The 88,521-nt window shown below is 56.1% G+C and carries 90 protein-coding genes; 49 read left to right on the top strand and 41 right to left on the bottom strand.

From position 1 onward, the window contains the following. The first annotated feature begins 172 nt into the window (after nt 1–172). The 3 genes from DC3_RS21460 to DC3_RS21470 all read left to right on the top strand — a co-directional run bounded on the left by DC3_RS21460 (nt 173) and on the right by DC3_RS21470 (nt 4,400). Entirely contained in the window at nt 173–1,369 is a 1,197-nt protein-coding gene (locus DC3_RS21460) for a glycine C-acetyltransferase (protein ID WP_146888051.1), read from the top strand. Then, a complete protein-coding gene (tdh, locus tag DC3_RS21465; RefSeq protein ID WP_146888053.1) occupies nt 1,366–2,391 on the top strand; it encodes an L-threonine 3-dehydrogenase in 1,026 nt (341 codons plus the stop codon). Before DC3_RS21460 ends, tdh begins: the two co-directional genes overlap by 4 nt. Nucleotides 2,392–2,576: 185 nt before the next feature. Beyond that, nucleotides 2,577–4,400, top strand: coding sequence for a glycoside hydrolase family 3 protein (locus DC3_RS21470; protein ID WP_146888055.1), 1,824 nt, complete (start codon nt 2,577–2,579; stop codon nt 4,398–4,400). Nucleotides 4,401–4,453: 53 nt separating this feature from the next. Here DC3_RS21470 and DC3_RS21475 read toward each other — a convergent pair whose 3' ends face one another. Beyond that, the gene (locus tag DC3_RS21475; protein ID WP_146888057.1) at nt 4,454–4,837 is read right to left on the bottom strand and encodes a transposase; all 384 of its coding nucleotides are present in this window, start codon (nt 4,835–4,837) and stop codon (nt 4,454–4,456) included. A gap of 431 nt (nt 4,838–5,268) precedes the next feature. Between DC3_RS21475 and DC3_RS21480 the strand changes: the two genes are divergently transcribed. The 3 genes from DC3_RS21480 to DC3_RS21490 are packed head-to-tail and all read left to right on the top strand — an operon-like array spanning nt 5,269 to nt 8,654. Beyond that, nucleotides 5,269–6,825: a circularly permuted type 2 ATP-grasp protein gene (locus DC3_RS21480; protein WP_146888059.1), complete on the top strand. Its 1,557-nt coding sequence runs from the start codon at nt 5,269–5,271 to the stop codon at nt 6,823–6,825. 6 nt (nt 6,826–6,831) lie between these two features. Further along, nucleotides 6,832–7,779 carry an alpha-E domain-containing protein gene (locus tag DC3_RS21485; protein ID WP_146888061.1) on the top strand — a complete coding sequence of 316 codons (948 nt, stop codon included), beginning with the start codon at nt 6,832–6,834 and terminating at the stop codon, nt 7,777–7,779. After that, nucleotides 7,776–8,654, top strand: coding sequence for a transglutaminase family protein (locus DC3_RS21490; protein ID WP_146888063.1), 879 nt, complete (start codon nt 7,776–7,778; stop codon nt 8,652–8,654). The genes DC3_RS21485 and DC3_RS21490 overlap by 4 nt, the downstream gene beginning before the upstream one ends. Before the next feature lie 138 nt (nt 8,655–8,792). Here the strand turns inward: DC3_RS21490 and minE are convergent, their stop codons facing one another. The 3 genes from minE to ftsH all read right to left on the bottom strand — a co-directional run bounded on the left by minE (nt 8,793) and on the right by ftsH (nt 11,789). Further along, complete coding sequence (gene minE / locus DC3_RS21495; protein WP_146888065.1) at nt 8,793–9,032, bottom strand: cell division topological specificity factor MinE; 240 nt, start codon at nt 9,030–9,032, stop codon at nt 8,793–8,795. After that, nucleotides 9,032–9,835: a septum site-determining protein MinD gene (gene minD / locus DC3_RS21500; RefSeq protein ID WP_146888067.1), complete on the bottom strand. Its 804-nt coding sequence runs from the start codon at nt 9,833–9,835 to the stop codon at nt 9,032–9,034. Before minD ends, minE begins: the two co-directional genes overlap by 1 nt. A gap of 94 nt (nt 9,836–9,929) precedes the next feature. Continuing rightward, nucleotides 9,930–11,789, bottom strand: coding sequence for an ATP-dependent zinc metalloprotease FtsH (gene ftsH / locus DC3_RS21505; protein WP_146888069.1), 1,860 nt, complete (start codon nt 11,787–11,789; stop codon nt 9,930–9,932). Between the two features lie 336 nt (nt 11,790–12,125). Between ftsH and DC3_RS21510 the strand changes: the two genes are divergently transcribed. Next, a complete protein-coding gene (locus tag DC3_RS21510) occupies nt 12,126–13,532 on the top strand; it encodes a tetratricopeptide repeat protein (protein WP_146888071.1) in 1,407 nt (468 codons plus the stop codon). 479 nt (nt 13,533–14,011) lie between these two features. Then, nucleotides 14,012–15,967 (top strand): alpha-amylase family glycosyl hydrolase, encoded by a 1,956-nt coding sequence (locus DC3_RS21515; RefSeq protein WP_146888073.1) that lies wholly within the window; start codon nt 14,012–14,014, stop codon nt 15,965–15,967. Between the two features lie 144 nt (nt 15,968–16,111). Here the strand turns inward: DC3_RS21515 and DC3_RS21520 are convergent, their stop codons facing one another. Then, nucleotides 16,112–16,561 (bottom strand): PaaI family thioesterase, encoded by a 450-nt coding sequence (locus tag DC3_RS21520; RefSeq protein WP_186816177.1) that lies wholly within the window; start codon nt 16,559–16,561, stop codon nt 16,112–16,114. Nucleotides 16,562–16,632: 71 nt separating this feature from the next. Between DC3_RS21520 and DC3_RS21525 the strand changes: the two genes are divergently transcribed. Continuing rightward, nucleotides 16,633–18,186 (top strand): GMC family oxidoreductase, encoded by a 1,554-nt coding sequence (locus DC3_RS21525; protein ID WP_146888077.1) that lies wholly within the window; start codon nt 16,633–16,635, stop codon nt 18,184–18,186. On the opposite strand, the gene DC3_RS21530 is transcribed toward DC3_RS21525, so the two are convergent. Together DC3_RS21530 and DC3_RS21535 are read right to left on the bottom strand one after the other, a co-directional pair. Continuing rightward, entirely contained in the window at nt 18,165–19,184 is a 1,020-nt protein-coding gene (locus DC3_RS21530; protein ID WP_186816178.1) for a GGDEF domain-containing protein, read from the bottom strand. The genes DC3_RS21525 and DC3_RS21530 overlap by 22 nt on opposite strands. Nucleotides 19,185–19,391: 207 nt before the next feature. Beyond that, the gene (locus tag DC3_RS21535; protein ID WP_146888081.1) at nt 19,392–20,804 is read right to left on the bottom strand and encodes an aminotransferase-like domain-containing protein; all 1,413 of its coding nucleotides are present in this window, start codon (nt 20,802–20,804) and stop codon (nt 19,392–19,394) included. 123 nt (nt 20,805–20,927) lie between these two features. Between DC3_RS21535 and DC3_RS21540 the strand changes: the two genes are divergently transcribed. Continuing rightward, entirely contained in the window at nt 20,928–21,839 is a 912-nt protein-coding gene (locus DC3_RS21540) for a threonine ammonia-lyase (RefSeq protein WP_222594811.1), read from the top strand. 40 nt (nt 21,840–21,879) lie between these two features. On the opposite strand, the gene DC3_RS21545 is transcribed toward DC3_RS21540, so the two are convergent. The 10 genes from DC3_RS21545 to hspR all read right to left on the bottom strand — a co-directional run bounded on the left by DC3_RS21545 (nt 21,880) and on the right by hspR (nt 31,959). Beyond that, entirely contained in the window at nt 21,880–23,103 is a 1,224-nt protein-coding gene (locus tag DC3_RS21545; RefSeq protein WP_146888085.1) for a hypothetical protein, read from the bottom strand. Between the two features lie 305 nt (nt 23,104–23,408). After that, on the bottom strand, nt 23,409–25,112 hold the full coding sequence (locus DC3_RS21550; protein ID WP_146888087.1) for a SulP family inorganic anion transporter: 1,704 nt from the start codon (nt 25,110–25,112) through the stop codon (nt 23,409–23,411). A 181-nt stretch (nt 25,113–25,293) separates the two neighbouring features. Then, nucleotides 25,294–25,509, bottom strand: a complete 216-nt coding sequence (locus tag DC3_RS21555) for a hypothetical protein (RefSeq protein ID WP_146888089.1) — start codon at nt 25,507–25,509, stop codon at nt 25,294–25,296. Nucleotides 25,510–25,551: 42 nt separating this feature from the next. Next, complete coding sequence (locus DC3_RS21560) at nt 25,552–26,397, bottom strand: metal ABC transporter permease (RefSeq protein WP_146888091.1); 846 nt, start codon at nt 26,395–26,397, stop codon at nt 25,552–25,554. 1 nt (nt 26,398) lies between these two features. After that, nucleotides 26,399–27,175: a metal ABC transporter ATP-binding protein gene (locus DC3_RS21565; RefSeq protein ID WP_146888093.1), complete on the bottom strand. Its 777-nt coding sequence runs from the start codon at nt 27,173–27,175 to the stop codon at nt 26,399–26,401. A 10-nt stretch (nt 27,176–27,185) separates the two neighbouring features. Beyond that, nucleotides 27,186–28,058 (bottom strand): metal ABC transporter substrate-binding protein, encoded by an 873-nt coding sequence (locus DC3_RS21570; RefSeq protein ID WP_146888095.1) that lies wholly within the window; start codon nt 28,056–28,058, stop codon nt 27,186–27,188. A gap of 156 nt (nt 28,059–28,214) precedes the next feature. Then, on the bottom strand, nt 28,215–29,558 hold the full coding sequence (locus DC3_RS21575) for a dipeptidase (protein WP_146888097.1): 1,344 nt from the start codon (nt 29,556–29,558) through the stop codon (nt 28,215–28,217). A 131-nt stretch (nt 29,559–29,689) separates the two neighbouring features. Then, entirely contained in the window at nt 29,690–30,460 is a 771-nt protein-coding gene (locus DC3_RS21580; RefSeq protein ID WP_146888099.1) for a metallophosphoesterase, read from the bottom strand. An 18-nt stretch (nt 30,461–30,478) separates the two neighbouring features. Then, nucleotides 30,479–31,252 (bottom strand): metallophosphoesterase, encoded by a 774-nt coding sequence (locus DC3_RS21585; RefSeq protein ID WP_146888101.1) that lies wholly within the window; start codon nt 31,250–31,252, stop codon nt 30,479–30,481. After that, nucleotides 31,249–31,959, bottom strand: coding sequence for a heat shock protein transcriptional repressor HspR, fused homodimer type (gene hspR, locus DC3_RS21590; protein ID WP_146888103.1), 711 nt, complete (start codon nt 31,957–31,959; stop codon nt 31,249–31,251). The genes DC3_RS21585 and hspR overlap by 4 nt, the downstream gene beginning before the upstream one ends. 169 nt (nt 31,960–32,128) lie before the next feature. On the opposite strand from hspR, the gene DC3_RS21595 reads away from it, so the two are divergent. The 5 genes from DC3_RS21595 to dps all read left to right on the top strand — a co-directional run bounded on the left by DC3_RS21595 (nt 32,129) and on the right by dps (nt 35,218). Further along, nucleotides 32,129–32,434 (top strand): hypothetical protein, encoded by a 306-nt coding sequence (locus DC3_RS21595; RefSeq protein ID WP_146888105.1) that lies wholly within the window; start codon nt 32,129–32,131, stop codon nt 32,432–32,434. Next, nucleotides 32,431–32,781 (top strand): cupin domain-containing protein, encoded by a 351-nt coding sequence (locus DC3_RS21600; RefSeq protein WP_146888107.1) that lies wholly within the window; start codon nt 32,431–32,433, stop codon nt 32,779–32,781. Before DC3_RS21595 ends, DC3_RS21600 begins: the two co-directional genes overlap by 4 nt. 10 nt (nt 32,782–32,791) lie before the next feature. Then, nucleotides 32,792–33,418 (top strand): HAD family hydrolase, encoded by a 627-nt coding sequence (locus tag DC3_RS21605; RefSeq protein ID WP_146888109.1) that lies wholly within the window; start codon nt 32,792–32,794, stop codon nt 33,416–33,418. 37 nt (nt 33,419–33,455) lie between these two features. Continuing rightward, nucleotides 33,456–34,616 (top strand): MalY/PatB family protein, encoded by a 1,161-nt coding sequence (locus DC3_RS21610; RefSeq protein ID WP_146888111.1) that lies wholly within the window; start codon nt 33,456–33,458, stop codon nt 34,614–34,616. A 116-nt stretch (nt 34,617–34,732) separates the two neighbouring features. Beyond that, complete coding sequence (dps, locus tag DC3_RS21615; RefSeq protein WP_146888113.1) at nt 34,733–35,218, top strand: DNA starvation/stationary phase protection protein Dps; 486 nt, start codon at nt 34,733–34,735, stop codon at nt 35,216–35,218. Here the strand turns inward: dps and DC3_RS21620 are convergent. Beyond that, nucleotides 35,196–36,062, bottom strand: a complete 867-nt coding sequence (locus DC3_RS21620; RefSeq protein ID WP_186816179.1) for a leishmanolysin-related zinc metalloendopeptidase — start codon at nt 36,060–36,062, stop codon at nt 35,196–35,198. The two genes, dps and DC3_RS21620, sit on opposite strands and share 23 nt — an antisense overlap. A 588-nt stretch (nt 36,063–36,650) precedes the next feature. Between DC3_RS21620 and DC3_RS21625 the strand changes: the two genes are divergently transcribed. Together DC3_RS21625 and corA are read left to right on the top strand one after the other, a co-directional pair. After that, nucleotides 36,651–39,275, top strand: a complete 2,625-nt coding sequence (locus DC3_RS21625; RefSeq protein WP_146888117.1) for a PEGA domain-containing protein — start codon at nt 36,651–36,653, stop codon at nt 39,273–39,275. Between the two features lie 101 nt (nt 39,276–39,376). Next, the gene (corA, locus tag DC3_RS21630) at nt 39,377–40,330 is read left to right on the top strand and encodes a magnesium/cobalt transporter CorA (RefSeq protein WP_146888119.1); all 954 of its coding nucleotides are present in this window, start codon (nt 39,377–39,379) and stop codon (nt 40,328–40,330) included. A gap of 15 nt (nt 40,331–40,345) precedes the next feature. Here the strand turns inward: corA and DC3_RS21635 are convergent, their stop codons facing one another. The 14 genes from DC3_RS21635 to truD all read right to left on the bottom strand — a co-directional run bounded on the left by DC3_RS21635 (nt 40,346) and on the right by truD (nt 55,331). After that, on the bottom strand, nt 40,346–41,485 hold the full coding sequence (locus tag DC3_RS21635) for a PQQ-dependent sugar dehydrogenase (protein WP_146888120.1): 1,140 nt from the start codon (nt 41,483–41,485) through the stop codon (nt 40,346–40,348). After that, nucleotides 41,482–41,916 (bottom strand): type II 3-dehydroquinate dehydratase, encoded by a 435-nt coding sequence (gene aroQ, locus DC3_RS21640; RefSeq protein ID WP_146888122.1) that lies wholly within the window; start codon nt 41,914–41,916, stop codon nt 41,482–41,484. Before aroQ ends, DC3_RS21635 begins: the two co-directional genes overlap by 4 nt. Nucleotides 41,917–42,047: 131 nt before the next feature. After that, the gene (aroB, locus tag DC3_RS21645) at nt 42,048–43,070 is read right to left on the bottom strand and encodes a 3-dehydroquinate synthase (protein ID WP_146888124.1); all 1,023 of its coding nucleotides are present in this window, start codon (nt 43,068–43,070) and stop codon (nt 42,048–42,050) included. After that, nucleotides 43,042–43,617: a shikimate kinase gene (locus tag DC3_RS21650; protein WP_146888125.1), complete on the bottom strand. Its 576-nt coding sequence runs from the start codon at nt 43,615–43,617 to the stop codon at nt 43,042–43,044. Before DC3_RS21650 ends, aroB begins: the two co-directional genes overlap by 29 nt. 36 nt (nt 43,618–43,653) lie before the next feature. Then, a complete protein-coding gene (gene aroC, locus DC3_RS21655) occupies nt 43,654–44,805 on the bottom strand; it encodes a chorismate synthase (protein ID WP_146888127.1) in 1,152 nt (383 codons plus the stop codon). Between the two features lie 101 nt (nt 44,806–44,906). Further along, nucleotides 44,907–47,156, bottom strand: coding sequence for a secretin N-terminal domain-containing protein (locus DC3_RS21660; protein ID WP_146888129.1), 2,250 nt, complete (start codon nt 47,154–47,156; stop codon nt 44,907–44,909). Nucleotides 47,157–47,159: 3 nt separating this feature from the next. Beyond that, complete coding sequence (locus DC3_RS21665) at nt 47,160–48,137, bottom strand: hypothetical protein (protein WP_146888131.1); 978 nt, start codon at nt 48,135–48,137, stop codon at nt 47,160–47,162. Further along, complete coding sequence (locus DC3_RS21670) at nt 48,134–48,766, bottom strand: type IV pilus inner membrane component PilO (protein WP_146888132.1); 633 nt, start codon at nt 48,764–48,766, stop codon at nt 48,134–48,136. Before DC3_RS21670 ends, DC3_RS21665 begins: the two co-directional genes overlap by 4 nt. Further along, entirely contained in the window at nt 48,763–49,422 is a 660-nt protein-coding gene (locus tag DC3_RS21675) for a hypothetical protein (protein ID WP_146888134.1), read from the bottom strand. Before DC3_RS21675 ends, DC3_RS21670 begins: the two co-directional genes overlap by 4 nt. Then, nucleotides 49,415–50,593: a type IV pilus assembly protein PilM gene (gene pilM / locus DC3_RS21680; RefSeq protein WP_146888135.1), complete on the bottom strand. Its 1,179-nt coding sequence runs from the start codon at nt 50,591–50,593 to the stop codon at nt 49,415–49,417. Before pilM ends, DC3_RS21675 begins: the two co-directional genes overlap by 8 nt. Nucleotides 50,594–50,693: 100 nt before the next feature. Beyond that, nucleotides 50,694–51,818: a hypothetical protein gene (locus tag DC3_RS21685; RefSeq protein WP_146888137.1), complete on the bottom strand. Its 1,125-nt coding sequence runs from the start codon at nt 51,816–51,818 to the stop codon at nt 50,694–50,696. Nucleotides 51,819–51,827: 9 nt separating this feature from the next. Further along, the gene (locus DC3_RS21690) at nt 51,828–53,504 is read right to left on the bottom strand and encodes an ATP-binding protein (protein WP_307724754.1); all 1,677 of its coding nucleotides are present in this window, start codon (nt 53,502–53,504) and stop codon (nt 51,828–51,830) included. A gap of 377 nt (nt 53,505–53,881) precedes the next feature. Continuing rightward, on the bottom strand, nt 53,882–54,301 hold the full coding sequence (locus DC3_RS21695; protein WP_146888139.1) for a DUF3293 domain-containing protein: 420 nt from the start codon (nt 54,299–54,301) through the stop codon (nt 53,882–53,884). Then, on the bottom strand, nt 54,267–55,331 hold the full coding sequence (truD, locus tag DC3_RS21700; protein WP_146888141.1) for a tRNA pseudouridine(13) synthase TruD: 1,065 nt from the start codon (nt 55,329–55,331) through the stop codon (nt 54,267–54,269). The genes DC3_RS21695 and truD overlap by 35 nt, the downstream gene beginning before the upstream one ends. 323 nt (nt 55,332–55,654) lie before the next feature. On the opposite strand from truD, the gene DC3_RS21705 reads away from it, so the two are divergent. From DC3_RS21705 to DC3_RS21720, 4 genes are all read left to right on the top strand, one after another. Next, nucleotides 55,655–58,003: a glycoside hydrolase family 65 protein gene (locus DC3_RS21705; protein WP_146888143.1), complete on the top strand. Its 2,349-nt coding sequence runs from the start codon at nt 55,655–55,657 to the stop codon at nt 58,001–58,003. Beyond that, on the top strand, nt 58,000–58,644 hold the full coding sequence (pgmB, locus tag DC3_RS21710) for a beta-phosphoglucomutase (protein ID WP_146888144.1): 645 nt from the start codon (nt 58,000–58,002) through the stop codon (nt 58,642–58,644). The genes DC3_RS21705 and pgmB overlap by 4 nt, the downstream gene beginning before the upstream one ends. A 328-nt stretch (nt 58,645–58,972) precedes the next feature. After that, nucleotides 58,973–60,499, top strand: a complete 1,527-nt coding sequence (locus DC3_RS21715) for a hypothetical protein (protein ID WP_146888145.1) — start codon at nt 58,973–58,975, stop codon at nt 60,497–60,499. Between the two features lie 180 nt (nt 60,500–60,679). Then, on the top strand, nt 60,680–63,538 hold the full coding sequence (locus tag DC3_RS21720; protein ID WP_222594812.1) for a glycoside hydrolase family 31 protein: 2,859 nt from the start codon (nt 60,680–60,682) through the stop codon (nt 63,536–63,538). 49 nt (nt 63,539–63,587) lie between these two features. Here the strand turns inward: DC3_RS21720 and DC3_RS21725 are convergent, their stop codons facing one another. The 4 genes from DC3_RS21725 to ggt form a co-directional block, all read right to left on the bottom strand. Next, the gene (locus DC3_RS21725) at nt 63,588–63,851 is read right to left on the bottom strand and encodes a hypothetical protein (RefSeq protein WP_146888146.1); all 264 of its coding nucleotides are present in this window, start codon (nt 63,849–63,851) and stop codon (nt 63,588–63,590) included. A 42-nt stretch (nt 63,852–63,893) separates the two neighbouring features. Beyond that, entirely contained in the window at nt 63,894–66,824 is a 2,931-nt protein-coding gene (locus DC3_RS21730; protein WP_186816180.1) for a WD40 domain-containing protein, read from the bottom strand. Nucleotides 66,825–67,018: 194 nt separating this feature from the next. Continuing rightward, on the bottom strand, nt 67,019–67,771 hold the full coding sequence (locus tag DC3_RS21735; protein ID WP_146888148.1) for a sulfite exporter TauE/SafE family protein: 753 nt from the start codon (nt 67,769–67,771) through the stop codon (nt 67,019–67,021). 2 nt (nt 67,772–67,773) lie between these two features. Further along, a complete protein-coding gene (ggt, locus tag DC3_RS21740) occupies nt 67,774–69,369 on the bottom strand; it encodes a gamma-glutamyltransferase (protein WP_186816181.1) in 1,596 nt (531 codons plus the stop codon). 124 nt (nt 69,370–69,493) lie between these two features. Here ggt and DC3_RS21745 point away from each other — a divergent pair, with 124 nt between their 5' ends. Together DC3_RS21745 and moaA are read left to right on the top strand one after the other, a co-directional pair. Further along, nucleotides 69,494–70,168, top strand: coding sequence for an SDR family oxidoreductase (locus DC3_RS21745; RefSeq protein ID WP_146888151.1), 675 nt, complete (start codon nt 69,494–69,496; stop codon nt 70,166–70,168). 59 nt (nt 70,169–70,227) lie between these two features. Beyond that, the gene (gene moaA, locus DC3_RS21750) at nt 70,228–71,226 is read left to right on the top strand and encodes a GTP 3',8-cyclase MoaA (protein ID WP_146888153.1); all 999 of its coding nucleotides are present in this window, start codon (nt 70,228–70,230) and stop codon (nt 71,224–71,226) included. Between the two features lie 28 nt (nt 71,227–71,254). Here the strand turns inward: moaA and DC3_RS21755 are convergent, their stop codons facing one another. The 5 genes from DC3_RS21755 to DC3_RS21775 form a co-directional block, all read right to left on the bottom strand. Continuing rightward, a complete protein-coding gene (locus DC3_RS21755; protein WP_146888155.1) occupies nt 71,255–71,800 on the bottom strand; it encodes a zinc metalloprotease in 546 nt (181 codons plus the stop codon). A 21-nt stretch (nt 71,801–71,821) separates the two neighbouring features. Beyond that, nucleotides 71,822–72,700, bottom strand: coding sequence for a complex I NDUFA9 subunit family protein (locus DC3_RS21760; RefSeq protein WP_146888157.1), 879 nt, complete (start codon nt 72,698–72,700; stop codon nt 71,822–71,824). Next, a complete protein-coding gene (locus DC3_RS21765; RefSeq protein WP_146888158.1) occupies nt 72,697–73,302 on the bottom strand; it encodes a Crp/Fnr family transcriptional regulator in 606 nt (201 codons plus the stop codon). Before DC3_RS21765 ends, DC3_RS21760 begins: the two co-directional genes overlap by 4 nt. After that, complete coding sequence (locus tag DC3_RS21770) at nt 73,299–74,195, bottom strand: MerR family transcriptional regulator (RefSeq protein ID WP_146888161.1); 897 nt, start codon at nt 74,193–74,195, stop codon at nt 73,299–73,301. The genes DC3_RS21765 and DC3_RS21770 overlap by 4 nt, the downstream gene beginning before the upstream one ends. Before the next feature lie 367 nt (nt 74,196–74,562). Continuing rightward, complete coding sequence (locus DC3_RS21775; RefSeq protein WP_146888163.1) at nt 74,563–75,300, bottom strand: XRE family transcriptional regulator; 738 nt, start codon at nt 75,298–75,300, stop codon at nt 74,563–74,565. Nucleotides 75,301–75,452: 152 nt separating this feature from the next. Between DC3_RS21775 and DC3_RS30185 the strand changes: the two genes are divergently transcribed. The 26 genes from DC3_RS30185 to DC3_RS21900 all read left to right on the top strand — a co-directional run. After that, complete coding sequence (locus tag DC3_RS30185; RefSeq protein ID WP_186816183.1) at nt 75,453–75,689, top strand: helix-turn-helix domain-containing protein; 237 nt, start codon at nt 75,453–75,455, stop codon at nt 75,687–75,689. Nucleotides 75,690–76,072: 383 nt separating this feature from the next. Beyond that, on the top strand, nt 76,073–77,803 hold the full coding sequence (locus DC3_RS21785; protein WP_186816184.1) for a TnsB C-terminal domain-containing protein: 1,731 nt from the start codon (nt 76,073–76,075) through the stop codon (nt 77,801–77,803). Further along, complete coding sequence (locus tag DC3_RS21790) at nt 77,800–78,567, top strand: AAA family ATPase (protein ID WP_146888172.1); 768 nt, start codon at nt 77,800–77,802, stop codon at nt 78,565–78,567. The genes DC3_RS21785 and DC3_RS21790 overlap by 4 nt, the downstream gene beginning before the upstream one ends. A 23-nt stretch (nt 78,568–78,590) precedes the next feature. Then, the gene (locus DC3_RS21795) at nt 78,591–78,968 is read left to right on the top strand and encodes a hypothetical protein (RefSeq protein ID WP_146888174.1); all 378 of its coding nucleotides are present in this window, start codon (nt 78,591–78,593) and stop codon (nt 78,966–78,968) included. Then, nucleotides 78,965–79,312 carry a helix-turn-helix transcriptional regulator gene (locus DC3_RS21800; RefSeq protein WP_146888177.1) on the top strand — a complete coding sequence of 116 codons (348 nt, stop codon included), beginning with the start codon at nt 78,965–78,967 and terminating at the stop codon, nt 79,310–79,312. The genes DC3_RS21795 and DC3_RS21800 overlap by 4 nt, the downstream gene beginning before the upstream one ends. Next, the gene (locus tag DC3_RS21805) at nt 79,305–79,724 is read left to right on the top strand and encodes a hypothetical protein (RefSeq protein ID WP_146888180.1); all 420 of its coding nucleotides are present in this window, start codon (nt 79,305–79,307) and stop codon (nt 79,722–79,724) included. Before DC3_RS21800 ends, DC3_RS21805 begins: the two co-directional genes overlap by 8 nt. Further along, nucleotides 79,721–79,954, top strand: coding sequence for a hypothetical protein (locus DC3_RS21810; protein ID WP_146888182.1), 234 nt, complete (start codon nt 79,721–79,723; stop codon nt 79,952–79,954). The genes DC3_RS21805 and DC3_RS21810 overlap by 4 nt, the downstream gene beginning before the upstream one ends. Continuing rightward, nucleotides 79,939–80,307 (top strand): hypothetical protein, encoded by a 369-nt coding sequence (locus DC3_RS21815; protein WP_146888185.1) that lies wholly within the window; start codon nt 79,939–79,941, stop codon nt 80,305–80,307. The genes DC3_RS21810 and DC3_RS21815 overlap by 16 nt, the downstream gene beginning before the upstream one ends. After that, on the top strand, nt 80,304–80,855 hold the full coding sequence (locus tag DC3_RS21820; protein WP_146888187.1) for a hypothetical protein: 552 nt from the start codon (nt 80,304–80,306) through the stop codon (nt 80,853–80,855). Before DC3_RS21815 ends, DC3_RS21820 begins: the two co-directional genes overlap by 4 nt. Further along, nucleotides 80,852–81,412, top strand: a complete 561-nt coding sequence (locus DC3_RS21825; protein ID WP_146888190.1) for a hypothetical protein — start codon at nt 80,852–80,854, stop codon at nt 81,410–81,412. The genes DC3_RS21820 and DC3_RS21825 overlap by 4 nt, the downstream gene beginning before the upstream one ends. Further along, nucleotides 81,381–81,758 (top strand): hypothetical protein, encoded by a 378-nt coding sequence (locus DC3_RS21830; protein WP_146888193.1) that lies wholly within the window; start codon nt 81,381–81,383, stop codon nt 81,756–81,758. Before DC3_RS21825 ends, DC3_RS21830 begins: the two co-directional genes overlap by 32 nt. Continuing rightward, nucleotides 81,745–82,128 (top strand): hypothetical protein, encoded by a 384-nt coding sequence (locus tag DC3_RS21835; protein WP_146888195.1) that lies wholly within the window; start codon nt 81,745–81,747, stop codon nt 82,126–82,128. The genes DC3_RS21830 and DC3_RS21835 overlap by 14 nt, the downstream gene beginning before the upstream one ends. Continuing rightward, nucleotides 82,125–82,655 (top strand): hypothetical protein, encoded by a 531-nt coding sequence (locus DC3_RS21840; RefSeq protein WP_146888198.1) that lies wholly within the window; start codon nt 82,125–82,127, stop codon nt 82,653–82,655. Before DC3_RS21835 ends, DC3_RS21840 begins: the two co-directional genes overlap by 4 nt. After that, a complete protein-coding gene (locus tag DC3_RS21845; protein WP_146888202.1) occupies nt 82,652–83,203 on the top strand; it encodes a hypothetical protein in 552 nt (183 codons plus the stop codon). The genes DC3_RS21840 and DC3_RS21845 overlap by 4 nt, the downstream gene beginning before the upstream one ends. Further along, a complete protein-coding gene (locus DC3_RS21850) occupies nt 83,200–83,511 on the top strand; it encodes a hypothetical protein (protein ID WP_146888205.1) in 312 nt (103 codons plus the stop codon). The genes DC3_RS21845 and DC3_RS21850 overlap by 4 nt, the downstream gene beginning before the upstream one ends. Further along, on the top strand, nt 83,508–83,771 hold the full coding sequence (locus DC3_RS21855; protein WP_146888207.1) for a hypothetical protein: 264 nt from the start codon (nt 83,508–83,510) through the stop codon (nt 83,769–83,771). The genes DC3_RS21850 and DC3_RS21855 overlap by 4 nt, the downstream gene beginning before the upstream one ends. Then, on the top strand, nt 83,768–83,983 hold the full coding sequence (locus tag DC3_RS21860; protein WP_146888210.1) for a hypothetical protein: 216 nt from the start codon (nt 83,768–83,770) through the stop codon (nt 83,981–83,983). The genes DC3_RS21855 and DC3_RS21860 overlap by 4 nt, the downstream gene beginning before the upstream one ends. Next, nucleotides 83,980–84,201, top strand: a complete 222-nt coding sequence (locus DC3_RS21865) for a hypothetical protein (protein ID WP_146888213.1) — start codon at nt 83,980–83,982, stop codon at nt 84,199–84,201. Before DC3_RS21860 ends, DC3_RS21865 begins: the two co-directional genes overlap by 4 nt. Then, on the top strand, nt 84,198–84,776 hold the full coding sequence (locus tag DC3_RS21870) for a hypothetical protein (RefSeq protein WP_146888216.1): 579 nt from the start codon (nt 84,198–84,200) through the stop codon (nt 84,774–84,776). The genes DC3_RS21865 and DC3_RS21870 overlap by 4 nt, the downstream gene beginning before the upstream one ends. 462 nt (nt 84,777–85,238) lie before the next feature. Beyond that, nucleotides 85,239–85,589 carry a hypothetical protein gene (locus DC3_RS21875; RefSeq protein ID WP_146888219.1) on the top strand — a complete coding sequence of 117 codons (351 nt, stop codon included), beginning with the start codon at nt 85,239–85,241 and terminating at the stop codon, nt 85,587–85,589. Between the two features lie 160 nt (nt 85,590–85,749). Beyond that, entirely contained in the window at nt 85,750–85,956 is a 207-nt protein-coding gene (locus DC3_RS21880) for a hypothetical protein (protein ID WP_146888221.1), read from the top strand. Between the two features lies 1 nt (nt 85,957). Further along, nucleotides 85,958–86,125 (top strand): hypothetical protein, encoded by a 168-nt coding sequence (locus DC3_RS29315; protein ID WP_186816185.1) that lies wholly within the window; start codon nt 85,958–85,960, stop codon nt 86,123–86,125. Next, nucleotides 86,122–86,826 (top strand): glycoside hydrolase family 73 protein, encoded by a 705-nt coding sequence (locus DC3_RS21885; protein ID WP_146888224.1) that lies wholly within the window; start codon nt 86,122–86,124, stop codon nt 86,824–86,826. Before DC3_RS29315 ends, DC3_RS21885 begins: the two co-directional genes overlap by 4 nt. Beyond that, nucleotides 86,826–87,167 carry a hypothetical protein gene (locus tag DC3_RS21890; protein WP_146888226.1) on the top strand — a complete coding sequence of 114 codons (342 nt, stop codon included), beginning with the start codon at nt 86,826–86,828 and terminating at the stop codon, nt 87,165–87,167. The genes DC3_RS21885 and DC3_RS21890 overlap by 1 nt, the downstream gene beginning before the upstream one ends. Further along, nucleotides 87,164–87,400: a hypothetical protein gene (locus DC3_RS21895; protein WP_146888229.1), complete on the top strand. Its 237-nt coding sequence runs from the start codon at nt 87,164–87,166 to the stop codon at nt 87,398–87,400. The genes DC3_RS21890 and DC3_RS21895 overlap by 4 nt, the downstream gene beginning before the upstream one ends. 64 nt (nt 87,401–87,464) lie before the next feature. Beyond that, nucleotides 87,465–88,521, top strand: a 1,057-nt coding sequence (locus tag DC3_RS21900; protein WP_146888232.1) for a hypothetical protein, incomplete at its 3' end; no start/stop codon positions are given.

Raw genomic sequence — 88,521 nt, forward strand, 5'->3', positions numbered from 1 at the left:
CTTTCCTTCTCAAGCACGAGGCTCCGAAAGGGGCCTCTTTTCTTTGGTGTTCATGTCACACTTTTTCAGTTGAGGGTGTGAAAATGCCATAGGTTCTCAGGCATTTCTGAACAGGGTCCATATGCAATCATTCAACTTGTGTATACAGTATACAAAGAGTTAGGATGGTCGTATGACACGTCCTTTGCTTGAGCACCTGACCCAGGAAATTCAGACCCTGAAGGACACCGGGTACTACAAAAACGAACACCAGATCAGAAGTCCTCAGCGTGCCGACATTGAACTGAAAGATGGCCGCCACGTGCTGAACTTCTGTGCCAACAACTACCTCGGACTTGCCGACGACAACCGCATCAGTGAACGTGCTGCACATGCCCTGCAGGAATACGGTTTCGGCATGGCCAGTGTGCGCTTCATCTGCGGCACCCAGACCATCCACAAGGAACTCGAAGCGCGCGTCAGTGCTTTTCTGGGCACCGAGGACACCATCCTGTACACCAGTTGCTTTGACGCCAATGGAGGCCTGTTCGAGACCATTCTGAGCGATCAGGATGCCGTCATTTCCGATGAGCTGAACCACGCCTCCATCATTGATGGGGTGCGCCTGTGCAAAGCAAAGCGTTTCCGTTACAAAAACAATGACATGGCTGATCTTGAGGCCCAGCTTCAGGCTGCAGATGCTGCAGGAGCACGCTTCAAACTCATTGCCACCGATGGGGTGTTCAGCATGGACGGCATCATTGCCAACCTGAAGGGCATCTGCGATCTGGCCGAAAAATACGATGCCTACGTGATGGTGGATGACAGCCACGCTGTGGGTTTCATCGGAGAAAATGGCCGTGGAACCCCGGAGTTTTGTGGGGTGGGGGACCGGGTGGACATCTACACGGGCACCTTCGGCAAGGCCCTCGGTGGAGCCAGTGGTGGCTACACCTCGGGCCGCAAAGAGATTGTGGAATGGCTGCGCCAGCGTTCCAGACCCTACCTGTTCTCCAACTCGGTGGCCCCCAACATTGTGGCGGCCACCCTTGCCACGCTGGACATCCTGGAAAGTGAAGGCAGAGCTCTCAGGGCCAAACTGCAGGCCAACAGCCAGCTTTTCCGCAAAGAGATGACCGCACTGGGGTTCGATCTGGTTCCAGGTGAGCATCCCATCATTCCTGTGATGCTGGGTGACGCTGTTCTGGCGGGCAACATGGCAAAAGAAATGATGGAGCTCGGGGTTTATGTGGTTGGGTTCAGCTTCCCGGTGGTTCCCAGAGGGAAGGCCCGCATCCGCACCCAGATGAGCGCAGGCCACGAAACAGAACACATCGAGCGTGCGGTCAGGGCCTTTGAGCAGGCAGGCAAAAAGGTGGGGGCAATATGAAGGCACTGGCGAAACTGGAAGCCAGAGAAGGCATCTGGATGACCGATGTGGAAAAGCCAGAGGTGGGTCCAAACGACCTCCTCATCCGCATCAGGAAGTCTTCCATCTGCGGCACCGACGTGCACATCTACAAGTGGGACGACTGGGCCCAGAAGACCATCCCGGTTCCCATGCATGTGGGCCACGAGTACATGGGGGTTGTCGAGGCCATGGGCTCAGAAGTTCGGGGTTTCGAGGTGGGGGACCGGGTTTCCGGGGAAGGTCACATCACCTGCGGGCATTGCCGCAACTGCCGGGCAGGCAGACGTCACCTGTGCAGAAACACCCTGGGAGTGGGTGTGAACCGTCCAGGATCATTTGCAGAATATCTGGTGATTCCTGCATTCAACGCCTTCAAACTCCCGGACAACATCCCAGATGAGATTGCCTCCATTCTTGATCCCTTTGGAAATGCCGTGCACACGGCCCTCTCCTTTGATCTGGTCGGAGAAGATGTGCTGGTGACTGGAGCAGGCCCCATTGGCATCATGGCTGCTGCGGTGGCCAAACATGTGGGGGCACGCAATGTGGTCATCACCGATGTGAACGATTACCGCCTGAACCTGGCCCGCAAGTTCGGTGTGACCAGAGCAGTGAACGTGGCAAAAGAAAACCTGCAGGACGTCATGCATGACCTCGACATGCATGAAGGGTTTGATGTGGGTTTGGAGATGAGTGGCAGCGGTCCAGCCTTCAACCAGATGCTCACCCACATGAACCACGGGGGCAAGGTGGCCCTCCTTGGCATTCCGGCCAGTGGCGTGACCATCGACTGGAACAACGTGATCTTCAAGGGCCTGGTCATCAAGGGCATCTACGGCCGGGAGATGTTCGAGACGTGGTACAAAATGGTGGCCATTTTGCAGAGCGGTCTGGACCTGACCCCCATCCTGACCCACCGTTTCTCCATCGACGATTATGAAAAAGGTTTTCAGACCATGATCTCCGGTCAGTCTGGAAAAGTGATTCTGGACTGGGATTGAAACGCTGTGATGAAAGAGGCCTGGGTTGATCTCAGGTCTTTTTTGTTGTCTGGGAGATGAGTTCAAGATTTGAATCTGTAGCGGTCTCCTGAAGGGCCAGACTGTGAAAGCGATTGCACAGGCGATATCGCAATGCTATATTGAGATTGTTAATCAAAAAAACAAAGTAGATTCTGGAGGTTGTGATGCTTCTGAAGTCCCGTGCCACCCAGCTCCTCACTGCGCTCTTGTTGACGAGCACCGTCTCTGCCCAGGCCCAGCAGGCCCCATACCTGGACCCCAAACTCCCTGTGGAAGAACGGGTCAAAGACCTGCTCTCCAGAATGACCCTCGAGGACAAAGTGGGCCAGATGACCCAGGCCGAGCGGGGCAACATCAAGAACCTCGATGACATTGGTTTTTATGGTTTTGGCTCGATCCTGAGTGGGGGAGGCTCTGTTCCTGGAGAGAACACCCCGGAAGGCTGGGCCAACATGATCGATGCCTTCCAGCGCAAAGCCCTGGAAGCCCCTCTGAAAATCCCCATGCTTTACGGAATTGATGCAGTGCATGGGCACAACAACGTTTACGGGGCCACCATCTTCCCGCACAATCTCGGACTGGGAGCCACCCGCAATCCGGAACTGGTCAGAAAAATTGGTCAGGCCACTGCGGCAGAGGTGTACGCCACGGGCATCCGCTGGAACTTTGCTCCCTGCGTGTGCGTTGCCAGAGATGAGCGCTGGGGCCGCACCTACGAGTCTTACGGTGAAGACCCTGAAATCGCCACTGCCATGACCACCATCATCGAGGGCATGCAGGGAGACTACGGCAAAGGCACCGTTCTGGCCACCGCCAAGCATTTTGTCGCGGATGGCGGCACGCTTCTGGATTCCAGCACCACCGGAAACTACAGCCTGGACCAGGGAGACGCCCGCATCACCGAAGAGGAACTGCGCAAGGTTCACCTGCCCCCCTACAAAGCGGCCATTGAGAAAGGGGTGGGCAGCGTCATGGCTTCCTTCTCCAGCTGGAATGGCCTGAAACTTCACGCCCACAAGTACCTGCTGACCGACGTCCTGAAAAACGAACTGGGCTTCAAGGGCTTTGTGATCAGTGACTGGGCGGGCATCGACCAGATCTCACCTGACCCGGCCAGAAACGTGCGGGAAGCCATCAACGCAGGCGTGGACATGGTGATGGAACCCAACAACTACGCCCGTTTTGTGGACAACCTCACTGCGGAAATCAAAAACGGCAACATCCCCATGAGCCGCATCGATGACGCAGTGAGCCGCATCCTCACCCAGAAATTCAAGCTGGGCCTCTTCGAACAACCTTTCACAGACCGCTCCTACTTCGACCAGCTTGGCTCCCAGGAGCACCGCGATCTGGCCCGTCAGGCCGTGCGGGAATCGCTGGTGCTGCTGAAAAACGAAGGTGTGCTCCCCATCAAGAAAGACACCCCTAAAATTCTGGTGGCCGGCAGCAACGCCGATGACATCGGCAACCAGGCCGGAGGCTGGACGATCAGCTGGCAGGGCAAGAGTGGAGACATCATCCCTGGCACCACCATCCTGCAGGGCATCAAGAACACCGTCAGTGCGAACACCAAGGTGGATTACGTCAAATGGCCCGAAGCCGACGAAGCAAAAGGCTATGACTTCGGGGTCGTGGTTGTCGGTGAGCGCCCCTACGCAGAAGGCCAGGGCGACAAAATGGACCTCGGTCTTGGCGATGGGGACCGCAGGGCCATCCAGAACGTCTGCTCTGCCATGAAGTGCGTGGTGGTGGTGGTCTCGGGCCGTCCGATGATCCTGACCGACGACCTCCCCAGAATGAATGCCCTGGTTGCAGCATGGCTGCCCGGTTCTGAAGGCCAGGGTGTGGCGGATGTGCTGTTCGGAGACCACAACTTTACGGGCAAACTGCCCATCACCTGGCCCCGCAGCATGGACCAGCTTCCCATCAATGTGGGAGATGCGAAATACGATCCACTGTTCGCTTATGGGTTCGGGCTGAAGTACTGAGATCCCCAACAAGCAAAACCCCCCGATTTTTCGGGGGGTTTGGTGCTTCCAGCTCAGTTGTCTCTGACCAGGGCTGGAATGACGGCCATCTCGTGCACGAGGGGGCGTTTGCGGGTTCCGAATTTCTGGGCACGTTGCAGTGCGGCTTCTCGCAGGGTGCGCTCCCAGCCCATGCGGACGTGGTGGGGGAAGCAACCCAGGAAACTGCCGAGGAGGTCCTCCCAGATGGCCTGCTCCTGCCATTTCTGGTATCTGTTCCAGGCGGTGCGCGAGGTGATGCCGAAATCCTCGGGCATGTCCTGCCAGGGGAGAGCGGTGCTGAGGACATGCAGAATCGCCTCGAACACGTGGCGGTCTCGCACGTTCAGCTTGGGGACGGCCAGGAGCATGGTGTCCCATTGTTCATCGGTGAGCCGATAGATACTGACTTCTTGCATGCGGGTTCTCTCGCTTCTGACTTCTTCAGTCCTGGAAAGAAAGGCGGTCTGACGCGTACCTGTAGGGGAGGGGTGCGTTTTTAAGGGAAGACTTTGACCTTGGACTGTTGCATGAGAGTAATGCTCTTTGCAGGGTCTTGTCAATGAAAATCACTGTCTCGACACCGTGCGGGTGGTTGTTCTGGGCGACTCCGCTCGTTCTGATGACGCACGAAGTGCCCACACCATTATTCTGCCCACAAGAGGAGCGGTCTGAATGTGATTAGACATCTTGCACTGCATGAAGACAGATGCAAAAATATAAAATTGAACCCAGAAAATATGCGTTATGAAAGCAGATTTGCTTGAATTACAGGCAAATTTGTGGCATATATATGAATATTCATGCGTTCATGCTGGTTGCCCCTGCCAGCAGCGCTGAAGGGAGTGACATGCCAGCAGTGTCTTTCACGCATCAGGCGTTTAACGAGGTCTATTCCACTCCCGATCAGGTTCGTGCCCACTACCATGTGCTGATGGACCAGCTTTCCAGGCTGGGAGTGCAGGAGTTTGAACGCCGGGCAGGGCTCAGCGACCTGAGCTTTCGCAACCAGGGGATCACCTTCACGGTGTACGGGGACGCCCAGGGAACAGAACGCACCATTCCCTTTGACATGCTGCCCAGGATCATTCAGGCCCAGGAATGGCAGGTTCTGGAAGACGGACTCAAACAGCGGGTGAAAGCCATCAACCTGTTCCTGCAGGACCTGTACGGCCCCCAGCGCATCCTCAAAGACAGAAAAGTGCCTTTTGAGCTGATCCATTCCAGCCCCAATTTCAGGCGGGAGATGTTCGGGATTCAGGTGCCTTACGGGGTGTACACCCACGTGGTCGGCTCTGACCTGATCCGGGACGAACAGGGAAACTACCGGGTTCTGGAAGACAACCTGCGCTGCCCGAGTGGGGTCAGTTACGTGCTGGCCAACCGCACCGCCATGACCCGCATCTTCCCAAGGTTGTTTCGACAATACCGGGTCCGTCCGGTTCAGCATTACACCACTGCCCTGCTGGAACTGCTGCACAGCCTTTCTCCCAGGCACATCGAGGAGCCCACCATCGTGGTGCTCACACCTGGAATCTACAACAGCGCTTATTTCGAGCATGCCTTTCTGGCGCAGCAGATGGGTGTGGAACTGGTGGAAGGCCGGGACCTGCTGGTGTCCGAGGGCAAGGTCTACATGCGCACCACCCACGGGCGCAAACAGGTGGATGTGATCTACCGCCGCATCGACGATGACTTTCTGGACCCCGCAGCTTTCAAACCAGACAGTGCCCTGGGTGTCCCTGGCCTGATGCAGGCCGTGAGGGCTGGAAATGTTGCCCTTGCCAATGCACCCGGAGCAGGCATCGCAGATGACAAGGCAGTCTATCCCTATGTTCCAGAAATGATCCGCTACTACCTCACAGAGGAACCCATTCTGGACAACGTGGAGACTTTCTCCGGGGCAAAAGGTCAGGACCTCATGTACATGCTGGAACACGCCCAGCAACTGGTCTTCAAACCTGTGGGGGAGTCTGGCGGGTACGGCATGCTGATTGGACCCCAGGCCAGCAAGCAGGAGGTGCAGGATTACCTGCTGAAGGTGAAGGCCAACCCCAGAAATTTCATTGCCCAGCCCACCATCTCCCTGAGTGTGCACCCCAGTTACTACAAAGATTCGGGCACCTTCGAGCCCTGCCACATCGACCTGAGGCCTTTCATTCTGGTGGGTCAGGAAACCACCATCATTCCCGGTGGTCTGACCCGGGTGGCCCTCAAACGGGGATCACTGGTGGTGAACAGCTCACAGGGTGGAGGTTCCAAGGACACCTGGGTGCTCGAAGACGATGAACTCCCCTTGCAACACACCATGCTTGAAGCCCCGGTGGCTTTCCCTGACCCCGAAGACCACCTGCCCGATCTGGCCCTCGAAGCCATCCGCATGGCCCAGGAAGCCCAGCAACAGTGAGGATTCATGCTCAGTAGACTTGCAGAAAACCTGTTCTGGATGGGCAGATACGTGGAGCGTGCCGAGAACACTGCCCGCCTGCTCGATGTCAATTACCACGCCACTCTGGAGGCCCCAAAGTGGTTCCCGGTGCGCTGGGAGCCCCTGCTGCGGATCACCACCTCCCAGGAGAGTTATTTTGAGCACTTCCCGGAAGTCACACCGTACAGTGTGCCCGTCTGGCTGGCCATTCACCCCAGCAACAGTTCCAGCATCCGGGGATGCATCACCGCAGCGCGCGAGAATGCCCGCAGCCTGCGTGACCAGTTGCCCAGTGAGATGTGGGAATCCATCAACCGGGAGTACTTCAAACTGGGTTTTGCCAATCAGGAACTGATCAACGAAGATGGATTGCACAGCTACTGCATCACCGCAAGAGAAGCCAGTCACCTGTTCTTTGGCATTGCAGAAGGAACCCTGCCCAGAGACGAGGGCTGGCTCTACCTGCAGGCAGGCCGCACCCTCGAACGGGCCGACAGCGTGCTCAGAATGCTCGCGGAATACTATCAGGACATCCCCACCCACGCCAGCCACCAGGTGGAAATCCAGAACCACCACTGGATGGCCGTCCTGAAAAGTGTTTCCGCCTATGAAGCCTACCGCAAGGAGTACCAGTCGCGTCTGGACCCCGCAAGAATTGCCGCCTTCCTGCTGCAGAGCCACACCTTCCCGAGAAGCGTTCTGCACAACCTGCAGACCCTCAAACACCTTCTGGAAGAACTCGCAGACATCACCCAGCACAACTCCCGTGAGATCTCCCGCAAGCTGGGCTGGCTGATTGCCCAGCTGGATTATGGCGTTCCCATGGCCTCCCTGATGTCCGGCGACACCCACATGCTCAGGGGCATGGCCGACACCCTCTGGAAAATCAGCGATGACATGGGCCGTCTGTATTTTCTGGCGAGGTATGCATGACCTGGCTCGACCTGCCTGGAACAGGCACCAATGACCATAAAGCCACCCGGTACACCTTCGAACACCTGACGCAGTACACCTACGAAGAAGACGCCTGGGACAGTTACGGCACCCTGCACTTGCAACCAGCGAGAGCAGGCCAGAAGCTGCTCGATTATGACCTGCTGCTCAAACCCTCTGGACACCTGCGCTTTCACACGGACTACTTTGGCAATGTGGCCCATGAATTCCAGATCGAACAGCGGCACAGAGAGCTGATGATCCTTTCCAGGGGGATCATCGAAGTGGCGCCCCTGGTGCTGCCCGACTTTTTGATCCGGTGCCAGGATTATGCCAGTCACCTTCCAGCACACCTGACCGAGTTCCTTCTGCCCTCGCAACACGTTCCAGCAGGAGAGTGGAGCAGCAGAATGGGCTTTGAGCTGCCAGACCCCGAAGAGGATTTGCTGATGTATCTGGATGCCCTGAACTCAAAATTCTTCAGCGCCATTGAGTACACCCCGGGTGCGACAGATGTCTTCACTCCCCTGGATGAGTTCTCCACCCACCGAAAAGGGGTCTGTCAGGACTATGCCCACCTGATGATCGGCCTCCTCAGGGAACAGGGCATGGCGGCCCGTTATGTCTCAGGCTACCTGTACTCCGAGCACCATGCAGAATGGCACGGGGCACAGGCCTCACATGCCTGGGTGGAAGTTCATCTTCCCGAAATCGGCTGGGCCGGATGGGACCCCACCAACGGCGTACGGGTACAAGACGAGCACATCGTGGTCGCTGTGGGCCGGGATTATGCGGATGTGGCCCCCCTCAATGGTGTGCATGCCGCAGGAGGGAAATCGGACCTCAAAGTGGAAGTGATGATCAGGAAGTTCTGACCTGTATCTTTTGTAGGGGCGCAGCACGCTGCGCCCCTACACTCATTCATCGAAGAACCTCGACCCCACAGAATCCAGATCCAGCACCAAACACAAAACCCCCACCCGAAAGGCAGGGGCCTGAAGGTCCTCTATGGATTACTGGTTGTCCAGAGGGATGCTGGCGGTGAGCACCACGGTGTCTCCACGCTGTTCCACTTCGATGTTCGGCTGGACTTTGCTGCTGTTTTTGGGGAAGTAACGCTCCACCACTTCCAGAAGCTCTTTCCTGAGGGCCTCAACGCGTCCGGGGGGAATCTGGGCACGGTCGTAGGCGAGCACCAGTTCCAGACGGTTTTTCAGGGTTTCTTTAGAGCGATTTTTTCTGCCCCAGAACATTACCGACCACCTCCGAAGATGCGACGCAGGGTGGCGAGCAGCCCCTTGTCCTCCTCCAGGTTCATGAACGGCACCTCTTCACCCATGATGCGGCGGGCGGTGTTCAGGAAAGCCTGTCCGGCTTTGGACTCACCGAGCACGGCAGGTTCACCGACGTTGGTGGACACCAGGATGTTTTCGTCTTCAGGGATGATGCCGATGGGTTTGGTTCCCAGGATCTCCAGCACATCTTCCACAGAGAGCATGTTCCCTTTGGCCACCATTTTGGGGCGCAGGCGGTTGATCACCAGTTTGATTTCCGGAACCTGCTGCGCTTCCAGCAGACCAATGATGCGGTCTGCGTCACGTACACTGGACACCTCGGGGTTCACAACCACCAGTGCGGCATCTGCAGGGGCGGCTGCAGTCTTGAAGCCCATTTCGATCCCTGCAGGAGAGTCAATCAGGATGCGGTCAAAGCCTTCTTCTTCCACCATCATCTTGATCAGTTCCTGCATTTTCTCGGGGCTGAGGGAGTCCTTGTCGCGGGTCTGCGCTGCAGGGAGCAGGAAGAGGTTTTCCACACGCTTGTCGCGGATGAGGGCCTGGCGGACCTTGCAGGCCCCTTCGAGCACATCCACGAGGTCAAAGACCACCCGGGATTCCAGACCCATCACCACGTCCAGGTTTCTGAGACCGACGTCCACGTCAATGATGGCGACCTTCTGCCCGAGTTTGGCGAGTCCTGTACCGATGTTGGCAGTGGTGGTGGTTTTGCCCACGCCACCCTTGCCGGAGGTCACCACAATTACTTTTCCGTTCAAGACTTTCTACCTCCAATGGTTCTCCAAGTATTCTATAAAAAATAAAGAGGGGGTGCGTCCCCCTCTTCAGATTTCTTCTTTAGACTCGTGTCTTTCAGATGCCGGTGAAGGCTTCTTTGGACTGCCCGTTGCGTTTGACCACTTCACGCACCGTGTCTCCAGTGATCAGTTCGGTTTCCATCAGGAGGCGGGCCACTTCGTGCATGGCACCAGAGTACTCTTTCAGGACGCTTCTGGCGCGCTCGTAAGCGTTGTCCAGGATGCGTTTGACGTCTTCATCCACCAGGCGTGCCGTGTGCTCGGAGAAGTCCTTGCGGTGGGCAATGTCTTCCCCCAGGAACACCGGACCGGAGTCAGAGCCGAACGCCATGTTGCGGAAGTTCTCGCCCATGCCCCATTCCAGCACCATGCGTTTGGCAACGCCCATGGCCTGTTTGAAGTCGTTGGAGGCCCCTGTGGAGATCTGACCGATGAAGAGCTCTTCGGCGGCACGTCCCCCGAGGGTGTAGACCAGCTGGTTTTCCAGTTTTTCCTGGCTGAGCATGGCACGTTCTTCAGGCAGGTAGAAGGCTGCACCGAGGGCACGGCCTCTGGGGATGATGGAGACTTTCTGCAGGCGGTCGGTGCCAGGAAGCACAGCAGCAGCCACAGCATGTCCGGCCTCGTGGTAGGCGATGGCGCGGCGTTCTTCTTCGGTGATGGTCAGGCTGGAGTTTTCCAGTCCCAGGGTGATCTTGTCGAGTGCCCGGTAGAAGTCGTGCATCTCGATGCGGGTCTTGTTGACACGACCGGCTTCCAGAGCGGCTTCGTTCACCAGGTTCTTGAGGTCTGCACCACTGAAGTAGGAGGTGGCGCGGGACAGTTCTTCCAGGCTCACATCTTCTGCAATGGGCTTGTTGCGCATGTGCACTTTGAGGATGGCTTCACGCTCTTTGAGGTTCGGCAGGTCGATGGTCACCTGACGGTCAAAACGTCCGGGACGCAAGAGTGCGGGGTCCAGAATGTCAGGACGGTTGGTGGCGGCCAGCACAATCACACTGGAGTTCTTGTCAAAGCCGTCCATCTCGGAGAGGATCTGGTTGAGGGTCTGTTCACGCTCGTCGTGACCCCCACCGATGCCTGCTCCACGCTTGCGCCCGATGGAGTCGATCTCGTCGATGAAGATGATGGCAGGGGCACCCTTGCGGGCTTCATCGAACAGGGTGCGCACGCGGCTTGCACCGACCCCGACAAACATCTCCATGAACTCAGAGGCACTCACGGTGAAGAAGGGAACATCGGCTTCACCTGCAACAGCACGGGCCAGCAGGGTCTTACCGGTTCCGGGAGGGCCCACCAGCAGCACCCCTTTGGGGATTTCTGCACCGATCTGGTGGTACTTGGTGGGGTTCTTCAGGAAGTCCACGACCTCCACCAGTTCACGTTTGGCCTCTTCGTGTCCGGCCACATCACTGAACTTGGTGGGAACTTTGTTTTCTTTGCCGTACCGTTTGGCACGGGACTGTCCGAATTGGAAGACTTGGCTCTGTCCGCCCTGTGCGCGCATGAACACAAAGTAGAAGAGGGCCACCAGCAGAAGCACTGGACCGAAGGAGATCAGCAGGCCCCACCACTGGTTGGGCAGCTGTTTGTGGACTTGAACTCCGGCTTCTTTCAGTTCGGGAATGAGGGTGGTGTCGGGCAGAGCGGCATCAGACACCAGATTGACCCTGAAGGTCTGCACAGACCGGTCCTGACCGCCAAGGGTCTGGACGTTTTCAGGTGCACGCAATTTCACAACGGCCGTGGAGGCGCTGCCATCGATTTGAACAGATTCCACTTTTTGGTCTTTGACGAGTTGCGTGAATGTGGTGTAACTGACTTCCGAAGTCCGTGAGACTCCATTCTGTCCGGTGATGACCGCGAGCGCGATCAGGACGATCAAAACCAGAAACCAGGGCTGTATGCGTATCAAGACTGAACCTCCAACAACTTGAGTGTACCAGACTCAAGTGAGAGATGATTATTAGAAAACACCCAAAGGGAGCGGGGAAAGAGCAGTCCGCCATCAGCAGTCAGCGGTCAGCGGTACAATTGCCGGGGCATGGTGAGGTTCCCAATGCTGAGAAGTGAATGTTTGCAGCGGCAACATGAGTTGCTGCTGAGAGCAGAAAGTGGAAACAGAAAAGCACCAGGAACCCTGAGGGTTTTCTTTGCTTCTTTGTGTAACTTCAATTCCAGGTTCATGCCTGATGGCTGAAGGCTGACCGCTGATGGCTGATATAAGATAAACTATCCCAACTGAGGGAGCGTGACGAGGTTGCAAGGCTTGCAAGACACCATTCAAAACATCCAGCAGATCATGCAGGAAGACCGGTTTGATCTGGCCTTCCAGACGCTGGATCAGATTTACCCCACCAAAAATGAGCAGGAGCGGGCCCAGCTTGCGCTCTTTGCTGCTGAATTGTATGCCCTGCACGGACCAGAATTGACCGATGAAGGTCTGGGTGCCCTGGTCTCGGCAGCTGAACTGGATGAAAGCATCGCCGAGACCCCCAGGTTTCAGGTGCTTCGCGGATTTTTCCTCAGTTATGGGGAAGAAACAGAAGATGCCCGTGAGGATGCACATGCTGGAATGAAAGGAGATGAGGTCAGCCGGTTTTTCGCGGCCTGCACCCTGATGAATCTGGGCGAAGATGCGGAGGCGAGAAGCATTCTGGAGAAGCTGTCCGACAATGGAATGCCCCTCCACCTCCAGTGGCGTTATCACGCCTGGTACGGTAAACTGCTGGATCAGTCCGGAGAGTTTGGGCCAGCCAGCGAACAGTACCGTGCTGCACTCCGCATTGTGAAGGTGCCCTGGCACCAGTTTGTGCTGAGTCTGGACCTCTCCAATATTCTGCTCTCGCTGAATGAGCTTCAGGATGCACAGAAACTGCTGGATTATATGGCCTCCCATCTGGATCAGGTGACCCCTGAGCAGAAGCTGCAGTATGCTTACACCATTGCGCAGGTGCACCTGAATCAGGGGCATTATCCAGAGTCCCTGAAATGGATTGAAGATGCAGATGCTCTGGAACGTGAACTGGGTGACCCCAGTTATGGAGTGGCCCTGGTGTATGGTCAGGCCCTGATGGGACTTGGGCGTCCCACGGAGGCCCTGGCGCACTTCAAGGATGCCCTGAACCTCACAGAAACAGAAACCTCCTACTGCCTGCATGAGATTGGCATCGCTTATCTGGACAGTGATCAGCCTCTGGAAGCCATGGAGCACCTGCAGCGGGTTCTGCGAGACCAGGATTACGCCTATCTCCCGGAAGCCCAGGCCGATCTGGCAGATGCCGAATACCGTCTGGGCCGCCTGACCGAGGCAGAGAACCTGGCGCAGGAGGCATTGGAGCAGGGAGCAGTGGTGCCTGCCAGTCTGGTGCTGGGCAACATTGCCATGGATTACTACCATCTGGACGATGCCCTGGGGCACTACCAGCGTGTCGCAGACACCGCAGCCGAAGGTGGGCGAGAGTGGCTGGTGTCCCAGCAGATGCTGGCAGACATTCTGGTTCAGCAGGGTTTTGCCCAGCCCGATCACATTCTGAACCATGCCGAACAGGCCCTCCGGTTCACAGATCCCAGCGATGACTGGTACCTGACCCTGCAGGGGTATGTTTCGCGCGCAAGGGATGTCTTGCAACAATCAGACCAGCGAACCCTGAATTGATTTGCATCAGGGCCTCGGAAAAGTGCCGTTTCAGGCACTTTTTTTGGTGGTTTGGCTGGGATCTGGAAACCCTCTTTACGTTGTGATTGTTCGTTGTTTTTGATGAAAAACCTCTATGCCGTCTGTCGTTGCAGGATGAGGTTTTGTGGCAAAGTTCCCAAAAATGACCCTCTTTAAAGAAAACTAAGTATTGCAACAAAAATGCTTTGTTGAACCGAGTTGGTTTTGCTGAGATAGAATCAGTTTGAAGAATGTTGTTTGAAACGAAGTATTTTCTGAGACCTCACATGGATGAAAGAGTAACAGTAGATCACGGGACTTTTGCGAAAGAGCACTGGAATAGTTCCCGGATAATCCATTGAAATGTATATACAATATCATGTTCTGTCACCTGGAATTGCTTCCAGTTTGTGCTGTGATCCGCTATCATCAATGCAACGCAAAAAAAACAGTTACACATCCGAAAGGAGCATTGCCCCATGCTGAAACGTCATGGATTACTGGCCCTGTTGACACTGTCTCTTGCTGCCTGCAGCCAGCAGGTCCCTCAAGACTCTCAAGCTGAACAGAGCATCAAGCCACAGACCATCAGTGGTACAGCCATTGATGACTGGCGCAAACAGGTCATTTACCTGCTGTTTACAGACCGTTTCCACAACGGCAACACCGCGAACGACAATGCAGGAGCCGCGAACTGCTTCGATCCCGCTCAGGCCAGAAAATTCCATGGGGGAGATCTCGTAGGTCTGCAAAGCAAGCTCTCTTACATCAAAGACCTTGGTGCAACAGCCATCTGGACCACGCCTGTTTACGAGCAGGTTGGTCAGCAGAGCGACGGTTCCTGTGGCTATCACGGCTACTGGCCCAAATACAGCTATCCCGGCAACATCAACATTGAACCCAAACTGGGGACCAGCACCGATCTGACCAACCTCATCAACACCATGCACAACACCACCTACAACATGAAATACATCATGGACATGGTGGTCAACCACGCAGGTGTGGGTGCGCCCATTGTCAGCCAGCAACCCAGCTGGATTCACCCACCCAAACCCCAGTGCGCCAATCTGGGTGATCCAGACATCTACTGTGACCTGTACGCCCTGCCAGATTTTGCCCAGGAGAACACTGCTGCTGCCACCTACCTCACCAACCTGTCCAAGCAGTGGGTCACCACCTACAACGTGGATTCCATCCGCATGGACACCGCCCGTCACGTTCCCAACAGCTACTGGTCTGGCAGCTGGGTTCCGGGCATCAATGCTGCGAAATCCAATGTGTTCACCTTTGCAGAAGCCTTCTATGACCAGAACCCCAGTGACCTCACGCAATTCATGGATGCTGGCTTTGATTCTGTCATCAACTTCCCGCTCCGCAAAGCCTTCGTGGATTCCATTGCCAAGGCGGGCAGCCTGGACATCCTGGCCACCAAGATCAACAGCTATTACACCACCTGGGGCATGAACCGTTCCCTGTTGACCATCAACCTGCTGGACAACCACGACGTGCAGCGCTTCATCAACGAACCTGGCTTCGGGGTGGCAGAAAGCGACATTCGCAAACGGTACCAGCTGGCCCTGGGTTCTCTCTTCACCGTCCCGGGCATTCCCCAGATTTACTACGGAAACGAAATCGGCATGTACGGTGGCTCTGACCCCGACAACCGCCGTGACATGCCCTCCTGGGCCTGGACCGACAGTGGACGCGCCACAGGTGGATCAGGCTTCCTGGCGGGTGGCGGCACCCCCAAGAACACCTACGACTACCTGAAGAAACTGGTCAACATCCGCACCAACAACGAGGCCCTCTGGAAAGGCTACTACACTGAACTCTGGCGTCCCAACGGGGGTCAGAATGTCATGGCCTACTACCGGGGCAGTGGCACCAACCGCATCATCGTGGTGCTGAACACCTCCAACACCACCGCCAACATCAATGTGCCCATCCAGACCAGTGGCATCAGTGCCACAGACAAGTCTGCCCTCACCAACGGCACGGTGTTCACCGACCAGCTGGGGTATGGAGCACCTGCCACCGCCACCATCAGCAACGGTACCCTGCCCGTGAGCATTCCTGCACAGAGCATGGCCATCTACAAGGCTGGAGGCACACCTCCTCCCGGAACCCAGGTGACCTTCCAGGTCAGTGCCAGCACCTGGCTGGGACAGAACCTGTTCCTGGTGGGCAACACCAGCCAGCTTGGAGCCTGGAACACTGCCAGCGCCCTGCAGATGACGGCCAGCAACTGCTCCGGCTCGGTTTGCACCTGGAAAGTCACCACCAACCTGCCAGCAGGAGCGATCCAGTTCAAGTTCATCAAGAAACCCGGTGACAACAACGCTGCAGTCACCTGGGAAGGCGGAAGCAACCGTTCCTACACTGTGCCCTCCACTGGACCTGTGACCTACAACGGTGGCAGCTGGCAACCCTGAACCTCGAACGTCCTCACCACCTTTCCTCTACCCATCTCTTCTTGATGCCCTTCGATTTGATCTGCGTTGCGCACCTTCAAAGCAAGAACCCCGAGCAATCGGGGTTCTCTTTGTTTCGGATGAAGTTTTGTGGAGTTTAGGAGATCAGGATTGGTTTTTGCGCACGTACCACTCCAGCGTGCCTGCAGCGGCCACGATGCCGTCTTCTCCGGTCACTTCCACATGCACATCCACCCGGGTTTTGCCTGCAGCTTCCAGTTCAGCCAGCAGATGCCGCATGGTGTCCTGTTCAATGTGGGCTCTGGCGGTGCCTTTGCCTTTCAAGGCAGCAACATACTGAAAGTTCACACTGGTGATCAGGGGCGTGTAGGCCCGCAGTCCACCGGGCAGGGAACCGGCAATGGCAACCCCACAGGCAGACTCGGCCAGACCGAATTGTACGGCTGCATGCAGGGTGCCAATGTGGTTGAGGAGGTCCTGGCGGGGTTCCAGGGTGCATGTGGCCTCTCCGGGTTTGAGGTCTGTGACCTGCACGTTCATCCAGCCGTTGAATGGGACAGTCGCCAGCATCTGGGTCAGCATTTCAGTTTGCATAGGTACCCGCATGATAGCAGACTTTTATACTCGGTTCAAAATATCTTTCCCATGACCGTCTGCTAATCTGAATGCACACCATGACCCATGACTTCATCGTGATCGGAGCAGGCAGCGCTGGATGCGTGATCACCCGCAGGCTGCTGGATGCCGGAGCCCGCGTGCTTTTGCTGGAAGCGGGTGGCCCTGACCTCGACCCACGCATCAAAATTCCTGCTGCTTTCAGCCAGCTCTTCAGAACCCCTTACGACTGGGAACTTTACACCCAGCCCCAGCGCCACCTGCTGGGACGGACCCTTTACTGGCCCCGTGGGAAAACCCTTGGAGGTTCAGGGGCCATCAATGCCATGATTGTCATTCGGGGCCATCTGGAGGATTACCAGAGCTGGGGCACAGACTGGTCCTGGGATCAGGTGCTGCCGTATTTTCAGCGCATTGAACACCATTTTCTGAAAAATGAACACCACGGTCAGGACGGCCCGATGGAGGTTCAGGAGCGCAACTTCACCCATCCCATCACCCAGGCCTTTTTGAGGGCAGCTGTGCAGATGGGGCATCCGGTGTGTCGGGACTTCAACACCGGAAAGCCGTATGGTTTTGGCCTCTACCATGTGAACCACCGCAAAGGGGAGCGTCACTCTCCTTTTCATGCTTATCTGAAAGGACACAAAGGGTACACCCTGAAAACCCGTGCCCAGGTCCTGCGCATCTTGCTTCACAACAAGGCGGCCAGAGGGGTGGTGTACCGGCATCAGGGAAAGGTCCTGAACGCTTTTGCCTCACAGGGGGTCATCCTGACTGCAGGAGCCATTCATTCCCCTCACCTGCTCATGCACTCCGGCATTGGTGATCCTGCTGTACTCAGGCATGCAGGCATTGACCTTGAGCATGCCCTGCCAGGGGTGGGCCAGAACCTGCAGGACCATCCAGCAGTGCCCCTGATCTATCAATCCAGAACAGACGACACCCTGGAAACCGCTTTGCAGCCCCAGCACATTCTCAATTACACCCTCAAAAAACAGGGACCCCTGAGCAGCAACGTCGCCGAAGCCGGGGGATTCATCCGCAGCAAGTCGGATCTGAGCGCACCAGACCTGCAGTTTCACATGGCTCCGGTGTATTACCGGGACCACGGCCTCACCGCACCTCCCATGCCTGCATTCTCACTGGGGCCGACCCTGCTCACTCCCAGAAGCACCGGACGCCTGTGGGTGCAGGATGCAAACCCCCTGAAAGCCCCGCTGATTGATCCGCATTATCTGCATGATCCTGAAGACCTCTATACCCTGATTCGGGGTCTGGAAATGGCCCACGACCTGATTCATCAGCCTGCTCTGAAACCTTACCGGGGCAAGGAACTGCTGCCGGGTCACAAGGACCTGCAGTTCCATGTGCAAAGCAACCTGCAAACCCTCTACCACCCTGCAGGAACCTGTCAGATGGGAGAACACCCGCAAGCCGTTGTGGATTCCAGACTGCGGGTGCACGGATTGAAAAAGCTCTATGTTGCGGATGCCTCGGTGATGCCCGCTTTGCCTCGTGGCAACACCCAGTTTCCCACCATGATGATCGCAGAGCGGGCGGCAGAATGGATTCTGCAGGATCAGACCCAGGCAACCACCTGATTGCGGCCCCGGGATTTGGCCTCGTAAAGCCCCACATTGGCCCGCTTCAGGACCTGTTCCCAGGTGGTGTCGTCTTGCGAGACCACGCTGATCCCCACGCTGCAGGTCACTTTCAGGGTGCCTTCGGGCATGGTGTAGGTCAGCTGGCTCAGACGCCGCCTCAGACGCTCTGCCAGCACCGCAGCACTGTCCAGGCGGGCATGCACGGCCAGCACCACAAATTCCTCGCCGCTGAGTCTGGCCGTCATGTCCACGCCATGGCGGATTTCCTGCTGGACGTTGTTGGCAACCTCCCGGATCACCATGTCTCCAGCATCATGCCCAAAACGGTCGTTGATGCGGCGGAACTCATCCACCCCGATGGTCAGGACACCAAAGCTTTCCCCGTAGCGCTTGAACCGCAGGAATTCTCCAAGCAGCAACTGGGTGAAATGCTGGCGGTTCAGGAGACCCGTGAGGGGATCAAGGATGCTTTCCTGCAAGAGTTTTTCATTCAGAGAGGTCAGTTCCTGGCTGAGCCTTTCCTGTTCCCGTTCCAGCAGAAGGCGGTGCACCTCGGCTTCGATGCTGCGTCCCAGCAGTGTGAGCAGATCCGTGTCCCAGGTCTGGTCAGGCAGGCTGGAATACAGGGCATAATGTCCGATCAACTGTCCGGCAGCGTCCAGCAGGGGAGCCCCAAAGTAGCTCTGGTAGCCTGCGGCCAGAGGATAGGTGTCATTGACTCTGCTGGCATGGCTCACCTTCTGACCGGTGTAAACTTCCGCGCAGGGCAGACCGGAAAGGTCCAGTGCGGCGTCACTGAGGTCCTGTGAACCGTCAAAACCAGCCACCAGACGCACCTGGTTCTGGGAAACATCGATGGATTCTGCAATCAGCACGCGCTCTGCGCCAAAAAGGGTGGACATTTCGTGGGCCAGCACCTGCAGGAAGTCTCGGCTGGAGCGCTCGCCGGAGGCTTTCAGCAGACTGCGGAATACCTGTTCTGGCTGTGTGGTCATCTGTTCCATGATAACCGCTTTTCACCGATGTGCATGCAATTCACATGACATCAGAACCGTGTGGATCTGTGCTGGTGTGTACAGGAGGCCCAGAAAGATGAAACATCATAAAAAACCCGGACTTGCGTCCGGGGTAAAGAGGGTTTGGGAACTCACTCCATTCAAGGGTGCCACCAGAAGTTAAAAACCACATGAAATGATCCGAGGTCAAGGTGTGTTTTTCCATTCAGAAACTTGCTGGAGCACCGCAAGTCCCTGCTGGATCTGTTCCAGGGTGACTCCAGCAAAACTTAAGCGCACATGAGGACCTTGCTGCTCTGCTGGAAACCAGGGACGTCCTGCATTGATCTGAACCCCCTGTTGCAGGGCTCTGGCCACCAGGATGTCCTCGTCACAGTGCTCTGGCAGTCTGGCCCAGATGTAAAACCCTCCCCGGGGCACTGCTCCGATGGACCACCCTGACAGGTTCAGGCGCAGCAGTTTGAGCATCAGGTCCCGACGGTCTTTCAAAGATCCCCGAATGCCTTTTAAGTGTTTGTTCCACGGGGCACCCGTGACCAGTTCCAGAGCGGCTTCCTGCATCACTCCGGTGACGAACAGGTCACCCACCACCAGAGCAGTCCTGATGCGCTGCAGAAGGGGTCCATGCGCGGCAATGGCAGCAATGCGCAGGCCTGCTGCCACGGGCTTGGTCAGCGAGTACACATGAATGACCTGATCTGGAGCCAGGGTCACCAGGTGGGGGGGAGGAGGGGTGTCCATCCACAGGTCCTGTGCGGCCCCATCTTCCACGATCAGCACCCCATATTTCTTGCAGAGGGCCAGCACCTCTTTCCGACGGTGTTCAGACCAGCAGATCCCGGTGGGGTTCTGAAAGGTGGGCTGGCAGGCCAGAACTCTGGCCTGTGAGTGGCTGAGCACCTGTTCCAGCAGGTCCAGACGGATGCCCTCCTGATCCAGAGGCACCGGAATGGGTCGCATGCCACAGGCCCGCAGAATCGCCAGGGTGCCCAGATGGCAGGGAGACTCCACCAGCACAGGAATGCCTTCTGTATGGGCCAGCACCCCGAAGATGGTGGACAGGGCCGTCTGTGCCCCCGAGGTGATCAGGGTGTTCTGCGCCTCCACCCCCAGTTGGTGGGCGAACCAGTTGCGAAGGGGCTCCAGGCCCTCAGGAGGAACCCTGTCCCAGATCAGGGGGCGTCTGGAGGCCCGCTGAATGGCTGCCGAAAGAGGCCCAGTTGGTTGCAAGGAGGCATCCAGATAGCCGCTCCCGAGGGGAATGGTTCCGGAAGGGGCAGGGGTGTACAGCGTCTGAAAATCCTGCTGCAACCCTGGGCTGGCACCAAGCAGCACCGACTGCCAGCCAAAATCAGAGGACTGGGTTACAGGGCTCTGTCGTTCAGCAACAAAAACGCCCCTTCCGGTCCGGCTGACCACCAGACCTTCCTGAATCAGCCGGGAAATCACTTTCTGTACGGTGTTGGGGCTGGCCTGGTGTTTCTCCACCAGACTGCGGGAGGAGGGGAGAGGGTCTCCAGCTTTCAGGCCATCTTCAATCTGCTGTTTCAGCTCCTGATAAATGCGCTGGGATGAACGGCTGGAAGCTTCAGGGGTCATGTGCTATCATTGTATATGAAGAATATTGATAGCGCTATCCATCATGAGCCAGTAGCACTCCCTTTCGAAAGCTCCTGTTCAGACCAGTGGCCATCCTTTCATGAAATCCTGCAGGCCAGACAGGTGATCTCCCAGTACCTCTTCCGTACCCCCATGCTGTCCTATCCTGCACTGGACCAGTGGGTGGGCACCTCCTGCCTGATCAAACATGAAAATGCCCATGTGACCGGGGCCTTCAAGGTGCGTGGAGGCGTATATCTGCTCTCACAACTCGATCCTGCGGAACTCCAGAGGGGGGTGATTTCCTATTCCACCGGGAACCACGGTCAATCTGTCGCCTACGCAGCACGATGTCATGGGGTCAAAGCCACCATCGTGATGCCTGAGGAAGCCAACCCCCTGAAAGTCCGCGCCATGCAGCACCTGGGTGCAGAGGTGGTTCTGCATGGCGCTCGCTTCGATGACGCCCGTGCCCATGCGGAACATCTGGCACTGCAGCACGGCTACCGCCTGATTCAGGCAGCCAACGAGCCGCGCATCATCGCCGGAGTGGGCACCATTGCACTGGAAATGCTGGAGGAAGCCCCTGACCTTGATGTGATCCTGGTGGCCGTGGGGGGGGGAAGCAGTGCTGCTGGCACCTGTCTGGCAGTCAAAACCCTGAAGCCCTCCTGCGAGGTGATTGCCGTGCAGGCCGAGGCCTCACCTGCAGCCTGCCTGTCCTGGCAGCACCGGGAATTGCGCACCGCCAGCAATGAAACCTTTGCAGAGGGCCTCGCCACCGGAGCAGGATACGCCTTCACCCAGAGCATCATGCAGACCTGCCTTTCAGACTTTGTGCTTGTCTCAGATGCAGAAATTCAGCAGGCCATGCACCACTACCTCACAGATGCCCACACCCTGGCAGAAGGTGCAGGTGCAGCTGCACTTGCAGGAGCCTACCGAATCCGGGAACGCCTGCAGGGCAAAAAGGTGGGCATCATTCTTTCGGGAGGAAACACCTCTCTGGACCACCTGCGCATGGTCCTCAACTGAAAAAGACCTGCATTGCAGGTCTTTGATCAGGTCTTCAAGTTCATTTCTCGACGTACATCTGGTAATTCACGGTGCGGATGTCGGACATGGCGACCTCCACATCGTTCCACGGGACATCAAAGGTCAGCAGGGTCTGGCTGGCCTCGGTGTCCTGATTGAGCTTGCGAGGAGAGGGCTGCACCGTCTGACGCCTCGAAAAGAACAGACGGAAACGGTCATGGGTCATCAGGCAACGGGCGGTTTCCTGAGGGGAAAGCAGGCTGACCTCCGAGCACAGGATGGCAAGGTGGGCCGCTTCAGGGCAGGAGGGACGTTCCTGCAGATCGTCCAGATCCACCAGTCCGGCCCGCACCATCACCTCCAGAGACTGCAGCCTTTCTGGGAGGGGCTTGATGGTCTCAAAGCAGGCCATCACCTCCTCCAGGGGCATGATCGCCAGGAACTGGTCCTTGGCATCCAGCGATTGAGGGGCATTCACGTACAGACCCAGGTAGGTGTGCAAGCCCGGGGTGGGTGCCACCGAGTACTGGGGTTCCATGGTCGGCGTGAAGGGGGCAGGGTAAGCCACAGGCCGCCCCTGTGCCCGCCCCAGGGCTTCTTCTTCAGAATGGGCAGCCACCAGCAGGCGTCGTGTGGCATCACAGTACAGCTTGACCTCAAAAACCTGCAGTTCACTGCTCTGAGAAGGGTCAAGTTGCAAAATGTCATGCTCCAGGTGCTGAATGGAGGCCCAGGTGATGTGGGGGGTGTCCCGCCATCCACGGGGGGTCAGAAAGGAAATCCAGAAGTCCTCACGGCTGGCATGGAACTGCAGGCGGTCAGGCTCAGGGAGTTTCTGGGAGGCAATCAGCACTTCGGGGTGGTTGCTGCACAGCAGGCTGCTCTCGAGCGGGGTGGTCATCACACAGCCCTGCACGGTGAAGTTCGCACCGACAGTGGTGGCAGGGAGAACCCGCACGATGTCCCAGACGGCCAGCAATTCATTGACTGGAAGGTACACCATCTCCTCGGTGCGGATGCCTGAGGGAACGGCATGGAACTTCAGGAAGGGCAAGGCTGGATTGAGTTGCCGGACTTCGGGCTCTCTCGCCTCGGTGAAGTGGTACACCGCAGTGGACAGGGCCAGAGGGGTGGTGGGGTTCTCGTGCAGATGGGCAGCATTCAGGGTGACCCTGGCCTGATGGATGGCGTCCTGTGCGTTGTGTCCAAGGATGATCAGGGTGATCTCGGTGGCCTGTTGCAGGGTGACGGTATAGGTGTTCATGGGTGTCCTTTGATGTGCCATCAGGTCGGGAGAGGGTTCATTGGAAAACGCGCCGGAAAGTCTGTTCTGTACGTCTGATGCGGGGTTCAATTCACAGCGGGTCCAGATGAAAACACAGATGGAGCAAATCAAAAAGGACATCAGCTTTGTGGTGAGGGATCAGTCTAAGACAACGATACGGGATGGAATCCTTCAGAGTTCTTACTGAAACGCTGGCGTCTGATTTTTTCTGCAAAACCAAAAAGACCTGCCTGAAGCAGAAGATGGCTGTCAGGCAGGCAGAAATGAAGTTGGATGTCAGGAAATCAGGAGTTCGCCTCATGGGGTGAGGCCAGGTGTTTGCGGTGCACATGGCTCCAGGCATGCTCAATGGCCTGATCGGTGTTCTCGAAGATGTGTTTGCCCTGCATGCCCAGGTCTTCCAAAAGACCCATCTTCTCCAGCAGGTCCAGGGGTTGTTTCTGGACGCCCGAAAAAAGCAGGGTGATTCCGCGCCCCTTCAATTCGTGCCAGATCGCCTCCAGGGCATGGGCTCCCGAGGCATCCAGGGTTTTGACGCGCCGCATGCGCAAAATGATCACGTCGATGTCGGTGTAACTGGTCAGGTTTTCGATGAACCACCCGGCCACCCCGAAGAACAGGGGACCGTCCACCCGGTAAGCCAGCACCCTTTTCTGCAGCAGGTGGGGGTCAATGTTGGGATTGCTGGGCGTGTTCTGAACCACATCGATGGGCTCCAGAGACAGGCTGCGGATCATGCGCTGGATGAAGAGCACACCAGCAACGGCCAGACCGATCTCGATGGCCAGGATCAGGTCAAAGGCAATGGTGATGATGGTGGTCACCAGCATGGTCACAAAGTCCGACTTGGTGGAACGGGCCAGTGAGCGGATGGCTTCAAATTCCAGCATCCGGTAGGCGGTCACCATCAGGATGCCTCCCAGCACAGCCAGGGGAATCACCGAAGCGTATTTGCCCAGGAAGAGCACCACCACCAGCAGGAACAGGGCATGAATCACGCCCACCATGCGGGTCTGGCCGCCACTGCGCACGTTGACTGCCGTGCGGGCAATGGCTCCGGTGGAGGGAATCCCACCAAAAAACGGAGCGGCAAACATGGCAATGCCCTGCCCAATCAGTTCCCGGTCCGGGTCATGGTGGTCTTTGAGGGTCATGCCATCTGCGACCACTGCAGAGAGCAGGCTTTCCAGGGCACTGAGCACCGCCACCGCCAGGGCTGCAGAGAACAGCACGTTCAGGTCAGACCACTGCATCTGGGGCAGGGTGGGGGAGGGCAGACTGCTGGGAATGGCCCCGATTCTGGGCACATCAAGCTGCAGAATGAGACTGAGCCCGGTGACCACCAGCAGGGCCACAATGCTGCCCGGAATTTTCTTGGAGACTCTGGGCCAGACCAGCACAATGGCGACCGTCAGGGCAGTCAGACCCACCGGGGTCCACTGCGGAGACTGGGCAAAACGCTGAAGCACTTCTGCGCTTGACCTCAGAATGCTCTCTCCAGACGTGGCTTTCAGGCCCAGAAAGGACGGCAACTGTTGCAAAAAGATGATCACGGCAATGCCATTGGTGAACCCGGTGATCACCGGCCAGGGAATCAGATTGACCATTCGCCCAATGCGCAGCAGGCCAAAAAGCAGCAGCAGGACCCCTGCCATCAGGCCCACCACGAAGACTTTTTCCAGTCCGAACTGGGCAATCACTGGAATCAGCACCACCGTCATGGCTCCAGTGGGCCCGGTGATCTGGTAACGGGACCCACCAAAAACGCTGGCCAGAATTCCGGCAATGATCGCAGTGATCAGTCCTGCTGTGGCCCCTGCGCCACTGGTCACCCCAAATGCCAGGGCAAGAGGGAGGGCCACCACCCCCACGGTCAGGCCAGAAAGCAGGTCCTGCTGGAAACTCCTGCTGTTGTACCCTTGCAATTCCTTCTTCCAGGCTGGAAAGGGGTTCAACACCGACCAGAAAGAGGAAACTTTCACACCCATCGATTTACTCCGAGAGTAGTACTCATTACTCAATTGTCCGTCTGCATACAATTTTCGTCCAGGGTTGATGGACCCTGACGGGCAACATGGAGCAGCTTTGACTGGAAATCGCGCAAAGTTTAGAGCACGGGGTCCAAGGAAAAACCCCCGGAAACCGGGGGCGTGAAGGGAGTTGATGGGATCAACGCTGGGGTGGAATCACATCCACATCCACGGTGCGTCCGCTCTTGATGGTGGCCCGGGTGTGCTGCCTGGAGGCAGATTGCGGTGCTGTGGGTTGACGCGCACTTTTGAACATCCGCCAGATGCTGACCACCTGACGGTAGACCTGGAGCCACACCTGCAGGGTGCGTCTGAACCGGAAATAAGCTGCTTTTGTTTTGCGCCACAAGCTCATGGACTCATGATCTGGTTTTTGTGGGTGAGGATGATGTGCCTCTCAGGCCGCAGCCAGAACCCGTTTTCTCAGGCGCAGCAGGCCATACTTGGGTGCGAACACCAGGGCGATCACAAACAGAATGGTTTGCAGAACCACAATGCATCCGCCTGTGGAAGCGTCCAGAAAGTAACTCAGGTAGGTGCCGAACACACTGCTGAACACACCACTGGCCACGGCCCAGACCAGCATGCGGTCAAAACGGTCTGTGAGCAGGTAGGCAATGGCTCCCGGAGTGATCAGCATGCTGATCACAAGAATGATGCCCACGGTCTGCAGGCTCGCCACAATGGTGAGGGCCAGGAGGGTGAGGAGGGCATAGTACAGGTAGGTGGTGTTCAGTCCAATGCTTCTGGCATGGGTGGGGTCAAAGCAGAACAGCAGAAAGTCTTTGCGCTTCAGGAGAATCACCAGCAGGGCAAAACCACCGATGATCACGGTCTGCAGGATGTCTGCAGTGGTGATCCCCAGCACATTCCCGAACAGGATGTGCGACAGGTGCACATCGCTCGGGGTCACCGAGATCAGGACCAGACCCAGAGCAAAGAGCCCGGTGAAGACCACCCCCATCACGGTGTCTTCCTTGATGCGGGAGTGGGCCTTGATGAAACCAATGGCAATCACCGATCCCAGGCCAAACACGAAAGCACCCAGGGCAAAAGGAGCCCCCACCACGTAGGAGAGGACCACGCCGGGCAGCACAGAGTGGGATACCGCGTCCCCCATCAGGGACCAGCCTTTGAGGGTCACAAAGCAGGACAGCACAGCACACACTGCGCCCACCAGAGCGGACACCAGCATGGCTTTGACCATGAAGTCATATTGCAAAGGAGCAAGCAGGTCGGTCATTTCAGTCTCCAAGCGCCACTCTTGGCGCGGATTGCACAATCCTCGGTTGCAGCAGGTGCTGTGCTCCAAAGACCTGGGCAATGTTCTCTGGCGTGAAGACCTCTGTGGTTCTGCCATGGGCAAAGACGGTCTGGTGGGCAATCAGAGCCACCTCGTCACAGAAGGCTTCAATGGATTCCAGGTGGTGGGTGGAAATCAGGATGGTGTGCCCCAGAGCCTTGAGGTCTTTCAGAAGCCCGGTGATGAGTTCTTCAGTGGTGGCGTCAACCCCGCTGAAAGGCTCGTCCAGCAGCAATACGGTGGCTTCCTGGGCCAGGGCACGGGCCACAAACACCCGTTTTTTCTGGCCACCAGAGAGTTCGCCAATCTGGCGGTCCTTGAATTCCAGCAGGTTGACCCGTTTCAGGGCCTGCTGGACCATTTCGCGGTCCTTGCGTGAAGGGGTGCGCAGCAGGCCCATCCGGCCATAGCGGCCCATCATCACCACGTCCCAGACCGTGACCGGGAAATTCCAGTCCACATCTTCGCTCTGCGGAACGTAAGCCACCACACCCTGCTTCTGGGCATCCCGGATGGGGTGCCCATTGATGCGGATGTCCCCGGAGTAGGGCTTCAGCAGGCCCATGATTGATTTGAACAGGGTGCTCTTGCCACTGCCGTTCATGCCGATCAGGCCACAGATGGTTCCAGAACGCAATTTCAGGTTGGCATTGACCAGGGCATGGTGTCCGTTGGGGTAAACGATGGAAACGTTTTGCACTTCGATGCGGTGGGACATGGCTTCTCCTTCAGGGTTTCAGACCCTGGATCAGGGTGTTGATGTCGTATTCCAGCAGTTTCAGGTAGGTTGGAACCTGTCCACCCTCTGCAGAGAGGGAGTCCACAAAGAGGTTCCCTCCGAAGCGGGCCCCGGTTTCCCGGGCCACCTGACGCTGCGCCTTGTCAGAGACTGTGGTTTCACAGAAGACCACTGGAATCTTGTTTTTCTTCACGGTGTCAATGACTTTCTGAACCTGTCTGGGCGTTCCCTGCTGCTCAGCATTGATGGGCCACATGTAGGCTTCCTTCAGGCCATAGTCGCGGGTCAGGTAACTGAACGCTCCTTCACAGCTCACCAGATAACGGTTGTTCCCGGGCAGGGCTTTCAGGGCCTTGCCGAGTTTCGCATCCAGTGCTTTGATTTTTGCACTGTAGGCTTTTGCATTTCTGTTGTAAACCTCCGCATTCTGGGGGTCCAGTTTTACAAAGGCTTTTCGGATGTTTTCCACATAAACCAGTGCGTTTTTGGGAGACATCCAGGTGTGCGGGTTGGGTTTGCCCTCATAGGTCCCCTCGGTGATGTTCATGGGTTTGATGCCATCTGTGAGGGTGACACGCGGCACGTCCTGCAGCTTCTGGTAGAAGCGCTCAAACCACTTTTCCAGGTTGAAACCATTGTTGAGGATCAGGTCGGCTTTCTGGGCTTTCACCAGATCGCTGGGGGTGGGTTCGTACCCGTGGATTTCGGTTCCGGGTTTGGTGATGGACACCACTTCCAGTTTGTCTCCAGCCACATTTCTGGCCATGTCCTGGATGATGGTGAAGGTGGTCAGAACCACCTTTTTCTGCGCTTCAGCCGTGCCCAGCAGGAGCAGGGCAGAAAAAATCAGATGTTTTTGCATGGGTCCTCCCGATCATCAAGGGGCATCTATCCCCTAATCTATAGTTTAGGTATACCTAAAAATTATTCTTTTTGCAAGTGTCTTTCTTCCAATTCAGCAGCTGGGCACAACAAAAAATCCCGGGCAGCACCCGGGATTGGCCATCAAAATCGGATTTTACAGCCTGCCAAGCTCATCCAGCACATAAGCACTGGTCAGAATGCCATTCAGGTAATCCTGCACTGCAAAGCTCTCATTGGGGCTGTGCGGGGCGTCGATGTCCAGACCCATGTCCACAAACAGGATCGGTGCCCCAACAATGCGGGTGAAGGTGGCAGCAATCGGAATGCTGCCACCGGTGCGGATGAACACAGCATCCTTGTTGTAGACCCGTTGCAGGGCACGATTTGCCGCCTTCACGTAAGGGCTGTTCAGGTCCACCACGAAGGGATCTCCACCGTGGTGTTCGAAAGCATGTACCTTGACCCCTTCTGGAGCAAGGGTGGGAATGTGCTTCAATGCCAGTTCGGTGATGCGGTTGGGGTCCTGACCGGGCACCAGACGCATGCTGATCTTGGCCCCTGCTTTGGCTGCGATCACGGTTTTGGCCCCCTCGCCCTGGTAGCCTCCCCAGATGCCGTTCACATCCAGGGTTGGGCGTGCCCAGATACGCTCCAGCACGCTGTAACCGGCTTCACCCGGAAACTGGTCGATGCCGATGGACGCTCCCCACTGACCCTCATCAAAAGGCAGGGTGTTCCACATTTCCCGTTCCTGTTCGGTGAGTTCCTGAATCCCATCGTAGAAGCCAGGGATGGTCACCCGACCCTGGTCGTCTTTCAGCTGGGCAATCATTTCACACAGCACATTGATGGGGTTGGGCACCGCGCCACCGTAGGCTCCGCTGTGCAAGTCCCTGGATGCGCCCTGCACATGCACCTCAATGTAACTCAGGCCCCTCAGGCCGTAAGTGATGGAGGGGGTGTCTGCAGAAAAACGCGAGCCGTCGGAAATCAGGATCACATCGGCCTTCAGTTCAGCGCTGTGGGCCTCCAGATACTTCGCCAGGTTGGGGCTGCCAATTTCCTCTTCACCTTCAAAAAGGATCTTGATGTTGACGGGCAGCTCACCGTTCTGCTGCAGCAGGGTCTCGATGCCTTTCACATGGGCATAGAGCTGCCCCTTGTCATCGGTGGACCCTCTGGCATAGATGCGTCCATCCACAATGGTGGGTTCAAAAGGGGGGGTTCTCCACTCTTCCAGAGGTGCCTCGGGCTGCACATCATAGTGACCGTAGATCATCACGGTGGGTTTGCCCGGAGCGGTCAGGCGCTCGGCATACACCACAGGATGACCCTCGGTGGGACGGACTTCTGCCTTGAAGCCCAGACGGGTAAGCTTGGTCTGCAGAAATTGCACAGCCTGCTGCATTCCCGCCTGGTAGGCGCTGTCTGCAGAGACAGAAGGCATGCGAAGAAACTCAAAAAGCTCCTGTAAAGCCAGTTCCTGATCAAATTGCATGACGGGATTATAACCTGTCTAGTGGTGTTCGCAAGAAGCCCTGCAGGGCTTCTTGCTGAGCAGCGCGAATGGAACGGTCAGGACACTTGAGTCACCTGCAGTTCTTTTGGCATGGATCAACATGATTTTGGTCAAGGCAGTTCCAGAATCACGCCCCGTGCCCGGGAATCGGACAGGCCACCATCCACATTGATGCATTTCCCATTGGCATACATGTAAGGCTCAGTGAGGGTGAGAACAGCGTCCCGTTCAATCCCGAGCATGTAATGGATGGGGGTGTGGCCGTGAATGAGGCAGCTCCCGCCAAAAGCGGCCAGCACAGGCTGAATCAGGGCCGGGTTCTGGAAGAACACCCTGCGTTCGGTGAATTCCTCTATGAGTTGTGACCACAACCCTCCATCGCCCTGCCGCATCACCTGATGAAAAAACCAGTTGACATCCCGGATGTTGCGGCCATGCCTGAGGTACATCAGGCTGTCCGCGTGCATGAAGAGGTATTCTCCGAGTTTCAGCAGCACCGGGAGGCCCTGCAGCCATTCGATGTGGTGGGGTTTGAGGTGTTTCAGGTCGCGCTTCTGGCCTCCATTGTTCAGCCAGAAATCTTTGAGGGTGTAGGTGGCCTCTTTTTCCCGGTGGTCGGCATGCAAGGCAGCAGCAAGCAGCATCAGGTCGTGGTTGCCCAGCAGGGCATGAACCTGCTCCGGGGCCTGATCGCACAGGCGCATGACCACATCAAGCACTTCCTTGCCGTGCTCACCCCGGTCCGTGTAATCGCCAAGAAAAACCAGGGTGTGGTTCTTGCCGGTGAAATTCACCTGTTCATCAATCAGGCCATGCGAATGCAGCAGGTGCAGCATTTCTTTGAGGCGACCATGGATGTCAGAGAGAACGAAAAGTGCCATCAGCAGATTGACCTGGGTTCAGAGTTTGAGCAGGATGCCGGGAGGCCGGGGATCGGCAAGACCTCCATCGACATTGATGCACATGCCTTCACAATACAGCAGGGCATCTTTGAGGACCCGCAAATAATAGTCGGCTTTCTCGCCTGTCATGTGATAGATCGGGGTGTGCCCGTGGATGATCCGGTTCCCGCCAAAGGTGCCGAGCACCTGCCGGGCATTGTGGGGCTGATGCAAAAAGGCCTTGCGCTCACTGAACTGCGCGATCAGCTCATCCCACTTTTCAGGAATGGGGATGCTCAGGAGGCTTTTGAAGGTGGCATTCACACTGTCCACGTTGCGGCCATAATTCAGGTACATCAGGTTGTCGGCATGCATGAACAGAAATGGACCAAATTTGAACATCACAGGCAAAGTTTGCAGGAATTTTGCGTGCACTTCGGTCATGCGCTCCAGATCCCTGCGCTGCCCGCCGTTGCGCAGGAAGTGGTCAATGCGTGGAGAGCAGGCGGTGGGACTGTCGTACGTCGGGTGGTAATAGGTGGCAAGCAGGTGCAGATCATGGTTTCCAAGCAATGCAAACACGTTGCTCGGGGCCTGTTTTTTCAGGCGCATCACCAGTTCCAGCACCTCAATGCCGTGTTCTCCACGGTCGGTGTAATCCCCGAGCAGGATCAGCAGGTCATCTTCTGAACCCATCCAGTCCAGGTCATCGTCAATGATCCAGGCCTGTTTGAGCAGCTGCACAAAATTGGCATAACGACCATGAATGTCGCTGATGACATATAGGCTCATTCCTCGTCGGTCTCCTGTGGCGGGGGAAGGGTGCGGAAATGGGTCATGCGTTCGGTCAGGTCCTGGTGGATGCGACTGATGTCCTTCTCGAAGGCAGCCTGCATGTCTTCCAGACGGTGCCTGAGGCGCATGATCTCTTCCACCCCGGCGAGGTTGACCCCGAGTTCCTGGGTGAACCGACGGATTTCCCGCAGGTGGTCGATGTCCCGCTCACTGTAAAGGCGGGTTTTCCCACTGGAACGGCCTGGACGGATCAGCCCTTTGCGCTCATAAAGCCTGAGGGTCTGCGGATGCATGTCAACCAGTTCTGCTGCAATGGAAATCACATAAACCGGACGGTCCTTGGGGTCCACCTGTCCGGCCTTGGAAGGCAGGGCCAGAGGCTGACTGTTGACCTTTTCTTCAATGGCGGTCTCAATGCGTTTGATTTCAGCTTCAAAATCGTCCTGCAGGTCATCGAGTTCATGCTGCAGGCGCATGACCTCTTCCACCCCGGCGAGGTTGACCCCGAGTTCCTGGGTGAGCCTGCGAATTTCCTTGAGGTATTCAATGTCTCTTTCGCTGTAAAGACGCGTTTTCCCACTGGAGCGACCCGGGCGGATCAGTCCTTTGCGTTCATAAAGTCTAAGGGTTTGCGGATGCATGTCGACCAGTTCTGCCGCAACCGAGATGACGTATACGGGACGGTCCTTACCTTCATTCGGCATGCCTACAGTATACAAATGTTTTCTGAAAGCCTGGGCACAAGTCACTTGACTGCCTGCGTGTCACCCCGCCCTGCCATCCCCTACCATTCTCAGGCCCTGACTTTGCAGAATCAGGCAGGATGGGAACATTCAGGGCTTCCCTCCCGTATTGAGAATCAAGGAGGGTGTGATGCGTTTCTTGTTGCATATCGTGGTGCTGCTCCCGGTGAGCATGGGACTGGCCTATCTCCTGACCCGTCTGTCAGGAAAAATCTGGCTGGGCATTCTGGGAGGCGTACTGGGAGTGGCCCTGGTGGGCGCACTTTTTGCAGTTCTCAGATTCACTGGCTGGCTGAACCTTGGGGAGACCCCCCTGGAAGCCGCTTTCAAATTCACAGAGGTTTTCGGGTGGAATGTGGGGCTCATTGGTGCTTTGCCCGGGATCATCCTGGGGCTGATTCACCGGGGAGCAAAAGCCTCTAGAATCAAGACATGAAAGTCAGCACATTTAACACAGAACATTATTTGTGGGGCAACAGCTGTGATGGCTGGAAGCTGCTCACCCAGCCTGGCCTCAGTGTGATTCAGGAGAAAATGCCTGCGGGCACCAGCGAAGTGGCCCACTACCACGAGAAAGCCGAGCAGTTCTTCTTTGTGCTCTCTGGAAAACTCACCCTGCGGTTCCCGGATGGGGATGTGGAACTCAGCATTCATGAAGGGATGCACGTTGCAGCCCAGCGGCCTCACATTGCCATGAACCTGAGCAGTCTGGACGTGCATTTTCTGGTGATTTCCAGCCCAAGTACAGTCGGGGACCGGGTGGTGACCGCAGACATGGGTTAAAGTGAACCCCATGCAAGCTGCAATTGTCTTCGATCTCGATGGCACCCTCATTGACTCCGCCCGTGACATCACTGTGGCTTTTCAGCAGGCCTGCAGCACAACTGGCCTGCTGGTTCCAGAAGATGAGCATGTGCAGGCCCTGATTGGTCGTCCCCTCCGCGAAATGTTCCACACCTTCCATCCGGAAGCAGACATGGACCGTCTGGTGGCTGCCTACCGGGCCTACTACGACGAGAATTGCACGGTTTACACCCAGTTTTTCCCCGGGGTGCTGGAGGTTCTGAGGACCCTGCGTGAACGGGGATATCCTCTTGCTGTGGCCACCACCAAGTTTCCCAGGGTGGCAAGGCTGGTCAGTGACAAACTGGGCCTCACCCCCCATCTGGACCATGTGCAGGGCACAGAAGGTTTTGCACACAAGCCTGAACCTGATGTGATTTTTGCAGCCCTGGAAGCCCTGGGTGGTGAGGGCCTGTGGATGGTGGGAGACACCACTGCAGATGTGCTGGCAGGCAAGGCTGCAGGCCTGAAAACCTACGCTGTGACCTGGGGGACCCACAACAGAGACATTCTGGAAACCGTGCATCCAGATGTCATCGCAGATTCACTGGAGAAACTTCTGGAACTGTGCCCCTGATCCCACGGTGTACTTCAACCTGCGTTATGATCCTCATATGCGTGAAACCTTTGATGCAGTGACCGTCGAGGATTGCAGAGAATTTACCGGTGGAAAATGGCACCAGTACGGCGAGGAAGCCCTCGCCCTCTGGGTGGCAGACATGGACCTGCCCATTGCAACAGAAATTCAGCAGGCCATTCAGGAGCGCATCACCCGACACATTGGCTACCCCAGACACGGGGGAGACCCTGAGTTTCTGGATGCCATTGTGAACCGCATGTCTGAACGGTTTGGATGGCAAATCGAGCGCAAGGACATCATGCTGATTCCGGGTGTGGTTCGGGGTCTGTTCGCTGGTGTTCTGGCACTGTCCAGTCCTGGCGATGGGGTGGTCACGCAGGTTCCGGTGTACCCTCCTTTTCTGATGTCCATTGAGAACACCGACCGGGTTATCCAGGCCAACCCGATGGTCTTTAAAGAAGGCCGCTGGGAGCTGGATTTTGAACAGCTGGAAACGCTGGTCACCCCCCAGACGAAGATTTTCATGCTGTGCAATCCCCAGAATCCCACAGGTCGTGTTTTCACCCGAACTGAACTGGAGAAACTGGCAGAATTCATCATCCGTCATGACCTCTATGTCATTTCGGATGAACTTCACGCGGACCTGATTTTTGAGGGAGAACACACTGTTTTTGCCAGCCTCAGTCCAGAAATGGAACGTCGCACCCTGACCCTTTACGGCCCTGGCAAGACCTTCAATCTGGCCGGACTGGGCATGGGTTACATCATCTCCAGAAATCCAGAGCTGCTGGCAAAAGTCCGCAAAGCCACGGTGGGCATGATTCCCGAACCCAATGTCCTCTCGATGGCTGGGACCCTGGCCGCTTACACCCGTGCAGGGGCCTGGGAGCGCGAAGTGGTGGCCTACCTGAAGGACAACCGGGACCACCTGAATGCACGCCTGAAAGCTGAGCTCCCTGAAGTGCAGACATCGGTTCCAGAAGGCACCTACCTGCAGTTTCTGGACTTCAACGTTTATCCCTTTGGTGCAGAGGCCCAGAAAGTGCTCCTGAAAGGTGGAGTGGCCCTCAATGAAGGCTCAGCTTTTGGGCAGGGATACAGAGGCTTTGTGCGACTGAATTTTGCCACCAGCAGACAGATTCTCGATCAGGCCATTGACCGGATTGTGGAAACGGTCCAGCAAAACAGAGCCTGAAGGATTTGCCTGCCACCTGCTTGCCTCTGGGCAGGCAGGTTTTGCTGCATGCAGTGTGCATTGCACCGCATTGACCCCTGAAGTTGGGATGTTAAGGTCATGGCGGAGGAACCCATATGGTGAAACGCATGTTCAACACCCGAATTGATCTGGATCAGGACACCCGTGCTGCAATCATTGAACGCCTCAACCAGTCCCTTGCAGAGCTGAGCGACCTGTATTCTCAGGTGAAACAGGCCCACTGGAACATCAAAGGACCGGATTTTATTGCCCTGCACAAGTTTTTCGATGAGCTGGCCTCAGACCTGCTTCCCCTCATCGACGAGGTGGCAGAGCGCATCCCCACGCTTGGAGGTTATGCCCTCGGAACGGTGCGCATGGCCGCCTCACGCAGCAGCCTTGCAGAGTTCCCCACCCATGTCACAGATGCCCAGGGCATGGTAACGGCACTGGCAGAAGCCTATGCCCACACGGCCCGTTGCATGCGGGAAAGCATTGATTTTGCAGAGGGTCAGGGAGACAAGGCCACAGCGGACCTGTTCACGGAAGTGACCCGTGAGCTTGACACCCGCCTGTGGTTCATTGAAGCCCATCTACAATAAGCGTTTCACCTGCTTTCAGCACCCTGGGCACTGTGAGGATTTCATGGTGCTCTTCTGCATTGTGATGCTGGGCCTGTACACCTGAGAAGGGGAGGGAATAGGGGTCTGCAGCATTGTAGTTGACCCTGTACCCCAGATCCTGGAGCGCCCCGATGGTCATTTTGCTGAGGGGCATGGGGTTGCTGGTGGAAAAGCCCGTCATCAGTTCACTCTTGAAGGTCTCCTCGTCCCAATGACCGCACTTGTTGCCTGCCCCGTACTGGTTTTCCACAGGAATCAGTCCCTGCTCTCCCAGCTGGTGGAATTGCTGGTTGGCATGGGTGCCTGTGTATGTGATTCTGCTGGAGTCCAGGCATCCGGTCTGGTTGTCATATTTGAGGTACCTGTTCCAGATCGTCCCAATGCCCAGCACATGGCCCATCTCATGCAGGATCACATTTTTCAGGGTGCCATCAATTTCTCTGGCCTGCAAATCATAGAGATCAAATTCAATCATGCCTGTGATGGGCAGGTGATTTCCTTCACGAACCAGCAGTGGACCAGAACGCGACATCACCTTTCCAGGTCCATCGATCTGGGTGGCTGAGGCAGTGATCACGATGTCATCTACGGGAGTGGCTCCACCCACATCTGGCAATCCCTGGGTGATCACTTGCTCCCACCTGCGGGCTGCCTGCACAAAGAGGGATTTTTGCTGGTTGTTCAGTGACGCATTTTCTGGAAAAACAAGAGCGATGCTGAATTTGTCACCGGGGTGAGGGGTGCCTTGCTGGCTGGGGCCCAGGGGGGTGCAGCCCATCATCAGAACACCTGCTGACAGAACAGAGAAGGGATACAATTTCAAGCGGTCCTCCTGGTCAAAAATCAATGTCTGCCACCATTCATGTGAAAGTGGCCCAGTTACTTGGTTTCGAGGCAAATCATAACATAAAGGATTGATGAATTTCCACATGAAACGCTGATGTGTTTAAGTCAAATTTTCTCATTACAATAATGATCACAAATGTAACTGTTTTTGCAATTGTCCTCAAAATGAGAGAGGTGTGCTGAAATTTTGCTTTCCTGCAAGTGGGATTTGCTGGTCATGAATAAATTGAGGTGAGTTTCATGTGTTGTCTTAAGCATGAGAGCAGCATAACCTTATTATTGCTTACAGTTATACTGTAACTATTCTTACTATTTTGTGAAATATCAGGATGGGTTCAGTTATATTTCAAGCAGGCTTCAGTGTAAAAGACTTCCTGAAACGAACTTGAACACTACATTAAAACTGCTTAAACACCATGATAATAAGAATTGTAAAGAAGTGCGAAAATTACTACATTGCAAAATTGGAACTTGGTGAATTCTAATGTTCGAGCAAGAAGCGTAAGGAATAAGCCTGATTCAAGGGTTCCTGCTTCACTCATGTCATGATTCCTTGGAGGACAAAATGTTAAAGACCCGTATTGGTATCTTAGCCCTGACTGGTATGCTGGCCCTCGCATCCTGTGGTTCCCAGACCAGCAATGTGACCCAGCCACCTGTGAATGCCACCACTGTCTCCGTGGCCTTTGCCAACCCCAACGGCTACACCATTGTGGTCAAAGACAGCAGTGGCAACACCGTCACCAACCTGGCTCAGGTGGCCCCTGGAACCTACACGGTCACTTTCAGCAAGCCTGGATTCAAAACCCAGACCCGCACCTACACCTTTGTCGAAGGCCAGAACTACAACCTGGAAGTCCCCACCCTCGAAGCCATGACCGGAGCGTTCTACATCAATGGTCAGGGCCAGATGGTGGAAATCACCCAGGCCGACCTCAACAATGCCGGCAGCCGTTTTGTATTCGCTGCATGGCTGCGTGACCTGCCCGGCGTGGGAGTTGACCCCAGCAAAGCCGCCACCTTCGGCGATATTGGCACTCCACGTTCTGCTGAACAGACCGAAACTGCACCCCTCAACACCCAGAACCTTGCAGCAGCATGGGTGGGTTACAGAGCCGCCGATGGCAAGGTCTACCCAGTGGTGGGTGCCTCCGTACGCTGGGACATCCTCGAACAGACCGGCAGTGTGCGCTTCAGTGCTGCAGATGATGGGGGCAACAGCGGTGGCGTGACTCCCCAGTACATCAGTGACAACGCCCTGTCTGCCGAGACCTTCACCAACCGGGCAGGCAACCCCAACAATGCCCGTTTCCCATCCAGCATCCGGTACCCTCTGTACAACATCACCGGAATCAACACCCCTGATACCGACGGGTTCACCTGGACTGCACTGAACCACGACCCCAAATACACCAGTGCCACTGCCCGTTTCCGTGCCATCGCTTATGTCAATGGCACAGAAATCACCAAGTACTTCCTCAACAAAACCTTTGCTCCCAGTGCCAAGCTCACCATCACCAAAGATCCTGCAGCGCAGGAAACCCTGGTCAACCAGCCCAAGACCTTCAGCATCACTGTCACCAACACCGGTCAGGGTACAGCCACCGGCATCAAACTGAACGACAAGCTGATGAGTGGCGCAGGTGCTGCATACAGCATCACCGCTCCCTCAGGCACCACAGCCAACACCACCGATGGTTTCGATGCAACCTTCGATCTGGCTCCTGGAGCCTCCCGTACCTTCACCTTCCCTGCACAGGCCAGTCAGACCGGGGTGTACTGTGACATGGCCACCATCACCGAATTCACCAATGGTGCCTTTGGCGTGGAGCGTCCCACCGATCTCAATGACAGTGCCTGCTTGACCGTCCGTGCCCCCAGACTCACCATCATCAAAGAGTTTGTGGATGCCCAGGGCAATGTGATCCCTGATCCCCAGACCGTGATGGCCAACACCGATGCCCGCCTGCGTGTCACCGTCAGCAACGGTGGGGACGCCACAGCAACCGGAGTGGTGGTCACCGACAGCCTGAACGGCGGAGCCAGTGCTGCCTACAGCGTCAGCCAGCTGCCCACCGGAACCACCGCCAACACCAGTGACGGTTTCGTTGCTCCTGCCTTCGATCTGGCTCCTGGCACCAACAAGACCTTCCTGTTCAACGTGCGTGCCTCTGAAGACGGCCGTTACTGTGACACCGCCAGCTTCACCAGCACCAACGCGGGCACCGGATCTGACGAGGCCTGCCTGGTGGTCGCCACACCCAAACTCAACATCGTCAAGACCAACAGCCCCTCTGACAACCTGTTCCCTGGCCGCAGCTACACCTCCACCATCACGGTCAGCAACACCGGGAATGCCACTGCCACCAACGTGGCCGTCAAGGACATCCTGGGTCAGCTGCAGGGCGGAACCACCTTCGTCAACTTTGGCAGCGGCTCTTATGTTCTCAACCCCGGCAACACCACCGGCACCATTGGTCGCAGCGGCAACGACATCACCACCGTGCCTGCCACTGTCAACATTCCCGCTGGCGGCAGCCTGACCATGACCCTCACCAGCACCATCCCCGCTGGCGCACCTGCAGGACAGTACTGTGACGTGGCCTCCTTCACCAGTGGCAACGCTGGAAACGGCCAGACCACCGCATGCGTGACCGTCCGTCCGATCCTGGCCGAGCAGCTCCAGATGGTTGACACTGTGGACCCCATCATCTCCGGTGCCACCAACGGAACCATCTACGACGGCTCCTACCTGATCGAGCTGTCCTCCAACGAAACCGCCATCAACAACAAACTGAACTTCGCCTTCGGTGTGCTGAGCCCCTTCACCAACACTGGCGGTGTGTTCAACTTCAGCAACGTGGAACTGTACTACGATCCCACCCCCGTGCGTGATCCCCAGACCGGTACCGTCACCTCTGATTACACCAGTGCAACTGCTGTCAAGCTGGTCAACGGAACCCAGTTCACCACCAACGCCAACACTGGCACCGGTCAGCTGACCGTCACCCTGACCCCCGGCTTCGAGATGAAGAGCGGTTCTGCCCTCTACAGCCGCGTCACCGCACTGGCTCCCGCCACCGTGGCTCCAGACAACTACTACAGCACGGTGCTGTGGACCAACACCGGCAGCAAGTCCGGACAGCTGTACCAGCAGTACAAAGCAGAATCCACCACCGTCATCAAGTAAAATCCTTCAGGCCCATCCCCCTCTGGACATCCAGAGGGGTTTTTGCTTTTCAAGAGGAGGATTTCATTTTCTGATGTGCTCTGAACCAGTAAAGTGATCCCATGATTCGAGCGGTGTCCATGATCAGCAATGAACAGCCTGACTGGCAGAAAAATCCAGAAAGTGTCTGGGTGGATGTTTTGTCCCCCACCCCTGAAGAAATTGATGAATTGAAAAGGGTGTTTACCCTGAACCCTCTCGCCCTGGAGGATGCCCTCACTGAAGGACAGTGGAGCCGTTTTGAGTACTACCGTGAACATGCATTTCTGGTGTACCGGACGCTCAAAACCAATGGCAAATGCAACGATGACACCGAGAGGGTGAGCCTGTTCTGGTATCCTGAAACAGACACCCTGGTCACCCTGCGCCTCAGGGAAGTGGGCTACCTCAATGAAGTCTGGCAGACCTTTGAACCTGTCACGCACGGCATTGAGGAACGGGTCATCTACAACCTGCTCTCCAGAGGGGCAGACAATTTCTTCGACTTCACCGACGCCCTCAAAGAAGAAACCGACACCCTTGAGGAGTCGATGTTTCAGCACCAGAATTCCCAGAACCTGATCAAGCAGGTGTTCCACTACAAGCACCTGATCATGACTGCCAGAAGGCTGGTCAGCAGTGCCCGTGAGAGTGTTGCTGCCTTCTCACGACACTCCAGCCTGATTGGGGAAGAAACCAACCGCAACACCACAGAAGAACTTGCGCTTTACCTGCGGGACATTGTGGATCTGCTGTCTCGCACCTACGAATCCCTCGATTCCTCCCGTGAAGTGCTGACCAGTGTCCTGGACGTGAACCTGACCGTTCAGAGCAACAAAATGAATGAGGTCATGAAGACCCTCACCACGGTGTCCACCATCTTCTTGCCCCTGACTTTCCTCGCAGGGGTGTGGGGGATGAATTTCGAGCACATGCCAGAACTCAAGTGGCCCCTGGGTTACGTGTTTGCCTGGCTGTCTTTTCTGGTGCTGGGTGTGGGCCTGGCCTGGTACTTCAGAAAAAGGGGCTGGTGGTGAGCCCGGCTCTGAACCTCAATCCTGACGCTGGAATTTCAACAGCAGGCCGTTCTTGTCATCTGTGAAGTAAAAGCCTCCATCTGGAGCAAAGGAGATGTCCACCGGAGCCCCCTGCTTCTGTCCGGGTTTGGTGTCCCAGTCCCACACCACATTCTGCAACTTGCCTGAGGGAATGCCTTTCCCATTGACCTGATACATCACAATGCGGTGCCCATTGGAACGGTAGCCATGCAGGCCCACCACCACAGTGTTCTGAAGCACAGGATAGGCATTTTCGGGAGCATATGCGATCCCCAGAGGTGCACCATGCCCTGGAAGCAAAACAGCAGGCTTGATGCTGTTCTGGCACTTGAAACTGGGAAATTCAGGTGCATTCTGCTGGTTGTCGTAACAGTAAGGCCATCCGTAGAACCCTCCCTTTTGCACGACATTCAGTTCATCGTGGGGAAGGTCTTCATCTGGCACTTTCAGGAGGCTGCCCAGCGCATCCCGACTGTTCTCAGCCTGCAGCAGGGTTCCTGATGGGTGCAGGGCCAGACCCATCGAATTTCTCAGGCCTTTTGCCAGGGTGAGTGATCCGGTCACTTTCCCCCCACCCTTCCAGTCCAGGGTGAACTGTTTCAGCAGGGAGCGGGTGCTGGTTTCACTGCAGGAGGCTTTGCCCTTCTGGTTCTCGCAATTGTCGGTCGAAGACCCATAATTGACCACCAGATTCTTCTGCGCATCAAAAACAAAGGACTTCAGTGGATGACGACCAGAATCGGGCAGGGAAGAGACCACCACAGTTCTGGCTGCAGGATTTTTAAGATCAAACCGGATGATTCTGCTGTCCTCGCCAACATATATCCGACCATCTGGACCCTGACGGATGCCGTGCGGGCGGTCCAGACCCTGCAGGTAACGTTTGATGGATTTCCCTGGAGTGACCTGTGCCACAGCTCCCAGATTGTTCCCCCAGCCTCCCATTTCCACCACCAGGACCGTGCTGTCTTTCAGGGCAAGGACCCCTCTGGGAAACTTGAGGTTCTTCTGGACAATGGCAACACAATACCCTTCTGGTGTTTTCACATTCAGGGCAACAAAATCTCCACAGGATGCAGCAGATGCTGATCCCATCAAACCGACGGTCATCAGCCAGACAGTGACTGCCCTCATGCCCGGGTGATCTCCATCAGGTAATCCATGGCCAGCCTGTAACCAAACACCCCCAGACCGCTGATCTTTCCCTTGCAGACTGCAGCTGTCACAGATTTGTGGCGGAATTCCTCGCGGGCATCCACATTGGAGATGTGCACCTCCACCACCGGGAGTTTCTGTCCAGCAATGGCATCCCGCAGAGCGTAAGAATAGTGGGTGAGGGCACCGGGATTGATGACAATGCCCGTGAAACCATGGCTTTCTGCCTCATGAATCCACTCCAGCAACTGGCCCTCATAATTGCTCTGGCGGCAGGTGACGTTGGTGCCCAGTTCCGCTCCCCAACTTTCACACATGCCTTCGAGGTCACTCAGGGTGGTGGCTCCATACACGGTGGGTTCACGGGTGCCCAGCAGGTTCAAATTCGGTCCGTTCAAAACGAGAATCATGCTCTACCTCCAGAAGAAAACAGGGATCTTTCAGACAGTTTAACGTGCCTGCCTTAGAGAAGGGACAGTCTGCAAAAAGGGGTGGCCCCATGTGGCTCACCCCTGAACGTTCATTGGTGTACATTTGATGGTCAGACATCCTGCAGGAATTGCCTGAAGCTTTCTTGCTGCACTGTCAAAGGGACACGGGCCAGATAAGGCTCACCATGGTCCTTGAGGAGGGTGAAGCGGATGCCTTCAGAATCGGCTTTCTTGTCCCGGGACATGAAGCCATGCAAGGTTTCAAAGTCACGGCTGGGCGGAGGAACAGGGTTCATCCAGCGCAGGAACTCCAGGGTTTTTGCAGTCAGGTCCTGCCCCCCCATGTTTCTGGAGAGGTGGGCCGCATAGTGCATCCCGTAAGCCACAGCCTCACCATGCGAAATCTGGTGTTTGGAGACGGCTTCAAGGGCATGGGCAAGGGTGTGCCCAAAGTTCAGGAAAGCCCGCTCGTGTTTCTCGGTGGGGTCAATGGAGACGATGTGGGCTTTGACCCCGATGCTCAGGGCCAGTTCACGGGCAAAAACCTCACTGCGCACATCTTCCAGCTCGTAGAACTTGCTGACAGTGGCGGTGGGGTCCAGCAGGTTGTGCTTGAACATCTCCGCCATGCCCTCTTTGAAGACCTGTGGGGACAGGCTTTCCAGGGTGGCCAGATCTGCATGCACGCTCTGGGGCTGCCAGAATGCTCCAACCAGGTTTTTGCCCTCAGGCAGGTTGATGCCCGTTTTTCCGCCCACACTGGCATCCACCATGCCGAGCAGGGTGGTGGGCAGATTGATGAACTTCACTCCACGCAGGTAACTGGCTGCAGCGTAACCTGCAAGGTCGCTGGTGGCTCCTCCCCCGAGAGCCACAATCACCGAATCCCGGGTGAAGTTGGCCGCAGCCAGCTTTGAAAGGACGTCTGCCAGAACGGTGAAGTTCTTGCAGGCCTCACCCGCAGGGAGGGGAATCAGCAGGCTGACTTTTTCCTTCAATCGGTCCAGCGTGGCCTGTGGGATGTTGCTGTCATAAATCAATGCGGTGTTGCGGGGAAACTCCAGGGTTTCCAGCAAATCAAAGCCCACAGAGACGGTGTAAGGATCACTGACCTGAACGTGAATCTTGTGCATGACGGTACTCCCAGAGCTTTTCAACGATCTCCAGCACCACCTGCTCACTGGGCTGGTTGTCGGTGTGAATGTGAATGTCGCCTTCCGCATATGCAGGAGCACGCTCCGCCAGCAGGGACTTGATGCGGCCCACTGGATCATCCACCTTGAGAAGCGGACGGTCACTCTTGCGGGTCCGCTGGTAGATGGTTTCTGGACTGGCATGCAGCACCACCACAGGCCCACGTGCTTTCAGGACAGCCCGGTTTTCAGGGTTCACAAAGGCCCCTCCACCCAGCGAAACCACTGCAAGGTCCAGGTGTGTGGTGCGCTTCAGGACCTCCCGTTCATAGGCCCGGAAGGTCTCCTCACCGTAATACTCGAAGATCTCGCTGATCTTCATGCTGCTGATGCGCTCGATCACTTTGTCGGTGTCCACAAAGTTCAAAAGCAGACGGCGGGACAGTTCCCATCCCACCCGACTCTTGCCGGTCCCCATGAATCCTGCCAGGGCCAGCCAGCGCACCGGACGTTCTATTTTGGCGTGACTGAACATCAATTCGTCCATTCTGGTCAGGCTTTCTGCTGGAACCTGAGCCGCATTTCAGTATTCGGTGACAAACTGTCGGTATTCGGCAACCCGTTCCTGAATTTCAGGCAGGGTGTCCCCACCGAACTTTTCCAGAATGGCCTCTGCCAGGACAAGACCGATCACGCACTGCATGATCACCCCTGCTGCAGGCACGGCAGTGGTGTCGGAACGCTCCAGTGCAGCATCTGCAGGCTGTCTGGTCACCACATCAATGGAGGGCAGGGGAGACATCAGGGTGGCGATGGGTTTCAGGGCGATGCGCACCACGAGGTCTTCACCATCGGTCATGCCTCCCTCAAGACCTCCTGCGCCGTTGGTCAGGCGGTAATACCCCTTGCCATCCTCACGGTAGATGGCGTCATGCACCTGTGAACCCGGCATGCGGGTGCCCCGGAAGCCATACCCCACTTCGACCCCTTTGACCGCCTGAACACTCATGACGGCCTGCGCAATGCGGCCATCCAGCTTGCGGTCCCAGTGCACATGCGAACCCAGGCCAATGGGCAGGTTGCGGAAGCGCACCTCCAGAATGCCCCCCAGGGTGTCTCCATCTTTTTTGGCCTGGTCAATGCGCTCCACCATCTTCTGGGAAGCTTCAGGATCAGGGCAACGCACCAGTGATCCCTCAATGGCATCCAGCAGATCCCAGCTGAAAGGCACATTGCAATCGATGTCGCACAGGCTGGAGACGTAATTCACCCCGGTGATGTCCAGTTCAGACAGCATCTTCAGGGCAACTGCGCCCACAGCCACCCGCATGGTGGTTTCACGGGCACTGGCCCGCTCCAGCACGTCCCGCAGGTCCTTGTGGCGGTATTTGATGCCTCCAGCAAGGTCTGCATGCCCGGGTCGTGCACGGGTCAGGGCTTTCTTGCGGGGTTCATTCCCCGGTTCCGGGCTCATGATCTCGGTCCAGTTGCGGTGGTCCTTGTTCTCCACCACCATGGTCAGGGGTGCTCCGGTGGTGCGACCTGCCCGCACACCCGACATGAACTGCACCTGATCGGTTTCAATCTGCATGCGGCGTCCACGGCCATAGCCACCCTGCCGTTTGGCCAGCCAGGGGTTGATGTCATCAGCGGTCAAAGGAATCTGTGAAGGCAACCCTTCAATGATGGTGGTCAGCTGTGGACCGTGAGATTCGCCTGCGGTTAAGAACTTCATGCTATGCAGCTTAACATGCAAAGTCTGCCTGGCCTTTCAGGCTTCTAAACAAAAAACCTGCCGCACAGGCGGCAGGTTCGTGCACTTCTCAGATGTGAGGGTTACTCGATGGTGTTGGCGGTGATCACCAGCATCAGCTGGGTTTCCTTGTCCTCCACAGTGGTGGACTTGAAGAGGCCACCGATCAGTGGAATGCTGGACAGGATGGGCACACCCTGGGTGGTTTCATTGCGACTGGTGCTCAGCAGACCGCCCAGGAGAACCGTGGAACCTGACTTGAAGGACAGCACAGTGGCAGCTTCATTGTTGGTCAGGTTCAGCAGGGTGGGGTCGGTGGGCTGTGAAGCAAAGCCCTTGACGCTGGCATTCACCTTCATGGTGATGGTGCCATCATTGGACACCTGCAGGTTGCTGATGTTGACGTTGACCCCGTAATCCAGGGTGCGTTCAATCTTCTGGGTGCCGTCGCCAACGATGCTGACAATCAGGGTTCCCCCAGACTTCATGGCAGCAGGTTCAGCCTGACCACTTTGCAAGGTCAGGCTGCCATCGTCCACACGCTTCAGCAAGCCCTGTTTCTCCATGGCGTCGAGGGTGGCACCAAGGTTGAAGCCCACCAGGCTGCTGGCGGCGTTGAACACGGACTTCACGCCACCGCTGCCGAAGGTAAGGGTGGAGAAGTTGCCGAAGGGAGCATTCCAGTTCAGACCCAGGCTGTTGGCAGCAGAGCGGGTGATTTCCTGGATGCGCACCTGCACATTGACCTGAGGCACGCGCTTGTCGAGGGCAGCAATGGCTTCAGATATCTGGTTCAGTTGGGTCTGGGTGCCGCGCACAATCAGCGAGTTGGTGCGAACATCAGCGATGATTTCAGGAGCCTGGGTGCTGACATCCTGAGGGGTGGTGCTGGTGCTGGGGTTGGGGTTGGTCACCAGGGTGATGCTGGTGCCACCAGAGGTGTTGTCGCCAGACGCACCTGTACCTGTGGAACTGGTGCCACTGTTGCTTCCTGTTGCGAAGGTCTGGGTGAGAACAGCCCTCAGGTCATCTGCCTTGGCATTGGACAGGCGGAAGATCTGCTGAATGCGCACCACAGGAGCAGGTTGCTCGGGTGCAATGTCCACACTGGACAGCAGACCTGTGATCTCTTCTTGCTGCTTGGCGGTGGCGGTGATGGAGAGGGTACGGGTGCTTCCCACACGGTTGATCACTGCACCAGGCACTTCTGACTTCAGGAAGGTGATGACTTCCACTGGATCAAGGTTGGTGGTGTAGAAGCGGCGCACGGTGGGCTCAGGTGGGGTCTGGTTGGTGGGTTCGACCACAGCTGGTGGAGCTGGAGCGGGATCAACCGTGGCCAGCAGGTTGGCAATTTCTTTTTGCTGGGCCGCTGTGGCATTGATGGAAAGGGTGCGGGTTTGACCCACACGGTTCACCACTGCAGTGGGCACTTCAGCTTTCAGGAAAGCAATGACATCCTCTGGTGCCATGTTCGCAGTGTAAAAGGTGCGAACAGTGGGTTCTGGGGCCGGAGGCACAGGCTGGACCTGGGCTGCTGGGGTGGGATCAACCGTGGTCAGCAGGGCTGCAATCTCATCTTGCTGCTTGGCGGTGGCGGTGATGGAAAGGGTGCGGGTTTGACCCACACGGTTGATCACCGCGCCAGGCACTTCTGCTTTCAGGAAAGCAGCAATCTCATCTGCTGGGAGGTTGGTGGCATAAAAGCGCCGCACTGTGGGCTCAGCAACAGGCTGGGTGGTTGTTGGCGTGTCTGTGGTGGCAGGAGGAACGTCAACCACCTGCAGCAGGTTGGCCACTTCCTGCTGTTGACTTGCCGTGCCAGAAATGGCAATCAGATTGCTGTTCCCAAAACGGGTCACGGTCACATTTTTTGCTTCAGCCTGCAGGAAAGCCAGCACTGCCGCTGGATCGGATTTGATGGTGTAAAACTGGCGCACCACAGGATCAGGCGCGGGAGCCGTAACCACAGGAGGCTCAACCACGGGGGCAGGGCGGAATTTGTCCACCACAGCTTTGGTTCCAACCACCACAATGTCATTGCCAATGATCTCATAATCCAGGTCATTCAGCTTGATGAGCAGATCCCAGACTTCCCGGAAGGGCTTGTTGGCAATGTTGTAGCTGATGGTTTTGTCTGCCGGAACACCATCTGTGACCACCGTCAGGCCCACAGAGTTGCCCAGAGCCTGCAACAGTGCAACCAGATTGTTGATCCCTGTTCCTGTTTGCACGGTCACGGGAGCATCAAAGCGCGTTTCAGTGGGTAGTACAGGGGCCGCAAAGGCCACACCTGCCAGCAGACTTAAAACCAGGAGATTACGTTTTAACATCACTCACCGCCTATCCAGATTCAGCTCAAGGGTTTCTTCTCCGAGCTGCAATGTGACTTGTTGTTGAGAAATCGACTTCACCACGATGTCCGTGCCTGCCAGTTTCTGTCCTGCTGCTGCCATCAGGTAACCGTTCTTGCTGTTGAAAACGGCAGTGCTGTTGGGACCGATCACCACAGAACTGAAGGCCAGTTGCAGTTCCTCTGAAACATTGAGCAATTCGCTGCGTGGAGCAGGCGGCTCGGTTCCTTGTGGGTTGCTGGCTTTGGGCTGGGGAAGAACCAGTGAAGAAATCAGGATGGGTGTGGGCGCAGAAATCACCGTGGTCTGCTGCTCAGGCACCGAGAAGGTGTTGCTGCTGGTGCCAGGCTGGACCACGCTGGGAGAAGGCAAGGCAGGTGCCTTGGGTGGTTTGGTGGTTGATGTTGGGTTGTTTCCTGTGCCAGGGAAGGTGTTGTTTCCGAGGTCAGAGGGCAAGACTTTGGGAGGGATGGTCTCGGTGTTGCCCGTGGAAGACCGAACAGGGGGAAGTGGGGTGGTGTTGTCCACCACCACTGGACCATTCCCAATATTGATGGGTGGGTTGGGATTGGTGGGTGGAACATACGTGGGAGGTTCCACAGTTTCCTGGGGGACTGTGGTGGTGGTGTCGATGGTGGCCGGTCCCTGGGTGACGGGCACATTCACCTGAATGAACGGGTTCGATGTGCGATTGGCAGGACCCTGTGAAGCAATGGCTCCGGTTTCAATGTCGACATTGACCTGACGGTTGCTGGTGGTCAGGAAAGGCAATTCTTTCACCACCAGAGGTTTGCCTGTCTGGACGGGGCCACCATTGTTGGTGATGGGTGGTGGTGGTGGTGGTTCATCAGGTGCAGGCCGGGTCAGGTACCAGGCACCGCCTCCTGCAACGGCCAGCAAGCCCACGATGACCCACAACAGGGGCCCAGAAGACGTTGATTTCTTGGCGGGTCCGGTCATGATGCGTTTCCTCCCTGAGGTGCGGCGTTTCCATCGGCTGGAGGAGGAGTGTTCTGCTGAAGGGCTTTGTTGACATCAAAGGTGTAGACGGTGATCACCAGTGTGGCATCGATGGAGGGATTGCTGTTGGTGGTGGTGGAAGGCTGGTCAACACTCAGGTTGATGCTGTTGATGGTGGAGAAGCGCTGCAGGCTCTGGATGGCAGACACCACAGACAGCAGGCCCGGGAAGGTGGTGTCCAGGGTCATGGTGACATTCATGGGAACGACACCATTGGGGAGATTGCCCTGGGTGCCCTGAACAGGAGAAATGCGGGTCAGGGTGCTGCCTGAATCCACGACAATTTGACGCAGGTCTTGCAAGAAATTGCCGAATTGCAGGGTCTCAGGGAGTTGCTGCAAGAAAGCCTGTTTTTCTTCTTCAAGCTGGGCCACTTCCAGCCTCAACTGGGGCAGTCGGGCTGCTGCAGCTCTTGCCCGATCCAGCTGGGTTTGCAGGCTGTCTTTTTCCAGCTGTTTGCTGGCGATCTCATCCCCCTTGGGTTGATACATCATGAAATACCAGAGCAAGATCACCAGCAGTGTTGCTGCAAAGGAAATCAATGCGATATCACGCTGTTTGAGTTTCATGGATTGGTCCCCTGGGTGGTGGCAGGTGTCTCTGTTCCGGCAGCGGGCTCTGCGGGGTTTTCCGTGGTGCTGGCCTTGATCAGGTTGACGTTGACCGTGAAGTTGTAGTTCGAGGTGTCCTGCTGTTTGCTGGCATCCTGGAATTGAATGGCAAAGTCCTGGCTGTCCTCGAAGGCTTTCACGAAGTCAATGAGTGCCTGATTGCTCTTGGCTGTCCCCTGAATGGTCATGACCTTGCTGGCCGGGCGACCATCTCCGACAGGACCCTCAGCTGTAGGCATGCTCACACCCAGCGTATTCAGAGAAATGGTGGGATTGCTGGAACCTGTTGGAATCTGGCTCACGAACCGTTCAATGTCTCCCCGCCAGTCGCTGGACAGGCTCAGCAGGCTGGACTTGATCTGGGTGTACACATTCAGCTCTGCTTTTTTGCGGTCCAGAGCATCCTGCTCGGCGATGTCGGCTTTGCGGGCTTCCAGATCGGCCTGCATGACCTGAACTTCTTCTGAAAGGCGATTGTACTCATTGACGCGCAGGATGTGCATGGTGGCCACCACGCCCAGTGCCAGCACAGGAACCACAACGGCAGCCACAGTCCAGAGGTTGGTTTCTCTGTGGACCACCAGTTCCTTTGGAAGCAGGTTGATCTTAATCAATGCCCTTCACCCCTCGAACCGCCAGGCCCAGTGCAACAGCGAATTCGGGACCGAACTCTTTCAGGTAGGCGGGATCAATTTTGGCGATTTTGGTGTTGGTGACCATCCAGGGATTGCCCACTTCCACATACAGACCCAGGGTATCGCTGATGGCCTGGGACAGACCCACCAGTTTTGCGCCACCTCCAGAGAGGCACACCCGGTCAATCACGATGTCCCCGGCTTGCACCCGGTAAAACTCCAGGCTGCGCCGGATTTCGGTCAGCAGGTCTGCCAGAACAGGTCGAATGGCATCATAGACCTTGGCACTGGAGTACGTGTCACTGCTGGTGTCGATGTCCAGCAGATCTTCGTTGTCTTCTGTGGGAAGTGTGGCTGCCCCGTATTGCAGTTTGACGTTCTCTGCAGAGTAAAAATCCAGCTGGAACGCCTTCTGAACTGCGGTCGTGAAGTCATCCGCTGCGATGGAGATGTTGCGGGTCATCAGAAGTCGGTCACCACGCACCAGTGCGATCACGGTGCTTGATGCCCCGATGTCGAGCATCACAGCAACTTCGCCCTGCTCGGAGTAGGTGCCTCCGGTCAGGGTGCTCTTGCTGAGGTGGCTGCCCATCAGGCTGCCCCTGAGGGCCCTGAGGGCGGCGAAGGGTTTCACATCGATGGCCACTGGCTCCAGACCAGCGAGTTTCAGCACTTCGACATAACGGTAGATGATGTCCTTGGGCGCAGCTGCAATCACAATCTCCATCTGGCCGGTGTCGTTCTGGACATCTTTGGGGTTGTCCAGCAGGTCGTAATCGAGCACGACATCGTCAACGGCGTAGGGGAGATAACGTTCAGCTTCCCATTTGATGGATTCATCGAGTTCCCGGCGGTCCATGACTGGCACAAAGATGTTGCGGGTGACGGCGGCCTGGTTGGGGATGGTGGTGATCACCTGCCTGGTCTTGATCTCGTGTTCACGAGTCAAGCGGCGGATTTCTTCTGCGAGAGCTTTGGGCTCGAAAACCTGACCATCTTGCATCGTCCCACTGGGGGTCGGGGTGCTGACTGCCTTGAGCAGGTCAGGCGGAGACCCTGGGTTCAGCTCGACGATTTTGATGGCGCTGGCACCGATCTCGAGTCCAATCGCATTCTTCCGCGACCACAGCTGATTGAGGAAATTTTGCACACTACCTCCGGGGATTTCTTTAACTTGATCTTAACACACTGTTACAAATTATGGAGTTTTTCACACCATTTCGGCAAGTTCTCACATCCGAGTCTTAAGATTATGACACACGTTCGAATAAAAATTCGTACAGACAGGACTTGAAAAATGCGTTCCAGGCGTAACCCCAGGTGTATCCCAGCTGGGCTTTTTCAGGTGAATTGTGCCAGGCTCCTGCCAGAAAATACACCTCTGCGTTCGTTACAATTTGGGTGTCGAGCGAGGAGAAACCCAGTGCTGCATTCAAATAACCCCGCAAGCGTGAGGCTGTGAAAAGCAGGTTCTGGTCGGGCTTTAACAGCAGGGTCCGTGCCTGGGCCTCATTCTGTGGAAAACGAAATCGGGACACTTTGAAAGCCCTGAACCTTTCCTCCTGAAGGAGGCTGTCCTCCCAGGACATCTGGGCAATGCCAACGGTTTTGGAGAGGTTTCCAGTGACCCCACTGCTGCCGTAAAGCTGGGCATTGCGCAGGGCAATCACATCTGTGAAATCCCGCAATTTTCCTGCCAGTCCATAAGCACTGTCTGTTCCAGAAAGTTCATTGTCCACCAATCCTGCAAGGGCAGCAGGAGGAAAGTGAAAAGATCTGGCTGCCCTCACAATACTCACCCTGTACCTTAATATTTGCTCTGTTGCCAGCCTGAGGGGAGCCTGTTCTTCCAGGAAAGTGTACAGGTCCTGATGGGTGTGAAATCCCCGGTTTTGAACGGCATGCAGAAAGTTCAGCCAGTTCATTGCCTGTTCCAGCGCCACTTCTGGACTGTTGAAGACACTGCGCCGACCTGCGGTGACATCCTGATTGCCAATTTCTCTTGACAGCAACTTCACAAGGGCTGAAGTTTTGGCTTTGCCGAGTGTGCGTCTGGCCACCAGAAACAGTTGCCAGTGGGACTCCAGCAGTTTGATTTTGCGTTCACCGGTGATCTGCAGTTGGTTCAGGTTGGCCTCGAAAAGCTGTAAATCGACCACATGGGCTTGCAGAACATCGGGTCTCGGGCGTCCTGCAGGTGCTTCTGGAAGGCCAGAAACCCTGGCTGGGGTCTGGTCCAGAGCTTCCTGTTTGAGGTTTTCAAAGTAACGGGAAACCCACCAGGTCACACTGGGACTGAAGCTGAGCATCACCACCAGAGTCAGGGTGGTGATGTAATACCGTCGCCGCAGTTTTCCAGTGCCAGAAGTGGACATGAGGAACCATCAGGCATAATACCGGGTTTTGCGGGGTGAAGTTCCCTGTTTTCTGAGGCTACCCTTTTTGACCAGATGCCTGAGCAGGCGAGAGGTTTGCTGGACATCCAGTCCCAGCATCTCCCGGAGTTCTGCATTGGCTGTTCCAGCAGGCTGGGACGCCTGTTGCACGACCAACAGTTCAAGTTCTGGATTGTTGATGTAGCCCCGCACCACAGAGACTGTAGATGGCTTTGGAGGTCTGGAAGAGGAAGCCCCCTGCTGTTGGGGTGGATCTGCTGGCCTTGAGCCACCCAGGAGGCTTCTGGAGGCTCTGGCGAGCTCATACAGACTCGCTTTGCCTCTTCCTGTGCGAACGATCAGGTCTTTTTCCTCCATCAGATGCAGGAGGCGCACGATGCGGTCTTCGGGGAGCTGCAGCGCAAGGGCCAGATCTGTGCGGTTTCCCTCACCCATGCGGTTCAGGTAGCTCAACACGATCAGCATGTCCAGGCTGAAAGTCTGCATCTCTTCCTGTTTTCGGGCCACAAATTTCACAAACTCGGCATCAAACCCAGGATTGTGGATGCTCAGGGTCACCGCATCTTTATAACTTGTGAATTCAGGGGGTTCTTTGCCATGCCTGAGCAACAACTGGTACATCTTGTCCACCCCCACCCCGGCACGCTCAACATAACCCAGTTTGGCAAGGGCCTCTGCAAGGATGGGATTTCGACGCTTTGGCTGGTGGCGCAGGATGTTCTCAGCAGTGATGCCTCCAGGCAGTCCGCCGGGATTGGAGATTTCCAGACGGTCTGGGTAGTGGTGGATGTGCACGGTGTCCCTGAGCTGGTAATCCCGGTGCATCAGGGCATTGAGGATCGCCTCGCGGTACACCACTTCGTCAAAGTCCCACACCTCAATGCGGAAAAGCCCCACCTGCAGAGGAGAAAAGCTGTTACGCAGCTGGATGAGGTCCCTCAGGCGCTCCACCATTGCAGGGAGGGGTTGCAGCAGGTCTTCACGGAAGGAAAACTCGACATCCCCTCTGGCATGGTGGTAATAACTGATTTCTGCCTGGGGAATGTGCCTTCTCAGGGCCTGGGGGGTTCCGGCCATCAGGATGCCTGCCAGGTTGGGTTTGAGGGTGCCCTCCACGTCCACCAGCAGGTTCAATTCCCGCAGGAAATCCATGTCTGCAAGCTGACCCAGACCAGAAGCGCGTCCCTGCAGACCCCGCCTCAGGCGGCCCACTTCCAGAGGATCGATGTCAGAGAGGCTGCTCATGGGTGGAACCGTGGCTGTGAAATCAGGTTGCGCCTGAGGGCTGCGGTCCCACAGGCCCTCAATGGGGGAGAGCTTCAGGCCATCCCAGGCCAGCACCTCTCCATCTCTGGAGGCCAGCAGGTAAGGGGCCTGAGGAACATAAACCACCATCACCGAGGCCCCAAAAGCCTGCTGGTGGTGAGCATTGACGCTGAGTTTCCCACTGGACAGTTCAAAAATCGCATGGGTGATCTGCAGGGGGTGGATGTCGGAGGCGTCCTCCAGTTGGCCTCCTGCTGCCCCCACAATCAGCAGGCCCCCCCGGGCATTGGCCAGACCAATGGCGTAACGGGCCAGGGTCTCGGGACCCACCTGTGTGCTGAGCAGGATGCGTTCGGGGGTGGCTCCCTCACGGATCAGTCTCTCCAGATTGTCGATCAACGTTTATCACCTGTGTGCGGCATGGGCGTCTCTTCTCACCTGCTGGTGTGATGGGGTGAGAAGCAAGAAGGAAAACAGAAGGGCCATTTGAGAGGTCCCCACATGGGCAGACCGATAAGGGCTCAGTTTATCGGGATTTTCAGCGATCCACAAGAGACCTTTGCAAGCAGGTGGGGTGAGAGCAAAGGCGCTGTTGGGTCGGTGTCACTCCAGAAAGCGGTCAGCCATCAGCTGTGAGCTCAAAAGCATCAGGATGCTTTGACCTCAGCCAGACACAATAAAGTCTTGCCCCCAGCACAGTTCAGCCCTTTCTGTGCCCTGCTGCGAAAGCATCAAAAAATCTTTTGCTGATGGCTGAACACTGACGGCTGGTCGCTCTACACCAGGTGCTGTGTCCACCACATCCGCACTGCGATCACAGGATCAACCCAGACCAGAGCCACCCTGGAACCCACCCCAAAAAGCACTGCATTCTGTTGAAAATCCCTGCCCAGTTGAACTGCCTCGGCCAGAGAAATGCCCCGGATGAAACAACCTGGCTCCTCCCATTCACCTTCGCCAGCCACATAGTGGTCCACCGGATGCCCGAGTTGCCGCACGGCGACTTCCAGGGCTGCGTGCCGCTCCTGGTTTTCTTCTGGGGTCAGCTGTCTGCTTTCGGGGTTGAAGGCGGTCACCATCGCCCAGCGTTCAGGAAAAACCACAGACAACTCTGAGCGTGATTCACCCAGATGCAACCGTGTGCTGTTGTAGGTGTAGGGACTATTCAGATACGCCTGAATCAGTGTTTTCTCCATCTTCCTCCTCACTGGTGTCCACGCTGACCTTCATGACCTCGCGCAGCACACTGGTGGCAAAAGCCCCCTTGGGCAGGAAGAACCTCAGCCAGTATCCATCTTCGGTGGGTTCGAAGGAGATGTCTGTAAACAGTCTTGTGATCCGGCGGTCTCCGAGTCTGGAGCGGAAGTCGTCCATGCTGAGTTCAAGTTCGGCAAGCACTTCCTGTTCCAGCAACCCAGCATCCAGCGTCAGAGGTTTGATTTTGCGGCCCAGCAGGGTTCCGGTGGCAGAGACTTCCCCACGTTTTGCTCTGGGGGCCTCGTCCACGGTTTCCACCAGGAAAACCCCGCCTGTGTCGTGCTTCTTGGCCATGTCGCCCAGAATCAGGCTGTCGTAGATCCCACGTTCAATGCGTCTGGACAGAAAGCCGTTGAACACCAAAGATTGCAGGCTGCTGATCAGGAAGCGCCGCACTGGAGTGCTGGCTTTGCCTTTGAAATTTCTGCGGGCAATGTCACGGCCCATCTCGGCATTTTTGCCCTGCAGGCCAAATCGTTGAGGTCCAAAGTAATTGGGAATCCCGATGGGTTTCAGGGCCTCCAGGATCGCAGGGACTTTGCTGGCATCTGCGTCCCGCACCCGCACAGAAAACTGGTTCCCCTTCAGGTGCCCGATGCCCAGTTTGTTGTTGTGGCGTGTGGTTTCCAGAATGCGCACTCCGGGCAGGTCCAGGGTTGCAAGCTGGCTTTCGTACCGGGCGGGCAGGCTGATCCACTGGGTGGTGATGGCATGCCGGTCCTTGAGCCCAGCGACCCCCACCTTGTCAAAGCGCACCCCGAGGGCCTCGCCCAGCATTTTGACCACATGATTGCTGTTCTGGCCGATCTTTTCGATGTGGAGGTACACGAACTCACCCTCTCCAGAGAAGGGATAGGCGGGAACCTCATCCACCTGAAAGTCAGCGATTTCTGCACGGATGCGCCCTCCGGTGCCGGGCAGGTCGGTGGTGACGTAAGCGAGATCATCCCAATTGAAAAGTAGGCTCATTGCGCTCTACACGTTAAAGGATTGATGATGGGAATGCCAGCAACAACTTGCAATTTCCAGGGTCTGGGGGGTGGTCTTCAGCGAGAGAAATCATACGAAAGCCCATGCTGTTCCAGCCTAAGCTGATTTCCAGGGTTCAGACGGTCCAGGGTGGCGCATTTCTGATGGGATCAGTCCAGGTGATTCGTCTAGACATCTGCTGGGTTTTACGCAACATTCTGGTCCCCGTTCACACAGACATACCCGGTTTAAAAAGCTCCATATAATGGCACCAGGATGTACTCGAGGCAGGATCATGCCTGCTCGAAACAGGGAGGAGAACCATGCACAATTCAACCCCACACACCTTTCCGCTGGAGGCCTGGAGGATCACCGAACAGCAGTTCGATCCTGCACAGAACCAGCTTGCTGAAACGCTCTTTGCCCTGGGCAATGGATACATCGGACAGCGGGCCACTTTCGAAGAAGGTTACTTCGGGCCTGCAGGAACCTCCAGGGATGGCACCTTTTTAAACGGCTTTTTTGATGTGGAGCCCATCCATTACCCGGAAACCGCTTACGGACTGGCAAAGCGCAACCAGTTCATGCTCAACGTGCCCAATGCCAAAAGGGTGCAGATCTGGATTGAGGACGAACCCTTTGACCTCCTGAAAGGTGAAGTGCACAGCTATGAACGTGCACTGGACTTCCGGGAAGGGGTCTTGCGCCGCACTGTTGACTGGACCTCACCAAAAGGGCACAGGGTCAAAGTGACTTTCAGGCGGCTGGTGTCCTTTGAGCAGAAAAACCTCTTCGCACTGGATCTGGAACTCACGGCTGTCAATTTCTCGGGCCAGGTCCTGCTGAAATCCAGCGTGGACGGTGAAGTGCGCCACATGGAGGCCGGAGATGACCCCCGCGTGGGCTCCCACGTAAGCGCCCCCTCCCTGATCCTGCAGGAAGTGGTGCAGGTCGGAGATCTCTCTGCACTGGTCCACCGCACCCGCAACAGTGGATTTCTGCTGGTCAGTGCCATCGACCATGACCTGACGGCCCAGAAGCACTCCAGCACCCTGCAGCGCGAAAACGAGCGCTCCGAACACCTCTTCAACATTTCTGTGTCAGAAGGGGAGACCGTGCGCCTGCAGAAATTTGGAGCCTACTTCACCTCCAGAGATTTCCCGGAATCCGAACTGCTGGGCCTGGCCCGTGAGACCCTCGCCAGCGCAAAGCAGGCGGGTTTTGACGCCCTGGAGTCTGCCCAGCAAGCCTACCTGCAAGCCTTCTGGAACGAAGCCGATGTGGAAATCCAGGGGGATGACGCCCTCCAGCAGGGCATTCACTTCAACCAGTACCACCTGCTGCAGAGTGTGGGCAGAGATGGCAAAACCAACATTGCCGCCAAAGGGGTCACTGGAGAAGGCTACGAAGGGCATTATTTCTGGGACACCGAAATCTACATTTTCCCCGTGATGCTTTACACCAAACCCGACATTGCCCGCAAACTGCTGGAGTACCGCTACCGTGGCCTGGATGCTGCCCGAGAGCGTGCCCGCCAGATGTCCCATGTCAGAGGGGCCCTCTACCCCTGGCGCACCATTGCAGGGGAGGAATGCTCGGCCTACTTTCCTGCCGGAACTGCCCAGTACCACATCAACGCAGACGTGGCCTATTCGGTGAAACTGTACACCGAAGTGACCGGGGATGATTCCTTCCTGCTGGAAGGGGGTGCAGAAGTGGTGATGGAAACCGCCCGTCTGTGGATGGGCATCGGGAGTTACATCGACCACAAGGGAGGCCAGTTCTGCATCAATGAGGTCACCGGACCCGATGAGTACACTGCACTTGTCAACAACAACCACTACACCAACGCCATGGCAAAGATGCACCTGGCTTTTGCCAGTCAGGTGGCCCGAAAATTGCAGGAAGCTTACCCTGAAGATTACCAGCGCATTGCTCAGGCAGTGCAGCTTGATCCCCAGGAGCCTGAAGCATGGCAACATGCTGCAGAACACATGTACCTGCCCAAAGATGAAAAGCTGGGCATTCATCCGCAGGATGACACCTTTTTGTCCAAAGCAGTCTGGGACTTCGAGAACACCCCGAAAGAAAATTACCCCCTGCTGCTGCACTATCACCCCCTGGTGATCTACCGTTATCAGGTGTGCAAGCAGGCCGATGTGGTCCTGGCCCTGATGCTGCTCGGAGACCAGTACACCCTGGAAGAGAAGAAAAAGGACTACGACTACTACGAACCCATCACCACCCACGATTCATCCCTCTCAAGCTGCATCTTCAGCATTGTGGCCAATGAAGTCGGGTACCACCAGAAGGCCTACGACTACTTCATGGATACCGCCCGCATGGACCTCGACAACCAGCACGGCAACACGCAGCACGGGGTGCACACCGCTGCAATGGCTGGTACGTGGATGGGCGTGGTCTACGGGTTTGCAGGAATGCGATCCTATGGTGGCAAAATGCACTTCAACCCTTACCTCCCTGAGAAGTGGAGCCATTACCAATTCAAGATTCACGTTCAGGGACAGCTTTTGCAGGTCCATGTCGAGAAGGACCGGGTGGAGTACACCCTTCTGAAAGGCACAGAACTCAGCATCCAGCACGCTGGACGGGAAGTGGTTCTCGGGCAGGGTGAGAAGAGCACCATGATTCTGCAAGGAGAAGAAGCATGACTTACAAAGCAGTGATCTTTGACCTCGATGGCGTCATCACCGACACCGCCCATTACCACTACCTGGCCTGGAAAAAACTGGCAGAACAGGTGGGGGTGCCTTTCGATGAGGTGTTCAATGAGCGCCTCAAAGGGGTGGACCGCATGGGCTCTCTGAACCTGATTCTGGCCCAGGGGAGTGCCACCTACACAGAAGAAGAAAAAGTGGCCCTGGCCACCCAGAAAAATGCCCATTATCAGGAGTTGATTTCCACCATGAGCCCGGCAGACCTGCTCCCCGGAGCAGTGGAAGCCCTCGACAGCGTGCGTCAGGCAGGCCTGAAGATCGGTCTGGCCTCTGTGAGCCGCAATGCGCTGACCGTGCTCACCAGTCTGGGCATCACCGACAAATTTGATTACATCGTGGATGCATCAAAGATCGCCAGAGGCAAACCTGACCCCGAAATCTTCCTGACCGCTGCAGAAAGGCTGGGTGTCAAACCAGAAGAGTGCATCGGGGTGGAAGACGCTGTGGCCGGAGTGCAGTCCATCAAAGCTGCAGGCATGTACGCAGTGGGCGTGGGAGACCCTGCAGTGCTGTCTCAGGCCGATCAGGTGATCGCCAGCCTGACAGCATTTTCCATCGCTGATTTTCTGAATTGAACTTTTTCCAGCTCAACCCCTCTTGCAAACAGGAGGGGTTTTGCTTTTGGGACAGGTCCTGAAGGGATTTGTTCTTCGGCTCACTCCGGCATTGTCAGATTCACAAGCAGCCACCTACAGGGAAATCCCCTAGAGGTGCTCACACAATCGCCCCATGTGATTTTCAGGCTGCAGAGGTTAATCTGCAAGGGTCTTGCGTTCTTGTGAGCGTGCTGCGTTGCGCTTGCATCTTCAACCCTGTTCTCAAAACTTGTGCCTTTGGACGGATTTTCATTGAAGGTGACCCTGAGGGGTCATTCAGGCAGTTTTGCACCAGAAGGGGGAACCCATGAAAACCTGGATGAGAGCCACCCTGGCCCTGGCCGGTGGCAGCGTGGCCTTTGTGTTTCTGACATCACTTCAAACAGCGAGGCCCGAAGCTTTGCAGCCCTACCCTCTGCCCTTCACCTCGCAGATTCCAGGAGACATCAATGTTAAACAGCTTGATGCCTTCAACCAGAAGCAGCAGTTCGATCAGGCCCAGCGCATGTTTGACATTTTTGCCTGGCAGGCTTTTGTGGGTCTCAACTGGCCTGCTTTGCCCAATGGTCAACCCGACAGCAGCCTGAAGATCGGTCAGAGCAGCCCCAATGGGGTGGTCTGGGAAAGCTGGAAGCACGATTATCAGGTGTTCACTGCAAATGGTCAGCCGCCGCTCCTGAGCGCCATCAAGAATGGCAAGAACTCACATGCGGTGGTCAATACCGGAAACACCCTTCCAGATGAGATTGAAGAAGCCTTGCAGGCCTTCACAGGACCCCTGGTGGACAAGAACGGCAACTGGGTGACCTACGAGATTCGCATGAGCCCCAGAGAAGTGGATTATGTGGTGGGCAACAACCTGTACTACGTGCAGGGACAGGTGGAGTTCGTGAACAAGGGCAACACCATCTCCTTCCCTGCAGGGGTCTACAACGGGGACATCGGGGCCATTGAAGTGAAAGCCGCCTGGAGAATGCTGGACCCCAACACCGATGATCCCTCCCGTTACTTCACCACCACAGGGGACATCTCCATCAATGATCCCTCACAGTTCAGCAAGCCCCTGGTGAAAAACAATGTGTTGCTGGGACTGGTGGGTTTCCACATCTCTGCCAAAACCCAGTACGCCAGACAGTGGATCTGGGCCACCTTTGAGCATGTGGACAATCTGGAGGTGCCCCCCCTGATGTACAAGGGGCAACGCCTGATGCCCTCTTTCTACAATCCGAACAACCAGATTCTGCCTGTCAATGTGGAGCCTCCACAAAATGCAGTGATTCCCGGTCAACCCATCCCCAGTGGGCAGTACTACAACAGCTGGGACCCCACCCTCACCTATCAGCCCACCCAGGCTTTCCGCATGATTCCCATTCCCACCGACAAGCAGCAGCTCAACAGAGAGGTGCAGGCTGCTCTGGCCAAACTTGTCCCTGGCAACGTTTTTCAGTACTACCAGCTGATTGACACCCAGTGGCCCACCGATCCTGCTGCACCCCCCACACCCACAGTGCCTTTTGATGCCGGAATTTTCCCAAACAGCGTCACCAACAAGGCAGGCGGCATGGTGACCCCCACCTACCTGACCAACATCACCATGGAAACCTACTTCCAGGCGGGCAACCAGGCCGCGTGGCACCAGATTGAGGGTTTCCCCCAGAGCGAAACCCAGCAGATCTATGGCACCGAAAGCTGCACAGGCTGTCACTCCAGTGCAGGGGTCGCCATTGCTTACGATCCCAAACAGGCCCTGAGCAGCACCAACCCCCTGTATGGCGTTCCCCTGACGGGGGATTTCAGCTGGTTGCTGCAACAGAAAGCCCAGATCCGCAAGTAATCTGCCTGATCACAGGTTGAACTTTGATTCCGGGGGATGTGCAAGCATCCATGTCCCCTGGTCAGAAGTCCATTTCAAAACACGCCCATGCTTAAGCCTGCAAGACAGACCGCAGGCTTGCCTTCCCTCCTGACCCTCACATGTTGAGGTTGGTCAGGACGTCCACCTATGGAGCATCCCATGACCCAGTTGCTGAACAGACAGATGGAGCAGGTCACCCAGTCCAGCCAGGACGCCCAGGACAACAGTTATCCTTTTGTGACCGTGGACCAGTTCACCCCGAACCTGGGGCAGTGGCAACAACTCGGAGCCGTGAGCACCTACCAGCAGAAAGGGAACACCGTTCAACTGGTGATGGCCCATGGCCCTGGACCCGTGCTGTATTTTTATTCGCCCACCCTCTTCAGGGTGAGGTTCAACAGTGCAGCCGATTACAGCACGGACAATTCCTACGCCGTGGTGAACACCGACTTCGGTTTTGACCCATCCAGCCTGAACATCCAGGACAACGGCTCACAGATCGTCATTCAGACGGGTGTGATCGAGGTGGTGGTTCAGAAAAGCACTTATGCCCTTGCCGTTTACCGCCAGGGTCAACTGATCCATCAGGACACCTCCAGTTACAACCTCGTGTACACCGGGGAATGTGTGGCGAACTTCAAGGTGTATCCTGCCAACGCCCAGTACTTTGGGTTTGGAGAGAAAGCTGGAAACCAGCTTGCCAAAAACGAATTCACCATGACCTTCTTCAACTTCGACAACTTCACTTACGCCACCAGCCCCCTTCCTGAGGGGGAGCAGCAGGGACCCCTCAATCCCAGTGAAGCCCTGTACAACTCGGTGCCCCTGCTCATTGAAGTGAATCCCAATCCCACAGGTGCCTTTCAGGGGAATCCTTATGCTTACGGGATTTTCTTTGACAATGTGTCCCAGTCCTACATCAACATCGGGGCCAGCGATTACTCCAGCATGTACGGTAAATATTACTTTGGTGCCCTGTTCGGAGACCTGAATTACTACTTCATGGCTGGCTCTGTGGCCGCAGACATCGTGCAGCAATACACCCAGCTGACGGGCAGGGCCCCGATGCCTCCCAAATATGTGTTTGGGTATCACCAGGGTTGTTACGGTTATTACGACCAATACCATGTGATGGCTGTGGCCAACGCTTATCGTGCTGCCCAGATTCCCTGTGATGGCATTCACATTGATGTGGATTTCCAGAACAACTACCGCACCTTCACCCATTCCAACCTGAAGTTTCCAGATGCCCAGGCCATGTTCTCTTACCTGTCTCTGATCGGTTTCAAGTGCAGCACCAACATCACTGCTCTGGTGGATGCCAACCCCTACGATGAAAATGGCAACACAGGCCCTGGCTCTGATCCCTATCCTGCGCTGGAAAGTGGACTGGCCGAGGGGACCTTCATCACCAATTCCCGGGCAGGACAGCCTGCAACCAGTGACCTCTTTGTCGGGAATGAAAACTACGGGGTCAACACTGGCATCAATCCCTATCCCGCGCAGCCTGATACGGGCAGTGATGTGCTGGGGTCCTATGGTTACTACCCTGATTTCGGTCGCCCAGAAGTGCAGGAATGGTGGGGCGAACAGTACCAGAACCTCTTTGACATTGGATTGCAGATGGTCTGGCAGGACATGACAGACCCGGCCCTCTCTCCTGGAGTGGACAACCCTGCAACCTACAAGACCTTCCCTGGAGACCTGATGGTCACTTCCTTCGGGGAGCAGATTCCCAGTGCCAAAGTGCACAATGCCTATGCCCTGCTGCTCAGTCAGGCCACTTTTGAGGGCCTTGCAAAGATCCGTCCTGAGATGCGCAACTTCATCATCGCCCGGGGAGGGTACGCCGGAATCCAGCGGTATGCCGGGCTCTGGACCGGAGACTCTGCATCCAGCTGGGAATTCCTGCAGATCAATGTGCCAGAGGTCCTCAACATGGGCCTCTCTGGCATTCCGATTGCAGGTTGTGACATTGGGGGATTTGCCAATGGACCGGCTTCAGAAGGGGATTTTTACGTGACCGATGGTCGTGCCTATGGCCAGATCACCAATTATGAGCTCTACACCCGCTGGATGACCCTCGGTGCATTCCTGCCCTGGTACAGAAACCACTACGATGGCTACTCCAAGGGTTTTCAGGAACCCTACAACTATGGGGAGCCCGTGCCCTCCAACTGCCGCAAGTACATCGAGATGCGTTACCATTTGATGCAGCTCTTCTATGACGCCATGTACGAATGCACCCAGACTGGCATGCCCATTGCACGGGCCATGCTGCTGACCGACCCCCAGGACCCGAACGTGTACAGCCACCTGAATGACCAGTTCTTTTTGGGCCAGGACCTGCTGATTGCCCCCATCCTCTTCCAGGCGGAAACAGCAAATCCGCCCATCAGCCCGACCCGTCCCATTTATCTCCCTGCTGGATGGGACTGGTACCCCTACCAGAACAACGAAAACCCCCTGCCAGCACCTGCAGCAGGAGGACAGACCATCCAGTATTACGCCCCTCTGGAGCAGGTCATGAACATCCTGCCCATTTACGTGCGTGCTGGAGCAATCCTCCCGAGCCGTCAGGTGGAGCAGTGGGTGGGGCAACTGGACATCAACCCCCTCACCCTGAGCATCTACCCTGGTCCTGACCGCACCTACAACCTGTACCTTGATGATGGCCTCACCACCGGGTACCAGACCGAGCAGGCCTACCGCCTGACCGAGAGCAGCACCCAGAGTTCAGGCAACCAGAAGACCGTGAATGTGGTCCGCACCCATGACAACTACACCCCGAATGAGCCTTACTTCTTTGTGGCCCTGCTGAGCACCGGCCATCCCCAGTCGGTCACGGTGAACGGGCAGGCCCTGAGCAACCTCACCACAGGCAACAACGATCAGGCTGGTGCAGATGCTCTGGCCGCTTCTAAAGTAAATGCGTATTATTTCAATTCCAGTCTGCAGTCCACTTTTATCAAGGTGTATGACAGCAGCGCAAACCTGCAGGTTGTGGCCACCTTCTGAATTCGATCCACTGAAAAAAGACCCGGTTTGCCGGGTCTTTTTTTACCATTCAGCGGTCTGGCAGGTAGAAACTCAGGCTGAAGACCAGAGCAACCCCTAGGAGGGCAAGGGTTGCTGCCCAGCCCAGGGCTCCATCTTTGCGTCTGAAAGCCAGGATGGCAACCACCAGTGCTGCAACCAGGGGAACAAGCATCAAGTAGAAAGTGCTGTACAGGCTGAATCGGGGGAAAACAACCCCAACAACCAAAACGGCAAGGCCAATGCCGTAAGCAATGGGGAAATACTTGTCAGGAAGAATGTCTTTTTTGTTCACGGGTTGACCTGCCCATCTTGAAAGAAGGTGTTGGAGGTTTGTTTATTGATCGGGAGCGGCAATGGTCCAGTCGCTTGAGCGGATCTGAATGTTGGGGATCTGTTTCCCTCCTGTGAGTTGTTTCACACGGTATCCCACCCAGGAACCCAGCCCCAGTACACTCAGTTGGCCTTCTGGGTTCAGGGCAGAGCGCTGTCCACGCAGGGCTTCCAGAATGGCTTTGGTGAATGCGCCATTGCCCCAACTGGCATCTTCATAAGCAAAAGATTCTCCACCAGTTGCTGCCAGAATGGCTTTTTTAACATCAACACTGGAATGGGTTGAAGGGATGGCGGCTTCACTCACCTGCAATGCACGAACCAGACCGTCCACCCGGCTGTCTGAGACTGCGCGCACCCCGTTGATGCCTCCGGCCCGGCAGGTGTCGAGCATCAAGATGGCATTTGCGTTGACAGATCCATAGAAAGCCACCAGTTCATCCTGGGGTAGGCCGGTGCGTCTGAGGCTCTGTGGATTGGTGTCATGGGCGATCACATAATAACGTCCTTCCTGGGTTTCACCATGACCTGAGAAGAAGGTGATCACCGTGTCCTCTGGCCGGGCCCTTCTGCGGATGCGGTCCATGGCATCAATGATCTGGTCCAGGGTCGCTTCTTCATTGATCAGCACTGTGGTGTCCACGTCATAATAGAATTTGCTGCGTTGAGCTTCAAATTCTTTCGCCAGATCCTGAACATCTTTTACCGAATATTTCAGAAAGCGGTCTGCAGGCAAGAACTGATAGGTGTTGACGCCAATGCCCAGAAAAAACAATTTGCCACTGGGCTTTTCTGGGGCTGCCCGCTCGGCAGGTGCCGTTTGTTTTTTGACAGGTTTTTGCAAGAGCACTGTGGCAGGTGAGCTCTCCTGCCCATCTTTTGTCATGGCCATGACAGAGATTTCTATGTTCTCACTGCTGTCTGTGTTTGAGAGTGGAAGATCCAGTTGAACCACATTGGGATTGCTGGCGCTCACACCAATGCTTCGGGTGTTCGACTCGACTTTCTGGCCGTTGATGGTCACCTGAAGTGAAACATCAGAAGCCTTGAGGTTCAGCATCAACCAGAGGTCAATGCTTGGGCTGTTCACCTGAGCATTGCGTAGAGGGGACAGGATGGTCACTTCGGGTTTGATGGTCTTGGTCACCTGAGGGCTCAGCCAGGTTCTCAGGGTTCCATCTGCGCTGCCTGCGGCCAATTGGGTTTCATCCTGAGAAAGCTGCATGGAAAAAATGCGGTCTGTGTTGCCCAGCAGACTGGACATCAGCTGGCCGGTTTCAGTCCGCCAAAAGAGGATGCGCTGATCCCCCGATGCAGTGATCAGGGTCTGGTCTCCTGAAGCAAATTGGACAGAGGCCACAAAACCCGTATGACCCTGCAGTGTTTTGAGCAACTTTCCATCCGGGAAACTCCAGAGGCGCACAGTTTGATCTGCACTTCCTGTGGCCAGATACCGTTGGTTTTTGGAAAGGTCAATGGCCTGAACAGTGCTGGTGTGTCCTTCCAGGGTGCCCAGCAGCTTCCCTGTTTGGACCTCCCAGATGCGAATGGTTTTGTCTGCTGAGCCCGAAACCAGAAACTTGCCATCTCCAGAGAAATCCAATGCATAAATCCCACTGGTGTGCCCCACCAATAGCCTGATCAAACGCGCTGTCTGGGTGTCCCACAACTGAACACTTGCCTCTCCAGTTCCAACCGCGAGGATTTTTCCATCTGGACTGTAAGTCAGGCTGTGGACTGCCTCCCTTGAGGGCTGAAAACTTGCAATGGTGCGTCGGGTTGTCACATCCCACAGGCGCACTGTCTGATCCCACGAACCTGATGCAAGCTGTTGACCATCCGGACTGAAATTGAGGGCTGAAATGGCCTGGGTGTGCCCTTCCAGGGTGTTGAGCACTGCGCCTGTTCTGGTGTTCCACAAAATCACCTTGGATTCACGGTGGCCCGAAGCCAGAACGGTTCCATCTGGACTGAAGGCTACAGCCCGGATGTGACCCGTATGGTTGGAGAGGGTCGCCTCTTTTTCTCCATTTTCCATGTTCCAGACCCGAATGAAACTGTCATCAGATCCAGCAAACACCTGTTTGCCATCTGCAGAAAACCTCACAGTGGTCACCACTCCAGTCAGGTTGCTCCAGAGGTGTTTTTCTTTGCCCTGTTCCAGATCCCAGATCCGAACCGTGTTGTCCCGGCCTCCTGAAGCCAGCCATCTGCCATCCGGACTGAATTTCAGGGCAAACACCCGATTGGTGTGCCCCGTCAGAACCTTCAGAACCTGACCGGTTTTGACATCCCACAATCGAATGGTTCGATCACCAGAAGCGGAGGCCAACACACCTGAATGCTCCTCCAGACTCAGTTCATTGATGTTGTCCGTGTGCCCCTGCAGAATGTGTACGGTTTTTCCAGTTTTCACGTCCCAGATGCGGATGGTTTTGTCGTTTCCACCCGAGTAAAGCTCAGTGCTGTTTGCACTGAACTGCAGGCCCTGAATGGCTCCGGCATGTCCCGCAAGGACATGCACCAGTTGCCCGGTTGTGGCATCCCAGACCCGCACACTCTGGTCTGCTGATCCTGAGGCCAGCCACCTCCCATCAGGACTGAAGGCCAGGGCATAAACAGCATCGGTGTGCCCTTTCAATTTGAGCGTGGGCTTGCCAGTTTCCAGGTTCCAGAGTTGCACCTCAGGGAGCTGTGTGCCAGCTGCCAGGACTTTGGCATCAGGACTGAATTTCACATCATAAGTCAGGGAGGCAGGGTCAAATCTGAGGGTTTCCTGATGGTGCAAAAGATCATAAACCACGATGTAACGGCCGCCACCTGAAGCCATCCAGCGTCCAGACCGGCTGATGTCCATGGTCAGAAGCTGTCCAGAACCCAGCACATGTTCGGGACTGTACTCCTGAGCATGTGCTGGAAAAAAAGAGAGGGTCATTGTCATCAGCAATGACATCAAAAGACCCCGCAGCAACTGCGGGAGTCTCCGGGGAATCGTATGTGCCAATTGAGCTCCCTGTCTTTGGGGACTTTGCCTGCCATGTGTCCATTGATGCATGTTTGACCTCTCAATTCTCATTGTAGAAATTTTTAGGATGACATGGCTTGACCACACCACAGATGTTGCACCATTTACAGCCAATACTTGAAAATCAGATTCCCGGCGGTGTACAGCAACAGCACAGAAAAGAAGAGTTTGAGTTGCTGTGCTGGAATGCGCTGCTGCAGACTGGCCCCCAGTCTGGCCCCCACCAGAATGCCCAGGGCAATGGCACAGGCAACCCTGGCATCCAGCAGTCCTGCGGCCTGATAAACCAGAGCATTCCCGGTGGCGGTGATGCCCATGATGAAGGTGCTGGTGGCAATGGCTTCACGGATGGGGAGGCCCAGCATCAGGTTCATCACGGGAACCTGCACCGTGCCCCCTCCAATGCCCAGCAGGCCGGCCATGATGCCTGCGAAACCCATGGCCGGAACCACAAAAGGACTGGCTTTGTCCCGTCCTGTCTCCATGCGCTTCATGCCCCTGAGCAGGGTATAGGCACTGTAGAGCAGAAGGACAGCAAAAACCAGGGCCACATAAGCTGCAGGAAGCACAAGCCCCAGCAGGCTTCCGACGGCCCCTCCAACAACGGTATAGGGCGACAGGAGGTACCCTGTCCTGAGCTGAATCAGGTTGCGCTTGAGGTACCCTGCAGTGGAGGCGATTCCGACGGCCAGCACACCAATCTGGCTGATCGCGACCGCCTCCTGAATTTTCAGGTCATGTCCAAAATGGGGGGCAATGAATTCCAGGGCTGGAACCACCACCACCCCTCCGCCCAATCCCAGAATTGCACCCAGCACACCTGCCAGCAAACCAATGATGATGCCTGCAATGATCACGTTCAGTATCCTACAGTCTGACCATCGGTGCGACCGTCACTTCCGCCCACAAACACACCTGTTTCGGGATCTCGCCAGATGATCTGTCCGCGACCGAACGCAGAATAATCGGGAACCAGAGTGACCTGATGTCCCATGTCCTGCAAAGCCTGGGCCACATGGCGGGGCATGTGGGCCTCAAGCTGGACGTTCAGGCCAGAAGTCCACTGCCACCTGGGGGCATCCAGGGCCACCTGGGGATTCATGTGGTGATCAATGGTGTTGAGGACCATCTGCAGGTGCCCCTGAGGCTGCATGAACCCTCCCATCACCCCAAAAGGACCCACAGGAATCCCGTCCCGGGTCAGGAAGCCCGGAATGATGGTGTGATAGGGCCGTTTGCGGGGCTTCAGTTCATTGGGATGCCCGGCGATCAGGTTGAAGTTGTGGCCCCGATTGTGCAGGGCAATTCCGGTGTTGGGCACCACCACACCACTGCCGAACCCCATGTAGTTGCTCTGAATGAACGAGACCATGTTGCCCTCGCTGTCTGCAGTGCAGAGGTAAACCGTTCCATGAGAAGCAGGATCTGCAGGTTCGGGGATTCTTGCCGTGGAGGAGATCAGGCTCCTGCGCTCTGCTGCATGGGCGTCCGAGAGAAGGTTCTGCACCGGGACCTCCACGTGCTCCATGTCGCCCACAAACCTGAAAGCATCAGCAAAAGCCAGTTTCATGGCCTCGATCTGCAGGTGCAGCCCTTCAGGATCTTCCCGATTGCTGGGCAGGTCAAAGCCTTTCAGGATGTTCAGGGCCTCCAGAGCCACAATCCCCTGACCGTTGGGTGGAATCTCCCACACCTGATGCCCTTTGTACTCCACCGAGATGGGTTCCACCCACTGGCTCTTGTGCAGTGCGAGGTCTTCAAGGCGCAAAAATCCCCCTGTGTCCTTGGCAAAGTGGTCCATCCGTTTGGCAAGGTCTCCAGAATAAAACTCTTCGCTGTGGCTGCGGGCAATGGCCTCCAGGGTGCGGGCGTGGGCTTCACTCTGCCAGACCTGACCTGCCTGAGGAATAAAGCCTTCAGGAGTGAACGTGTCCCTCCAGCTTCGGAATTCCTCCCCTGACTGCGCCGCATAAGCCCGAATGGCCCTGCGCCAGTTGTGGGCCAGCACAGGGCTCAGGGGGTAACCTGATCTGGCGTAATGAATCGCTGGAGCAAGCACCTGATGAAAGGGAAGGCGACCAAAGCGTTCATGCAGGTCAGCCCAGGCTCTGGGGGCACCAGGAACCGTGACCGGAACCCAGCCCTTGGAGGGCAACTCTGAAATGCCCATGCCCTGCAAAGCGTCCCTGGAGAGCAGGCGAGGAGCCCGTCCTGAGCCGTTCAGGCCGTGCAATTTGCCCTGTGTCCAGACCAGGGCAAAAGCGTCCCCTCCAATCCCATTGCTGGTGGGCTCCACAACGGTCAGGGCAGCGGCGACTGCCAGAGCAGCATCAATGGCATTGCCCCCCTCTCGCAGGATGTGCAGCCCGGCCTGTGCAGCAAGAGGCTGAGAGGTGGCAACCATGCCCTGACGGGCATAAATGGGCTGCCTGAAGGGTGAATAAGGATTCAGCATGCCTGACTTTAACATGAGCCATCAGCAGTCAGCGATCCGCCCTCAGCAAGACATCAACTGCACTGGAAAGACAGTCATGGGGCAGAAAGAGATCGGAGGAGCGCGATGGGGTAAATTGTGGGGCATGAAACCCACAATCATCATCACAGGGGCCACAGGTGGTATTGGTCTGGAAGTTGCACACCTCCTCAGAGACGCCGACCTGATTCTGCTGGGTAGAAACCCCCAGAAACTGGCCCAGTTGCAGCAGGAATTCCCGGATGCCACGACTGCAGCTGTCTCCCTCACCAATGAGGATGCCGTTACAACCCTTTTGCAGCCCCTTGCTCGGATGGATGCCATCATTCACTGTGCAGGAGAGGTGGTGCTGGGCAGCATTGCAGAGAGCAAAACTGAAGACTGGGAAAGCATGTTCCAGAGCAACGTTCTCACCAGCCTGGTCCTGACCCGGCAGGCCCTGCCCCTCCTCAGGGCATCCAGAGGCAAGGTGATCTTTGTGAATTCTGGTGCCGGACTCCGTGCGAATGCCAGCTGGGGTGGTTATGCTGCCAGCAAATTCGCACTCAAAGCCCTGGCAGATGCCCTGAGGCAGGAAGAGTCCTCCATTTCGGTGACCACCATCTATCCGGGCAGAACGGCCACCGACATGCAGAAACAGGTGCGCAGCATGGAACAGGCTTCTTATGATGCAGAAAAGTATGTGCGGGCCGCTGATGTGGCTGCTGCCATCAAACTGGTGCTGGACATGCAGCATCCCAGTGTCATTGAGGAACTCTCCATCCGGCCTGCATCCTCCTGACCCTGGAAGGTGATTTGCCCCTATTTCTTGTCCATCGAACTTCCTATACTGCGGTCACGATGCTTGATTCGCTGGGCCGTCCCCTCCGGGACCTGAGAATTTCGGTGACCGACCGTTGCAACATGCGCTGTGCGTACTGCATGCCCAGAGAAATCTTTGGGCCAGATTATGCCTTCCTGCCCCAATCCGAACTCCTCAGCTTTGATGAGATCGAGCGGGTGGCCCGGATTTTTGTGCAGATGGGGGTCAGCAAACTGCGCATTACGGGAGGTGAACCCCTGGTTCGCAAGGGCCTCCCTGACCTCATTGCCCGCCTGTCGAGTCTTGATGGAGTCGAGGACATTGCTTTGACCACCAACGGTCTTCTGCTGCCTCAACTCGCCCAACCCCTGAAGGAAGCAGGCCTGAGGCGGGTCACCATCAGTCTGGACGCCCTGGACGATGCCACGTTTGGACGCATGAACGGTCTGGGCATCAAGGTGGAGCGTGTCCTCAGGGGCATTGATGCAGCTCATGAGGCCGGGTTTGAACTCATCAAAATCAACTCGGTGATCAAGAAGAGCGAAAACGCGCATGCCGTGATGGACCTCGCAGAACACTTCAGGGGCACCCCCCACACCCTCAGGTTCATCGAGTTCATGGACGTGGGCAACCACAACCAGTGGGACATGAAAGATGTGCTTCCCAGCCGTGAAATCCTGGCGATGATTCAGGCAAACCACCCTCTGGAGCCTGTCAACCCCAATTACAAAGGCGAGGTGGCCAGACGCTACAGGTATCTGGATGGTCAGGGCGAAATTGGATTCATCAGCAGTGTCACCGATGCTTTCTGTGGCACCTGCTCCCGGGCCAGAATCTCCAGTGATGGGCAGATTTACACCTGCCTCTTTGGCACCTTCGGGTATGATCTTCGTGCACCCCTCAGGGCAGGGGAGACAGACGAACAACTGCTGGACCGGGTTGCAAAATTGTGGTCCCTGAGAACAGACCGCTATTCCGAAGAGCGGGCCGTGCGGCCCAGAGACAACAAAATCGAAATGTCCCGCATCGGGGGGTGAGTTTCCACCGGAGGCCTGATTCTGGAGGTCAGGTCAGTCGGGAAAGCACAGCATCCATCATTCTGGGCAGGCCAAGACACAGTTCAAGGAGTGCCAGACCTCCCAGAAGAACAAACCAGAAATGCTCGGGTCTGCCGGTGGTCTTTTCCAGAAACATTGCAGCCAGGGAGATGTCCTGGTCTCCCTGTGGGGTTCGCAGCAGATACCTTCCGAGAATGTTGCGCAGGGTGTACAGGAACAGATCTGTGCGCAGCAAAAGAAACAGACTGATCCAGAATGTTGCCATCCAGGATGTTTTTTCACCTGAAAACACCTGGGTTCCCAGCAACATCACTTCTGCGCAGAAGCGTGTTCCCAGAACCCCTGCCATTGAAATCCAGATGTTCTGCCGGTCTGAAAACAGGTGCAAAGGGGCATCTGTGACAGCCAGGGTCACTTTCCCATCTTTGATCTGCACCAGATGGAAGCGTGCATGACGGTATCCACAAATTCGGGCAGCAATGACATGGCCCATTTCGTGAATGCACACAAAGACAATCAATGCAGCAAAAAATTGCAAAACATGAGACAGCATCCCTTCAGCATAGGGAAGAAGTCAAGCTTTGAGAATCCTTGGCAGCCAGTGCTCCAGATGGTCCATTCTGAGGTTCAGAATGCGGGTGGCGGGTGCAGGGTCTCCGGTGTTTCCCGCTTTGAGCATCAGGTACTGGTCACGGGTGATGGGTGGGTTCGGGAGCACCTGCATCATGGGAACAGCCAGATCCATCAGGGGAAGGGGCACATGAAACATGGGTTTTCTGCGTTTCAGGGCATGCAACTCCAGGTTCAGCAGTTCCTGGAAGGTGTACTCTTTTGGCCCCACCAGTTGAAGCGTCTGTTGCTCGGTGCGGGGATTGAGCAGGGCCTGGGTGAATGCTGCGGCCACATCTCCAATCCACACGGGCCTGAAAGGGAAATCTCCTTTTCCAATGACAGGAACCACAGGGGCAGCAGTGACAAGTTCCTTCAGCACATTTCCGAAAAAGTCATCTCCAGGTCCGAAAATCAGGCTCGGCTGGAAGATGGTGTAGGTCAATCCACTGTTTTTGACAAGCTCCTCGGCCTGCCCTTTGCTGTCAAAATATCTGCTTCGGTGTCCTGTCTGGGCACCCAGAGCGCTCATGTGAATGAAGCGGGCCTGCAGCTCTTTTGCTGCCTTCAGCACATTGGCTGTACCCTCCACATGCACCTTTTGAAAGGTCTGGTTGCGTGTTTCACGGATGATCCCCACCAGATGGATGATGGCTTCGGGTTCTGCGGCAGTGATGGCTTTGAGGGTTTCGTCTGCTGATGTCACATCCAGCTTCAGGCCCTTGAGCCCCGGGGGTGCTTCTCCAGACCTTGATGCAGCGATCACCTCATGGCCTGCCTGCTGGACTTCTTTCATCAGGGCAGACCCCACGAAACCGCTGGCTCCGGTGATCAGGACTTTCATTGCACTTCCTGAACCATGGGGGGGCGGGCCATGACCTTCATGACATCCAGATTCTTAAGGGTGATCTGGCGGTATCCCGTCTCAATCAGGCCTTCCTGTTTCAGGTCCATGATGATCTTGGAGACACTTTCACGGGTGCTGGAGGTCCCTTCTGCAATCAGTTCGTGGGTGCACCGGAGGTACAGGTCGTTGTCCTCGTTCTCTCCTCCGAGGGGGGTGTCCACCAGTTCCAGCAGGTACCGGATCACCCGTTCGCGCAGGTCACCAATCTGCAGATGGTACTCATGCAGCATGGCCCGCCGCAGCTGGTCGCTGAAAGACACCGCCACCTGCCGCATCAGGTGTTCGCTCAGTTCATCGATCTGAAAGGAGGTGATGGTGCTGCGGGTCAGGGCTTCCACGCTGTGCTGATAAGGTTTGGCTTCCAGAATCTCTTCCCCAAAGAAATCTCCTGGCAGGATGTGACGGACGGTGATGGGTCTGCCTCTGGTGGTCACCTTGACGACCCTCAGGAGCCCTGTTTCACAACGGTAGAACAGCTTTGAAGGCTCGCCATCCCTGTACAGCACCTGACCTCTTTTTAAACGGGCTTTTTCGCTCATACTCCACCTTCCAGTATCTGAACCATCTGCTCGACAGCCTGCAATGTGTCTGCGCCTAGATACGTGCCTCCAAACTCTTCTGCCAGTGCTGGTTCTGCGTTCAGCAAAGCTCCTCCCATGATCACTGGTATGTCCAGCTGCTTGAGTTCTTCTGCATGCCTTCTGAGGAGCTGGGTGTCTGCAGCGAGCCCCAGACTGAGCAGGATGGCATGCCCTGAGTGTGCGTGGGTGTAACGGATCAGGTCGTCCAGAGGGGTGTTGGCACCGATGTAATGCACCTGCACGCCCCTTTTTCGAAGCAGGACGCTGATCATCAGGGGACCAATTTCGTGGTATTCCCCTGGGGCACAGGCCACCATCACTTTGGGTCCTTCTAGAGGTTGACCCAGCAGGTCCAGCAAAATCTGAATGCGCCCTCTCAGGAATGCAGTGGCCTGATGTTCTTCGGCAACGGTGATGTGGCCCTGTGCCCACATTTCGCCCATGTAGGTCAGGGTGGGTTCGATGACCTTGAGAAGCACCTCTTCCACAGTGAAAGAGATGGAGGCGTAATTGATCAGCTGGGAAGCCCGGTTCTGGTCGGATTTCAGGCAGGCTTCCACCAGATCTTGAACAACCTTTGTGTGCTCATTGTCAGGGGACTGGGGGGTGCCAGGGTCCTGCTTTTGTTTCAGCAGTTCCACGGCACGGCTGACGGTGACACCATTTTCGATGTGTGCCTGAATAAACTGGATGCATTCCAGATCATTCTGGCTGTACAGGCGGTAGCCGTTCGCAGCGCGGCTCGGATTGGGGATGCCATAGCGCCTCTCCCACTGCCTGAGGGTGTTGGCAGCAATCCCGGTGCGCTCCTCAACCTCGGAAGCAGTATACAGTGGGGTGGTTTTATTCATGATGGTTCAGAGCCTCGCTTTGTATATTCTTTGTACAAGGTTATTGTACACGTTTCGGTGACTTAGCACACAAGACGGAGGCTGGTGTAGTGTGTTTATTTATCTGGCACAGCTGCCAAGGATTATTTGGCAAACCTGGGCAACTGGAATCACCGGAACTGAGCGGAACCAGACGAAAGGACCCCGTCAGGCAAGAGTCCAGGACGGGGTTTTTCTTTTAACAAATTTCGGTTAAGCGGATCTCTGGTGAAATTGGCGGAATGAATTCCAGTTTGGGGTCATGCGTGGCAGGCGACAACAATTATTTGTCAAAACTTCTTTCACGATAAGCGACTCGATGAGGGTGAAACCAGAGTTTGCTTGACCTTTAACTGGCAGACTGGATGTCTCTGACCACCCGGACCACTGAGCCCACGATTTCTGCCACACGGTCAGCTGGGATCATGGCAAAGGTGGGGTCCACATATTCTGGGTTGGTGCTGGTGAGGTACTGGGGCTTGCCTGCAGGGTCCAGGATCAGGCGTTTGCAGACGTGGCCGTCACCTTCCAGCCGGGCCACCACGGTGCCGCCAGTGACGCCCCTGTCCAGGGTGTTGACCAGCACCAGGTCGCCATCAAAAATCGGGTTTCTTCCACCCTCCATAGAGTTTCCGAAAACCCGAAAAGCGACCAAATTTTTTCCTCTGGCAAACGATTCTTCTACCAAAATACTTTCTTCAAGTTGATCAGATCTGTCTGGTCCAGCTCCAACCTGCCCGACAACAGGGATGCGTGGCGATGCAGCCAGGACAGGGACCTTTGTGACAGCTGGGTGTTCCTCTAAGATTTCGGCCCCGTAGGCTGTGGGATCAAGCTCGTACAAAAGCACATGCGTGGGCACTTCTAGGGCTGTTGCGAGTTTGATCAGTGTTTCGATGCTGGGCTTTACCTGGGCACCTGTAACTGACGTCCTGCCCTGGACCAGAGCATAAACCGTGGTGCGGCCCAGGCCGAAATGATCCGCGAATTCTTCAAGCCGTTTCATTCCCAGTTTTTTCATGCGTTCGGCTATTCGCTCGTTGAAAGGACCGTTCAGAGCGGCAGTTTTTGGTCGTGGCATAAACATTTCCTCCGTTGATTTCTCTCAAATGTGAGTGTATAATACTCTCATATGTGAGTATAGGAGGTGATGGATTACTGGGGATCACAGTCGTCCGAGTTTGCTGGTCGAGAAAATTTCGTTTTAGGCGAGATTTTTATAGAAAGGGAAGTGATAAGGTGTTGGCAGAAAAAATCACCAAGAAATTGCAGGAACTGAAGTGGACCCAGGCTGATCTGGTCAGAAAAACTGGATTGGCCTCTTCGCATGTTTCCTACCTCTGTAGCGGAGAACGTGGTTCCAGAGTCAGTCTGGAAACCCTCAAGAAGCTGAGCACAGCTTTTAACGTGCCACTCGATTTTTTTTCGGATGAAAACTCGCATTTGGGAGAAATGACGACCAGCAGTGCTGGATAGTTTCTCGCCTTGGTGTACTGGAGACCGTCATGCCCATCTATAGCCAAACCAGAAAAACTCAGCTGTACACGGTTGAAGAGTGTGCTGCAATTGTGCAGAAGTCCAAAGTGACGATCAAGCGCAAAATGACCGACTCAAGTGTGTACGTTGAGTATCACTTTGTTCGTGCTGCACGAGGGGCTGTCAAAACAGCATTCATCGACATTTTGACTCTGGGTTTTCAGTTCAGTGCAAATGCCCTGAATGATACCCCGCAAAACAGCGGAGTATCATCGCGGAGTATCACCGAATCCGCGCAGGATCAAAGTGCTTCAAGCAGCACTAGAACAGAGATTTCTCATGTTGCGGGTATGGATATATCCAAAAGCGGAGTATCAGCCCAAATGATACCCCGCTTGGTCTTTCCTGATACTCCGCAGGTTTCTGATCTGACTGGAGCCCAGGAATGGTTTGCCCTACTGCAACCTGCCCTCAGAGCCTCAAAGTGGAAGCGGGCCGAACTGGTCAAGGCCATTGCCCAGCAAAAAGGCTGCAGCCCCCGCAGCATCTACCGAAAACTGGAAGCCCTGGAAAGCAGCCAGAACGGACTGTCTGCCCTAGCAAAAAAGCCCCGTGCAGACAAAGGCCATTTTCGCATAGCTCAGGAAGCCTTCGAGGTGATTCAGGCCGCATTCCTCAGCAACACCCCAAACACCAGTGTTCGCTACATTCACAGGACCCTGGTGAGGGCAGTCCCACAGGTCATGACCTACAAGACTGCCTCTGGGAAAGATAAGGTCATCACTGTTGAGATGTGCAGGCGTGTCAAAAACGCCATGCTGCAAGACCCCGTGATGCGCCTGGCGTTCTATGACACCACTGAACGCAAGGAATTCATGCGGACCTACAACGGGAAAGTCACAGCCCACCATGCAAACCACATGTGGCAGATGGACATGACCCGCTGTGATGTGGAAGTTGTTGACCCTGAAACCCTCCGGTTTTTGCGTCTCCGGGTGCATGCCATCATCGACGTTTACAGCGGCGTGATCCCTGGAATTGCCTTCTCAGAGGATGAGGACCAGACCCAGACCGACCTTGCGTTTTTGCGTGCCATCCTGCCCAAACAGGGACCGTATGCAGACAAGTACCCGATTTTTGGTGTGCCTGAAATCATGTACTGGGACAACGGAAAGACCTACAGGTCTGACCACATCGAGCGCATTCTGAAAGGGCTGAATGTGCAGTCCATTCACAGCAAGCCCCGTGTGAGTCACACCCGTGGAGCCATTGAACGCTTCTGGGGAACAGAGCACGGCTTTGAGAGGACTTTGCCTGCCTACGTGGGTGAAAACGCCAAAGACCGTGACTCTGAGGAACTTCGGAACCTCCGCAAAGCAACCCTCAAATGGCTGGAAACAGGCAAGGACCCTGGCTTTGGCAAACGGCACCTGACCATTGATGAGTTCAAGAACATCATGCTGGCCTGGATCATCACCGAATACCACCAGTGGGTGGTCGATGGCAAGACCAGACTCCAGCACTTTCTTGAGACTGTGCCTGCCAAAACCCAACTGCTGTTTGACCCCACTGAATTGTTCCTGTTGTTTGCCAGACGGAAAGAACGCACGGTCACCCCAGATGGTGGTGTGAAGCTGGACAACAAAATCTGGAAGATCCCTTCTGGTGTCCTGGCTCCATACAGCGGCCTGAAAGTGCTGGTGCTTGAAGACCAGTTCGCAATGGGTGACGTGCGGGTGATTGCCCGTCAGGAACGCAATGGACAGTTGACCATCCTGGGTGAAGCCGTGCCTGCTCCAGACATCGCCAACAGCATCGCGTCTGGAGAGCAACGCAGGGCAGAAAAAGCCCAGAACACTGCTGCCGTGAACAGCCTGAAAGAAGTGCAGGAGCGTCTGGCCCACCCGGATCTGATCGTTGCAAGACAGATCGTCAAGGAACTGGACATTGCCCCCACCCCTGCCCAGCTGCCTGCCACCCCAGCACAACTGGCTGCTGTGAACCCTCCCAAAACCGACCTGGGCGAATTTGGAAACTTCCTGAAGCCCTCAGACACCACTGACATTGACGCCTTCATGAGCGAAATCAACCTGTCAGAGAGGAAAAAACCATGACTGAAACCACCCTCAGCGACTTTCAAGCCAACCTCAGTCAGCGGCTTTCTCTGGAGCACATTGACATCCAGGGCAAAGGGCTTCCAGAGGGCTTCAAGCTGAATTCCACCTTCAAGGCCATCATCAAGCACCTGGAATACGCGTGGCGTGTGCAGGCAGCCCTGGCCCTGGTGACCGGGGCACACGGGGCAGGGAAGAGCACAGCCATCCGCTACTTTGCCCGTCAACAAGGTGTTCTTTACTGGGAATGCCCACCCAAATATCAGGCCAAACACATCCTGGCTGACCTTGCTTCAGAACTGGGCATCTCCACAGGGCACAGCTTCCGCATGCAGACCAGTGTCGTGGTGGCCCAGCTGCAGAGTGACCCCAAACTGGTGATCCTGGATGAAGCCCAGCGGATGGACTATGACGCCATCGACCAGCTGAAGTATCTGGCAGACAACTCTGGAAGCACCTTTGTGATGGTTGCCAGTCCCAGCCTGGAGCAACGCATTGAGAGATGGCCCGACATCTCCAGTCGATGCAGCGTGAAGCTCCGCGTTTCTGCCATCAGCCTGGAAGAATTCATTCTGCTGTACGGGGTGGATGGGTTCACCACGGCCACCCTCAAAGAGATGCACAAGCAGACAGGCGGCATCTACCGGAAGATCACCAGTCTGTTGAAGCACCTGGGCGAAGCCATCCAGAGCACTCCTGGCATGACGGTGGGCAGTCTGACCCCTGCCCACATCCAGTTTGTTGCAGAGCAGGTGATGCTGTGACCGGACGCAGACGCCCAGGAGGAATGTCTAAGACCAGTCAGCGTTTCGCCAAGGTCACACAGCCTAATGGCACAGAGCTGACTGTGCCTCAGGCCAAGGATGTTGGCACCTTTATATATGTGGGGGATGGGGTTCAATATCCAAAATTCCCTACTGTAACGCTGTTACTTGATGGACACCATCTGACTGAAGGGACAATTTTCGAGTTGGAGGAAATGCGTCCAGGGCATGGAATGGGTGAGACCATTTCTGTGCAAGTGGCATATGTGCGTCTTCAGGTGTCTCTGTTCCCAGGGAAATATGGGCAGCTAAAGCGGCATATTTATTGCGATCCTGTCATTCCAAACGATGAAAAGAGTGATGCATTCGCTGAAACGTTTGGACTGGGTGATTCGCAATGACCCAGTTCTCTGGTGATCCCCTGGCCCGTGGTGCTGCAGCTGTGGACAGCGACATCCGGCGTTTTGCCCTGCAGCACCTGCTGACCAAAGGTTATGTGTCTGCAGCAGACATCCGGCGTGAATTTGTGGACCTTACTTCTTCCAGTGCCATGCACCAGTGCCGGGTGTTGGTGCGGCTTGGCATTGCCGAAGTGGACCCCACCCATGACCGGAAAGGCAATCCCAGACAGGTGAAGGGCAGGCTCTCTGAAGAGTTCGCCCTGAGGTTCACCCTCAAAGACAAATCCAGCCTGCAGGCACTTCACCAGTGGCTGTCCGGGCTGTTGGAGGTCTCCAATGGATAACCAACTTCGAGCCCGATGCACCCGCCTTCTGGAGATCCCTGAGCAGATTGAGGCGGTCAGAAGACTTCTCACCGCTCAGAGGGCAGAACTCCGCAAGGTCCGCCGCAAACTGGACCACCTTGAGGCTCAAATTCGCCTGCAGGTCCCTGCAGACCTGAAGAACGAAAAACAGCGGGATGCCTGGGTGCTGGTAGCGTGTGAGGCCGATCAGGACTGGAGCAAGGCCAAAGACCGGGAAGAATCCCTGCAGACCGCCATCGACAAGTACCTGGCAGAGCATGACGTGCTGGACCATGAGCGGAAAAGCCTGAGGGCTGTGCTGGAACGTGAATATGCGGACATCATCGAGACCGCACTGAATGACCGTGCCCTGGTGGAAGTGCTGTCCAGAAAGGGGGGGCTGGTCGGATGATCTTTGGCCCGAAAACCGTTGAAGAATTTGTGGCCCTGCACCCCTGGAAGTGCATGGTGCTCACCGATTACCTGGGTGCCTACAAGTGGAGGGCCATGCTGGTCCCCAACAAAGACAGAAACGAGTGGGGCAACATCCCAGTGGCTGTTGGTGGCAGTGCTGCACAGGCATTCAGCTCTCTCATGACCCTGCAGGTCAACGAAAAAGGTGAATTATGCGAATCTCTCTGATCCCCTCTGCCCCTGTTTCCTTCCGTCTGGCCCAGATCAGCAAAGCCCTCCGGCGTGCTGTGGACGTGACCCTGTTTCCTGCCCGTGCGGTGGTCCACAAGATCCGGCGTCCCCTGCAGTCCGTGCTGGTGGAAAAGGACCTGTTGAATCACATCCGCACCAAGAACCTAATGCCCAACGAACTCCGTGACGTAGCAGGGACCATGCGGAACCTTGGACATCTCCATCTGGCCCGAATGGTGGAAGACGAAGCGGACTGCAGGGCAGTGGCTCTGAAGATGGAGTTTCACCATCGCAGGGCAGAACTTCGCCAGTTCGGGCAGGACCTGCTGGATGGAGGTGTCGATCTGTGACCACCCTTCACCAGTTCCTGGTCGGGGTGATGGCCCCGGAACGTTTCATGACCTTCTTCGACACTGTGGCAGACCAGATGCCCCAGGTCGCGGAATCCTTCGCCAATGAATTCTGGGGGGAACTCGATCACCCACCCACCATGACCGTTCTGGTGATCGACACGGAAACAGGTTGCCATGAAACCTTCAAGGTGGATTGTGCTGGTTACCGTTTTGACGCTTTCGCTCCTGCAGCCAGGGATGTGGTGCGGGAGCTTGAAATGTGGGCTGTGTACCACCAGAAGCACCTGCTGGACACCGCTGAATTGTTCAACGTGCAGATGCTCAAGAGGGATCTGGCCTACCACATCGGCAGAAAGATCCAGTCTGTCCGGGACCCCAAATCTGTGGGGGTCCCCAGAGACCTCCTGGATGAAATCAAGCTGCTGGTTTCAGAGCTGCAGGACAGCCCTCACTTCTGCGAGTTGCACGGCCAGTTCTTCACTTTCGTCAAGTTCCAGCTTGACCAGCCCATCCCTGAGACCTGGAAGAGGGATGTGGTGCCATGAAGGAAACCTACCCCAAAAAGGGCAACAAGTTCGATCCTGAGCAGTACCAGCCGGACGTGCCCCCCATGACCCTGCAGCCTTTCACCCCTGGTCCCGCAGGAGAAGTCCGGGCAGTTGCCACCGCTGCAGACCTGCTGACCGTTGCGGCCCAGTGCGAAGCCATCCAGTTTGACTGGATCGGTCTGACGGGAGCCTACCTGGACTGGAAAAAACGCTCTGAAATCGGGGACTTCCGGTGGCATGCCAGAACCTCAGCGGGTCCCGTGCGGGGCGTGGACAAAGCCCCAGACATGGTGCACTTCAAAGGGCAGGAGTTCCGGCCCGACCTAGTGCCCGTCGCTGTCACGATCTTCCCGCATGCCATCCGGGATGGCAGCCTCAGCAAGTTCACGGACCTGCTGGTGACCAGAGGTGTCCGCTCTGTAGAGTGCATCGCCCCTGATCCGCTGAGCACCAAACGGGTTCTGAGGCTGCACACCCCCACCAAGATTTTCACCCTCACAGAAGACAAAAAGGAGGGCTCTGATGGAGCAGGAACGGAAAGCCCCGCTGTTTGAAGAACACCCCTTCATGTACTGCCTGTGGCACCTGGAGCACAACTACAGGACCTATCAAGCATTCCGTGAACTGGCAGACCGTTACCGCGAATTCAACCCCCACCGGATGCTTTCTGCAGACATGATCTGCCATGTGATCCGGTTTGAACTGGGCATGCGGAATGACGGTGACGCTTTCCACATCAGCAACAACCTGACCAGTTTTTACGCCCGTGTGTACCGCCTGGAACACCCAGAAGCCAACTTTGGACTTCGCCCCACCTGGATGAATCAACTCACCGATGACCAGTGGGACGAAGTTCGGGACGTGCTTCGCCGCATGAAGGAGCAGCATGAAAACCTCTGAGTTGAGACCGCTCGAAGTGGTTCGGCGTGTGGATGCCCTGAACATCATCCTGCACCGCATTCAGGCAAGCACCATCCACCCGGCTTTCTTTCATGCCCGTGGCCTACACGGGTTCATCCTGGCTGATCATGCTGGAGAAATCTGGTGGAACGATCCCTTCAGGGGCTTCATCCCCATGAGCCAGTCACACAAAACCCCACTGGGCACAGCTGGTTTCAAGAACCTCTTGAGGTTCATGTACTTCCATGCAGCCCACAATGTGCAGATCCAGCGGGTTCACTTTCCCACTGCAGACGAACTGGGGCTGAACAAAATCGAGTGGGAAGCAGTTCTGATGGCTGCTCAGGTGCATGGGCTGGTGTCCGCATGACTCAGAACACCGTCAAACCCATCCACACCACAGCTCCATCTGCTGCCACCATTCAGGCAATCCGCGAACGCTGGGCCAGGGCAACCCCTGGCCCCTGGGGTTGGTTCGGTCACGTCAGCAGAACCACCAAGCACACGGCCATACGCCTGTCCAGCAAAGCGAATGGCAACATTGTGATGGACTTCAAGCGGGTAGGCAAAACCAACGATGCCCAGCCCCGTTTTGGGAGGAATGACCTTCTGGTTGGTGCCAGAGAATTCGTGAAGTACGAGGTGGGCTATCGGCAACAGATTGATGCCATTGACCACCCGGATGCTCAGGCCATTGCCTGTGCTCCAGCAGACGTGCAGACCTTGCTGGAAGCCCTGGAAGTCTGCAGAAAAGCCTTTGAAGCCTTGCAGAATGCAGAAGACTTGAAGAACTCCATTGTGCGTGCAGAGGTGTATTTGTCTGCACCATTGGCTGAGATCTACGCCAAAAAAGCCGTTCAAGAAGCCCTCTTTGTTCTGGGTCTGGTGGAATCATGACCCTTCCTACAGAAATTCAGGCCATCAAAGACCGCTGGAGCAAGGCCACCAAAGGACCCTGGCAGTGGTCCGGGTATGTCTCCAGAGACAGCCTGAAGCAGACGGACATCAACCTCACGACCACCTGGGGCGGTAGACGGGTCGTGATGATGTTCGAGCGGGTGGGTTTCAGGGATGCCCAGCCGTGGTTTCAACCCCAGCCGGGTGATCTTGGTATGCAGCCTGGCAGGGACCTTGTGAAGCAAGATCCAGAGACTGGCAGTGGGCATATCAGTGGCATCAACCACCCGGACGCTGAGGCCATTGCTCACGCCCCGGAAGACGTGCGGATGCTCCTGCAGGAAGTGGACCGACTCAGGGCACAGGTGCCCAGCTGGACTCCCATCACCCAGCCACCTGCAGAGTCCGGCACCTATCTGGTGATCATGTCGGGTTTCCCGGTGGTCCTCTTCTACAACGCTGAAGAGGGCTTCTGGGATGACGATGAACAGACGGACGCCCTGGTCACCCACTGGATGCCCATCCTCCCAACACCGGAGGACGCATGAGCACCTTCCGTTTTGAAGAGGTCACCATCACCCTGGGTGGTGAGCAGATCCAGGTAATGGAAATCCACTATCACAGCACTCCGGGTGATCGGCCTGTCTGGAAAGGTAAGCGTGGCGTCTGGCAGGCATCTGGTGAGATTCGAGTCAATGCCATTGGTGAGTCTCTGGCCCTGGTGCTCTCCAGACAGGAACCCTGCCAGGTCCCTCAAAGCAGGGTCGAGATGGTCCGAAAAGCCAAGTTCATCCGGCGTGGGAACCGTGCCAGAAAACTACAGGTTTCCCGTGCCAGAAAGTGGGGTTGGAGATGAACTGGGATGATTTTGATTCCCTTCCACCCCATCAGAAAGCTCTGCTTGCTGAAACTGTCCCTGAAGTCAAAGCCCTGGCCCGGCGAGAGGAAAGGCGTGAAATCCTTCTTGCCAAGATCACACTCGCAAGCTTTGAGAAACCCAACATCCCTGCACACCTCACGGAAGGAAGGGCAACGGCTCAGAAAATTGCAGAGCTGGAGAGCCTTTACGAGTGGGTGGTTTCTGGGAATGACAGTTCAACCTGGAGGACCAAATGACCCAGACCAAAGAGCGTGCTGGTTGGACCAAGCTTCACCAGCGTGGGCAGTGGCATTACGTGCGGGGTTCCTGGACCCTGTGCGGTCTGGCAGCTGCTCACCCGGACCTGCTGGTGTTCTCCGACCTCACCCCCTCTGCTGATCCTTCTTTTGCAACCAAGTGCCTCACCTGTGAACGCAGGTTCAACAAGGCACAGAAGGAAGCGAAGTGAGATCAGCAAATCGTGCTTTTGAAGTGGTGGTAGAGGACCCCACCATCGAAGAGATCCAGATGTCCCGGCAACTTTTGAAGCAGCAAGAACAGCGGTTCTGGCACAGGGTTGTGTACGGGGACCCGCAACCGCCAGCCCCACCGAAACCACCCCACCCCAGGAAAGCCCTTTTTCGGCGTCGCAAGAAACGCAACCAGAACAGGAGAAAAAGACCATGACCGTGACCCCTGAACCCCGAATCCCCATCATCCGCGTAGACTACCAGGCAGGCCATTTCTTCAACACCATGACCGGGGAGATCCTGCAGGAGATCCCTGGGGCGGTGATGATCAACTTCCAGAAAAACTGGGTGCTGTGGCCTGAGTGGACAGGCAAGCCCACCATGCCCATGTGTGTGGCTGGCAGTGACAAGACCAGAGGCAACTGTGAAGAGTGCAGGCTCAGGCAGTGGCAAGGGGACACCCCTCCCCGCTGCAGTGAAGAACTCAGTGTGGTCCTGCAGACGGGCAACATGCTGGTGCTGCTGGTGTCCCGTCGCGGCATGTCCAGACCCCTGGAGCAGTGGATCGAGATGCAGAACATCATGGGCAACCCCCTGCACGGTCAGGAACTCACCCTCAGGCTCATCAAGGACTACCGCAACTCGAATGCTGAGCTGCACAGGATCGCTGTGCTTCCGGGCCGCTTCCTGACTAAAGAGGAGTGTGAGGGAAATGTGCGGGTCCGTTCTCAGGGATATCCCGTAGAACTGGGTCTAAAAACTGTGCAGGAACAGGCTCCCAGCGAAGTGTAAACCCATCGTTACAAGTTAGTGGAGATCTCCATTTGCTGAGCTGAACCTTAGGCTAGGATGAAATCACCAGCGGAGCTGGAATTCATGAAACCCCAAAGTTCAGTTCAGCATCTCCAGGAAGGGGCAACCAAACATGGCCGGGCTGGAATGCGATAAATGTCTACAACCGACCCGTGTGATCGACAACGGGAAAACGGAAACAGACGCGGACGGACGGGTGATCTATCGGAGATACCGAGTATGCGCCAATCCCACATGTCCGATGTTCAGAATCCGCAGGGAGTCCGTGGAGTTGTGGCTCCCAGACGAGGGGAATCCGTTCAGGGTGTCAGCCAGAGAACTGAACCTCGTCGAAGAACCCGAAGAAGATCCCTGGCAACCGTCTCTGTGGCAGACATCCTCAGCAAAGCAGGAGTCAACACAGACACCCCAGAACCCCAAAGAACCACCTCCAAAGCGGAAATGACCGGATACCCGTACCTTCTGGCCCAGAGCCTCAGGGACTGCCAGTGGAAGATCAGCCAGGTGCTGCTCACCAACACGATGGACTGCAAGAGCCCCGATCCAGACCGCACCCTGAAGGTTGCCAGGTGGACCATCACTGAACGGGACTTCATGCGAATCCTGCACAACATGCAGGCACAGGATGTCTCCAAGATCCGCGAATACCTCTGGTACGAAAAGAACAAATGGGATGCCGCCACCCAGAGCCATGTGAGCATCCAGCCGGACTGGTCGATGGCCGCAGCAGCATTTGAAGACCTCTGGGCATCCCTCAAGGCTTACGGCTGTCTGAAACGCATCAGAGACTGAGAACAAGGAAACCTCAAGCCACCCCACGGGTGGTTTTTTTGTTGCCTGATTCACAACTGGAGATGTCCAAGAAGGACCCCTTGGAATTGCCTATCCTGAGTAAGACAAAGTATCCCGACCCCGAGAGCGATCTCGGGGTTTTGCTTTTGGGAGGAACCATGTGACTGCCACAGACGAACAGGAACGGATTCGCGTCCTGGAAGAGAAGGTGCAAGACCTCCGGGAATGGCGTCTCGCCAAGGAACTGGCAGAGAAATACAACCGCGAAATGCGTCCCAAAAGAAAGATCAACTGGAACACCGTTTTCACGGTGGGAGCCTACATTCTTCTGGCCCTGTCCCAGCTGCTGACAGGCAAAGGAAACTGACATGCTGAATGCCCTCAAAAACATCCTGATCGGCACTGCCCTCCGTCTGGCCGCAAACCTTCTGAAAAATCGCATCCAGAGCACCACAGGGCTGTCTGAGGTGGACAAACGAAACCTCTCTACCGCCATTGATGAGGTGGTCGAAGCCGTCACCCAGGTGTCCAAATGAGCAGGAGAGAAGCGATTGGTGGTGGCATCCTTGCCACCACTGCCCTGATCACCGGGGTGTTCACCATCTACGGGCCAAAGGCAAACTTCTGGCTGGAAGGGGCAAAGGCGTACCTGGGCATCAGTAGGGTGCTGGAGTGCAAGGCTGGACAGCCCTGCCCCAGCAACATGCAACGCTTCCGCTTCATTCTGGCTGCCATCCCCCTGGCCCACGAAGTCAGCGTGAAGACGGGTGTGCCCATGTCTGCCATGATCGCCCAGGCTGCTCTGGAAACCGGATATGGCAGCAGCTATCTGGCACGCACCCACAACAATTATTTCGGCATCAAGTGTAACGGCACCTGGGCGAAATGTGTATCAAGATTTGACACAGAGTACGTGAACGGTCAGAAAACCGGGTGGACCAGCCAGTTCCGTTCCTACACCAGTGCTGCAGGATCGTTTTACGATTACGCCACTTTCCTGAAGGTAAACCCCAGATATGCTGCAGCCTTCCAGAGCCGCAAGGATGGGAAGGAATTTGCCAGCAGGGTGGCCCGTGCAGGTTACGCCACCGATCCAGGCTATGCCAAGAAGCTGCACACCATCATTGATGGGCTTCGTCTAGAAGCCCTGAACGTGCCCCCCAGTGAATGGAAACTGGACCCTCTTTTCTGCAGTTCTTTTGACCAGAAAGCCAAGCTCTGCAAGGAGAAAAACTGATGTTCAAACAGACCAACCCCACACACCTGAAAATCGGGCGTGGCCTGATCCTCAGGCTGATTTACCTTGCTGCCAACAACAATGCTCTGAATCCTGACGCCCCGACCACCATGAACAAAACCATTCTGGTGATGTCGATGGAAGACCTGCAGATGCTGCCCAGTGAAAATGACCTGCGGTCCAACATCCGCTACCTCGAAGAGAAGGGGTATGTGACAGCAGACTGGCTGCACGATGGTTCTGGAGACTTCAAGTGGGTCAAACTGGAACCCAGTGGCACCGACCTGGTGGAAGGCTCCATCTCTGATCCTGGTGTGCTGTTCCAGAGACGGCAGGCATGAGCCTGGAAGACCTGCAGGAGGACCTGAGTGCCCTGAAAATCACGGTGATGGCCTCAGTCAGCACCCTGGATGAGCGGACCCAGCAGATGCAGAAGACCCTGGAGATGGTGGCCCAGCGACCCCAGCCGGGTGTGCCTGTGTGGGTGATTCTGGTGATGGCCGTGCCTTCCACCCTCCTGGCATTAGGGGTTTTGATCCTGGCTCTGGTACAGGTGTTCAGCGGCCTGAACTAGGTGACAACCCTAAGACAACCCCACACCAACCGTAAGCGGTTTAGCGTAAATGCCAGATCCTGGTATGCAAACTGAACTGCTTTATCTCATAACTATCCCCAGGCGTTTTGATTCAACTCTGGTCCAGACCACCAGGGCTGGAGAACTGGCTTTGCTGGACATGCTCTGTCAGCTTCAAACATTACCTGATCCGTGTCCTGTTGCTCTGGCACGAATCGGTTGGCTCCTGTTCCAACTGGACCGGAACGATGAAGCCCGTGCCCTGCTGGAGAAAACCCCAGGAATGCTTGCCCTGGGTTACCTTGCCCGTGTTCTTCTGGAGTGCTCTCCAACCATTGCCCAGAAAGAAATGTTCCTGGAGTGGATGAAAAACATTGTGCGGTCCGTGGACACTGGCCCGGACCTGGAAGGTTGCTGTCACCTGGACTTTGCCTGTGCCATCATGCTGACCACCCTCCAGCGACCCGAAGAGGCCGCCAAATACCTGACCTCTGCAGAGCACTATGCAGAGTTGATTGGACTGAACACGGTTCTGGCAAACGCCAAATTCCAGCAGGCCAGGGCTCTGTTCTTCCAGAACTCCTGGCACCAGGCAGCCCAGAAGTTCAGTCAGGCTGCGGGCATCACGAATGCCAGTGCGTTCCTGACTGCAGCCAGTGAACGCATGCTTTTCTGGAGCCTGGTGCTGGGTGGCACAGCCGTCCCGGTGGATGCACCTGCGAACGTGAAAATGGCTCACGCTGCCCTATGGGGTCAGCAACTCCCAGGAGAGATCAGCAACCCTGAGATACGGGACGTGGCTCACGCATGGGTTGCCTGCAGGAACCTGCTGGATTACACAACAGCCAAATTCCCTGTGCACCGTGGTCCCCGCATATTGAAGAACCAGAACAACCTGCTGCAGGAACTTCTGAAGATCGAACCCAACCCCACGTCTCCCAACCCTGCCAGAGACAGGCTGGTGCTGCCTCTCAGATTGCTTGGACTGGCCCTAACAGGAGACCCCAGGACAGTCGATGCGGCCCATGAATTGCAGGAACTGACTGTTGAAGAGGATGTGCTGAAGTGCATCAGGACCTTTGCTCTGATCCAGTCATCAGTCTGGTCCAGAACCATTCTTT

This window comes from Deinococcus cellulosilyticus NBRC 106333 = KACC 11606, from assembly GCF_007990775.1.
In the GTDB taxonomy this organism is placed as follows: Bacteria; Deinococcota; Deinococci; order Deinococcales; family Deinococcaceae; genus Deinococcus_C; species Deinococcus_C cellulosilyticus.

Excerpts from the sequence above, each read along its gene's own strand:
- DC3_RS21890 (WP_146888226.1), top strand. The coding sequence starts at position 86,826 with ATGTTCAAACAGACCAACCCCACACACCTGAAAATCGGGCGTGGCCTG.
- DC3_RS21570 (WP_146888095.1), bottom strand. The coding sequence starts at position 28,058 with ATGCAAAAACATCTGATTTTTTCTGCCCTGCTCCTGCTGGGCACGGCT.
- pgmB (WP_146888144.1), top strand. The coding sequence starts at position 58,000 with ATGACTTACAAAGCAGTGATCTTTGACCTCGATGGCGTCATCACCGAC.
- DC3_RS21705 (WP_146888143.1), top strand. The coding sequence starts at position 55,655 with ATGCACAATTCAACCCCACACACCTTTCCGCTGGAGGCCTGGAGGATC.
- DC3_RS21545 (WP_146888085.1), bottom strand. The coding sequence starts at position 23,103 with ATGAACACCTATACCGTCACCCTGCAACAGGCCACCGAGATCACCCTG.
- DC3_RS21720 (WP_222594812.1), top strand. The coding sequence starts at position 60,680 with ATGACCCAGTTGCTGAACAGACAGATGGAGCAGGTCACCCAGTCCAGC.
- DC3_RS21605 (WP_146888109.1), top strand. The coding sequence starts at position 32,792 with ATGCAAGCTGCAATTGTCTTCGATCTCGATGGCACCCTCATTGACTCC.
- tdh (WP_146888053.1), top strand. The coding sequence starts at position 1,366 with ATGAAGGCACTGGCGAAACTGGAAGCCAGAGAAGGCATCTGGATGACC.
- DC3_RS21595 (WP_146888105.1), top strand. The coding sequence starts at position 32,129 with ATGCGTTTCTTGTTGCATATCGTGGTGCTGCTCCCGGTGAGCATGGGA.
- DC3_RS21855 (WP_146888207.1), top strand. The coding sequence starts at position 83,508 with ATGAACTGGGATGATTTTGATTCCCTTCCACCCCATCAGAAAGCTCTG.
- corA (WP_146888119.1), top strand. The coding sequence starts at position 39,377 with ATGATTCGAGCGGTGTCCATGATCAGCAATGAACAGCCTGACTGGCAG.
- DC3_RS21795 (WP_146888174.1), top strand. The coding sequence starts at position 78,591 with ATGTCTAAGACCAGTCAGCGTTTCGCCAAGGTCACACAGCCTAATGGC.
- DC3_RS21770 (WP_146888161.1), bottom strand. The coding sequence starts at position 74,195 with ATGAATAAAACCACCCCACTGTATACTGCTTCCGAGGTTGAGGAGCGC.
- DC3_RS21515 (WP_146888073.1), top strand. The coding sequence starts at position 14,012 with ATGCTGAAACGTCATGGATTACTGGCCCTGTTGACACTGTCTCTTGCT.
- DC3_RS21695 (WP_146888139.1), bottom strand. The coding sequence starts at position 54,301 with ATGGAGAAAACACTGATTCAGGCGTATCTGAATAGTCCCTACACCTAC.
- DC3_RS21885 (WP_146888224.1), top strand. The coding sequence starts at position 86,122 with ATGAGCAGGAGAGAAGCGATTGGTGGTGGCATCCTTGCCACCACTGCC.
- DC3_RS21555 (WP_146888089.1), bottom strand. The coding sequence starts at position 25,509 with ATGAGCTTGTGGCGCAAAACAAAAGCAGCTTATTTCCGGTTCAGACGC.
- DC3_RS21490 (WP_146888063.1), top strand. The coding sequence starts at position 7,776 with ATGACCTGGCTCGACCTGCCTGGAACAGGCACCAATGACCATAAAGCC.
- aroQ (WP_146888122.1), bottom strand. The coding sequence starts at position 41,916 with ATGATTCTCGTTTTGAACGGACCGAATTTGAACCTGCTGGGCACCCGT.
- DC3_RS21535 (WP_146888081.1), bottom strand. The coding sequence starts at position 20,804 with ATGACCCCTGAAGCTTCCAGCCGTTCATCCCAGCGCATTTATCAGGAG.
- DC3_RS21765 (WP_146888158.1), bottom strand. The coding sequence starts at position 73,302 with ATGAGCGAAAAAGCCCGTTTAAAAAGAGGTCAGGTGCTGTACAGGGAT.
- DC3_RS21610 (WP_146888111.1), top strand. The coding sequence starts at position 33,456 with ATGCGTGAAACCTTTGATGCAGTGACCGTCGAGGATTGCAGAGAATTT.
- dps (WP_146888113.1), top strand. The coding sequence starts at position 34,733 with ATGGTGAAACGCATGTTCAACACCCGAATTGATCTGGATCAGGACACC.
- DC3_RS21875 (WP_146888219.1), top strand. The coding sequence starts at position 85,239 with ATGACCGGATACCCGTACCTTCTGGCCCAGAGCCTCAGGGACTGCCAG.
- DC3_RS21635 (WP_146888120.1), bottom strand. The coding sequence starts at position 41,485 with ATGAGGGCAGTCACTGTCTGGCTGATGACCGTCGGTTTGATGGGATCA.
- DC3_RS21815 (WP_146888185.1), top strand. The coding sequence starts at position 79,939 with ATGCGAATCTCTCTGATCCCCTCTGCCCCTGTTTCCTTCCGTCTGGCC.
- DC3_RS21585 (WP_146888101.1), bottom strand. The coding sequence starts at position 31,252 with ATGAGCCTATATGTCATCAGCGACATTCATGGTCGTTATGCCAATTTT.
- DC3_RS21845 (WP_146888202.1), top strand. The coding sequence starts at position 82,652 with ATGACCCTTCCTACAGAAATTCAGGCCATCAAAGACCGCTGGAGCAAG.
- aroC (WP_146888127.1), bottom strand. The coding sequence starts at position 44,805 with ATGAAGTTCTTAACCGCAGGCGAATCTCACGGTCCACAGCTGACCACC.
- DC3_RS21485 (WP_146888061.1), top strand. The coding sequence starts at position 6,832 with ATGCTCAGTAGACTTGCAGAAAACCTGTTCTGGATGGGCAGATACGTG.
- DC3_RS21520 (WP_186816177.1), bottom strand. The coding sequence starts at position 16,561 with ATGCAAACTGAAATGCTGACCCAGATGCTGGCGACTGTCCCATTCAAC.
- DC3_RS21685 (WP_146888137.1), bottom strand. The coding sequence starts at position 51,818 with ATGTCCACTTCTGGCACTGGAAAACTGCGGCGACGGTATTACATCACC.
- minE (WP_146888065.1), bottom strand. The coding sequence starts at position 9,032 with ATGTTCTGGGGCAGAAAAAATCGCTCTAAAGAAACCCTGAAAAACCGT.
- DC3_RS21840 (WP_146888198.1), top strand. The coding sequence starts at position 82,125 with ATGACTCAGAACACCGTCAAACCCATCCACACCACAGCTCCATCTGCT.
- DC3_RS21625 (WP_146888117.1), top strand. The coding sequence starts at position 36,651 with ATGTTAAAGACCCGTATTGGTATCTTAGCCCTGACTGGTATGCTGGCC.
- DC3_RS21835 (WP_146888195.1), top strand. The coding sequence starts at position 81,745 with ATGAAAACCTCTGAGTTGAGACCGCTCGAAGTGGTTCGGCGTGTGGAT.
- DC3_RS21580 (WP_146888099.1), bottom strand. The coding sequence starts at position 30,460 with ATGGCACTTTTCGTTCTCTCTGACATCCATGGTCGCCTCAAAGAAATG.
- DC3_RS21805 (WP_146888180.1), top strand. The coding sequence starts at position 79,305 with ATGGATAACCAACTTCGAGCCCGATGCACCCGCCTTCTGGAGATCCCT.
- ggt (WP_186816181.1), bottom strand. The coding sequence starts at position 69,369 with ATGCTGAATCCTTATTCACCCTTCAGGCAGCCCATTTATGCCCGTCAG.
- DC3_RS21460 (WP_146888051.1), top strand. The coding sequence starts at position 173 with ATGACACGTCCTTTGCTTGAGCACCTGACCCAGGAAATTCAGACCCTG.
- truD (WP_146888141.1), bottom strand. The coding sequence starts at position 55,331 with ATGAGCCTACTTTTCAATTGGGATGATCTCGCTTACGTCACCACCGAC.
- DC3_RS21870 (WP_146888216.1), top strand. The coding sequence starts at position 84,198 with ATGACCGTGACCCCTGAACCCCGAATCCCCATCATCCGCGTAGACTAC.
- DC3_RS21560 (WP_146888091.1), bottom strand. The coding sequence starts at position 26,397 with ATGACCGACCTGCTTGCTCCTTTGCAATATGACTTCATGGTCAAAGCC.
- DC3_RS21895 (WP_146888229.1), top strand. The coding sequence starts at position 87,164 with ATGAGCCTGGAAGACCTGCAGGAGGACCTGAGTGCCCTGAAAATCACG.
- DC3_RS21525 (WP_146888077.1), top strand. The coding sequence starts at position 16,633 with ATGCACACCATGACCCATGACTTCATCGTGATCGGAGCAGGCAGCGCT.
- DC3_RS21760 (WP_146888157.1), bottom strand. The coding sequence starts at position 72,700 with ATGAAAGTCCTGATCACCGGAGCCAGCGGTTTCGTGGGGTCTGCCCTG.
- DC3_RS21670 (WP_146888132.1), bottom strand. The coding sequence starts at position 48,766 with ATGAAACTCAAACAGCGTGATATCGCATTGATTTCCTTTGCAGCAACA.
- DC3_RS21850 (WP_146888205.1), top strand. The coding sequence starts at position 83,200 with ATGAGCACCTTCCGTTTTGAAGAGGTCACCATCACCCTGGGTGGTGAG.
- DC3_RS21810 (WP_146888182.1), top strand. The coding sequence starts at position 79,721 with ATGATCTTTGGCCCGAAAACCGTTGAAGAATTTGTGGCCCTGCACCCC.
- DC3_RS21660 (WP_146888129.1), bottom strand. The coding sequence starts at position 47,156 with ATGTTAAAACGTAATCTCCTGGTTTTAAGTCTGCTGGCAGGTGTGGCC.
- DC3_RS21785 (WP_186816184.1), top strand. The coding sequence starts at position 76,073 with ATGATACCCCGCTTGGTCTTTCCTGATACTCCGCAGGTTTCTGATCTG.
- DC3_RS21475 (WP_146888057.1), bottom strand. The coding sequence starts at position 4,837 with ATGCAAGAAGTCAGTATCTATCGGCTCACCGATGAACAATGGGACACC.
- DC3_RS21715 (WP_146888145.1), top strand. The coding sequence starts at position 58,973 with ATGAAAACCTGGATGAGAGCCACCCTGGCCCTGGCCGGTGGCAGCGTG.
- aroB (WP_146888124.1), bottom strand. The coding sequence starts at position 43,070 with ATGCACAAGATTCACGTTCAGGTCAGTGATCCTTACACCGTCTCTGTG.
- DC3_RS21775 (WP_146888163.1), bottom strand. The coding sequence starts at position 75,300 with ATGTTTATGCCACGACCAAAAACTGCCGCTCTGAACGGTCCTTTCAAC.
- DC3_RS21790 (WP_146888172.1), top strand. The coding sequence starts at position 77,800 with ATGACTGAAACCACCCTCAGCGACTTTCAAGCCAACCTCAGTCAGCGG.
- DC3_RS21480 (WP_146888059.1), top strand. The coding sequence starts at position 5,269 with ATGCCAGCAGTGTCTTTCACGCATCAGGCGTTTAACGAGGTCTATTCC.
- DC3_RS21600 (WP_146888107.1), top strand. The coding sequence starts at position 32,431 with ATGAAAGTCAGCACATTTAACACAGAACATTATTTGTGGGGCAACAGC.
- DC3_RS21800 (WP_146888177.1), top strand. The coding sequence starts at position 78,965 with ATGACCCAGTTCTCTGGTGATCCCCTGGCCCGTGGTGCTGCAGCTGTG.
- DC3_RS21730 (WP_186816180.1), bottom strand. The coding sequence starts at position 66,824 with ATGACCCTCTCTTTTTTTCCAGCACATGCTCAGGAGTACAGTCCCGAA.
- DC3_RS21860 (WP_146888210.1), top strand. The coding sequence starts at position 83,768 with ATGACCCAGACCAAAGAGCGTGCTGGTTGGACCAAGCTTCACCAGCGT.
- DC3_RS21470 (WP_146888055.1), top strand. The coding sequence starts at position 2,577 with ATGCTTCTGAAGTCCCGTGCCACCCAGCTCCTCACTGCGCTCTTGTTG.
- DC3_RS21665 (WP_146888131.1), bottom strand. The coding sequence starts at position 48,137 with ATGACCGGACCCGCCAAGAAATCAACGTCTTCTGGGCCCCTGTTGTGG.
- DC3_RS21650 (WP_146888125.1), bottom strand. The coding sequence starts at position 43,617 with ATGGACGAATTGATGTTCAGTCACGCCAAAATAGAACGTCCGGTGCGC.
- hspR (WP_146888103.1), bottom strand. The coding sequence starts at position 31,959 with ATGCCGAATGAAGGTAAGGACCGTCCCGTATACGTCATCTCGGTTGCG.
- DC3_RS21550 (WP_146888087.1), bottom strand. The coding sequence starts at position 25,112 with ATGGGTGTGAAAGTTTCCTCTTTCTGGTCGGTGTTGAACCCCTTTCCA.
- DC3_RS21830 (WP_146888193.1), top strand. The coding sequence starts at position 81,381 with ATGGAGCAGGAACGGAAAGCCCCGCTGTTTGAAGAACACCCCTTCATG.
- DC3_RS21530 (WP_186816178.1), bottom strand. The coding sequence starts at position 19,184 with ATGACCACACAGCCAGAACAGGTATTCCGCAGTCTGCTGAAAGCCTCC.
- DC3_RS29315 (WP_186816185.1), top strand. The coding sequence starts at position 85,958 with ATGCTGAATGCCCTCAAAAACATCCTGATCGGCACTGCCCTCCGTCTG.
- DC3_RS21825 (WP_146888190.1), top strand. The coding sequence starts at position 80,852 with ATGAAGGAAACCTACCCCAAAAAGGGCAACAAGTTCGATCCTGAGCAG.
- moaA (WP_146888153.1), top strand. The coding sequence starts at position 70,228 with ATGCTTGATTCGCTGGGCCGTCCCCTCCGGGACCTGAGAATTTCGGTG.
- DC3_RS21745 (WP_146888151.1), top strand. The coding sequence starts at position 69,494 with ATGAAACCCACAATCATCATCACAGGGGCCACAGGTGGTATTGGTCTG.
- DC3_RS21755 (WP_146888155.1), bottom strand. The coding sequence starts at position 71,800 with ATGCTGTCTCATGTTTTGCAATTTTTTGCTGCATTGATTGTCTTTGTG.
- DC3_RS21575 (WP_146888097.1), bottom strand. The coding sequence starts at position 29,558 with ATGCAATTTGATCAGGAACTGGCTTTACAGGAGCTTTTTGAGTTTCTT.
- DC3_RS21565 (WP_146888093.1), bottom strand. The coding sequence starts at position 27,175 with ATGTCCCACCGCATCGAAGTGCAAAACGTTTCCATCGTTTACCCCAAC.